The organism is Pseudomonas sp. SIMBA_041 (genome assembly GCF_046535095.1).
GTDB lineage: Bacteria > Pseudomonadota > Gammaproteobacteria > Pseudomonadales > Pseudomonadaceae > Aquipseudomonas > Aquipseudomonas mucoides.
This window is the reverse complement of sequence record NZ_JAWRXJ010000008.1, coordinates 56,010-171,352: the sequence shown is the minus strand read 5'-3', so window position 1 is coordinate 171,352 and position 115,343 is coordinate 56,010. Positions and strand designations below refer to the sequence as shown.

General features: G+C 60.2%; 104 protein-coding genes (2 of these 104 cut by a window edge). 50 read left to right on the top strand and 54 right to left on the bottom strand.

Annotated elements, in window-relative coordinates; all coding sequences use genetic code 11:
* The 4 genes from SB725_RS20545 to hrpB form a co-directional block, all read right to left on the bottom strand.
* Window positions 1-1,311 carry the 5' portion of an integrase gene (locus SB725_RS20545; RefSeq protein ID WP_410922527.1) on the bottom strand. 741 nt of this gene lie to the left of the window's left edge, so 1,311 of the gene's 2,052 nt are visible here — the first part of the coding sequence; it begins with the start codon at window positions 1,309-1,311; its stop codon lies beyond the left edge, outside the window.
* Window positions 1,308-3,245 carry a hypothetical protein gene (locus SB725_RS20540; RefSeq protein ID WP_410922526.1) on the bottom strand — a complete coding sequence of 646 codons (1,938 nt, stop codon included), beginning with the start codon at window positions 3,243-3,245 and terminating at the stop codon, window positions 1,308-1,310. Before SB725_RS20540 ends, SB725_RS20545 begins: the two co-directional genes overlap by 4 nt.
* Window positions 3,238-4,707, bottom strand: a complete 1,470-nt coding sequence (locus SB725_RS20535) for a site-specific integrase (RefSeq protein ID WP_410922525.1) — start codon at window positions 4,705-4,707, stop codon at window positions 3,238-3,240. The genes SB725_RS20540 and SB725_RS20535 overlap by 8 nt, the downstream gene beginning before the upstream one ends.
* Window positions 4,708-4,896: 189 nt before the next feature.
* Entirely contained in the window at window positions 4,897-7,398 is a 2,502-nt protein-coding gene (gene hrpB / locus SB725_RS20530) for an ATP-dependent helicase HrpB (protein ID WP_410922524.1), read from the bottom strand.
* 361 nt (window positions 7,399-7,759) lie between these two features.
* Here hrpB and SB725_RS20525 point away from each other — a divergent pair, with 361 nt between their 5' ends.
* Together SB725_RS20525 and SB725_RS20520 are read left to right on the top strand one after the other, a co-directional pair.
* Entirely contained in the window at window positions 7,760-8,179 is a 420-nt protein-coding gene (locus SB725_RS20525; RefSeq protein ID WP_027924268.1) for a hypothetical protein, read from the top strand.
* A gap of 29 nt (window positions 8,180-8,208) precedes the next feature.
* Window positions 8,209-9,114 (top strand): cation diffusion facilitator family transporter, encoded by a 906-nt coding sequence (locus SB725_RS20520; RefSeq protein ID WP_027924269.1) that lies wholly within the window; start codon window positions 8,209-8,211, stop codon window positions 9,112-9,114.
* Here the strand turns inward: SB725_RS20520 and SB725_RS20515 are convergent.
* On the bottom strand, window positions 9,099-10,163 hold the full coding sequence (locus SB725_RS20515) for a DUF6515 family protein (RefSeq protein ID WP_027924270.1): 1,065 nt from the start codon (window positions 10,161-10,163) through the stop codon (window positions 9,099-9,101). The two genes, SB725_RS20520 and SB725_RS20515, sit on opposite strands and share 16 nt — an antisense overlap.
* 435 nt (window positions 10,164-10,598) lie before the next feature.
* On the opposite strand from SB725_RS20515, the gene SB725_RS20510 reads away from it, so the two are divergent.
* Both SB725_RS20510 and SB725_RS20505 read left to right on the top strand, forming a co-directional pair.
* Entirely contained in the window at window positions 10,599-11,078 is a 480-nt protein-coding gene (locus SB725_RS20510; protein ID WP_007894448.1) for an Lrp/AsnC family transcriptional regulator, read from the top strand.
* 200 nt (window positions 11,079-11,278) lie between these two features.
* Window positions 11,279-11,488, top strand: coding sequence for a DUF2788 domain-containing protein (locus tag SB725_RS20505; RefSeq protein WP_027924271.1), 210 nt, complete (start codon window positions 11,279-11,281; stop codon window positions 11,486-11,488).
* Here SB725_RS20505 and SB725_RS20500 read toward each other — a convergent pair.
* From SB725_RS20500 to SB725_RS20485, 4 genes are all read right to left on the bottom strand, one after another.
* Window positions 11,483-12,118 (bottom strand): pseudouridine synthase, encoded by a 636-nt coding sequence (locus tag SB725_RS20500; protein WP_027924272.1) that lies wholly within the window; start codon window positions 12,116-12,118, stop codon window positions 11,483-11,485. The genes SB725_RS20505 and SB725_RS20500 overlap by 6 nt on opposite strands.
* 68 nt (window positions 12,119-12,186) lie before the next feature.
* Window positions 12,187-13,686, bottom strand: a complete 1,500-nt coding sequence (amn, locus tag SB725_RS20495; protein WP_172825928.1) for an AMP nucleosidase — start codon at window positions 13,684-13,686, stop codon at window positions 12,187-12,189.
* A gap of 104 nt (window positions 13,687-13,790) precedes the next feature.
* Window positions 13,791-15,440: an acyl-CoA dehydrogenase family protein gene (locus tag SB725_RS20490; RefSeq protein ID WP_027924274.1), complete on the bottom strand. Its 1,650-nt coding sequence runs from the start codon at window positions 15,438-15,440 to the stop codon at window positions 13,791-13,793.
* 74 nt (window positions 15,441-15,514) lie between these two features.
* Complete coding sequence (locus SB725_RS20485; protein ID WP_027924275.1) at window positions 15,515-17,899, bottom strand: hybrid sensor histidine kinase/response regulator; 2,385 nt, start codon at window positions 17,897-17,899, stop codon at window positions 15,515-15,517.
* A gap of 325 nt (window positions 17,900-18,224) precedes the next feature.
* On the opposite strand from SB725_RS20485, the gene SB725_RS20480 reads away from it, so the two are divergent.
* The 4 genes from SB725_RS20480 (at window position 18,225) to SB725_RS20465 (ending at window position 21,757) form a co-directional block, all read left to right on the top strand.
* Window positions 18,225-19,022: a hydroxymethylpyrimidine/phosphomethylpyrimidine kinase gene (locus tag SB725_RS20480; RefSeq protein ID WP_027924276.1), complete on the top strand. Its 798-nt coding sequence runs from the start codon at window positions 18,225-18,227 to the stop codon at window positions 19,020-19,022.
* Window positions 19,023-19,054: 32 nt separating this feature from the next.
* Entirely contained in the window at window positions 19,055-19,678 is a 624-nt protein-coding gene (gene thiE, locus SB725_RS20475) for a thiamine phosphate synthase (protein ID WP_027924277.1), read from the top strand.
* A 15-nt stretch (window positions 19,679-19,693) separates the two neighbouring features.
* Window positions 19,694-20,977, top strand: coding sequence for a glutamate-1-semialdehyde 2,1-aminomutase (gene hemL / locus SB725_RS20470; protein ID WP_027924278.1), 1,284 nt, complete (start codon window positions 19,694-19,696; stop codon window positions 20,975-20,977).
* Window positions 20,978-21,202: 225 nt separating this feature from the next.
* Window positions 21,203-21,757: a tetratricopeptide repeat protein gene (locus tag SB725_RS20465; protein ID WP_027924279.1), complete on the top strand. Its 555-nt coding sequence runs from the start codon at window positions 21,203-21,205 to the stop codon at window positions 21,755-21,757.
* Between the two features lie 64 nt (window positions 21,758-21,821).
* Here SB725_RS20465 and SB725_RS20460 read toward each other — a convergent pair whose 3' ends face one another.
* Window positions 21,822-22,151, bottom strand: coding sequence for a DUF1820 family protein (locus SB725_RS20460; protein WP_007894425.1), 330 nt, complete (start codon window positions 22,149-22,151; stop codon window positions 21,822-21,824).
* A 134-nt stretch (window positions 22,152-22,285) separates the two neighbouring features.
* Here SB725_RS20460 and miaB point away from each other — a divergent pair, with 134 nt between their 5' ends.
* The 5 genes from miaB to lnt all read left to right on the top strand — a co-directional run bounded on the left by miaB (window position 22,286) and on the right by lnt (window position 27,626).
* Entirely contained in the window at window positions 22,286-23,614 is a 1,329-nt protein-coding gene (gene miaB, locus SB725_RS20455) for a tRNA (N6-isopentenyl adenosine(37)-C2)-methylthiotransferase MiaB (RefSeq protein ID WP_032833561.1), read from the top strand.
* Between the two features lie 143 nt (window positions 23,615-23,757).
* Entirely contained in the window at window positions 23,758-24,762 is a 1,005-nt protein-coding gene (locus tag SB725_RS20450) for a PhoH family protein (RefSeq protein WP_027924281.1), read from the top strand.
* Complete coding sequence (ybeY, locus tag SB725_RS20445; protein ID WP_027924282.1) at window positions 24,755-25,249, top strand: rRNA maturation RNase YbeY; 495 nt, start codon at window positions 24,755-24,757, stop codon at window positions 25,247-25,249. The genes SB725_RS20450 and ybeY overlap by 8 nt, the downstream gene beginning before the upstream one ends.
* Before the next feature lie 5 nt (window positions 25,250-25,254).
* Window positions 25,255-26,094, top strand: coding sequence for an HlyC/CorC family transporter (locus SB725_RS20440; RefSeq protein WP_027924283.1), 840 nt, complete (start codon window positions 25,255-25,257; stop codon window positions 26,092-26,094).
* Window positions 26,095-26,102: 8 nt separating this feature from the next.
* Window positions 26,103-27,626 carry an apolipoprotein N-acyltransferase gene (gene lnt, locus SB725_RS20435; RefSeq protein ID WP_059182105.1) on the top strand — a complete coding sequence of 508 codons (1,524 nt, stop codon included), beginning with the start codon at window positions 26,103-26,105 and terminating at the stop codon, window positions 27,624-27,626.
* A gap of 40 nt (window positions 27,627-27,666) precedes the next feature.
* On the opposite strand, the gene SB725_RS20430 is transcribed toward lnt, so the two are convergent.
* Window positions 27,667-28,428, bottom strand: coding sequence for a YdcF family protein (locus SB725_RS20430; protein WP_027924285.1), 762 nt, complete (start codon window positions 28,426-28,428; stop codon window positions 27,667-27,669).
* Between the two features lie 116 nt (window positions 28,429-28,544).
* Entirely contained in the window at window positions 28,545-28,865 is a 321-nt protein-coding gene (locus tag SB725_RS20425) for a hypothetical protein (protein ID WP_027924286.1), read from the bottom strand.
* A 279-nt stretch (window positions 28,866-29,144) separates the two neighbouring features.
* Between SB725_RS20425 and leuS the strand changes: the two genes are divergently transcribed.
* The 5 genes from leuS (at window position 29,145) to SB725_RS20400 (ending at window position 35,211) form a co-directional block, all read left to right on the top strand.
* On the top strand, window positions 29,145-31,751 hold the full coding sequence (gene leuS / locus SB725_RS20420; RefSeq protein ID WP_410922523.1) for a leucine--tRNA ligase: 2,607 nt from the start codon (window positions 29,145-29,147) through the stop codon (window positions 31,749-31,751).
* 88 nt (window positions 31,752-31,839) lie between these two features.
* On the top strand, window positions 31,840-32,445 hold the full coding sequence (gene lptE / locus SB725_RS20415; protein ID WP_027924288.1) for an LPS assembly lipoprotein LptE: 606 nt from the start codon (window positions 31,840-31,842) through the stop codon (window positions 32,443-32,445).
* A 39-nt stretch (window positions 32,446-32,484) separates the two neighbouring features.
* Entirely contained in the window at window positions 32,485-33,522 is a 1,038-nt protein-coding gene (gene holA, locus SB725_RS20410) for a DNA polymerase III subunit delta (protein WP_027924289.1), read from the top strand.
* 140 nt (window positions 33,523-33,662) lie between these two features.
* Window positions 33,663-33,827, top strand: coding sequence for an alternative ribosome rescue factor ArfA (arfA, locus tag SB725_RS20405; protein WP_003176285.1), 165 nt, complete (start codon window positions 33,663-33,665; stop codon window positions 33,825-33,827).
* A 61-nt stretch (window positions 33,828-33,888) separates the two neighbouring features.
* Window positions 33,889-35,211, top strand: a complete 1,323-nt coding sequence (locus tag SB725_RS20400; protein WP_027924290.1) for a lytic murein transglycosylase — start codon at window positions 33,889-33,891, stop codon at window positions 35,209-35,211.
* A 132-nt stretch (window positions 35,212-35,343) separates the two neighbouring features.
* Here the strand turns inward: SB725_RS20400 and SB725_RS20395 are convergent, their stop codons facing one another.
* The 13 genes from SB725_RS20395 to SB725_RS20335 all read right to left on the bottom strand — a co-directional run bounded on the left by SB725_RS20395 (window position 35,344) and on the right by SB725_RS20335 (window position 48,074).
* A complete protein-coding gene (locus SB725_RS20395; RefSeq protein WP_027924291.1) occupies window positions 35,344-36,294 on the bottom strand; it encodes an LD-carboxypeptidase in 951 nt (316 codons plus the stop codon).
* 175 nt (window positions 36,295-36,469) lie between these two features.
* Window positions 36,470-37,495 carry a lipoyl synthase gene (gene lipA, locus SB725_RS20390; RefSeq protein ID WP_027924292.1) on the bottom strand — a complete coding sequence of 342 codons (1,026 nt, stop codon included), beginning with the start codon at window positions 37,493-37,495 and terminating at the stop codon, window positions 36,470-36,472.
* Between the two features lies 1 nt (window position 37,496).
* A complete protein-coding gene (gene lipB / locus SB725_RS20385; protein WP_027924293.1) occupies window positions 37,497-38,144 on the bottom strand; it encodes a lipoyl(octanoyl) transferase LipB in 648 nt (215 codons plus the stop codon).
* The gene (locus SB725_RS20380; protein WP_027924294.1) at window positions 38,144-38,419 is read right to left on the bottom strand and encodes a DUF493 domain-containing protein; all 276 of its coding nucleotides are present in this window, start codon (window positions 38,417-38,419) and stop codon (window positions 38,144-38,146) included. Before SB725_RS20380 ends, lipB begins: the two co-directional genes overlap by 1 nt.
* Before the next feature lie 87 nt (window positions 38,420-38,506).
* Window positions 38,507-39,664 carry a D-alanyl-D-alanine carboxypeptidase family protein gene (locus SB725_RS20375; RefSeq protein ID WP_027924295.1) on the bottom strand — a complete coding sequence of 386 codons (1,158 nt, stop codon included), beginning with the start codon at window positions 39,662-39,664 and terminating at the stop codon, window positions 38,507-38,509.
* A 322-nt stretch (window positions 39,665-39,986) separates the two neighbouring features.
* On the bottom strand, window positions 39,987-41,000 hold the full coding sequence (locus SB725_RS20370; protein WP_027924296.1) for a septal ring lytic transglycosylase RlpA family protein: 1,014 nt from the start codon (window positions 40,998-41,000) through the stop codon (window positions 39,987-39,989).
* The gene (mltB, locus tag SB725_RS20365) at window positions 41,000-42,010 is read right to left on the bottom strand and encodes a lytic murein transglycosylase B (RefSeq protein ID WP_027924297.1); all 1,011 of its coding nucleotides are present in this window, start codon (window positions 42,008-42,010) and stop codon (window positions 41,000-41,002) included. The genes SB725_RS20370 and mltB overlap by 1 nt, the downstream gene beginning before the upstream one ends.
* 17 nt (window positions 42,011-42,027) lie before the next feature.
* Window positions 42,028-43,131: a rod shape-determining protein RodA gene (rodA, locus tag SB725_RS20360; RefSeq protein WP_050590204.1), complete on the bottom strand. Its 1,104-nt coding sequence runs from the start codon at window positions 43,129-43,131 to the stop codon at window positions 42,028-42,030.
* Between the two features lie 31 nt (window positions 43,132-43,162).
* The gene (gene mrdA / locus SB725_RS20355) at window positions 43,163-45,058 is read right to left on the bottom strand and encodes a penicillin-binding protein 2 (RefSeq protein ID WP_027924299.1); all 1,896 of its coding nucleotides are present in this window, start codon (window positions 45,056-45,058) and stop codon (window positions 43,163-43,165) included.
* Window positions 45,059-45,068: 10 nt separating this feature from the next.
* Complete coding sequence (gene rlmH / locus SB725_RS20350; RefSeq protein WP_007937439.1) at window positions 45,069-45,536, bottom strand: 23S rRNA (pseudouridine(1915)-N(3))-methyltransferase RlmH; 468 nt, start codon at window positions 45,534-45,536, stop codon at window positions 45,069-45,071.
* A 9-nt stretch (window positions 45,537-45,545) separates the two neighbouring features.
* On the bottom strand, window positions 45,546-46,040 hold the full coding sequence (gene rsfS / locus SB725_RS20345) for a ribosome silencing factor (protein WP_194940768.1): 495 nt from the start codon (window positions 46,038-46,040) through the stop codon (window positions 45,546-45,548).
* Window positions 46,041-46,111: 71 nt separating this feature from the next.
* Window positions 46,112-46,801 carry a nicotinate-nucleotide adenylyltransferase gene (nadD, locus tag SB725_RS20340; RefSeq protein ID WP_228758930.1) on the bottom strand — a complete coding sequence of 230 codons (690 nt, stop codon included), beginning with the start codon at window positions 46,799-46,801 and terminating at the stop codon, window positions 46,112-46,114.
* A gap of 1 nt (window position 46,802) precedes the next feature.
* Window positions 46,803-48,074, bottom strand: a complete 1,272-nt coding sequence (locus SB725_RS20335) for a glutamate-5-semialdehyde dehydrogenase (RefSeq protein WP_027924302.1) — start codon at window positions 48,072-48,074, stop codon at window positions 46,803-46,805.
* Between the two features lie 189 nt (window positions 48,075-48,263).
* On the opposite strand from SB725_RS20335, the gene SB725_RS20330 reads away from it, so the two are divergent.
* Complete coding sequence (locus SB725_RS20330) at window positions 48,264-48,962, top strand: DNA-3-methyladenine glycosylase (RefSeq protein WP_410922522.1); 699 nt, start codon at window positions 48,264-48,266, stop codon at window positions 48,960-48,962.
* A gap of 174 nt (window positions 48,963-49,136) precedes the next feature.
* A complete protein-coding gene (locus SB725_RS20325) occupies window positions 49,137-50,453 on the top strand; it encodes a bifunctional DedA family/phosphatase PAP2 family protein (RefSeq protein WP_027924304.1) in 1,317 nt (438 codons plus the stop codon).
* Between the two features lie 41 nt (window positions 50,454-50,494).
* Here SB725_RS20325 and SB725_RS20320 read toward each other — a convergent pair whose 3' ends face one another.
* From SB725_RS20320 to SB725_RS20310, 3 genes are read right to left on the bottom strand one after another with little or no spacing between them, the layout of a single operon-like run.
* Window positions 50,495-51,085, bottom strand: coding sequence for an LON peptidase substrate-binding domain-containing protein (locus tag SB725_RS20320; RefSeq protein WP_027924305.1), 591 nt, complete (start codon window positions 51,083-51,085; stop codon window positions 50,495-50,497).
* A gap of 10 nt (window positions 51,086-51,095) precedes the next feature.
* Window positions 51,096-51,806, bottom strand: coding sequence for an LrgB family protein (locus SB725_RS20315; protein WP_172825967.1), 711 nt, complete (start codon window positions 51,804-51,806; stop codon window positions 51,096-51,098).
* 2 nt (window positions 51,807-51,808) lie between these two features.
* Window positions 51,809-52,171 (bottom strand): CidA/LrgA family protein, encoded by a 363-nt coding sequence (locus SB725_RS20310; RefSeq protein WP_027924307.1) that lies wholly within the window; start codon window positions 52,169-52,171, stop codon window positions 51,809-51,811.
* A gap of 195 nt (window positions 52,172-52,366) precedes the next feature.
* Here SB725_RS20310 and SB725_RS20305 point away from each other — a divergent pair, with 195 nt between their 5' ends.
* The 3 genes from SB725_RS20305 (at window position 52,367) to SB725_RS20295 (ending at window position 55,311) form a co-directional block, all read left to right on the top strand.
* Window positions 52,367-52,822, top strand: coding sequence for a MaoC family dehydratase (locus tag SB725_RS20305; RefSeq protein ID WP_027924308.1), 456 nt, complete (start codon window positions 52,367-52,369; stop codon window positions 52,820-52,822).
* A gap of 101 nt (window positions 52,823-52,923) precedes the next feature.
* Complete coding sequence (locus SB725_RS20300) at window positions 52,924-54,642, top strand: C13 family peptidase (protein WP_027924309.1); 1,719 nt, start codon at window positions 52,924-52,926, stop codon at window positions 54,640-54,642.
* Window positions 54,643-54,669: 27 nt separating this feature from the next.
* Complete coding sequence (locus SB725_RS20295) at window positions 54,670-55,311, top strand: oxidoreductase (RefSeq protein WP_027924310.1); 642 nt, start codon at window positions 54,670-54,672, stop codon at window positions 55,309-55,311.
* Window positions 55,312-55,350: 39 nt separating this feature from the next.
* Here the strand turns inward: SB725_RS20295 and SB725_RS20290 are convergent, their stop codons facing one another.
* From SB725_RS20290 to SB725_RS20275, 4 genes are all read right to left on the bottom strand, one after another.
* Window positions 55,351-55,635, bottom strand: a complete 285-nt coding sequence (locus tag SB725_RS20290) for a YceK/YidQ family lipoprotein (RefSeq protein WP_027924311.1) — start codon at window positions 55,633-55,635, stop codon at window positions 55,351-55,353.
* Window positions 55,628-56,260, bottom strand: coding sequence for a flavin prenyltransferase UbiX (gene ubiX / locus SB725_RS20285; protein WP_027924312.1), 633 nt, complete (start codon window positions 56,258-56,260; stop codon window positions 55,628-55,630). The genes SB725_RS20290 and ubiX overlap by 8 nt, the downstream gene beginning before the upstream one ends.
* The gene (mpl, locus tag SB725_RS20280) at window positions 56,257-57,606 is read right to left on the bottom strand and encodes a UDP-N-acetylmuramate:L-alanyl-gamma-D-glutamyl-meso-diaminopimelate ligase (RefSeq protein ID WP_027924313.1); all 1,350 of its coding nucleotides are present in this window, start codon (window positions 57,604-57,606) and stop codon (window positions 56,257-56,259) included. Before mpl ends, ubiX begins: the two co-directional genes overlap by 4 nt.
* A 188-nt stretch (window positions 57,607-57,794) precedes the next feature.
* Entirely contained in the window at window positions 57,795-59,708 is a 1,914-nt protein-coding gene (locus SB725_RS20275) for a sigma-54-dependent Fis family transcriptional regulator (RefSeq protein ID WP_027924314.1), read from the bottom strand.
* 423 nt (window positions 59,709-60,131) lie between these two features.
* On the opposite strand from SB725_RS20275, the gene SB725_RS20270 reads away from it, so the two are divergent.
* From SB725_RS20270 to SB725_RS20230, 9 genes are all read left to right on the top strand, one after another.
* Window positions 60,132-61,652, top strand: coding sequence for an aldehyde dehydrogenase family protein (locus tag SB725_RS20270; RefSeq protein WP_027924315.1), 1,521 nt, complete (start codon window positions 60,132-60,134; stop codon window positions 61,650-61,652).
* Between the two features lie 266 nt (window positions 61,653-61,918).
* A complete protein-coding gene (eat, locus tag SB725_RS20265) occupies window positions 61,919-63,289 on the top strand; it encodes an ethanolamine permease (protein ID WP_027924316.1) in 1,371 nt (456 codons plus the stop codon).
* A gap of 137 nt (window positions 63,290-63,426) precedes the next feature.
* Entirely contained in the window at window positions 63,427-64,821 is a 1,395-nt protein-coding gene (locus tag SB725_RS20260; RefSeq protein ID WP_194940772.1) for an ethanolamine ammonia-lyase subunit EutB, read from the top strand.
* Window positions 64,822-64,829: 8 nt separating this feature from the next.
* A complete protein-coding gene (gene eutC / locus SB725_RS20255; protein WP_194940773.1) occupies window positions 64,830-65,654 on the top strand; it encodes an ethanolamine ammonia-lyase subunit EutC in 825 nt (274 codons plus the stop codon).
* A gap of 115 nt (window positions 65,655-65,769) precedes the next feature.
* Window positions 65,770-66,231 carry a GNAT family N-acetyltransferase gene (locus SB725_RS20250; RefSeq protein ID WP_027924319.1) on the top strand — a complete coding sequence of 154 codons (462 nt, stop codon included), beginning with the start codon at window positions 65,770-65,772 and terminating at the stop codon, window positions 66,229-66,231.
* Between the two features lie 223 nt (window positions 66,232-66,454).
* Complete coding sequence (locus SB725_RS20245; protein ID WP_027924320.1) at window positions 66,455-67,111, top strand: DedA family protein; 657 nt, start codon at window positions 66,455-66,457, stop codon at window positions 67,109-67,111.
* A gap of 6 nt (window positions 67,112-67,117) precedes the next feature.
* The gene (locus SB725_RS20240; protein ID WP_410922521.1) at window positions 67,118-67,930 is read left to right on the top strand and encodes a zinc-dependent peptidase; all 813 of its coding nucleotides are present in this window, start codon (window positions 67,118-67,120) and stop codon (window positions 67,928-67,930) included.
* Window positions 67,931-68,043: 113 nt separating this feature from the next.
* Entirely contained in the window at window positions 68,044-68,571 is a 528-nt protein-coding gene (ppa, locus tag SB725_RS20235; protein WP_027924322.1) for an inorganic diphosphatase, read from the top strand.
* Between the two features lie 229 nt (window positions 68,572-68,800).
* Window positions 68,801-69,547: a helix-turn-helix transcriptional regulator gene (locus SB725_RS20230; protein WP_410922520.1), complete on the top strand. Its 747-nt coding sequence runs from the start codon at window positions 68,801-68,803 to the stop codon at window positions 69,545-69,547.
* 381 nt (window positions 69,548-69,928) lie between these two features.
* Here the strand turns inward: SB725_RS20230 and SB725_RS20225 are convergent, their stop codons facing one another.
* The 6 genes from SB725_RS20225 to SB725_RS20200 are packed head-to-tail and all read right to left on the bottom strand — an operon-like array spanning window position 69,929 to window position 80,103.
* Entirely contained in the window at window positions 69,929-70,744 is an 816-nt protein-coding gene (locus SB725_RS20225) for a YfaP family protein (protein WP_027924324.1), read from the bottom strand.
* A gap of 3 nt (window positions 70,745-70,747) precedes the next feature.
* Complete coding sequence (locus tag SB725_RS20220) at window positions 70,748-72,367, bottom strand: DUF2300 domain-containing protein (protein WP_410922519.1); 1,620 nt, start codon at window positions 72,365-72,367, stop codon at window positions 70,748-70,750.
* 1 nt (window position 72,368) lies between these two features.
* Window positions 72,369-76,934, bottom strand: coding sequence for an alpha-2-macroglobulin family protein (locus SB725_RS20215; protein ID WP_410922518.1), 4,566 nt, complete (start codon window positions 76,932-76,934; stop codon window positions 72,369-72,371).
* Window positions 76,931-77,581 carry a DUF1175 domain-containing protein gene (locus tag SB725_RS20210; protein WP_410922517.1) on the bottom strand — a complete coding sequence of 217 codons (651 nt, stop codon included), beginning with the start codon at window positions 77,579-77,581 and terminating at the stop codon, window positions 76,931-76,933. Before SB725_RS20210 ends, SB725_RS20215 begins: the two co-directional genes overlap by 4 nt.
* A complete protein-coding gene (locus SB725_RS20205; protein ID WP_027924327.1) occupies window positions 77,566-79,275 on the bottom strand; it encodes a DUF2138 domain-containing protein in 1,710 nt (569 codons plus the stop codon). Before SB725_RS20205 ends, SB725_RS20210 begins: the two co-directional genes overlap by 16 nt.
* A 36-nt stretch (window positions 79,276-79,311) precedes the next feature.
* On the bottom strand, window positions 79,312-80,103 hold the full coding sequence (locus tag SB725_RS20200) for a YfaP family protein (protein ID WP_027924328.1): 792 nt from the start codon (window positions 80,101-80,103) through the stop codon (window positions 79,312-79,314).
* Between the two features lie 278 nt (window positions 80,104-80,381).
* On the opposite strand from SB725_RS20200, the gene SB725_RS20195 reads away from it, so the two are divergent.
* From SB725_RS20195 to SB725_RS20175, 5 genes are all read left to right on the top strand, one after another.
* Entirely contained in the window at window positions 80,382-81,524 is a 1,143-nt protein-coding gene (locus SB725_RS20195; protein ID WP_410922516.1) for a Fic family protein, read from the top strand.
* A gap of 177 nt (window positions 81,525-81,701) precedes the next feature.
* A complete protein-coding gene (locus SB725_RS20190) occupies window positions 81,702-81,944 on the top strand; it encodes an exodeoxyribonuclease VII small subunit (protein WP_007894317.1) in 243 nt (80 codons plus the stop codon).
* On the top strand, window positions 81,941-82,828 hold the full coding sequence (ispA, locus tag SB725_RS20185) for a (2E,6E)-farnesyl diphosphate synthase (RefSeq protein ID WP_410922515.1): 888 nt from the start codon (window positions 81,941-81,943) through the stop codon (window positions 82,826-82,828). Before SB725_RS20190 ends, ispA begins: the two co-directional genes overlap by 4 nt.
* Window positions 82,829-82,920: 92 nt before the next feature.
* Complete coding sequence (dxs, locus tag SB725_RS20180; protein WP_027924331.1) at window positions 82,921-84,819, top strand: 1-deoxy-D-xylulose-5-phosphate synthase; 1,899 nt, start codon at window positions 82,921-82,923, stop codon at window positions 84,817-84,819.
* Between the two features lie 169 nt (window positions 84,820-84,988).
* Window positions 84,989-86,872 carry a TonB-dependent receptor domain-containing protein gene (locus tag SB725_RS20175; RefSeq protein WP_410922514.1) on the top strand — a complete coding sequence of 628 codons (1,884 nt, stop codon included), beginning with the start codon at window positions 84,989-84,991 and terminating at the stop codon, window positions 86,870-86,872.
* A gap of 49 nt (window positions 86,873-86,921) precedes the next feature.
* Here the strand turns inward: SB725_RS20175 and SB725_RS20170 are convergent, their stop codons facing one another.
* The 12 genes from SB725_RS20170 to nrdR form a co-directional block, all read right to left on the bottom strand.
* Window positions 86,922-87,722 carry a cobalamin-binding protein gene (locus SB725_RS20170; RefSeq protein WP_410922513.1) on the bottom strand — a complete coding sequence of 267 codons (801 nt, stop codon included), beginning with the start codon at window positions 87,720-87,722 and terminating at the stop codon, window positions 86,922-86,924.
* Window positions 87,722-88,141, bottom strand: coding sequence for a hypothetical protein (locus SB725_RS20165; protein ID WP_027924334.1), 420 nt, complete (start codon window positions 88,139-88,141; stop codon window positions 87,722-87,724). Before SB725_RS20165 ends, SB725_RS20170 begins: the two co-directional genes overlap by 1 nt.
* A complete protein-coding gene (gene ribA, locus SB725_RS20160) occupies window positions 88,138-88,755 on the bottom strand; it encodes a GTP cyclohydrolase II (RefSeq protein WP_027924335.1) in 618 nt (205 codons plus the stop codon). Before ribA ends, SB725_RS20165 begins: the two co-directional genes overlap by 4 nt.
* A gap of 149 nt (window positions 88,756-88,904) precedes the next feature.
* Window positions 88,905-89,639, bottom strand: coding sequence for a substrate-binding periplasmic protein (locus SB725_RS20155; RefSeq protein WP_410922512.1), 735 nt, complete (start codon window positions 89,637-89,639; stop codon window positions 88,905-88,907).
* 21 nt (window positions 89,640-89,660) lie between these two features.
* On the bottom strand, window positions 89,661-90,164 hold the full coding sequence (locus SB725_RS20150; protein WP_027924337.1) for a phosphatidylglycerophosphatase A: 504 nt from the start codon (window positions 90,162-90,164) through the stop codon (window positions 89,661-89,663).
* Complete coding sequence (thiL, locus tag SB725_RS20145) at window positions 90,161-91,126, bottom strand: thiamine-phosphate kinase (protein WP_059182093.1); 966 nt, start codon at window positions 91,124-91,126, stop codon at window positions 90,161-90,163. The genes SB725_RS20150 and thiL overlap by 4 nt, the downstream gene beginning before the upstream one ends.
* An 18-nt stretch (window positions 91,127-91,144) precedes the next feature.
* Window positions 91,145-91,645: a transcription antitermination factor NusB gene (gene nusB, locus SB725_RS20140; protein WP_027924339.1), complete on the bottom strand. Its 501-nt coding sequence runs from the start codon at window positions 91,643-91,645 to the stop codon at window positions 91,145-91,147.
* Window positions 91,642-92,118, bottom strand: coding sequence for a 6,7-dimethyl-8-ribityllumazine synthase (gene ribE / locus SB725_RS20135; protein WP_003185938.1), 477 nt, complete (start codon window positions 92,116-92,118; stop codon window positions 91,642-91,644). Before ribE ends, nusB begins: the two co-directional genes overlap by 4 nt.
* Window positions 92,119-92,209: 91 nt before the next feature.
* Window positions 92,210-93,301 (bottom strand): bifunctional 3,4-dihydroxy-2-butanone-4-phosphate synthase/GTP cyclohydrolase II, encoded by a 1,092-nt coding sequence (gene ribBA, locus SB725_RS20130; protein ID WP_027924340.1) that lies wholly within the window; start codon window positions 93,299-93,301, stop codon window positions 92,210-92,212.
* A 16-nt stretch (window positions 93,302-93,317) separates the two neighbouring features.
* The gene (locus tag SB725_RS20125) at window positions 93,318-93,983 is read right to left on the bottom strand and encodes a riboflavin synthase (protein ID WP_027924341.1); all 666 of its coding nucleotides are present in this window, start codon (window positions 93,981-93,983) and stop codon (window positions 93,318-93,320) included.
* 47 nt (window positions 93,984-94,030) lie between these two features.
* Entirely contained in the window at window positions 94,031-95,164 is a 1,134-nt protein-coding gene (gene ribD / locus SB725_RS20120; RefSeq protein WP_027924342.1) for a bifunctional diaminohydroxyphosphoribosylaminopyrimidine deaminase/5-amino-6-(5-phosphoribosylamino)uracil reductase RibD, read from the bottom strand.
* Entirely contained in the window at window positions 95,161-95,625 is a 465-nt protein-coding gene (gene nrdR, locus SB725_RS20115) for a transcriptional regulator NrdR (RefSeq protein WP_003228656.1), read from the bottom strand. The genes ribD and nrdR overlap by 4 nt, the downstream gene beginning before the upstream one ends.
* 127 nt (window positions 95,626-95,752) lie before the next feature.
* On the opposite strand from nrdR, the gene SB725_RS20110 reads away from it, so the two are divergent.
* The 3 genes from SB725_RS20110 (at window position 95,753) to trxA (ending at window position 97,843) form a co-directional block, all read left to right on the top strand.
* On the top strand, window positions 95,753-96,217 hold the full coding sequence (locus SB725_RS20110; protein ID WP_027924343.1) for a YbaY family lipoprotein: 465 nt from the start codon (window positions 95,753-95,755) through the stop codon (window positions 96,215-96,217).
* The gene (locus SB725_RS20105; protein ID WP_027924344.1) at window positions 96,214-96,870 is read left to right on the top strand and encodes a class I SAM-dependent methyltransferase; all 657 of its coding nucleotides are present in this window, start codon (window positions 96,214-96,216) and stop codon (window positions 96,868-96,870) included. The genes SB725_RS20110 and SB725_RS20105 overlap by 4 nt, the downstream gene beginning before the upstream one ends.
* Window positions 96,871-96,970: 100 nt before the next feature.
* Window positions 96,971-97,843: a thioredoxin gene (gene trxA / locus SB725_RS20100; RefSeq protein WP_027924345.1), complete on the top strand. Its 873-nt coding sequence runs from the start codon at window positions 96,971-96,973 to the stop codon at window positions 97,841-97,843.
* On the opposite strand, the gene SB725_RS20095 is transcribed toward trxA, so the two are convergent.
* The gene (locus SB725_RS20095) at window positions 97,840-98,187 is read right to left on the bottom strand and encodes a hypothetical protein (RefSeq protein WP_027924346.1); all 348 of its coding nucleotides are present in this window, start codon (window positions 98,185-98,187) and stop codon (window positions 97,840-97,842) included. The genes trxA and SB725_RS20095 overlap by 4 nt on opposite strands.
* Window positions 98,188-98,322: 135 nt before the next feature.
* On the opposite strand from SB725_RS20095, the gene SB725_RS20090 reads away from it, so the two are divergent.
* The 5 genes from SB725_RS20090 (at window position 98,323) to SB725_RS20070 (ending at window position 102,468) form a co-directional block, all read left to right on the top strand.
* Window positions 98,323-98,901 carry a DUF2796 domain-containing protein gene (locus SB725_RS20090; RefSeq protein WP_027924347.1) on the top strand — a complete coding sequence of 193 codons (579 nt, stop codon included), beginning with the start codon at window positions 98,323-98,325 and terminating at the stop codon, window positions 98,899-98,901.
* A gap of 135 nt (window positions 98,902-99,036) precedes the next feature.
* Complete coding sequence (locus tag SB725_RS20085; protein WP_027924348.1) at window positions 99,037-99,747, top strand: ABC transporter ATP-binding protein; 711 nt, start codon at window positions 99,037-99,039, stop codon at window positions 99,745-99,747.
* Between the two features lies 1 nt (window position 99,748).
* Window positions 99,749-101,014, top strand: coding sequence for an ABC transporter permease (locus SB725_RS20080; RefSeq protein ID WP_027924349.1), 1,266 nt, complete (start codon window positions 99,749-99,751; stop codon window positions 101,012-101,014).
* A gap of 11 nt (window positions 101,015-101,025) precedes the next feature.
* Window positions 101,026-101,544 (top strand): DUF3299 domain-containing protein, encoded by a 519-nt coding sequence (locus tag SB725_RS20075; protein WP_027924350.1) that lies wholly within the window; start codon window positions 101,026-101,028, stop codon window positions 101,542-101,544.
* 222 nt (window positions 101,545-101,766) lie between these two features.
* Window positions 101,767-102,468 (top strand): OmpW/AlkL family protein, encoded by a 702-nt coding sequence (locus SB725_RS20070; RefSeq protein WP_059182092.1) that lies wholly within the window; start codon window positions 101,767-101,769, stop codon window positions 102,466-102,468.
* Between the two features lie 54 nt (window positions 102,469-102,522).
* Here the strand turns inward: SB725_RS20070 and SB725_RS20065 are convergent, their stop codons facing one another.
* Both SB725_RS20065 and SB725_RS20060 read right to left on the bottom strand, forming a co-directional pair.
* On the bottom strand, window positions 102,523-103,452 hold the full coding sequence (locus SB725_RS20065; RefSeq protein WP_027924352.1) for an NAD-dependent epimerase/dehydratase family protein: 930 nt from the start codon (window positions 103,450-103,452) through the stop codon (window positions 102,523-102,525).
* Window positions 103,445-104,329: a sugar nucleotide-binding protein gene (locus SB725_RS20060; RefSeq protein WP_027924353.1), complete on the bottom strand. Its 885-nt coding sequence runs from the start codon at window positions 104,327-104,329 to the stop codon at window positions 103,445-103,447. The genes SB725_RS20065 and SB725_RS20060 overlap by 8 nt, the downstream gene beginning before the upstream one ends.
* A 325-nt stretch (window positions 104,330-104,654) precedes the next feature.
* Between SB725_RS20060 and SB725_RS20055 the strand changes: the two genes are divergently transcribed.
* The gene (locus SB725_RS20055) at window positions 104,655-108,971 is read left to right on the top strand and encodes a DEAD/DEAH box helicase (RefSeq protein ID WP_410922511.1); all 4,317 of its coding nucleotides are present in this window, start codon (window positions 104,655-104,657) and stop codon (window positions 108,969-108,971) included.
* A 115-nt stretch (window positions 108,972-109,086) separates the two neighbouring features.
* Here SB725_RS20055 and SB725_RS20050 read toward each other — a convergent pair whose 3' ends face one another.
* A complete protein-coding gene (locus tag SB725_RS20050; protein ID WP_410922510.1) occupies window positions 109,087-111,210 on the bottom strand; it encodes a mechanosensitive ion channel family protein in 2,124 nt (707 codons plus the stop codon).
* Between the two features lie 247 nt (window positions 111,211-111,457).
* On the opposite strand from SB725_RS20050, the gene SB725_RS20045 reads away from it, so the two are divergent.
* The 4 genes from SB725_RS20045 to clsB form a co-directional block, all read left to right on the top strand.
* Window positions 111,458-112,657, top strand: coding sequence for an MFS transporter (locus tag SB725_RS20045; protein ID WP_027924356.1), 1,200 nt, complete (start codon window positions 111,458-111,460; stop codon window positions 112,655-112,657).
* 204 nt (window positions 112,658-112,861) lie between these two features.
* Window positions 112,862-113,788 carry a DUF72 domain-containing protein gene (locus tag SB725_RS20040; RefSeq protein ID WP_027924357.1) on the top strand — a complete coding sequence of 309 codons (927 nt, stop codon included), beginning with the start codon at window positions 112,862-112,864 and terminating at the stop codon, window positions 113,786-113,788.
* Complete coding sequence (locus tag SB725_RS20035; RefSeq protein ID WP_027924358.1) at window positions 113,785-114,582, top strand: endonuclease/exonuclease/phosphatase family protein; 798 nt, start codon at window positions 113,785-113,787, stop codon at window positions 114,580-114,582. Before SB725_RS20040 ends, SB725_RS20035 begins: the two co-directional genes overlap by 4 nt.
* Window positions 114,579-115,343 carry the 5' portion of a cardiolipin synthase ClsB gene (gene clsB, locus SB725_RS20030; RefSeq protein WP_410922509.1) on the top strand. 531 nt of this gene lie beyond the right edge of the window, so only the first 765 of its 1,296 coding nucleotides appear in the window; it begins with the start codon at window positions 114,579-114,581; its stop codon lies off the right edge, out of view. Before SB725_RS20035 ends, clsB begins: the two co-directional genes overlap by 4 nt.

Genomic DNA, 115,343 nt, shown 5'->3' with positions numbered 1-115,343 from the left:
CTGTATTGTCAGAGACTTAAAAGAATCCAGATGAGTTTTTGTAGACGGAAAGCTAGTAACAGCGACCTCCTTGCCGTTCCTAAATTTACTCACAATAGAAGGATTGAGAAATAGCGGACAGCGATCATCTAACTCCACATCATATAACTTTGCGAGACCGCGACAAATCGCCCGGGCAACCTCAACAGCTTTGATAACTTCGCTTGGAGCCAACCAAGCACCAGATTTTTTATAGCCCGCATACTTTGTGGTAGTCGAGAGGACGCTTATCGTTTGAGACTTATCACGTAAAATTTTTTGGTCATCAAATACTGGTTGCCTGACGACTTGCTCGCTCAGGCAGTTAAACGGCATACGCATTACCTCTTGTTCGCGCATTCCGGTGTAGAGATGAATGACCGACTTCGCTACATACTGCATCTTGAGTAAGACACGTTGTAGGTTCTTCCTGAACGGACAAGCAAATTCCTCTGAAAAAACCATTTTAAGACCGTGATCCATAATGGCCTGCGACATATCGGGTCGATAATGCACCCTACCTCCCAGTCCGCGTGCCCTCTGAACACCAACATTAATGCCATAATGCTCGTCACCAAACGACGCGATGAAACAATCTAAGCTATTGCTGCCATTATAAAGCCGATCAAGTATATCTCCCGTAACATTTATCAGGTTCAAATAGATCCGTGTCGGAATGACAGGGTGTTGCTTATATTCAGGCCTGGTCAAAGAAAGACTACTAGGATTCAGTACGGCATATCCAAGGCGCTGTTCGCCCACGCGGACCAACTGACTAAGAATCGCAGATAATACTTTCCCGTCATTAACTTTTTCGCGAATGAAGGATGCTAAATAGACAGGCACAGTAAATAGCTGCTGCAAGGAGAGCACGCCAACGATAGGCTTTTCTCTTTGTGCGAGGCAGAACTGCATCGCTCTGCGTACCACCTGCACCCAATACTGTATCAGCGTAGCCGCGCTTATAGATCCGATTCGTCCACCTCCACCGAAATAAATCAAGCAGTACAAAAGATATTTTGCCTCTTCAATTAGTACACATTCTTCTTCTCCGAAATCAATAAATACAGAGTCAAAATGTATTTTATTAATTTTATTTGCCGAAAGCCTGTAGGGATTAAAATTCCAAACAGACCCACCATATATTGCAGTTGCTTTACCGTTTTGATCACGGCATAAAACGAAGTCTAATGTCGGTTTGGAATATAGATGTAACGCATTATCAGGCTCACAAGAAGCCAAGAACTCCCCACTAGCAAATAGATTACCTATCGACGCTACAACAGAGCTCAAAATACCACCCCCATCATCTCGTAGCGGACCAGCCGCTTTTCCCAAAACAAAGTAAGCATGCCATACTCAAACACGTTTTTTTTGAGCATATCGACTATCTGCCTTACCGACTCAGAGCGCTTGGAAAGCGCGTCAATTATAAACTCGATTCTTATTGACAATTCTTTAAACAAAGCTTCAGCATGCGCCGAATCAGAAGTTACTTTACGTACCGCAGTGATCACGTATTGCAGGCTCAGGAGTTTATGTATGTCCTCCTCATCGGAGTGACAGACATAGTGCTGACAGTATATACAGCCATATTGCGTACGACAGTTAAGTTCAACTAACGGGATACTGGTTCCGCTTAAAATTTCTGGTTGATCAAATCCACCACAGTGGCCAGCCGCTGTCGAGAGCAAATCGCCAGGCGTTTTTTCGCTGCGCTCACGAACTATGGTTGCGGCATGACGCAGGGATTTCCAGAACAGACCGAACTCCTTCTTCTGCTGCTCGAGTGTCCCCTCTGCGTAATACAACGCATTTACGACTTCCGTGTGATTAAGCGATTTCGACACCGTAGACGGAGACAATCGAGCTGAATGTTGCACTAGGCTCTTGTGCTTACGCATTGCGCGCGCGGTAAGAATTGGTACGCTAGAATCGATAAACACACCACTTATAGAATTATAAAAACTCCTCATTGCATGAGTTACCGGAAACTCACCAACCCCCTGATCTCGTTTATATATCCGCGTTCCAAGTTCAGAAATCGAAAAAAAAAGCTTATCGCTCGCACGCCCATTTAATATCCACTCTCGAAGCTTCAAGTACTCCCTCAGCAGTCCGAGACCATTGTTTCGTCCAATATTGTAGAGAGTTGCTTTTCCTCCTGCGCGAAACTTTACAGCCGACAACTCTTTTTTTAGAGGAGATTTTTCTACCTCGAGTGCGTCCTTATAAGTAAACTGGGAAAACTCGCTCGGAGAAGCACCTGTAATGAGAACAAAAAGGCAAGCGTAGGCTTTGGCAGCTAAAGCAGCCAAACAAATTCGATGTCTATGCCTGGCGTTTTTATTAGAACCCTCGAAGTTCTCCAGCGCCCCCTTAACAGCCCGAGCTACGTCTTTACTCTTAACATTTTTTATACCTAGTACCGCACAGTTAGTTATGTATTCCTCAGCGGTTGCAACACGGCGCTCTGCCACATTGTAGAGTGGCACTGGCTTTTTAAACGGTCCAATGGCGCCCACATTCGATGGAAACAATACTACCTCGTAATCCATGATAGCAACGACGCATGGATACGGCTTTGAACCTAGGACAAATGCACTGCATTGTTGAGCGATAGCCATACAGACATCTTTGTATAGTTGAACATGAGAGTCGCATGGAACAACCGAGTTTCTTACAGCGATTATTCTTATAGCTCCCGAGAGAATATGGTGATAACTCTCAGGATACAAAAGTTCAATCAAGCTAATAGCTCCTTCTTGATAATGGTTGGCGCTGCGGGGCTTCAGCTCTTGCATGAATATCCGCTGGTTTAAATACGCCGTATAATCTCGGTATGCTTCTTGCGCTTGTAACTCGCCTTCAAATATCTCACTATAACCAGTAGAATTGAGCCAACTCACAAAATACTGTACACGTACAAAAGTCTGAACAACTGTTTCATCTCGCGCACCGGCAAAAAGCCCCAACAATCTCCTTACTAGTTCTCGCCGACCTGCGACAAGCGACGAAATAATAACGGGCGTACCACGATCGTCATGTATGCTAGAGTTCCTCCCAACCTTACAGTATGCAAGACTGCCGATATCCAATGGTTTCTTTTTTGCCTTAAAAGATAACTGAAGGCGCAGCCCCTCAGGCTCTGAAAAATAATGTGTTGCCTCACGTAAACTTATGATTTTTGTGTCTTGGCGATGCACATACTGCTCTATCTCACGCATCTTCCGCACTCACTTTTAGAGCATTGTAACCACCACCAAATAGATCACTCTCCCATATTTCTTGAGCAATAATTTTCTCATGCGTCATTCTAAACAACTTGAGATAATTCTCAGTTGTGATTCTGGATTCATGATGCATACGCCTTTGAATAAAATCTATGTCTTCCCCGGGCTGAATCAGCCCCTTCTCGACGGCCATTCGTAGCCGCTGGTAGAGTTGATACGCGTACGTTGCTCTTAACCAATGGTAGGAAAAATCTTTCGGAAAACTGCCAGGAATTTGATTAAGCAATTTTCGCTTTATTGTTTCTGTTACCTGTCCCGACGGAGGCGATTTTACCAAGAAGTATCGAGGATCACTTTTCGCCATGTAATAGCAGTTACCTTGATCGGAAAGAAACAAATACATGTTCTCTTCGTTAATCACCAACCGGGGGAAATTTTTCTCTAGATGTGCGCACAGCTTTGCTCGACGACGTTGCATGAGCGAGCTATTAGCTAACATCAAAAGATCTTCAGCAAGTTGCTTCGGAAAATAAATAACTTGCGACTTGTTATTTTTGGTATCCATACCAGTGCCTGGACCCGCGTGAATTTTATACGTGCCCTCCGGGGATAGTCGCTCATCCTTAAAATTATTTAGATGCCTTAACTGCATAGTCAGGACAGTTTGCTTTCGTGCCCCAGTCATCAGTGATGTGAGCAAGATTAGTCGCTCGGTCGCGGACCATTTGCTCTCGTCCCTTATGGCGCCTAGGAACGCTTCAAGTTCAATATTTGAGAGCGGCCTCAGTTCTTCGCCATCCTCACGCACAAAACCAATAGGCACAGCACTATTATTGGAAACCCTCCTTGTCTGGCTACGCTTTTCGACATCTATCAGCCTCGTACCTTTTGCACTTTGGATAACTAGTCGCGCCTGCTTTACCGTATCAACTCGATTGATATCAAGCTCAACCCAACATTCAGCAACGTACTTATAAAAACGATATACGACTGAAGTGTATTGATTAATCACTGCATTACTACGGTTACCGCTATTAATCAAATAATAAAAGTATCTATAGGTAGGGCGTAAAGATGGACGAACACCAGAGAAGTCGAGCCAGCTCTGACCATTGCTTTCACAAAACAAAAGATAATCAAGCAACTTACTAGCTATGCGTCTTATATCATCAGTGCGGCGATTTAACTGTGTTCTCTCAGACAGGAGTCTGTGTAAGTAAGCGTTGGCCTCTTGCCACGGGTCACCATTGGCATGAAACAGGAATGAAAAATGATGTATATCAACTTCGTTCTCTGTTCCTATTTCATTGATCTGATATACACCCTCCACCTCGGCCCCCTCAAGCATCAAGCTCACTGCACCAGGGGTTTCATGGGTAGAAATTTTTGCGAAAGCATTCCGGACACACGGAATGATTATCAGGCGTTTTTTGTGAAGCGGATTGATATAAGACATGACTCACCTTTGATATGGGTGAGTCGACATTAGCGGTTAGACCTTTATGATTCATCTCAACCCATAACACTTCCTCCCTACATCCGGATAAACGAGGTGCGCAGAACCTCTGGTCTGCGCATGCCGTATGCGTGCCACCAAACGTCAATAACGTGTGTTAGGGGAGAAAAATTTCAAGAAAACTGTCAATCATTTCTTCTTAAGCGATTCAACCCAAGGATCTAACTTATGGAATAGCTTCGGGTACCGCCCCTTCAAATCCTTCTTCACCTCGGCATAGGTGCTGCGCCAGAAGCTCGCCAGGTCCTGAGTTACCTGTACCGGCCGCCGCGCAGGTGACAGCAGATGCAGCTTGACCACTTGCCGGCCACCGGCAATGCGCGGGGTCTCGGCCAGGCCGAACAGTTCCTGCAAACGCACCGCCAGAATCGGCGGCTGCTCGCTGTAATCCAGACGAATCGACGACCCCGACGGCACGCTCAGATGATGCGGCGCCAGCTCATCGAGCCGTTGCGGCAGCGGCCACGGCAGCAAGTTATGGACGATGCTCGACAGGTCCAGGTTGGCAAAGTGGCTGAGCCGCGAGACTTTGCCCAGATACGGCATCAGCCAATGTTCAAGGCTTTTGAGCAGCGCAGCATCGCTGACGTCCGGCCATTCACTTTCGCCCTTCCCGGCCATATCCAACTGACGCAACAAGGCCACCCGCGCCTGCCACTGACGCAGCTCCGGAGTCCACGGCAACAGCTCCAGCCCTTTGCGCCGGACCAGATTGACCAACGCCTGACTGCGCGCAGTTTCATCGAGACCGGTCAACGGTTCGCGGCTCAGGATCAGTTCACCGACCTTGCGCTGACGCTCGGCGCGCAACACACCTTCGCGCTCATCCCAATCCAGTTGATCGACGATGCGCACTTGCTCGGCGAGCACCGAGTCGAACAGCGCCGGATCGAAATCCGCCGCCAGATAAATCCTTTCCTCCCGCTGGCCCTGACGACTGCCGAGATCGGCAATCACCAGCCATGCCTGTTTCATCAGGCTGTCAGCCTCGGCGAACAACGCGGCGCGGCCGTTGGCCAAGCGGTATTCCGCCCCCCCGGCACGGCGCTGCTGGGCAACACGGTCGGGATAAGCCAGCGCCAGCAGTGCGCCGAGCCAGCGCGGATGATCCGGATCGCTGACCGGCTCCGAGGCTTTGCCACGCAAATAACCACGATATTGCCGCGCCAGTTGCCGGGCCCGTTGAACGCCACCTTGAGCACCGCGCGCGGCACGTTCTTCGCCGGACAACAGCACCAAGCGACTGTGCAGATCGGCACCCGCGCCGCGCAAGATATCGCGTTCACCGAGCAATGCCGCGACATCGCAGGCCATGTCGGCCAAGCCGAGCGCCTGGCCGCGTAACAACAAATGCGCGATACGCGGATGCGCCGGCAGTTCGGCCATGGCCTGACCGTGTCGGGTCAGCGCGTCACCGTCCAATGCGCCCAGTCGATCCAGCAAGTCCTGAGCCTGGGCATAGGCGGCGGCCGGCGGGACATCCAGCCAAACCAACTGACCCGGCGTCACGCCCCAGCGACCGAGTTGCAACGCCAGGCCGGCGAGGTCCGCCGAGAGAATTTCCGCACTGGCGTAGGCCGCCAGTTGTTCATGCTGATCCTGTGACCACAAGCGATAACACACCCCCGGCTCCAAGCGCCCTGCCCGGCCCGCGCGTTGCGTGGCGCTGGCCTTGGAGATGCGTTGGGTGACGAGGCGGGTCATGCCGCTGCCGGGGTCGAAACGCGGTACCCGCGCCAACCCCGCGTCGATCACCACGCGCACGCCATCGATGGTCAGGCTGGTCTCGGCGATGTTGGTTGCCAGCACCACTTTGCGAAAGCCTGCCGGCGCTGGATCAATCGCCGCGCGTTGGGCATTCAGGTCCAGTTCGCCGTGCAGCGGGCACAGCAGCACCTGCGGGCTATCGCCCAAGGCATCAGCCAATTGTTGATGGACCCGACGGATTTCCGCTTGTCCCGGCAGGAACACCAGAAGGCTGCCGGTTTCATCGTTCAAGGCCTCAAGGATGGTCTGCACCACTCGCGGCTCGATGAACTCACCGGGCTGGAACGGCCGCCCCCAGCGCATCGCCACCGGGTACATGCGACCTTCGCTGCGCAGAATTGGCGCATCGTCGAGCAACCCGGCCAGGCGTTCGCCCTCCAGGGTTGCCGACATCAGCAGGATTTTCAGCGGCTGATCGTCGCGAAACAGCTCCCGGCCATTCAGGCTCAGGGCCAACGCCAGGTCGGCGTCGAGGCTGCGCTCGTGGAATTCATCGAAGATCAGCAGGCCAACGCCTTCCAGCGCCGGGTCGTCCTGCAAGCGCCGCGTGAGGATGCCTTCGGTGACCACTTCGATACGGGTCTTGGGCCCGACTTTGCTGTCGAGGCGAATGCGATACCCGACCGTTTCGCCAACCTTCTCACCCAATTCACTGGCCAGCCGCTCCGCCGCCGCCCGCGCTGCCAACCGGCGCGGTTCAAGCATCACAATGGTCTGCCCGGCCAGCCAGGCCTCGTTGAGCAAGGCCAATGGAACACGGGTGGTCTTACCGGCGCCGGGCGGTGCTTCGAGCACGGCTTCGTGGCGTATCGCCAAGGCGTCACGCAGCGCGGGTAAAACTTCATCAATCGGCAAAGAAATCATGCTGGCTCCCCAGGGCGTGCCCACAGTAAATTGTGAGTCACGTTGAAGCTGTGGACGTTCCAGGCAAGGCGCGGGACGCAGGTAAAGGTCGTTTCCTTGCCAAGTCCCGCAACGCAGCATGGCGCGTCCACAGCTTCAGCCCGGAGGGCCGAACCCCGAAAAACTTCATCAGCCGTTGCGCGTTGCCGATCTGAAAAAAACAACATCAATCCTCAACTATCCCAATGGGGGTGAGACGCGGCCGCAATTTACTGTGGGCACGCCCTGCCGGCGCGAGTATAACGGCGAACTGCCAGGCGTTCGTAAGGGTCCTAATTCATACCGACGCCTTTTCGTTTTGAAATTACCCAGGAGATTTCATATGCGTGTTCCCTTTCGCCTGATTGGCGGTGTGTTGGTTGCAACCCTGCTCACCCAAGTGACCGCTTGCGGCTCGATTTTCTACCCCGACCGCCGTGGGCAAATCGACGGCAAGATTGACCCGGCCATCGCCGCGCTGGATGCCGTGGGCCTGTTGTTCTACATCATCCCCGGCCTGATCGCGTTTGCGGTCGACTTCGCCACCGGCGCGATTTACTTCGAGCCTGGCAAGACGGCTCAGGTCGATCCGGAGAAGCTCAAGGAAGCGATCGGAGCGGACGGCAAGGTCGATAACCACAAGTTGCAGACTATTCTCGAAACTGAACTGGGCCGCAGCTTCCCGCTGGACGACCCACGCCTGATCCAACACAAAGGCAGCACCCAGCAACTGGCCCTGCTCGGCCTGCAACCCGCCGCGTAATCGGTGCACCAAAAGGAAAAGCTGCCCCTATGATTTCCAGCTCCGAACATGCCCGCCTGCTGCGGCTGGCGACCCGTGCCTCGGTGGCGGTGGCGTGTACGCTGATCGTCGCCAAGGCCATCGCCTGGTGGTTGAGCGGCTCGGTGAGCATGCTCGCCGGGTTGACCGACTCGACGCTCGACGGCGTCACGTCGCTGCTCAACCTGCTGGCAGTGCATTACGCCTTGCGCCCGGCCGATGACGACCATCGTTACGGGCATGGCAAGGCCGAGTCGCTGGCGGGCATGGCCCAGGCGTTGTTCATTGGCGGCAGTGCGGTGTTGATTTCCATGCAGGCGATTGACCGGCTGCAACACCCGGAGCCGGTCGGCGCGCCGTGGATCAGCATCGGGGTGATCGTGTTTTCCCTGGTGCTGACGCTGGCGTTGCTGATGGTGCAGCATCGCGTGGTCAAGGCCACCGGCTCCAACGCGGTGCGTGCAGACTCGCTGCATTACCGCTCGGACCTGCTGCTCAATGGCAGCATTCTGGTGGCGCTGGTGCTGGCCGGGTTTGGCTGGCATCAGGTCGACCCGTGGTTCGGTCTGGGGATTGCCGCGTACATTCTCTGGAGCGCGATTCAGATCGCTCGGGAAAGCTTCACGGTGTTGATGGATGCAGAACTGCCACCGGATGTCAGTCAGCACATGCTGGAACTGGCGTGCAGCGTGCCGGGTGTTCTGGGGGCGCATGATTTGCGTACACGGATTTCCGGTAACCAGTGGTTCGTGCAACTGCACCTGGAATTGCCGGGGGATTTGACGCTTTCAGTTGCCCACGGCATCAGCGATCAAGCCGCCGATGCCATCCACGCCGCCTACCCGCGAGCCGAAGTGCTGGTGCACGCCGACCCGCAGGAAGTGGCGTTGGCCACCAGGACTCAGAAAGAAACCTGATAGCCGCGACTACTGAGGCAATTGCCCTGGGCCTGGCGGTAGGCTTGCACCACCGAAGGATCCGGTTGGTAGGTGGCGGTTCTTGGATCGAAGCCGCTTTGCTGCACCGCGTATTGATAGCACTCGTAGCCGTCCTGACTGACTTGCTCCGGTGACTGACCGTTGGCGGGATAGGCCGTGACGTCATAACCATTGCTCGTCGGCTGAGGCTGCGCTTGCACGGGCGGTTCGACCACGACGTAGTCCTGAGTGCTTTCCTGATAGGCGTAATACGAGCCTGCGGCCAGGAACAACAACGCTCCGCCAATCCATACTTCACGGGCGTAATCGGGCAAGTAACTCACACGAATCCCGCGCGGCGGCTGCACCACCACGTAACGCGGGCCTTGCGGGCGATACCAGTAGCCGCCGGAATAGAAGTAATCCCGACCGCCGTAAGGCACGCGGTAATCGCGATCCGGGAAACGATCGATCACCTGACCGGGCCGATACTGCGGACCGGGTCCCCAACCGTTGCCGTGACCATTCGGGCGCCCTGCCCAGTAATGATCATTGGGGTGTGCGCCCATACCGCCGGTTTGCCACTGCTGGTTGTATCCGTTGTTGCGCGGATTGTCCTGATAGTACCCACGCTGCGGCTGCTGGGTCTGGCGCACGGTATCGGGCCGGCCCTGAATCGGCAGGTCATTGGCGGGTAATTGCGGCGGCGGTGGCGGCGAGCGAACCGGGTTGTTGTAGTCGTGCTGCGGTCGTGGCTGGTTCTGGTTCTGCCATTGACCGTTGTTTTGGTTTTGGCCGTTATGTTCAAACTGGCGGCTGTTTTCGCCACGAATGATCTCGTTGTTCTGCGGACGGGGCTGATTATTCTGCTCATTGTTCTGCGGGCGTTGCTGATTGTTGCCATGCCCCTGACCGTTGCCCTGATGGCCATCCGGCCCATGCTGCCCGCCATCGTTTCCACGGTTTTGCTGATCATCGGCCAGCGATTGTGCAGCGACACCAACACACAGCAAACCAACACCGGCCAAACGCCAGATGCGCGACTTCATGCTTTTCCTCACTGCGGGTTAGGGCCTGTACGTAAGACTGGAAAAGCACAGACCGGTTCTGCAACAGGTTATCAGTCGCGAAACTTATTTATTGAGGGCAGAAGAGAAATCGCGGGCAAAAGAAAAGGGAGACCCGTCGGCCTCCCTTTGAGAACTTCGTCCGTGCTCGACGCTTATGACGCCGGCTCACCTCACGCCGTCTTCTGGACAGTGTGTAGCTCGGGGGCCGGCACATCCCCGGTGGGGGTGGCGGCCGCGACTGGCCTGATTGGGCGAGTCGCTGTGGACTGTTTGTCCGAGCAGTGATTCTGGTGATAAGAATAGGCCTGAGGCGCCGGCAGAGGATTGCTAAGATTGCTCAAATAAACATCACTTGCGCAATTTTTAACCCTGGATAGATAATCTGCCGCAATAGTTACGACAAAGGCCTGATTGATGAGCAAACTCGACCGATACGACCTGAGCATTTTGGCGGAATTGCAGCGTGACGCGCGCATCTCCAACCAGGAACTGGCCGAACGCATTGGCCTGTCGCCTTCGCCATGCTCGCGCCGGGTCAAGCAGCTGGAAGACGACGGCTACATCACCCGTCAGGTCGCCCTGCTCGACCGCAAAATGCTCGGTTTGAGCCTGACGGCCTACGTGCTGATCGGCATGGACCGACACACACCCGAGCGGTTCGAAAACTTTGAAGCGGCGATTCGTACCTTGCCGCAGGTGCTGGAATGCAGCCTGGTGACGGGGATGGATGCGGATTATCAGTTGAAGGTGGTGGTGCCCGATATGGATCACTATCAGAAACTGCTGCTGGGGCACCTGACCCGGATTGAAGGGGTGACGAGTGTGCGGTCGAGTTTTGTATTGAATCAGGTGCTCAATAGCACTGAATTACCGCTGACTCATTTGCGCAGCTGAGGACGCCATCGCGAGCAAGCTCGCTCCCACACTGGATCTTCTGAGCACCAAAGATCCCCTGTGGGAGCGAGCTTGCTCGCGATAGGGCCGGCACAAGCGACGAATGACTGCGACACACCGACGCAGGTCAATACATCGCCAATCCCCCGTGGCGTATACTCGCCGCGCCCTTTTAGCCGCGCCTGCGCTGGAGATGTTCGATGGATCCTGCAGTATTTGAAGAGTGGATGATGACGGGCCTTGTCAGCATCCTGATCATTTTCATGGGTTTCATCGTCTGGGATCTGGCGAAGAAGTCCAAGGCCGGGCGCTTTGGCTCGATGATTCTGTTCTTTGTGCTGGGTCTGGGCGTGGCCGCGTTCGTGATCAAAAGCGTGGTGATCGGCCTGATCGAATCCGGCACGTTATAAACGCGCCGGTACTTCTTTCCACTGGCCCTGATCGAGCCCTTCGATCGTCCAGTCGCCGATTCTGACCCGCACCAGCCGCAATGTCGGCAAGCCGACCGCCGCCGTCATGCGCCGCACCTGACGGTTTCGCCCCTCACGAATCACCAATTCCAGCCAACTCGTGGGTACGCTTTTGCGAAAGCGCACCGGCGGGTTGCGTGGCCACAGCTCCGGTTCTTCAAGCTGCCGCGCCTCGGCCGGCAGCGTCATGCCGTCGTTCAGTTCAACGCCATCACGCAAACGCTGCAATTGCTCGGCACTCGGCTCGCCTTCCACCTGCACCCAATAGGTCTTGGCCAGTTTGTGTTTCGGGTCGGCGATCCGCGCCTGGAGCTGGCCATCGTTGGTCAGCAGCAGCAAGCCTTCACTGTCGCGGTCCAGCCGTCCTGCCGGGTAGATTCCGGGAATCTCGATGTAATCCTTGAGCGTCGCCCGCCCTTCGCCGTCGCTGAATTGGGTCAACACGTCGAACGGTTTGTTGAACAGGATCAGCTTCGGCTCGGCCGGCGGCGCCTTGGCGACACGGCGCGGGGCTGAGGATGGTGTATTCGCGCCAGGACGGCGAGGAGCGGGACGTGGTGGACGGGGCATGGGGAAAGAAACATCTAACGGTCAGGGCTGCTAATGCTAGTGCTCTGACCGTTAAATGACCATGACTGTTAGCGGAACGGTGGCTCGTCGAAGCTGCGCAGTTTGCGCGAATGCAGCGAGTTGAGTTCGGTGCGCAACAGGTCCACCGCTTCGATGCCGATCTTCAAGTGCTGGCTGACCGCGCGCTCATAGAAGGCGTTGGCCGAGCCCGGCAGCTTGATTTCGCTGTGCAACGGTTTGTCCGAGACACACAGCAACGTGCCGTAAGGCACCCGCAAACGATAGCCCTGGGCGGCGATAGTGCCGCTTTCCATGTCCACTGCGACAGCGCGCGACAGGTTGATCAACGGACGCTCCTGCGCCCAGCGCAATTCCCAGTTACGGTCGTCATACGTCAATACCGTGCCGGTACGCAGGCGTTTCTTCAGCTCGTCGCCTTTTTCGCCGGTGATGTTGGCCGCCGCTTGCTGCAACGCCATCTGCACTTCAGCCAGGGCCGGAATCGGAATGTTCGGCGGCACGACCCGGTCGAGAATCCCGTCGCGGCGCATATAAGCGTGCGCCAGCACGTAGTCGCCAATGGTCTGGGACTGACGCAAGCCACCGCAGTGGCCGATCATCAGCCAGCAATGCGGACGCAACACCGCCAGGTGGTCGGTGATGTTCTTGGCGTTGGACGGGCCGACGCCGATGTTCACCAGCGTCACGCCGTGGCCATCGCTGGCGATCAGGTGATAGGCCGGCATTTGGTAACGGTGCCAGACCACGCCCGCAGCAATCGCCGAGGCTTCGCCGTGGTCCATGCTTTTTTCGATGATGACGTTGCCGGGCAAAATCATGCGCACAAAACGCGGGTCGCTGCGCAATTGCTCCAGGCCATGGACGATGAACTGGTCAACGTAGCGGTGGTAGTTGGTCAGCAGGATCCACGGCTGCACATGACGCCAGTCACTGCCGGTGTAATGCACCAGTCGACGCAGGGAAAAATCCACCCGCGCGGCGTCGAACAGCGCCAGCGGCAGCGGGTCGGTGTTTTCCCAATCGTACAAACCATCGGCAATGCCATCGGTGGCGGCCGACAAATCGGTGCTCGGGAACACCCGCGCCAGCACCGCAGCGGTCACGCCGGAGCCGGCCAGTTCATCGCCCTGCTCGACCACGTACGGATAAGGAATGTTTTGCTGGCTGACGCCGACTTCGACGGTCACGGTGAAGTCGTGCATCAATGGCACGAGTTGTTCCAGCAGGTATTTACGGAAAGCGGCCGGATGGGTGACGGTGACGCTGTAGGTCCCCGGCAGTTGAACCTTGGCGTAGGCACGCGTGGTCTGCGGGACTTCGCCTTGGCAGTGATAGGTCAGACGCAGTTCAGGATAACGAAACATCGCACGCTGTTCGGCGTCCGGCTCGACACGATCCTTGAGGTAACGCTTGAGCGCCTGGTTCAGCGCGGTGGTTGCACGATTGTGCAAGAGCGCAAGCCGGTCCACGGCTTGCTCGGCGGTTTGAACGACAATAAAAGCTTCGGTCACGATCAGCATCCTGTGTTCTGACTTGCAGACCTTCATCTTGCCTGCATCGTCGCTTCACGGGAACAGTGGAATGTTGCCAGTACAGCAATTCTCAGACACCACTGAACCTGTGGGAGCGGGCTCAGTGGTGTTCATCGTGCTCAGAAACCTTGCGGGGTTGCGCGGGCGACAATCGCTTCCACTTCCAGCCCTCGCGGCAACGCGCCATACACCCGCCCGGCCGAGCCTAGCCGACTGGCAATAAACGCATCACTGACCGCCGAATTGCCGGCCTCCAGCAACAGTTTGGCCTGGAGCCCCAATGCAATATCTTCGGTGAGTTGCCGCGCGCGGTACTGAATGTCGCTGGTGTCCTTGAATGCCGCCTGCAACTGGCTGATGTGCGCGGCCAGGCGTTTGTCGCCATGACCATCGCCCAGTTCGCTGAACAACACATCCAGCACACCCGGTTCCTTCGACAAAGCGCGCAACACATCCAGGCACTGCACGTTGCCGGAACCTTCCCACGTCGAATTGACCGGCGCCTCTCTATACAGGCGCGGCAGGATGCTTTCTTCGACATACCCGGCGCCGCCCATGCATTCGGCGGCTTCATTGATCATCGCAGGCGCTCGTTTGCAGATCCAGTATTTACCCACTGCCGTTACCAGTCGGGCGAATTTCGCTTCATGGCTGTCGTCCAGATGATCCAGCGCCTTGCCCATGCGCAGGCTCAACGCGAGGGCGGCTTCGCTTTCCAGCGCCAGATCGGCGAGCACGTTTTGCATCAACGGTTGTTCGCTGAGCCGCTTGCCGCCAACGCTGCGGTGCGCGCAGTGATGGCTGGCCTGGGTCAGCGCCTGACGCATCAGCGCGCTGGAACCGACCATGCAATCGAAGCGGGTCATGGCCACCATCTCGATGATGGTCGGCACGCCACGTCCTTCTTCGCCGATCATCCACGCCAGTGCCCCACGGAATTCCACTTCGCTGGAGGCGTTCGAGCAATTGCCCAGTTTGTTTTTCAGGCGCTGGATGTAGAACTGATTGCGCGTGTCGTCGGGGCGATGGCGCGGCAGCAGGAAACAGGTCAAACCCTTATCGGTCTGCGCCAGGGTCAGGAACGCATCGCACATCGGCGCCGAACAGAACCACTTGTGTCCCACCAGTTCGTAAGCCTGGCCCGGGCCGCTGGCGCCGACCGGATAGGCCTTGGTGGTGTTAGCGCGCACATCGGTGCCGCCCTGCTTCTCAGTCATGGCCATGCCGATGGTCACACCGGCCTTGTGGGCCATGCCGACATTGCGCGGGTCGTATTCGGTCGAGAGGATTTTCGGCAGCCACTGCTCGGCCAGATCCGGTTGCAGGCGCATCGCCGGGACGCTGGCGAAGGTCATGGTCAATGGGCAACCGCTGCCGGCCTCGGCCTGGCTGTGCAAGTAACTCATGGACGCGCGGGCCACATGGGCACCGGACTGTGGATGCGCCCAGGGCAACGACGTCAGCCCGTGTTCGACGGCAGTGCGCATCAATTGGTGATAGGCCGGGTGGAATTCCACCAGATCGATGCGATGGCCATAACGGTCATGGCTGACGAATACCGGTTTGTTCTGATTGGCGAGGAACCCGGCCTCCATCAGCGACCCGCCGGCCAGTGCGCCATAGGCGTCGATCCGCGACTCGGCCCAACCGGCCCCGAACCGTCGCGACCACTCCTGCAGCGGCAGGTCGATGCGGTAGAGGTTAGTGCCGTCCAGCGACGGTGGCTGGTTGGTGACTTCGTGGGTTTCGGCGAACTGATGCAGGTTCATGACGGGGCTCCTTTGGGTCAGCCAAGGGATTCAGTTAAGCACTGCCCCGAGGCTGAACAAAGTGGCATATCCGCCTAACTGTCGGCGCTTTCGCCTTGCCTTGGGCACAACACCCGCCGATACAGGGCGGCCTGCAAGTCTTCGAATTTCACCGGTTTGTTCAGGTAATCGATCATGTCGCCGGTCGGGCAGCGTTCGCGATCGACGCTGAGTGCGACCACAAACACAGGCAACTCGGCGCAACCCGGCAAGTCGCGGATCTGGCAGCACAACGAGAGGCCATTCAGAGACGGCAGCTGGCAGTCGAGCAGCACCGCGTCAAAGGTTTCACGTTGCAACTGATCGAGCGCGGCCGCGCCGTTGTCCGCAGAACGCACCCGAAACCCGAGCTTGAGCAACATGCCGCGCATCACCAACTGGTTGACGCTGTTGTCGTCGACCAGCAGCACGCTGCAATCCTGAGGCAGGCGCAAACGCGCAGGATCACCACTCATCAACGGCACGTGCGGGCGCTCTACCACGGGCACTTCAAAGTCGACATCCAGCTGGAACCGGCTGCCACTGCCCGGCTCCGAACGGTGTGTCAGGCGGCCACCGAGCAATTCGACCAGTTGCCGGCAAATCGCCAGGCCTACGCCCAGGCCGCCGTACTCGCGAGTCATCGAACCGTCGAGCTGGAAGAAACGCTGATACATCGTCGCCTCCCCCAGATCGGTGAAGCCGATGCCGGTGTCGATCACCGCAAACGACAACGACAGCCGCCCGTTTTCCACCGGTTTGCCGGTCACCCGCAGCGCAAGCCCGCCGACCCGGGTGAACTTGATCGCGTTGTCCAGCAGGCATTCCAGGCACTGCGCCAGCTTGGTGCTGTCGCCGTGCAAGCGGTCCGGCAGCCCCGACGTGACGTCGACTTTGAAGTCCAGCGACTTGCTCGAGGCATTGCCCTCGAACTGCGCCCGCAAGGCATCGACCACACCGCGCAAGCTGAACGTTGCCGGCGTGGCCTTGAGCTTGCCGGCCTGCAATTCGGTCAGGGTCAGGATGCCGTTGACCATGCGCATCATGTCCCGCGCGGAACCGGCGGCGGTCTGCTGGTATTGCTCCAGTTCCGGGTCCATCTCGACGGTCTGCATCAACTCCAAAGAACCGATCACACCGTTCATGGGGGTGCGCAATTCGTGGGTCAGGGTGGCGAGGAATTCGTCCTTGAGCTTGTTACTGTGGGCCAGTTGCTGGTTCAGCACTTCAAGCTTTTGGCCGGCATCAAACAACGTTTGCGCCTGCTGCTCGCGCATGGCGTTGATGCGGTCGGCCAGGGCCAGCGACAGCAAGGCGACTTCAATCGCCGAACCGATCTGGCTCGAATACATGGTCAGGAACACGTTGGGCAGGTAACCCAGCACCATCAGCGTGTTGACGATGCCGCCGAGCAAAAACGCCGACCAGGCAATGATGAAGTAGCGCGCCACCCGCAGGCCGCGAAGCCAGGCGCACAACCCGGCGGCGAAAATCACCACGGTGAAGGTCAAGGCCAACGCTGTGGCCAGGCGCAGGGCCAGGGCGTAACTGGCCATCAATGACAGCCCGATCACCACCGCGCCGAATGCAATCAATGCCAGCAACAAGCGGTCGAGCCAGCGACCGTAGGACCCGGTCTGCAGGAAGCTGCGGGCGAACTGGCTGCCGAACAGCCCGGCACAGCCGATGAAGAACGGCGTGGCCGCGTTGGCCCACCAGGGATTATTCGGCCAGAAATACTCCACGGCCGCGCCGTTGACTGACAGCTGATACAGGCCAAACGAGGCAATGTAGAAGATGTAATAGAGGTAACTGGTGTCTCGCACGCTGAGGTAGATGAACAGGTTGTACACCAACATCCCCAGCAAGACGCCGTAGATCAGCCCCAAAACGTAGAGGCGCACCGGTTGTTCTTCAAGAAACGCGGTGCTCGACCACAAGGTCACCGGCGCCTGAATCGAGCCTTCACTTTGCAGGCGCAAGTAGACGGTTTGCGCCTGGTCTGGGGTGAAATTCAAATCGAACAGGTAGTTGTTCTGGCGGATCTCGCGAGTGGCAAACGGCAAGGCATCACCGGTCTGCCGCACCAATTGATAGCTGCCGGTTGCATCGGGCAAGTACAGATCAAGGTGATCGAGGGGCGGATAGGCCAGCTCGAGCAACCAGGTGCGCTGCGCCGCGGGGTTGGTCGGGCGGTAATGCAGATCGATTTTTAGCCAGAACACCGAACGCGAGTACCCGGCGTTGAGCGTGGCTTTGTCGTGGGGTTTGAAGTTTCCGGCCGCAGCCTGCGCACGAACATCAGCGATGGTCGCCTGACCACCCGCGTCTTCGTACACCTGCATGACTCGGCCCAGGGGAAGGCTCTGGGTGAATTCGTCGAACTCGACGGCGCTCGCCATGAGGGGCAAGCAAAGCAGCAACATCAGCAAATAGCGCATTTAAGCCCCAGCGTGGCCTGTCCGGTTATCTCAGGAAGCCCCTCATTCCCTTTGAGTAGACGTAAAACCGGCATTACCTGTTATTGGTTTGGATCCACTCTAGCATAGCCGCTGGTGGCCATTGAACACCATTGAAAAATTTACTGCAGAGGCTCTAGTACGGGCGTTCCAGCGACAAATTTTGCGCAAAATCAGCGTGGTTGGTCAGGTTCTATCAATGCATCGGCCGTTTTACATATCCCTGTAGCAGCCGGACGCAGGCTTCGCCAGCGGCTACAAGTCCGTCTCATGACTCGCTGGTCGACTGGTGGTAAGCTCGCGCACCATGAATATCTACAGCTCTCGCCCCGTTGTCCTCTGTCTCTCCGGCCACGACCCAAGTGGTGGCGCCGGCTTGCAGGCAGATATCGAAGCCCTGCTCGCCCAGGGTTGCCATGCGGCTCCGGCCGTCACTGCCCTGACCGTGCAAGACACGGTCAACGTCACTGACTTTCGCGTCCTCGACCGTGAGTGGGTGTTGGCCCAGGCCAATGCCGTGCTCAACGATTCCGAAGTCGCTGCGGTCAAACTGGGCATGCTCGGTTCCCTGGAGATGGTCGACACCGTTGTCGAACTGCTCTCGGCGCACCCGCATTTGCCGGTGGTCTGCGACCCGGTGCTGCGCGCCGGCGGTGGCGGACGACTGGGCAAGGACGAAGTCGGCTACGCCATGCGCGAACGCCTGCTGCCCCTGTCCATCATCGCCACCCCTAACCTTCCCGAAGCGCGCATCCTCGCCGAACTGCCAGAAGGCACGGCCGACGAATGCGCCGAAAAACTGTTGCCGTTCGTCAAACACCTGCTGATCACTGGCGGCCATGGCGACGAACACGAAATCCACAACCGCCTCTACAGCCGCGACGGTCGCCGCGAAACCTTTACCTGCCAGCGCTTGCCCGGCAGCTATCACGGTTCCGGTTGCACGCTGGCCAGCGCCTTGGCCGGTCGTCTGGCCCAGGGTGAAAACCTCGCCAGTGCGGTACAGACCGCGCTTAACTACACATGGCGAACCCTGCGTGATGCAGAGCAGCTGGGCAAAGGCCAGTTCGTGCCGCGCCGTCTGCCCCTGGATTTCTGCTCGTAACTATTGAAGCGTAAAGCGCCGAGGCTTGTCCGATGAAACTACGTGGCCTGTACGCCATTACCGATAGCCAGTTGCTGGCCGGTAAATTTCTTTCGTACGTGGAGGCGGCGCTGGAAGGCGGCGTCACCCTGCTGCAATACCGCGACAAGAGCAGCGACGAGGCACGGCGTCTGCGTGAGGCTGAGGCGCTGCGTGATTTGTGCGAACGCTACAAGACTCACCTGATCATCAACGACGATGCCGAGCTCGCTGCGCGCCTGAACGTTGGCGTGCACCTGGGCCAGACCGACGGCCCACTGACCCCGGCCCGCGCCCTGCTCGGTCGCCAAGCCATCATCGGTTCGACTTGCCACGCGCAACTCGAACTCGCCGAACAGGCTGCAAAAGAAGGCGCCAGTTACGTCGCCTTCGGCCGTTTCTTCAACTCCAACACCAAACCCGGCGCACCGACCTGCAGCCTCGACTTGCTCGATCAGGCCCGCAGCACACTGCACCTGCCAATCTGCGCGATTGGGGGCATCACCCTGGAAAATGCCGCGCCATTGGTGGCCCACGGAGTTGATCTGCTGGCGGTTGTCCACGGTCTGTTTGGCGCCGAGAGCGCAGCCGAAGTGACCCGCCGCGCTCGCGCGTTTAACGAATTACTTAAAGTCTGATTTGAGAGCCCGACCATGTCTCGTTCCGAAACCCTGTTTGCCAATGCCCAGAAACACATTCCCGGTGGCGTGAATTCGCCTGTGCGCGCGTTCAAAAGCGTCGGCGGCACCCCGTTGTTTTTCAAACACGCTGAAGGCGCCTACGTCACCGACGAAGACGACAAGCGTTATGTGGATTACGTCGGTTCCTGGGGCCCGATGATCCTCGGCCACAGCCATCCGGACGTGCTGGACGCGGTGCGTAAACAGCTGGAACACGGTTTGTCCTACGGCGCCCCGACCGCGATGGAAACCGAAATGGCGGACCTGGTTTGCTCGATCGTGCCGTCGATGGAAATGGTGCGCATGGTCAGCTCCGGCACCGAAGCGACCATGAGCGCGATCCGTCTGGCCCGTGGTTTCACCGGCCGCGACAGCATCATCAAGTTCGAAGGCTGCTACCACGGTCATTCCGACAGTCTGCTGGTCAAGGCTGGCTCCGGCGCGCTGACCCAGGGCGTACCGAGCTCGGCCGGCGTGCCGGCGGACTTCGCCAAACACACCCTGACCCTGCCATTCAATGACATCGACGCGGTGGAAACCATGCTCGCCGAAGTCGGCCAGGACGTGGCGTGCATCATCGTCGAGCCCGTCGCTGGCAACATGAACTGCGTACCGCCGGCGCCAGGTTTCCTCGAAGGCCTGCGGACCCTGTGCGACAAGCACGGTGTGGTGCTGATTTTCGACGAAGTGATGACCGGTTTCCGCGTCGCCCTCGGCGGCGCACAAGCGCATTTCGGCGTAACGCCGGACCTGAGCACCTTCGGCAAGATTATCGGCGGTGGCATGCCGGTCGGCTGCTTCGGCGGTAAACGCGAAATCATGTCGCACATCGCGCCACTGGGTCCGGTATACCAGGCAGGCACGTTGTCGGGTAACCCGCTGGCCATGGCCGCTGGCCTGACCACCCTGCGCCTGATCAGCCGTCCAGGCTTCCATGCCGAGCTGAGCGACTACACCAGTCGCCTGCTCGATGGCCTGCAACAACGCGCCGATGCGGCGGGTATTCCGTTCGTGACCACGCAGGCGGGCGGCATGTTCGGCCTGTATTTCAGTGGCGCCGACGACATCGTGACCTTCGATGACGTAATGGCCAGCGACGCGGCGCTGTTCGGTCGCTTCTTCCATCTGATGCTTGAAGGTGGCGTTTACCTGGCGCCGAGCGCATTCGAAGCCGGCTTTACCTCGATCGCCCATGGCGACGCCGAGTTGAAACTGACGCTGGATGCCGCTGAGCGTGCATTCGCCGCATTGAAATAATCGCTCTGCCGCTGACGTTGGCGACTGCCAGCGTCAGCTTTTACCTGCATTCACACCCTTATTCCTACGCTTCTGCCAATAATCTCCCGCAAATTGGGCGATATATTCCCCGCGCAGCAGAAAAACGAGTAAAGACTTTGTAAGGTTGGCCCTGCTTATTTCATAATGCGCGCTTATTGGATCCCTCGATGGGTCCGCGCGCCCTTCAGAGGTAAGTCGATTCTCATGAACCGCACCGGCCGCGCCCTTGCACTGGGCTGCCTGTTGCTCCTTCAGCCCCTGCTCGCGCACGCACAAGCAGGCGGCAACTCGTTGTTAATCCCAGCGATGGGTCGCTGCACCCTCAATACTCAGCCGCAAGACCTGACGCAAGCGCTCGCCGCCTGCCAGAAAGCGTCGGATGAAGGGGATGCACAAGCGCAATACGAGTTGGGTGAGTTCTACTACGAAGGCAAAAACGCGCCTCGCGACCTCAATCAAGCCCTCAGCTATTTCGAAAAAGCCTCGCTGCAAGGCCACGCCCAGGCGCAATTCAAACTGGGCACCATGTTCTTCCATGGCGAAGGTGTTCAGGCCAATAACGTTCAGGCTTACATTCTGCTGAAAATGGCTGCGGTCAACGGTGCTGAAGATGCGCTGGACACCGCCGACGAAGTCACCGAGAAAATGCCGCGCGAAGAGCTGGAAGTGGCGACTCAGGTGCTGGGGCAAATCTTTCGTAAATACCTGATGGAATTGCAGAATGCGGATGGGCGAACGCCTTTTGCACCGCTACCCTGATTTCTGCGGCGAAATGACAGGCCCCTTCGCGAGCAAGTCGAATGGGGCGACTCGGTTTTAAGGCTTACTTTTCAGGCATCGGCATCGGAAACGGCATGACATTGCCGACCGCGCCACGGGCTTCGCTGATTTTCGGCGTACCCAGGCGCTCGACCTCGTCGATGCGCACAATCGAATGCATCGGCACAAAACTGCGTACCACGCCTTCGAACTGAGCCTTGAGCTTCTCTTCGCTCGGATCGACGACCACTTGCGTGCGCTCGCCAAAGACGAACTCTTCCACTTCCAGAAAGCCCCACAGATCACTTTGATAGATCTGCTTGGCATACATTTCGTACACCTGGCCCTGGTTGAGGAAAATCACCTTGTAGATTGGAGCTTCACGTTTGGTCATGGTGGGCGAGCAACACATTTGGGATAAAAATGAGGGCGCGAACTATAGCATAGCCACCGGACGCACAGCGGTAGGAACCTTGGGACATGTTCCCTATAATGCGCGGTTCTTTGAATCACGTGATGACTCTGTCCATGGCCAAGAAGCTTTACATCGAAACCCACGGTTGTCAGATGAACGAGTACGACAGCTCGCGCATGGTCGACTTGCTGGGCGAACACCAGGCCCTGGAAGTCACCGCCCGCGCTGAAGACGCCGACGTGATCCTGCTCAACACCTGCTCCATTCGCGAGCGCGCCCAGGACCGGGTGTATTCCCAGTTAGGCCGCTGGCGTGAACTGAAACTCGCCAACCCGGACATGGTGATCGCCGTCGGCGGTTGCGTGGCCAGTCAGGAAGGCGCAGCCATTCGTGATCGCGCGCCGTATGTCGACGTGGTCTTCGGCCCGCAAACCTTGCACCGCCTGCCGGAAATGATCGACGCCGCACGCGCCACCAAGCTGCCGCAAGTTGACGTCTCGTTCCCGGAAATCGAAAAGTTCGACCATTTGCCCGAACCGCGCATCGATGGCCCAAGCGCTTATGTGTCGGTGATGGAAGGCTGCAGCAAGTACTGCACCTTCTGCGTGGTGCCGTACACCCGTGGCGAAGAAGTCAGCCGGCCGTTCGACGATGTGATTGCCGAGATCATCCACCTGGCTGAAAACGGCGTGCGCGAAGTGACACTGCTGGGTCAGAACGTCAACGGTTATCGCGGCACCACGCATGACGGTCGCCTCGCCGATCTGGCCGAGCTGATTCGTGTCGTGGCCGCCGTCGATGGCATCGACCGGATTCGCTACACCACGTCGCACCCGCTGGAGTTCTCCGACAGCCTGATCCAGGCCCACGCCGATGTGCCGGAACTGGTCAAACACCTGCATTTGCCGGTGCAGTCGGGTTCGGACCGAATTCTCTCGGCGATGAAGCGCAACCACACCGCGCTGGAATACAAATCCAAACTGCGCAAGCTGCGGGCCGCCGTGCCGGGCATTTGCATCAGTTCGGACTTCATCGTCGGCTTCCCGGGCGAGACCGAAAAAGACTTCGAACAAACCATGAAGCTGATCGAAGACGTCGGTTTCGACTTCTCCTACTCGTTCGTCTACAGCCAGCGCCCGGGCACCCCGGCGGCCGACCTGGTCGACGAGACGCCGGAAGCGTTGAAGAAAGAGCGCCTGAACGCCCTGCAACATCGCCTGAACCAGCAAGGTTTCGAAATCAGCCGACAAATGGTCGGTTCGATCCAGCGGATCCTGGTCACCGATTACTCGAAAAAAGACCCCGGCGAACTGCAAGGCCGGACCGAGAATAACCGTATCGTCAACTTCCGCTGCGACACGCCAACCTTGATTGGCCAATTCGCCGACGTGCACATCGATGCCGCACAACCGCACTCGCTGCGGGGCTCGCTGATCCAGTAACACTGAGTAACCCTGTGGTAGCGAGCCTGCTCGCTCCCATAGGGGTCCGTGTTTGAGGCTGGAATATTAAGAGCTTTCGCACCCAGCCCACTGGCGTTATCCTTGATTTCATCTTAATTGCCCCAGGGCGGCTAAATACGACCTTGAACGCACCCATAGAACCGCATCGTTTCATCCTCGAGCCCTTTGAGGCTCGCCGCTTCGCCAATCTGTGCGGGCAATTCGACGAGCATTTACGCTTGATCGAACAGCGCCTGACGATCGAGATCCGCAACCGCGGAAACCAGTTCGAATTGATCGGCGAACCTAAACACACCACCTCCGCGGAAAACCTCCTGCGCCGTCTGTACCGGGAAACCAAGGGTACCGAGCTGTCGCCGGACATGGTTCACCTGTTCCTGCAGGAATCGGCCGTCGAGGAACTGGACAACGTCTCCCCCTCCGAACCTTCCGTCGCATTGCGCACCAAGAAAGGCATGATTCGCCCTCGAGGCTTGAATCAGCTGCGCTATGTGAAAGAAATTCTCGGTAATGACATCAACTTCGGCATCGGCCCTGCCGGTACCGGCAAGACGTATCTGGCCGTGGCTTGCGCCGTAGACGCGCTGGAACGCGAGCAGATTCGTCGCATCCTGCTGGTTCGTCCAGCGGTTGAAGCCGGCGAGAAGCTCGGCTTCCTGCCCGGCGATTTGTCGCAGAAGATCGACCCGTACCTGCGCCCGCTCTATGACGCGCTCTACGAAATGCTCGGCTTCGAACACGTCGCCAAGCTGATCGAGCGCCAGGTCATCGAAGTGGCACCGCTGGCTTACATGCGCGGTCGCACGCTGAACAACAGTTTCATTATTCTCGACGAGAGCCAGAACACCACCGTCGAGCAAATGAAGATGTTCCTGACCCGTATCGGCTTTGGCTCCACCGCGGTCATCACCGGTGACATTACCCAGGTCGACCTGCCGAAAGGCACCAAGTCCGGGCTGCACCATGTGATCGAGGTGCTCAAGGACGTGCCGGGCATCAGCTTCACCCATTTCATGCCCAAGGACGTTGTGCGCCATCCACTGGTGCAGCGCATTGTCGAAGCCTACGAGCGCTTCGAAAATCGCGTGACCGAAGAAGCACCCAAGGACAACCGCCGCGATGCTTGAGCTTGATCTGCAACTGGCTACACAAGCGTCCGCCCCCAGCGAAGCCGAGTTCCGCCAATGGTGCGAACTCGCCCTGCGCCAGCGCACTGCCGACTCCGAAATGACCATCCGCCTGGTCGACGAAGCAGAAGGCCGCGAGCTGAATCACACCTGGCGGCAAAAGGATTACGCCACTAACGTTCTGTCGTTCCCCGCCGACGTGCCCGACGAGTTCCTTGATATCCCGCTGCTGGGCGATCTGGTGATCTGCGTGGCCGTGGTCGAGCGTGAAGCCGCCGAACAAGGCAAGGAATTGAAGGCCCACTGGGCTCATCTGGTCATTCACGGCTGCTTGCATCTGTTGGGTTACGACCATATAGATGACGACGAAGCCGAAGAAATGGAAGCACTGGAACGAACGTTGCTTGCAGAGTTGGGTTATCCCGACCCGTATGCGGACGACGAAACCGAAACATCCCCTATCGTTACAACAAAGGATTCAGAGTAATCGCTATGAGCGAAGATCGATCGAGCAACGGGCAGAAGTCTTGGCTGGGTAAGCTCACCCAGGCTTTTGCCCACGAGCCGAAAAACCGTCAGGAGCTGCTGGAGCTCCTGCGCGATGCACACCAGAACAAACTGTTGGACAGCGAAGCGCTGGCCATCGTCGAAGGCGCCATCCAGGTTGCAGACCTGCAAGTACGGGACATCATGGTCCCGCGCTCGCAAATGGTCAGCATCAAGGCGACCCAGACCCCTCGCGAGTTTCTGCCCGCCGTGGTTGACTCGGCCCACTCCCGCTACCCGGTGATCGGCGAAAGCCACGATGACGTGATGGGCGTGTTGCTGGCCAAGGACTTGCTGCCGTTGATCCTCAAGGAGAACGGCGACAGCTTCAACATCAAGGACCTGCTGCGCCCGGCCACGTTCGTGCCCGAGTCCAAGCGTCTGAATGTGCTGCTGCGCGAATTTCGCGCCAACCACAACCACATGGCCATCGTCATTGACGAATACGGCGGCGTGGCTGGCCTGGTGACCATCGAAGACGTGCTGGAACAAATCGTCGGCGACATCGAAGACGAGCACGACGTAGAGGAAGACAGCTACATCAAGCCGTTGCCCAGCGGTGACTTCCTGATCAAGGCCCTGACACCGATCGAAAACTTCAATGAGTTTTTCGACAGCGAATTCTCCGACGATGAGTTCGATACCGTCGGCGGCCTGGTGATGAGCGCGTTCGGGCACTTGCCCAAACGCAACGAGATCACTGAAATCGGCCCTTATCGCTTCCGCATCCTGAACGCCGACAGCCGTCGGATTCATCTGCTGCGCCTGACTCCAATTGCCCGTTAAGGACTGACATGCACCGTCTCACCCGTCCCGGCTGGCCCGGTAATCTGCTGGCCGTGGCGGCCGGTGCACTCACCACCCTGGCGCTGGCGCCGTTCGATATCTGGCCACTGGCATTGCTGGCGGTCGGCTTCTTTTACGCCGGTTTGCGCGAACTGAGCCCACGTCAGGCCCTGGGCCGTGGCTGGTGTTTCGGTTTTGGCCTGTTCGGCGCCGGCACCAGCTGGATCTACTACAGCATTCACAACTTCGGTGGCGCCTCGGTGTTGCTGGCGGGCTTGCTGATGCTGGCGTTCACCGCAGCGATTGCCTGGTTCTTTGCCCTGCCGGCCTGGATTTGGGCGCGCTGGCTACGTCGCAACGAAGCACCGCTGGCAGATGCCTTGGCGTTTGCAGCGTTGTGGGTCGGCCAGGAGGCATTTCGCGGCTGGTTCCTCACCGGTTTCCCGTGGCTCTATTCCGGCTACAGTCAGCTTAACGGTCCATTGGCCGGGCTCGCGCCATTAGGCGGAATGTGGTTGATTTCCTTCACTCTCGCCCTGACGGCCGCACTGATCTACAACGCGTTGCGACTGGTGCGCACCGGGCGTAAAGGGTTTATTGCAGCGGGCGCGTTGTTGCTGGTCGGCCCGTGGGTGGCCGGCCTGGCCCTGAAAGAACATGCCTGGACCAGCCCGGCGGGCCCTGCGCTCAGCGTCGCGGCGATTCAAGGCAACATCGAACAAAGCATGAAGTGGGACCCGGCGCAGCTCAACGCGCAATTGGAGCTGTACCGCGACATGAGCTTCAGCTCCAAACGCGTCGACCTGCTGATCTGGCCCGAAACCGCCGTACCGGTGCTCAAGTCGTCCGCCGAGGGCTACCTGACCATGATGGGCAACTTCGCCGCCGAGCGTAATTCGGCGTTGATTACCGGCGTACCGATCCGTCAGGAAGTGCGTCACGAGAAACGCTTCTTCAACGGTATTACAGTCGTCGGCGAAGGCGATGGCACTTACCTCAAGCAAAAACTGGTGCCGTTCGGCGAATACGTGCCGTTGCAGGATGTACTGCGCGGACTGATCGCGTTCTTCGACCTGCCGATGTCCGATTTCGCCCGTGGACCGGCCGACCAGCCGATGTTGCAGGCCAAGGGGTATCAGGTTGCGCCGTTCATTTGCTACGAAGTGGTCTACCCGGAATTCGCCGCCAGCCTTGCAGCGCGCAGTGATTTGCTGCTGACCATCAGTAACGACACCTGGTTCGGCACCTCCATCGGCCCACTGCAACATTTGCAGATGGCACAGATGCGCGCACTGGAGGCGGGCCGATGGATGATCCGCGCCACCAACAATGGCGTATCCGGGCTGATTAACCCGTTTGGCCAGATTACCGCGCAGATCCCGCAGTTCGAACGCGGCATCCTCTACGGCGAAGTGGTGCCGATGCACAACCTGACGCCGTACCTGCAATGGCGCTCGTGGCCGTTGATCATCGTTTGCGTGTTGTTGTTTGGTTGGGCGTTGATTGCTAGCCGGATGGCAAAAACCGTCTGACCCCATCTGATCGTTCTCACGCTCAGCGTGGGAACGATCATCAGCGATAGAAAAGCGAATACCCGACCTGTCCCACCGCCTCGTTCATCAATTGTCCGGATTGCCAGATCGACTTGAATTCCGGCATCCAGCCGCCCAGCGGTCGGGCATTGTCGACGCCTAAAAAGCCCACCGGCGCAGGCACAACGTCAAACCCTGCCTTCTGGAAACTCCAGACAGACCGCGGCATGTGCCAGGCCTGGGTCACGACCACTACCCGCTTGATACCCTGAGGCAACAACACCTCGGCACTGAACTTCGCGTTCTCCCACGTCGTGAGGCTACGCCCTTCCTGCCAGCGTACCGTCACGCCAAAATCATCGAGCAGCGAGTCCGCCATCAACTTCGCTTCGGTGGGTGGCGTACCGTAATGCAGGCCACCGCTGGTCAGCACAGGCAAACCGGAAGCTTTGGCCAGACGCGCCGCATATCGCTCACGCTCCAACCCTATGCCAGTCGGCTGGTCGGTGCCCCAGGCAATGTCGCCGCGCTCACGCCCGGAACCCAACACCACGATGGCGTCCGCGCGCTGGCCCAGGGTCGCCCATTCGTCGCGTGACAACGGCGGATCACGCTCAAGCGCTTTGGCACTCCACTGCACTACCACGGGCAAGCTCATCAACCAGAAACCACCGACACCCAGAACAAAGCACGCACCCGCAAGCCTTGGCCTTGAGCGGCGCAACCACCACGCAAGGACCAAAAGCAGCAAAAGAATACCGGGAGGTAACAGCAGTTGTTTCACAAAATATCGAAAAGGCATCGAGCATCTCCAGAGATGCCCGAAGCCTAAGTGGGTTGACGCAATGCGACAACAGATATGGAAGGACTATGCTTCAAAAGAGTAAAAAAGAAGCCGGGCCATGACCTCAAGTGCCCTTACTTGAATTGCAGAGACCGGACCTTTACCGCGTCCCTGCCGGGTACTTTGTCCTTGAGCCAGATGATTTTGGCCGAACGTGGTGCATCGAGTTGCTTCACTGCTGCTGACAAGCATCCGTGTGTTTCACGTTCACAGCGATCCAGATAGGCTTTGACCAATTCAAACTCTGCGGGGCTAAGGCCGCGCAGTTCCAGCTCCAGGGGACGCTCATCGCGCAGCCGGCCAGCAGTTTTTGCAGCGTCCAGGGCCATTCCCAAACGATCGATCAGTCTTTCGTACAGTTCCGGTTTTGTGGCTTTTTGCTGTGATTCAACCATCCCTCACCTCATTGAAGATAAGACTCACTCCCCATTTAGAGCTTAGCTTCCATGAACAAACCGGCTGAACACTGCGACCAACGGCCCTCGCAGCCGTTTTTGCGAGACGCGCGAGCGTAATCAGGGTTTCCCTCGGTAGAGTGCGGTCATGTATGCTACGGCGCTTCCTGTAACTCCACTTCCAGCTCGTCTGGGCACCGAAACGCCGATTTGGCGTGCTCACCGTCCAGCGTCGCATTGAAGAGGATTAGGCCACCCCTATTCAGTTCAAAAGTAGCCATGCACGAACAATATCAGCCCCGTGAAATCGAAGCCGCCGCCCAGTCGTTCTGGGACGAGCAAAAGTCCTTTGAAGTCAGTGAACAGCCAGGCAAGGAGACTTTCTACTGCCTGTCGATGTTCCCTTACCCCAGCGGCAAGCTACACATGGGGCACGTGCGCAACTACACCATCGGCGACGTGATCTCCCGCTACCAGCGCATGCAAGGCAAGAACGTTCTGCAACCCATGGGTTGGGACGCCTTCGGCATGCCGGCGGAAAACGCCGCGATGAAGAACAACGCAGCGCCCGCCAAGTGGACCTACGAAAACATCGCCTACATGAAAACCCAGCTGCGCAGCCTGGGCCTGGCGGTGGACTGGTCCCGCGAAGTGACCACCTGCAAGCCGGATTACTACCGTTGGGAACAATGGCTGTTCACTCGCCTGTTCGAAAAAGGAGTGATCTACAAGAAAAGCGGCACCGTGAACTGGGACCCGGTCGACCAGACCGTTCTGGCCAACGAGCAGGTAATCGACGGTCGCGGCTGGCGTTCCGGCGCGCTGATCGAAAAGCGCGAAATCCCGATGTACTACTTCAAGATCACCGCGTACGCGGATGAGCTGCTGGAGAGTCTCGACGAACTGACGGGCTGGCCTGAACAGGTCAAGACCATGCAGCGCAACTGGATCGGCAAGTCCCGCGGCATGGAAGTGCAGTTCCCGTACAACGTCGATTCCATCGGCCAAGCCGGCGCGCTGAAAGTATTCACCACCCGTCCGGACACCCTGATGGGTGCGACCTACGTTGCCGTGGCCGCCGAACACCCGCTGGCCACCCTGGCCGCGCAGAACAGTCCTGAGCTGCAAGCGTTCATCGCTGAATGCAAGGGCGGCAGCGTCGCTGAAGCCGACGTCGCCACCCAGGAGAAGAAAGGCCTGCCGACCTCGCTGTTCGTCGAGCACCCGCTGACCGGCGAGAAACTGCCGGTGTGGGTCGCCAACTATGTGCTGATGCATTACGGCGATGGCGCGGTCATGGCTGTCCCGGCGCACGACGAACGTGATTTCGAGTTCGCCACCAAGTACAACCTGCCGATCAAGTCCGTGGTGCGCACAAGCTCGGGTGACACCAACCCGGCTCCGTGGCAGGACGCGTATGGCGAGCACGGCACGCTGATCAATTCCGGCGAGTTCGACGGCCTCGATTTCGCCGGCGCGTTTGACGCCATTGAAGTCGCGCTGATCAAGAAAAACCTTGGTGCCTCGCGCACCCAGTTCCGTCTGCGTGACTGGGGTATCAGCCGCCAGCGCTATTGGGGTTGCCCGATCCCGATCATCCACTGCACTAGCTGCGGTGACGTGCCGGTGCCGGAAGACCAGTTGCCTGTTGTGCTGCCAGAAGACGTCGTACCCGACGGCGCCGGTTCGCCACTGGCTCGCATGCCCGAGTTCTACGAGTGCAGCTGCCCTAAATGTGGCCAGCCTGCCAAGCGTGAAACCGACACCATGGACACCTTCGTCGAGTCCTCGTGGTACTACGCCCGCTACGCCTCGCCCCACTATGAAGGCGGCCTGGTGGAAAAATCCGCGGCCGACCATTGGTTGCCGGTGGATCAGTACATCGGCGGTATCGAACACGCCATTCTTCACCTGCTGTACGCGCGCTTCTTCCACAAGCTGATGCGTGACGAAGGCCTGGTGAGCTCCAACGAGCCGTTCAAGAACCTGCTGACCCAAGGCATGGTGATCGCCGAGACGTACTATCGCCGTGAGGCCAATGGCGCCTACACCTGGTTCAACCCGGCGGACGTGGAACTCGAGCGTGACAGCAAGGCCAAGGTCATCAGCGCCAAGCTGATCGCGGACGGCCTGCCGGTGGAAATCGGCGGCACCGAGAAGATGGCCAAGTCGAAGAACAACGGCGTTGACCCACAGTCGATGATTGACCAGTTCGGCGCCGACACCTGCCGCCTGTTCATGATGTTCGCCTCGCCACCCGACATGAGCGCGGAATGGTCCGACTCGGGCGTGGAAGGTTCGCACCGCTTCCTCAAGCGCGTCTGGCGCCTGGCTCAAGCCCACGTCACTCAGGGCCTGCCGGGCAAACTGGACGTCGCCGGCCTGAACGACGAACAGAAAGTCATTCGCCGCTCGATCCACCAGGCGATCAAGCAAGCCAGCCACGACGTCGGCCAGAACCACAAATTCAACACGGCCATCGCCCAGGTGATGACGCTGATGAACGTGCTGGAAAAAGCCCCGCAAGGCACCGAACAGGATCGCGCACTGGTTCAGGAAGGTCTGGAAACCGTGACGCTGCTACTGGCGCCAATCACCCCGCACATCAGCCACGAGCTGTGGAATCGACTGGGTCACGCTGCCCCGGTGATCGACGCCGCCTGGCCGGTGCTGGACGAGAACGCATTGGTGCAGGACAGCCTGACGCTGGTCATCCAGGTCAACGGCAAGCTGCGCGGTCAGATCGAAATGCCGGCCAGCGCAACGCGCGAAGAAGTCGAAGCCGCGGCCCGTATCAACGAGAACGTGCTGCGCTTTGTCGACGGCCTGACTATTCGCAAAGTGATCGTCGTGCCCGGGAAACTGGTCAACATCGTCGCCAGCTAATTGGATCAGGCGCCGGGCCATGCCCGGCGCCGAGTAAAACCTTTCGGGCCGCAAGATCGGCCCACATGGTTTCAAGGGGAGCAACAAAATGATCAAACGCAATCTGCTGGTGATGGGCCTTGCGGTCCTGTTGAGCGCCTGCGGTTTCCAGCTGCGCGGCACCGGCACCACTGAACTGGCGATCAAGGAACTCGACCTGAGCGCCCGTAACGCCTACGGCGAGACCGTGAAGCAAATGCGTCAGGTGCTGGAAGGCAGTGGCGTCAAGGTCTACACCGGCGCACCTTACAAGCTGGTGCTGACCAATGAGCAGGAAAGCCAGCGCATCATCAGCTACGCAGGTGGCGGCCATACTGGCGAGTATCAGATCACCACTGTTCTGAACTACGACATTCGTGGCGCACATGATCTGCAACTGATCAGCGACAAGCTCGAAGTGCAAAAGATCTTCATGCATGACGGCAACAACCTGGCGGGGTCCGACCAGGACGCCGACACTGCCCGTGCAGAAACTCGTCGCGAGCTGATTCAGCGCATGATGCTGCGCCTGCAACAGATCACCCCGACCCAATTGGATCAGCTGCAGCAGACCGCCGAAGCCAAGGCCAAGGCCGAAGCCCAGGCGCTGGAAGCCGCACAGAAGGCTGAAGCGAATACTCCGCGCCAGTCGCCTGTCCAGATCCCGCAACAGTAAGACTTTCGGGGCGCTCCGGCGCCCCGATGGCCCTTTCTTATGAAACTCGCCCCCGCCCAACTCGGTAAACACCTGCAAGGTGCCCTCGCGCCGGTCTACATCATCAGCGGCGATGACCCGTTGCTGTGTCAGGAAGCGGCCGATGCCATTCGTGCCGCCGCCCGCCAACAAGGCTTCGATGAACGCCAGGTCTTCGCCGCCGACGCCAGTTTCGACTGGGGCACGTTGTTGCAGGCGGGTGCGAGCATGTCATTGTTCGCCGAAAAGCGCCTGCTGGAACTGCGCCTGCCCTCCGGCAAACCCGGCGACAAGGGCGCTGCCGCCTTCATCGAATACTGCTCGCGCCCGGCCGAAGACACGATATTGCTGATCAGCTTGCCCAAGCTCGATGGCAGTGCGCAGAAGACCAAGTGGGGCAAGGCGCTGGTCGAAGGTCAGCACACGCAGTTTGTGCAAATCTGGCCGGTGGATGCCAACCAGCTGCCAAGCTGGATTCGCCAGCGTCTGTCTCAAGCCGGGTTGTCGGCCAGCCAGGACGCGGTCGAACTGATTGCCGCGCGCGTCGAGGGCAACCTGCTCGCCGCCGCGCAGGAAATCGAAAAGCTCAAATTGATGGCCGAAGGTGGGCAGATCACCGTCGAAACCGTACAGGCCGCTGTGGCCGACAGTGCACGTTTCGATGTATTCGGTCTGACCGATGCCATCCTGAATGGCGAGGCGGCCCACGCGTTGCGCATGCTTGAAGGACTGCGCGGTGAAGGTGTCGAACCTCCGGTCATTCTCTGGGCGCTGGCCCGGGAACTGCGTCTGCTGGCCAACCTGTCGTTGCAATACAGCCAGGGCGTGCCACTGGACAAAGCCTTCAGCTCAGCCCGCCCACCGGTCTGGGACAAACGAAAACCCTTGATGAGCAAAGCCCTGCAACGTTACTCGGCGCAACGCTGGGCGCAGTTGTTGCTGGAAGCGCAGCGCATTGACGCGCAGATCAAGGGTCAGGCGGCCGGCTCGCCGTGGATGAGCCTTAGTCGATTGTCATTGTTGATGGCCGGTCAACGCCTGACATTGCCCGCCGAATAAACGCACCCTTGTAGCAGGCTTCGCCAGCTGGTACAGGTTTTGCGATCGGCGAAAGGTCCTACAACCTGTGGGGACTAGACAGAACCCCAACTTCAGCCGATGATTTGCCCTGCAAAAACCACTCACTCGCGAGAATCATCATGAGCAAAAAGCCATCAAAGCATGGCCCGAACAAGGCCAAATCCATTATCGCCCAGCCACTGTTCCGCAGCCGTCAGGAGCGAGCCGGCAAGGGCAAAGGCAGCTACCGCCGCGAAGCCTTCCAGTCTAATAGCTGGGAGGCTTCTTACTTTCTGGCTGCGTAAAGCAGAACACCCCTTCGACATGTTAAGGTCTGTACCTGATTCGTATCTTCTGGACCTGTGCATGCCCCTTCGTCTTTCCCGTCGTTGGCCCGTTCGCCAACTGATCGCTGCCTCCAGCCTCATTTTGCTTGTCGCCTGCGCGGAAAAACCAACCGCCGCCGACGCCCAGCCACTGCAAACCCTTCCCGTCGCGACAGCCCCTGCGGTCATTCCGCCCGTGGTGCCGGCCGGAGAAAACCTCGACATCCAGCCCACCCAGACGTTCGCCGAATGGCAAGCAGGTTTCCGCAAAGATGCACTGACCGCCGGTATCCGCGCCGATCTGTTCGACCACGCCTTTGCCAATGTCAGTTTCGACCCCAGCGTAATCCGTGCGGATCGCAGCCAACCGGAATTTTCCCGTCCAGTGTGGGAATACCTCGACGGCGCCCTTTCTCCACTGCGAGTACGTAAAGGCCAAGCGCTGATCAGCGAAAACGCGGCCCTCCTGCAAAGCATCGAACAGCGTTATGGCGTCGACCGCCAGGCACTCGTGTCGGTGTGGGGCATGGAAAGTAACTTCGGTCAGTTCCAGGGCAGCAAGTCGGTCATCAACTCCCTGGCGACCCTGGCGTACGAAGGCCGGCGCCCCGGCTTTGCCCACGATCAATTGATCGCCGCCCTGCAAATCCTGCAACAAGGGGATATCACACCCGATAAGATGCTCGGTTCCTGGGCCGGCGCCATGGGCCAGACCCAATTCATCCCGACGACTTACAACACCCACGCTGTCGACTTCGATGGTGACGGTCGCCGTGACATCTGGAACAGCCCCGCCGACGCCCTGGCCTCGACCGCGCATTACCTGCAAAGCTCCGGCTGGCAGAACGGCCAGCCGTGGGGCTTTGAAGTGCAACTGCCAAGCAGTTTCAACTACGTCCTGGCCGATGGCACAATTCGCAAAAGCGTCGCCGAATGGTTGCAACTGGGGGTTTCTCTGCCCGCTGGCGCTCGGATTCCGCCAGGCTCGGAACACCTCTCCGCAGCCCTGCTGCTGCCGGCCGGTTACCGTGGCCCGGCATTCCTGGTGCTCGACAACTTCCGCGCGATTCTCAAGTACAACAATTCGTCGTCCTATGCGTTGGCGGTGAGTCTGTTGTCCGAACGCTTCAATGGTTCGGGGCTGATCAGCGGCACCTGGCCGAAAGATGATTTGCCGTTGAGCCGTACCGAGCGCATGGAATTGCAGAGCCTGTTGAGTGCCCAGAACTACGACGCGGGCATCCCGGATGGCATTATCGGCGCCAATACACGCAAAGCGATCCGCAGTGCACAGCAGTCGTTTGGCTGGCCGGCGGATGGATATCCGACGCACAAGTTGCTGGAAGGTTTGCGTAACCGCTAGAAGCATCGTCGGAACGCCGCCCGGAACAAGCCGTCGCTCCCACATTGGTTCTGTGTACGACACAAAACCTGTGGGAGCGACGGCGCGACGATTCGACTTGCTCGCGATGACGGACTATCAGGCGACGAAGCTCTAAGCCTTGACCACCACATCCTGCTCCAGCACCAACTCCTTCTTCCCCGCATCCAATCGAACCAAAGCCCCCATCGGCAACGTCAGGTTCGGATCACAATGCCCGCTACGCCAACCAGCCAGCACCGGAATCCGCAACGGCTCGAAGGTCTGCTTGAGCAACCGCTCCAGCGCGACCGCATCAACCCCCGCCACATCCCCTACCAAAACCCCGCGCAGCTTGCCCAGCGCACCCGCCAACCGCAAATGGGTCAGCAGCCGGTCTATGCGATACAGCGGCTCGTTGACGTCCTCGATCAACAGGATCACGCCCTCGGCTTCCAATTCGTAGGGCGTGCCCATGGTCGCGGCAATCATCGACAGGTTACCGCCAAGCAAACGCCCGTGAGCGATGCCTGGCTCAATCGTGGTCAACGGCCAGGCCACCGGGTGCGAAATGACGCTACCGGCCTTCACCTGGCCTCTGAGCATGTTGAAAAACGATGACTCGGTAGGTTTCTGCTTGTCGCCCAGCAGATCGGCATTGAGCAACGGACCATGGAAGGTCACGAAACCGGCATAACGACTGATCGCCAGATGCAGCGCCGTGATGTCGCTGTAGCCGATGAACGGTTTGGCGTTGTTTTGCAGCAGTTCGAAATCGATACGGTCAAGCAAACGCGGCGTGCCATAACCACCGCGCAGGCAGATGATGGCATCCACCTCGGGATCCGCGAACGCCGCGTGCAGATCATTGAGCCGCACCTCGTCACTGCCGGCCAGATAACCCTCCTTCTCGTACACCCCGGGAAATACCCGCAGCGCATAGCCGCGAGCGCGCATCCAGGCGATGGCCTTGTCAGTGTCCAGCCCGGCTGGGCCGGCGGGTGCAATCACGCCGATCAACCCTTCCAACGGCAAGGCTGGAACAGGTTTATGCGGATACAGCGTGTGGGTCGGTCGAACGGTCATCCATGAATCTCCCTGCGCGAAAATCTTCAGCACACAGTAGTCAGGAACGGGGACAAACAGAAGAGGCTCAGTCGCCCGCCGGTTACAGGAAAAAACACTGGCTGGCGCTGGCCAGGCAAAAAAACGCCCGCAAGGCCTGAAAAGCCATGCGGGCGCCTTTTATGTCATCGCCAAATTACAGGGACGAGATCAGCTCGGCTTTGACCAGCTTCGCCTGCTCATCGGCATGGTACGAGGAACGTACCAGCGGGCCGGAAGCGACGTTCTTGAAGCCCATCTTGTAACCTTCCTCGGCGAACCAGGCAAAGGTGTCCGGGTGCACAAAACGCTGCACCGGCAAGTGGCTGCGGGACGGTTGCAGGTACTGGCCCAGAGTCAGCATGTCGATGTCGTGTTCGCGCATGCGCTTCATGACTTCGATGACTTCTTCGTCGGTTTCGCCCAGGCCCAGCATCAGGCCGGACTTGGTTGGAATGTGCGGCATCATCTGCTTGAAGCGTTGCAGCAGGGTCAGCGACCACTGGTAATCCGACCCCGGACGCGCAGCCTTGTACAGGCGCGGCACGGTTTCCAGGTTGTGGTTGAACACATCTGGCGGCTCGGCCGCGGTGATTTCCAGCGCCACGTCCATACGGCCACGGTAATCCGGGACCAGGGTTTCGAGCTGCACGTTAGGCGACAGCTTGCGGATCTCGCGGATGCAGTCGGCAAAGTGCTGGGCACCACCGTCACGCAGGTCGTCGCGATCAACCGAGGTGATCACCACGTACTTGAGTTTCAGGTCGGCGATGGCGATGGCCAGGCTTTGCGGCTCATTGACGTCCAGTGGTTTCGGACGGCCGTGGCCGACGTCGCAGAACGGGCAGCGACGGGTGCAGATGTCGCCCATGATCATGAACGTCGCGGTGCCGCCGGAGAAGCACTCGCCCAGGTTCGGGCAGGACGCTTCTTCGCACACGCTGTGCAGCTTGTGTTTGCGCAGCAGGGCCTTGATGCGGTCGACTTCCGGGGAAACCGGGATGCGCACGCGAATCCAGTCGGGTTTCTTCGGCAGTTCGGTGGTCGGAATGATCTTCACCGGGATACGTGCAACCTTCTCGGCGCCGCGCAGCTTGACGCCGGCTTCAACCTTGGCACGCGGGGCCGGACGCTCGGTGACATCGAGCGTCGGGATCATGGTTTGCACTGCATCAGTAGTCATATCAGTCGATTCCGCCCGTTAGGGTCGTCTGCTCAGCATAGTCGAGGTGTTTGACGAGCTGCGCGCGCAGCCGGGCACTTACCTCGGCAAATTCAATCGGTCCTGCGTGATCGCTCAGCTGGGTCATCGCCAGCCCGGCGTAGCCGCAGGGATTAATTCGTCGAAACGGTTCCAGGTTCATGTCCACGTTCAGGGCAAGGCCATGAAAGGAACAACCGTGGCGGATCCGCAGCCCCAGGGACGCGATTTTCGCCCCGTCGACATAGACACCCGGTGCGTCCGGCTTGGCGGCGGCAGTGACGCCGTAACTCGCCAGCAGTTCGATCAGGCACAGTTCCATGCGGGTGACCAGGTCACGCACACCAAACCCGAGTTTGCGTACGTCCAGCAGCAGATAAGCCACCAGTTGGCCGGGCCCGTGATAAGTCACCTGCCCGCCCCGGTCGACCTGTACCACCGGAATATCTCCCGGCAGCAACAAGTGCTCGGCCTTGCCAGCCTGCCCCTGGGTAAACACTGGCGGGTGCTCGACCAGCCAGATTTCGTCGGCAGCCTCGGTGCCGCGTTCGTTGGTGAAGCGTTGCATGGCATGCCAGACCGGCTCGTAAGCCATCTGGCCGAGCTCACGAAAGCCCAGCGTGCCAGACATCACAACACCATGTGCACGAAGCCGGTAGCCCGCAGTTCGCTGTTGATGTTGTACAGCTGGTCCTGATCGGTGGCGACGATGTGCAACTGAATCGTGGTGTATTTGCCATTGGTGCTTTGACGCTCGTCGATGCGGTCATCATTGATGGTCGCATGCTTCTTGACGATGTCGATAATCTTGTCTTTGTTGCCCACGCCAGTATCGCTGATCACCTTAACCGGGTAATCAACGTTGGGAAATTCGATCTTTGGCGCCTTTACTTCGGTATCGGTCATGGCGTAACGGCCTCGTAAGCGTAAGCCGTGGCGACGGGCATGACCCCGCGCCGGATCAGCGCGAAGTCATGCAGGTGCACACTGTATTCAGTTGAAGATGCTGTAGAAGAATAGACGGATGCTATCCCACATGCGGCGGAAGATACCACCTTCCTCGACAGCGTCCAGAGCGATCAGGTCGGCGCTGTGCACCACTTTGTCGTCCAGTTTCACTTCGACTTTACCGATCACGTCGCCCTTGGCGATTGGCGCAACCAGTTGCGGGTTCATGGTCATGCTGGCGGCGAGCTTTTTCAGCTGGCCTTTTGGCAGGGTCATGGTCAGGTCTTCAGCCAGGCCGGCTTTGACTTGATTGGTCGCGCCTTTCCAGACAGGAGCCTGAGCCAGCTCGGCGCCTTTCTGATAGAAGGTCTGGGTTTCGAAGAAGCGGAAACCGTAAGTCAGCAGTTTCTGGGTTTCGGCGGCGCGAGCCACTTCGCTGTTGGTGCCGAACACCACGGCGATCAGGCGCATGCCATCACGTACGGCCGAAGACACCATGCAGTAGCCGGCTTCGTCGGTGTGACCGGTCTTCAGACCGTCGACCGTCTTGTCGCGCCACAGCAGCAGGTTGCGGTTAGGCTGCTTGATGCCGTTCCAGAAGAACTCTTTCTGCGAGTAGATCGCGTAGTGAGCAGGGTCTTCGTGGATGATCGCGCGAGCCAGCACGGCCATGTCGTGAGCCGACGAGTAGTGCTCAGGGTTTGGCAGACCGGTCGGGTTCATGAAGTGGGTGTTGGTCATGCCCAGGTCAGCCACGGTTTTGTTCATCACGTCGGCGAAAGCGTCTTCGCTGCCGGCGATGTGCTCGGAGAGCGCAACACTGGCGTCGTTACCCGACTGGATGATGATGCCGTGCAGCAGGTCGCTGACGGTGACCTGCGAGCCCACCTTGATGAACATCCGCGAACCGCCGGTACGCCAGGCGTTTTCGCTGACGGTCACCGGGTCGTTTTCGCCGATCTGGCCACGACGGATTTCCAGGGTCGCGATGTACGCGGTCATCAGCTTGGTCAGGCTGGCCGGCGGCAGACGCTGATCACCATTGTTCTCGACCAGCACGTTGCCGCTGCTGGCATCCATGAGCACATAGGCCTTGGCGGCCAGTTGTGGGGGTGATGGCATCACCTCGACCGCGAACGCGGCGGGCGAGAGGAGCAGCGGGACTAACAGGAACAGGCGTTTGGCAAAGGTGGTGATGTTCATCCGTCTCTCGAAATCGCTAATGGAAACTGCCCAGGGGCAAAACTATTCAGACAACCTTCAGGCTTTGTCCAAAACTGCCTGCGCGACGATCATGCGGCGTTAAAAACAGCCTCGGAATGCTCATGTAGGTCCCCTACACTCCGCTTCCCCACCTGTTTTTGCCTTGCCTGATCGCCGCTCGGCGAGTTTTCGGACAAACCCTACGGGTCATCGCGTGTTCAGTTGTTCACTCAGAACCCTTGCCGGGCTTTTGTTCTTTAACGAGCCAACAACCAGGTCCGCCCCCCAAACTGCAAGCGAACCTTCAATCAAGTACTACGTATTACTCGGCGGTAACCAGACTCGGCGAACCGAGATTGGCCATGCGCACGCTGTTCTGCACTTGCTGGATTTCACCCGGAGAACCGATCGGCCCCAGACGCACCCGATGCAGTGTCTGTTGGTTGCGCACGATCGAGCTGATGAACACCGGAGCGCTCACCATCCCGCTGAGCTTCGATCTCAGGAGTTCTGCAGCGTCCGGGTTGGCGAACGCGCCCACCTGCAGATACTGGCCAGAGGCTGGTACAGAAGCGTTTTTTTTTGCATCAAGCTGAACAGGCACGACGGCCGCGGCGTGTTGCTGCGGTGGCGGCGTCCATTGCTCGACGGTGCCGGCCGAGGCCGTAATCACCGGCGCGCTATTTTGCGCAACTTGCGGCTCGTTGAGCATCAAAGGCGCCGGACGGCCTTTTTGTGCCCACCACTGTTGCGGGTCGATCCCCTCGACCTTGACCCGCGCCGTGCCGATTTCGGCATAACCGAGCTTTTTGGCGGCGGCATAGGACAAGTCGATGATGCGGTCCGAATAGAACGGCCCACGGTCGTTGACCCGCAGGATCACGCTCTTGTTGTTGTCCAGGTTGGTCACCCGAACGTAACTTGGCAGTGGCAATGTCTTGTGTGCGGCACTCATGCCGTACAGGTCATACACCTCGCCATTGGCGGTGTTCTGGCCGTGAAACTTGGTGCCATACCAGGACGCCGTGCCCGAGGCGACGTAGGTCTTGGATTCTTGCAACGGGAAATAGGTCTTGCCCAGCACCGTGTACGGGTTGGCCTTGTAAGGACCGGTGTGCAGGGTCGGCGTGGCATCCGGGATGCGCGATACGTCGACATCCCACCATGGCGCGCCATCTTTGTGGGCGCGGTTGATGTCCAGCCCCGGCGTAGCACGCACGGCGGTGGACGAGGACTTCTGAGCCGGCGCGCGACTGGTCGAGCAACTGGCAAGCAGCACCGCCAATGCGGCGAAAGCCATGAGCTTCAGGGGTTTATTCATAGGCAATGCCCGCATTACTTGACGCCCCGCGCTTGGACCAGCTGTTCAGACAGTTGATGTACGGCCATGGCGTACATCACGCTGCGGTTATAACGCGTGATCGCGTAGAAATTCTTCAGGCCCATCCAGTACTCGGGGCCATTGTCACCTTCCAGGCGGAAAGCCGTGACCGGCATATCATCGCGCAGCGCATCATGACTTGACCACCCCAGCGCCCGCAACTCCCCTACGGTTTTAACCGGCTCGATACCCGTGGTCAAACCTTCGTCGACCTGTTCACCCCGAACATCGGCGCGGCTGACCACCGGCTCGCCGGCCTCCCACCCGTGACGCTTGAAGTAACTGGCAACGCTGCCAATGGCATCGTCCGGGTTGTTCCAGATATTGATGTGGCCGTCGCCGTCGAAGTCCACGGCATACGCGCGAAAACTGCTCGGCATGAACTGCGGCAAGCCCATGGCGCCGGCGTATGAGCCCTTGAGGGTCAACGGATCGACCTGCTCTTCCCGGGCCAGCAGCAAGAACTCACGCAGTTCCTTGCGGAAAAACTCGGCACGGGGAGGATAGTCGAAACCCAGGGTCGACAACGCGTCGATCACCCGGTAATTACCGGTATTACGCCCGAAAAAGGTTTCAACGCCGATGATCGAGACAATCACCTGCGCCGGTACGCCGTATTCCTGCTCGGCACGCGCCAGCACTGCTTCGTGCTGACGCCAGAAGTCCACACCACGGGCGATGCGCGCGTCAGTGATAAACATCGGTCGGTATTCGTTCCACTGCTTGACCCGTTCGGCGGGCTTCGAGATCGCGTCCAGAATCGACTGCTTGCGCTCGGCTTCGCGGAACACGCCCATGAGCTGTTCACCGGCGAAACCGTAGTCGCGGGTCATTTCACCGACGAATTCGGCCACCTGGGGTGAGCCTTCGTAATCGCCGGCCAACGCGTCCTGCGTTGTGCCAAGGATGCTTACCAGGCCGACCCATGGCGCGTATCGAGTCACCCAGCCACGCATTACTTGCATTGAACTCTTCACCTTATTCAAACCTGAGCGATCCACTTACGATGGGTATGGATCGACATCAAAACCCCAAACGCTGACAGCAGCGTCACCAGCGAAGTTCCTCCGTAGCTAATGAACGGCAACGGCACCCCCACAACCGGCAACAGGCCACTGACCATACCGATGTTGACGAAAACGTAAACAAAAAACGTCATGGTCAGGCTGCCCGCGAGCAATTTGCCGAACAATGTCTGCGCCTGGGCGGTAATCACCAGACCCCGTCCGATCAGCAGCAGGTAGATCAGCAGCAACGCGCAAATACCCACCAGGCCGAACTCTTCGCCCAACACCGCAATAATGAAGTCGGTGTGGCTTTCCGGCAGGAAGTCCAGGTGCGACTGGGTGCCCAGCAGCCAGCCCTTGCCGAACACACCACCGGAACCGATGGCGGCTTTCGACTGAATGATGTTCCAGCCAGTGCCCAGCGGATCACTCTCCGGATCGAGGAACGTCAGGATTCGTTGCTTCTGGTAGTCGTGCATGATGAAAAACCACATCGCCACGGCCACAGGCACGGCCGCCGCCAGCACGCTGATGATCCAGCGCCACTTCAAGCCCCCCATAAACAGCACAAACGCACCGCCTGCCAGGATCAGCAGCGATGTCCCCAGGTCCGGTTGCCGCACGATCAGGATGAACGGCAAACCGATCAGGAACAGACTGACCGCTACGTGCTTGAGTTGCGGCGGCAAAGTGCGCTTGGACAGGTACCAGGCGATGGTCGCCGGCATCAGGATCTTCATGAACTCCGAGGGCTGGAAGCGGATCACACCGGGGATGTTGATCCAGCGCGTGGCGCCCATGGCGTTGTGGCCCATGACGTCCACCACCACCAGCAACAACACGCCAAGTACATAACCGACCGGCACCCAACGCGCCATGAATCGCGGCTCGAACTGTGCGATGACGATCATCGACACCAGGCCGATGCCGAATGACGTGGCTTGCTTGGCCAGCAGGTCCCAGCTCTTTCCGCTGGCCGAATACAGCACGAACAGGCTGCCGGCGGCGAGGGTCAGCAGCAGAATCAACAACGGGCCATCGATATGCAGGCGCTGCAACAGCGTGGCACGACGACGCATCACATCCTCACTGGAGAGCATGCGATCAAAATTATTCATCACGGGCTGTAGCCTCTGCGCTGATAGGGCTGGCGTACTCGGCTTTAAGTCGGCCGTCCTGGTCCAGGAGCCAGGCGTCCATGACTTGACGCACCACTGGCGCGGCGACCCCGGAACCGGACTCACCGTTCTCGACCATCACCGACACCACGATTTGCGGGTTGTCGGCCGGCGCGAAGCCGACAAACAAGGCGTGGTCGCGGTGGCGTTCCTGAACCTTGGAGCGATCGTACTTCTCGCCCTGCTTGATCGCGACCACCTGGGCCGTACCACTTTTGCCGGCGATCCGGTATTGCGCGCCAATCGATGCCTTGCGCGCGGTACCACGAGCGCCGTGCATTACCTGCTGCATCCCGTGGTTGACCTTGGTCCAGTCCGACGGATCGCGCAGGACGATGTCCGGCATCGGGTTTTCATCTTTCGGCTTCTCGCCTTCGACGGTCTTGGCCAGGTGCGGACGGTTCCACACACCTTTGTTAGCCACCAGCGCCGTGGCCTGGGCCAGTTGCAGCGGCGTGGACTGCATGTAGCCCTGGCCGATTCCGAGAATCAGGGTTTCACCCGGGAACCAGGCCTGGCGACGGGTCGCACGCTTCCATTCGCGGGACGGCATCAGGCCCGGTGATTCTTCGAACATGTCCAGCGAGACCTTCTGGCCAATGCCGAATTTGCCCAGATACGCCGACAAGCGATCGATTCCCAGCTTGTGGGCCAGATCATAGAAGTAGGTGTCGTTGGACCGCATGATCGCCGTGTCCAGATCCACGTAGCCGTCGCCGGTACGGTTCCAGTTACGGTATTTGTGATCGTAGTTGGGCAGTTGGTAATAACCGGGATCGAACACGCGGGTCGATGCGGTGACCACCCCCGAATCCAGACCGGCAATCGCCACCGCCGGCTTGATGGTCGAGCCCGGCGGGTACAGTCCGCGCAGCACGCGGTTGAACAAAGGCCGGTCGATCGAGTCGCGCAGTTCGGAATAGGCCTTGAAGCTGATGCCGGTCACGAACAGGTTCGGGTCGAAACTCGGCTGACTGACCATCGCCAGCACTTCGCCGGTTTTCGGGTCCAGCGCAACGACTGCACCACGGCGACCGCCGAGTGCGGCTTCGGCGGCTTCCTGCAATTTGATGTCCAGGCTCAGGACGATGTCCTTGCCGGGAATCGGATCGGTACGCTTGAGCACACGCAAAACGCGGCCCCGTGCGTTGGTTTCGACTTCCTCGTAACCCACCTGACCGTGCAGCTCAGGCTCGTAAAAGCGCTCGATGCCGGTCTTGCCGATGTGGTGGGTGCCGCTGTAATTGACCGGATCGAGGGATTTCAGCTCTTTCTCGTTGATCCGCCCCATGTACCCGACCGAGTGCGCAAAATGCGCGCCCTGCGGGTAGTGACGCACCAACTGCGCCACCACTTCCACGCCAGGCAGACGGAACTGATTCACCGCGATCCGGGCGATTTGCTCTTCGGTCAGTTCGAACAGGATCGGCACCGGCTCGAACGGCCGGCGCCCCTGACGCATGCGTTTCTCGAAGATCACCCGGTCCTCGGGCGTCAGCTCCAGCACTTCGACGATCACGTCGAGCACTTGCTGCCAGTCGCCGGAGCGCTCGCGGGTCATGCTCAGGCTGAAGCTGGGCCGGTTATCGGCCACCACCACGCCATTGCGGTCAAAGATCAGTCCGCGCGTCGGCGGAATCGGCTGCACATGGACACGGTTGTTTTCCGACAGGGTCGAGTGGTACTCGTACTGGATGACCTGAAGGAAATACAGCCGCGCAATCAGCACACAAATAAGCGTCACGACCGCAATGGCACCGAACACGACACGGCCACGCACCAGACGGGCGTCTTTTTCGTGGTCCTTGATACGGATCGGCTGAGACATGAGGGCAGAACTACTTGTGGTAAGGGTGACCGGACAAGACTGTCCAGGCACGATACAGCTGTTCGCCGATCAGAATACGCACCAGCGGGTGCGGCAACGTCAACGGCGACAATGACCAGCGCTGATCGGCTCGGGCACAGACTTCCGGCGCCAGCCCTTCGGGACCGCCGACCATGAAATTCACCGTGCGCGAGTCCAGGCGCCAGCGATCGAGCTCGACCGCCAGCTGCTCGGTGCTCCAGGGCTTGCCGTGGACTTCGAGGGTGACAACACGCTCATTCGGCCCGACCTTGGCCAGCATGGCTTCGCCTTCCTGACGGATGAAGCGCGCCACGTCGGCGTTCTTGCCACGGGTATTGAGCGGTATTTCCACCAGTTCCAGCGCCAGCTCGGACGGAAGACGCTTGGCATATTCATGCCAGCCTTCTTCCACCCACTTGGGCATCCGTGAACCGACGGCGATCAGTCGCAGTCGCACAGCGGGCCCTTATTGCTGGTCTTTGTTGAGCTTGATGAAATGCTCGTGGGTGTTTTCCGGGCTGTGGTGCGCGGCGCTGCCGGCACGGCTCTGCTCGGCACCCTGCCACAACCGCTCCAGGTCATAGAACTGACGAGCGCTGGCCGTCATCATGTGTACGATGACATCGTCCATATCCAGCAACACCCAGTCGCTGTCACCCTTGCCTTCTTCACCCAACGGCTTGACGCCCAGAGCCTTGACCGCCTCGCGGACCTTATCCAGCATCGCGCCGATCTGGCGGTTGGAAGTACCGGTAGCGATGATCATGAAGTCAGTGATGCTCTGCTTTTCACGAACGTCGATCACCAGAATGTCCTGGGCCTTGACGTCTTCCAGGGCGGCTTCGGCAACCTTGACCAATTCTTCACCGCGCAGCTCCGGCCCGGTTGGCGCCTCTACTGGCAGTGGAGCGCTTTTGAATGTGCCTTTGCGCTTTACTTTAGCTACGTCTTTGTCAGTCATATAAAACTCGTTTTGCTCGTATGTTCGGGGGCTTCGATACACGTGATCACGTGCTTGAAGCGCGCCTCTTTTCAGTTCGACGCACGGTAAAGTCCGTGCGCATCGATGTAGGCCAGGACCGCGTCGGGCACCAGGAAACGTACCGACTTACCGCTGGCCAGCAGTTGACGGATCTGGGTGGCGGATACCGCGAGCGGTGTCTGCCAGACGAATGCAATCTGTCCGCTCGGCCCTTTGAGGGCCAGCGGGTCGCTCACCGAGCGCGCTGCCAGCAGGTTGCGCAAGGCATCCGGCGGTTCGCTGTCGGCATCCGGGCGTTGCAGCACCAGGATGTGGCAATGCTGGAGCAACTCTTCCCAGCGGTGCCAAGTGGGCAGGCCGCAAAATGCGTCCCAGCCCAAAAGTAGAAAAACCTGGGTCTGGGCGGCCAGTTCGGCGCGCATCAGTTCCAAGGTATCGATAGTGTAGGACGGTTTGTCCCGCTGCAATTCGCGGGCATCCACCACTAACGGTGCCACACCGGCCACCGCGCACTCGACCATCGCCAGACGGTCTTTTGCCGACACCTGCGGCGTACCGCGATGCGGCGGCCTGGCACTGGGTGTCAGACGCAATTCATCGAGTGCCAACGACTCGGCGACTTCCAGCGCACCGCGCAGATGGCCGATGTGCACCGGGTCGAACGTGCCGCCCAGCATGCCAATGCGCCGAGGTTGAGGCTCGTTTGCGGTGGCTGGGGCTGTCGGGTCGAGGTCGCCCAAGTCAGACCGACGCCTGGCCGCGCAACTGGCCATCACCGACCACGATGTACTTCTCGCAGGTCAGACCTTCGAGGCCCACCGGGCCGCGGGCGTGCAGCTTATCAGTAGAAATGCCAATCTCGGCACCCAATCCGTATTCAAAGCCATCGGCGAAGCACGTCGGGGTGTTGATCATTACCGACGATGAATCGACTTGCGCGACGAAACGCCGCGTATCGGCGAGGTTTTCGCTGACAATCGAGTCGGTGTGATGGGAGCCGTACTTATTAATATGCTCGATGGCCTGGTCCAGCCCGTCGACCACGCGGATCGACAGAATCGGCGCCAGGTATTCGGTGGTCCAGTCTTCTTCAGTAACCGTGACCGCATCGATGATCGCCCGCGTGCGTTCGCAGCCGCGCAGTTCAACGCCTTTTTCGCGGAACTGGGCAGCCATCGACGGCAGGAAATCCTTGGCAACGGTTTGGTCCACCAGCAGCGTTTCCATCGCGCCACAGATGCCATAACGGTATGTCTTGGCGTTGAACGCGATGCGCTGGGCTTTCGCCAGGTCGGCATGCTCACTCACGTAAACGTGGCAGATCCCGTCCAGGTGCTTGATCACCGGCACGCGGGCGTCACGACTGACGCGTTCGATCAGGCCACGGCCACCACGGGGCACGATGACGTCGACGTATTCCGGCATGCTGATCAGCGCGCCAACGGCGGCACGGTCGGTGGTTTCAACCACTTGCACCACGGCGGCCGGCAGTTCGGCTTCGGCCAGTCCGCGCTGGATGCAGGCGGCGATGGCACGGTTGGAATGAATAGCTTCGGAACCACCACGCAGGATCGTCGCGTTACCGGACTTCAGGCACAGGCTGGCGGCGTCGATGGTCACGTTCGGCCGGGATTCGTAGATGATCCCGATCACGCCCAACGGCACACGCATCTTGCCAACCTGAATACCCGACGGGCGAAAGCTCATGTCACGAATCGCGCCGACCGGGTCCGGCAATGCGGCCACCTGGCGCAAGCCGACGATCATGCCGTCGATGCGTTCCGGGGTCAGCGCCAGACGCTCCAGCAAGGCAGGTTCAAGACCATTGGCGCGACCCGCGGCCAAATCCAGTTCGTTGGCAGCCGTCAGCTCAGCGCGTGCAGCGTCCAGCGCATTGGCAGCGGCCTGCAAGGCGCGGTTTTTCTGCGCGGTGCTGGCGCAGCCGATGACGCGAGAAGCCTCGCGGGCAGCGCGACCCAGGCGGGTCATGTAGTCAAGAACGGACTCAGTCATGGTCTGTGGTGGTCTTTGCTAAGGTCTTGGTAAAGAGTAAAGCGGCAGATTATAGCTGTCGCGTCCCGGGACTAACAGCGGTGACGGGCGGATGGTCGAAATCGAGGGCAATTTGCCGACGTTCAGCCGGGATTAAGCTGCAAATTGTTATCATCACCGCTCAATCAGCCCTGATAAACGCCGTTCATCATGTCCAACCTGACTGTTCGAGCGTCCGCTGCGAGCCTGCCCACGGGGCTCCCGGATGCGTTTTTCGACCGCGACGCACAAACACTGGCCCGGGATTTACTCGGCAAAGTCATCCGTCACCGGGTCGGTGACCTGTGGCTCAGCGCCCGGATTATCGAAACCGAAGCCTATTACTTCGAAGAAAAAGGCAGCCACGCCTCCCTCGGCTACACAGAAAAGCGTAAGGCTTTGTTTCTGGATGGCGGTCACATCTATATGTATTACGCCCGTGGCGGCGACTCCTTGAACTTCAGCGCTCAGGGCCCGGGCAACGCGGTACTGATCAAATCCGCCTATCCGTGGGTCGACGAATTGAGCGGGCCGGCAAGCCTGGCGCAGATGCTGTTGAACAACCCCGACACCCAAGGCCGCCCTCGCCCGACGCAAAAGCTGTGCGCCGGACAGACATTGCTGTGCAAGGCGCTGGGTTTGAAGGTGCCGGTCTGGGATGCCAAGCGATTTGACCATGAGGTGTTGCTGGTTGAGGACGTCGGTCCGGCGCCAGCCCACGTCATTCAAACCACGCGCCTGGGGATCCCCCATGGGCGCGATGAACACTTGATGTACCGCTTCGTCGATGCTGCTTATGCACTGTATTGCACACGGAACCCGCTGCGACGGGGGCAGGTCGAAGGTCGCGATTATTTTCTACTGTCTTGATGACCAGAAACCTGCAGGAGCGAGCCTGCTCGCGATAGCGGAGTATCAGGCGACATCTATGTCGACTGGCAGTCAGCTATCGCGAGCAGGCTCACGCCTACAAGGGATCTGAAGTGTCTGGAAGATTGCGTTCGTCCCCCATGGGACCAATGAACATTTGATGGAGTTGTTTTTATGGGCCCATGGCTCGATAGCGTGACCGGTTGGTTGACGGTCAACCCGCAATGGCTGGCGGCGGCGGTGTTCATCGTGGCCTTTGTCGAATGCCTGGCGATTGCCGGTCTGATCGTGCCCGGTACGGTTATGTTGTTTGCCGTGGCGGTACTGGCTGGCAGCGGCGCGCTGTCGCTGAGTGAAACGTTGCTGTTAGGGTTCTTCGCTGGCGTACTGGGCGATGTCGTGTCCTACTTCATCGGTCGACATTTCCATCAAAACATTCGGCGCCTGCCGGGTTTGCGCCATCATCCGGAATGGATTGCCGGGGCCGAGGCGTATTTCCAGCGCTATGGTATTGCCAGCCTGTTGGTCGGGCGCTTCATCGGCCCCCTGCGTCCGATGCTGCCGATGGTCGCCGGCATGTTCGACATGCCCTTCCCGCGATTTTTCGCCGTCAGTCTGTTGGCTGCCGCTGGCTGGAGTGTGGCGTACCTGCTGCCCGGCTGGGCCACGGGCGCGGCGATTCGTTTGCCGTTGCCGGAAGGCTTCTGGCCGGAGGCGGGTGTTGTCGCTGGCGCCATTGCGGCCATGGTCGGCCTGAGCATCACCAGCAGCATGCGCCGCCATCGCAAGGCGACGATGTTGATTGCCGGGATGAGCTTTCTGATTCTGCTGGGACTGTTTATTGGCTATCCGCACCTGACCGCGCTCGATCAGGGCGTCATGACCCTGGTACAGGAACACCGCAGCCCGATGCTCGATGAAGTGGCCGTGCTCTTCACGCTGATCGGTGAGTTCCGCAACATGCTGGTGTTCAGTGGCTTGCTAGTCGCGCTTCTGCTGATCGCTCGGCAATGGCGACAGGCGATTTTCGCTGGCAGCACCCTGCTTGTCACCGCTCTAGGCAACACGTTCACCAAGCAATTTTTCGCCCGTATACGCCCGGAAGTGCTGAGCGATCCGCTGACCAGCTACAGCATGCCAAGCGGTCATGCCTCCGGCGCCTTCGCGTTATTCCTGACCCTCGCCGTACTGGCCGGTCGCGGCCAACCGCCGCGAATGCGCCTGACCTGGTTGCTGCTGGGATGTTTGCCCGCGCTGGCGATTGCCCTGTCGCGGGTGTACCTGGGCGCGCATTGGCCGACGGATGTACTGGCCGGCGCGATGCTGGCGGCGTGCGTGTGTGCAGCGAGCTTGTGGGTGAGCCAGCGTCAGGCGCCGCTAAACGCCATGCCGCCTAAAGTCTGGTGGCTGGTGCTGCCAGCGCTGATGGTTTTGTTTGCGTTCTTCGCGTTACGGCATTTACCGCATGCGATGTTGCGGTATGCGTACTGAAGTAGCAGCCTCGCAGGCTCGGCAGTTGCTACAGGTGCGATTCAAGCAAACAGCTCGCCTTGCAACTCATCCAATAGCGCCTGGATCGCATCCAGTCGCTGCTGCGGGTCATCGAGTTGCAGCAGATCGATCTTGTCCACCTCGGCAAACGGCAGTAGATAAGCGAGCTGATTGGCCAGCGACTGTTGCCCGGTCGCTTCGGTGCCCATGTTCAACGCTTCGACCATCGGATGTTCGGCCAACGCCTTGAGCAGCGCCACCAGATCCGCGTCTTCATCCTGCAGCGGTTGCTCAGGTTCATCCTCCAGCCACTCGACATCAGCGACGGTCAACTGATCACGCTGCACCTCGGTGCGCAAGACATGGAACCGCCGCCCGCCCTGCACCCGAATCCCCAGCAAGCCGTTGTCCTGCTGTTTGAAATCGGTGATCAGCGCTTCACAGCCCACCAGCGCATAACCTGCCGGTGCAATGCCGACTTCTTCGCCATCAAGAATGCACACCACGCCAAAGCCGCCGCCCTGTTTCATGCAGCGGCTGATCATGTCCAGGTAGCGCGCCTCGAAGATCTGCAAGTCGAGGATGCAGCCAGGAAACAGCACTGTGTTCAGCGGGAAAAGCGGCAAACTCATAGACATTTCCTTACACCATCATCGATACCACCAACGGCAGGAACACCGCCGTGGCCACACCCATCAGACTCATCGCCAGCGCCGCAAAGGCGCCGCACTCTTCACTTTCTTGCAAGGCCACCGAAGTGCCGACCGCATGGGCGGTCATGCCCAGTGCCATGCCACGCGCCTCGGGGCTGTGGACACCCAGCCGGGTCAACAGGCTCGGGCCGAAGATCGCACCGATCACGCCGGTGATCAACACGAACACCGCGGCCAGCGCTGCGACACCGCCGATCTGCTCGGCCACCAGCATGGCAATCGGAGACGTCACCGACTTGGGTGCCATGGTCATCAGGATCATGTGTTCGGCACCGAACCACCAGCCCAGCAACACGCCCATGCCCGTGGCGACCACGCCACCTATCACCAGCGTAGTAAATATCGGCCAGAACAACTGCCGAATCCGTCGCAGATTAAGGTACAGCGGTACCGCCAGCGCCACCGTCGCAGGCCCGAGCAAGATGCTGAGGATCTCGGTGCTCTTGCGGTACTCGGCGTAGGTCAGGCCGCAGGTCACCAGAACACCGATCACTACCAGCATCGAGACCAACACCGGTTGCAGGAAGATCCAGCGGGTTTTCTCGAAAGCGGCCAACACCAACTGATAAGCGCCCAACGTGATGCCGATGCCGAACAACGGATGATGAATCACCGAGTCGAGCGCGCCGTGCCAATCCAGGATCATTGGTCATCTCCGCGAGGGGCGTGGCGCTTGACCATGCGTTGCATCAACACTCCGGCAAACGCCATGGACAGCACCAGCGACAACACCAAGGCGCCGACGATGGCCCAGAAGTCCGCGGCTATGTCCTTGAAGTACACCATCACGCCCACGGCCGGCGGCACCAGCAGCAACGGCAAGTAACGCAGCAGACTGCTGGCCGCCAGGCTCAGCGGCTCGCCGACTTGTCCGCGTGAAATCAGGTACACCAGCAACAACAGCAAACCGATAATCGGCCCCGGCAGCACCGGTAAAAACAGGTGGTTGATGGCTGTGCCCAGCAATTGGAACAGCACCAGCCAGGTCAGGCCACGTAACAACATCCGGCATCTCCCGCACTCGCCCCACCCAGCAGGGGCCGAGCATTATAAGCACGTCAGCGCTATGGATCGGCATTCGCCAAAAGCATGGACAGTTGACCGGAGCCATTTGCCATGTTGATCTAAAGTGGTTCACAGGGAGGTCAAATCCCCCCACTCGAAAAACTATAAATCCGATGAAACCCAAGGAGAGTCTCAATGCCCCATGTTCCCGTTGCAGAGCTCAAAGATTATGTCGGCAAGGAACTCGGACGTTCCGAATGGCTCACCATCGATCAGGAGCGCATCAACCTGTTCGCAGAAGCCACAGGTGATTATCAGTTTATTCATGTCGACCCGGTCAAAGCCGCGCAAACGCCATTTGGCAGCACCATCGCCCATGGATTCCTGTCGCTGTCACTGATCCCGAAACTGATCGAAGACATCCTCATCCTCCCCCAAGGCGCGAAGATGGTGGTCAATTACGGTCTCGACAGCGTGCGTTTCATTCAACCGGTCAAGGTCGATTCGAAAGTACGGCTCAAGGTCGACCTCAGCGACGCCACCGAGAAAAAACCCGGTCAATGGCTGCTCAAGGCCATCTGCACCCTTGAGATAGAAGGCTCGGAAAAACCGGCCTATATCGCTGAATCACTTTCCCTCTGCTTCGTGTAAACCTCCCGGATGCGAAGCAGCTCACGCTGTTTCGCGACCCTCTCTATATATACGACACATAGCTGCGGCATACTCGGTCGCCTAATTGCCCGGATCCCGCTATGCGCTCACTTGCACTCCTTGCCTTGACCCTGTTGCTCACCGCTTGCGGCGATGGCGAATCGCTGCTGCCTCCCGATGCCCGGCTGCCGGACGGTGGGCGCTATCGCGGTGATCTGGTCAACGGCTTGCTGCAAGGTCAGGGTCGCATCGACTACCCGAACGGCAGCTGGTACGCCGGCGAATTCGACAAGGGTCAATGGCATGGCCAGGGCGAATGGCATGGCAGCAACGGCGAGGTCTATCGCGGGAATTTCAATCAGGGCCTGTTCGACGGCCAGGGCACGCTGACCACACCGGGCAGCAGCTACACCGGCGGTTTCAAACTCGGTCGGCGCGAGGGTGAAGGCACGCTCAAAGAAAACGGCATGACCTATCGCGGCGAATTCAAGGCCGATCAATATTCAGGGCTCGGTCATCTCGAACTCGATGACGGCAGCTCGTACCAGGGCCAGTTCGCCCATGGCAAACCCAACGGTGAAGGCCAGCGCGGCGACGCCAGCGGCAATCAGTTCACCGGGCATTTCGTCGATGGGCAACTGGAAGGCAACGGGACCTTCAACAGCGCCGACGGTGACATCTACGCGGGCGGTTTCAAGAACAATCAGTTGCACGGCAAGGGTCGCTACGAGAATGCCGACGGCGATGTCTGGCTCGGTCAGTTCAAGGAAGGCTCGCTGAACGGCAAGGGCGAGTTGATCGGTGCGGATGGCAGCCACTACATCGGCCAGTTCAGCGACTGGCGCTTCACCGGCCAGGGCCGTTTGAATCTGCCCGATGGCAGCTTTTATACCGGCCAGTTCGACGGCGACAGCTATTCAGGTCGAGGCACGCTGGTGCTGACTGACGGCACCGTGCAAAGCGGCACGTGGAACAATGGCCAGCGTGTGCGTGACGCCGATGGCAAGTTGCTGCCCGACAGCCTGGAGCTTGGCTTGCTGGCTCAGGGTCGCTTGCTCGACGACGCCCTGCTCAACGTGCCGACCTCGACGCCGGCCGTCGAGCTGTACACCCTGACCGTGGGCGGTGACGGCAAACAAAGCGTGTTCCTGCGCGAATCCGATTACGTCAGCAACATGCTCAGCAGCCGCTTCGGTGCAATTGGGCAAATCCGGCTGGTGAATCATCGCGACCACCTCGTCGACCGGCCCATGGCCACCCGGGAAAACCTGCGCCGTGCGGCATTAACCCTGGCCGAGCGCAGCGGCCCGGAAGACCTGATCTTCATTTACCTGACCAGCCACGGCACCGCCGAACACGAACTGGTGCTCGACCAGCCACGCATGGAGCTGTCCGACCTGCCGGCCGATGAACTCGCCGCGGTGCTGGCGCCGTTGAAAAATCGCGACAAGGTCATCGTGATTTCCTCCTGCTATTCCGGTGGATTCATTCCGGCATTGAAAGACGAACGCACGCTCATCATGACGGCCACGCGGGCAGACCGCGTGTCCTTTGGCTGCTCCGAGGAAGCCAACTTCACCTACTTCGGCGACGCGCTGTTTGCTCAGGCGCTGAACCAGACCGACGACCTGGAGCAAGCCTTCAAACTGGCCAAGGCCACCGTCGCCGAACGCGAACTGGCGGACAGCTTCGAAGCCTCTGAACCGCAGCTCTGGGCCCCGAAAACGGTCATCTCGCACTGGCAGTTGCTACGCAAGCAGCAGGCACGAAAAGCGCTACAAAGTGTCTCTATCGACAGCAAGGATGCAAAGAGCAACTAAGCTGAACAGTATCAAGGGGGAAACACTATGTACTTGACGCCTCAGCATGTATTGCTTGCCGGAGCTACCGGGTTGACCGGTGAACATCTGCTTGATCGCCTGCTCAACGAGCCTACGATTTCAAGGGTATTGGCCCCCTCACGCCGTCCACTCGCCAAACACCCACACCTGGAAAACCCGGTTGGCGACCCGGCAGTGTTTCTGCCGCAGCTCAACGGTCGTGTCGATATTGCCTACTGCTGCCTGGGCACCACGATCAAACAGGCCGGCTCCGAAGAAGCGTTTCGTGCAGTGGACCTGGACATGGTCGTGGCGTTTGCCAAACGTGCGCGGGAAATGGGCGCACGCCACCTGATCGTAATCAGTGCCCTGGGCGCTGATCGCAGGTCCTCGATTTTCTACAACCGGGTCAAAGGCGAGATGGAACACGCATTGCGCGCGCAGGACTGGCCGCAACTGACCATTTGCCGCCCGTCGCTGTTACTGGGCGATCGCATCGAGCCACGCATGGGCGAGAAAGTCGCCGGCCCGCTGTCACGCCTGATCCCGGGCAAATACCACGGCATCGAAGCTTGCCAACTGGCCCGGGCGATGTGGCGGTTGGCGCTGGAAGAACAGGATGGGGTTCGGATTGTCGAGTCGGATGAGTTGCGTAAGCTAGGCAAGTAACCTGTGGCGAGGGGCTTGGCCCCTCACCACAACGCTCTCCTACAACCCACCCGTCGCCTGAAAACTCACCCCGATCACCGTCAGCAATGACAACGGCAACAGCAGCGTGTCAAGCAGTGCGCTGGCCGGCAGGTCCAAGCCTGGGTAACTCGGCGCCTCGGCACCAAAGTGGTCCTTGGCGCAGCACCCGCCGTTCATGGCATACAAATCCAGACGCGTCCCCGCATACACCAGCGGCGCCCCGGGCTTGGCGGCATCAAGGGTGCGCGCCGTGGCGCAGCCGGTCAGTTGCAAGACCAGCAGAAGAATCAGTAGCTTATTCATCGCTGCTCAAATGGTGCTCACCCCAGCGCGGCAGCATGTCTTGCGGGATGTTCAACAGATTGAGAATCCGCGCCACGACAAAATCGATCAGGTCATCGATGGTTTGCGGCTGATGATAGAAACCTGGCGAAGCCGGCAAGATCGTCACGCCCATGTTCGACAGCTTGAGCATGTGTTCCAGATGGATACTCGAATACGGCGCCTCACGCGGCACCAGAATCAACTGGCGACGCTCCTTCAAGGTCACGTCGGCCGCACGTTCGATCAGGTTGTTGCAGGCGCCGGTCGCGATGGCCGACAGCGTCCCCGTCGAACACGGCACCACCACCATCGCCGCGGGCGCACCGGAGCCAGAAGCCACCGGCGACATCCAGTCTTCCTTGCCATACACCTTGATTTGCCCGGCCGCAGCACCGGTGTATTCCGTGAGGAAGGCCTGCATCATCTGCGGTTTTGGCGGCAGCGTGACGTCAGTCTCGGTGGCCATCACCAGTTGTGCCGCCTTGGAAATCAGGAAGTGCACTTCGCGATCTTCACGCACCAGGCAATCGAGCAAACGCAAACCGTACTGAGCGCCGGAAGCGCCGGTCATGGCCAGCGTGATGCGATCCGGGCCGCTGCTCATTGCAGCGCCTCGGCGAGTTTGCCGTGCAGGCCGCCGAAGCCGCCATTGCTCATGATCACCACGTGGGTACCGGGCTGGGCCTGGCACTTCACGCGCTCGATAATGCCTTCCAGCGAATCGCTGACAATCGACGGCACGGTACACCGCGCGGCGGTTCCGGCCAGGTCCCAACCGAGGTTGGCTGGCGCGTACCAGATCACCTGATCAGCATCGACCACGCTTTCCGGCAAGCCGTCGCGGTGCGCGCCGAGCTTCATGGAGTTGGAGCGCGGCTCGATGATCGCGATCAACGGCGCATCGCCGATGTGTTTGCGCAGGCCGTCGAGGGTCGTCGCAATGGCAGTCGGGTGGTGCGCGAAGTCGTCATAAATGGTGATGCCGCGCACTTCGGCGACTTTTTCCATCCGGCGCTTCACGCTTTTGAACGCGCTCAACGCGGCGATGCCCATGGAAGGCACCACGCCGACATGGCGCGCGGCCGCCAATGTAGCCAAGGCATTGGCCACGTTGTGCTGACCGGTCATGTCCCACTCGACCACGCCCTGAGCGACACCTTCAAACATCACTTCAAACTTCGAACCGTCTTCGCTCAACAGTTTGACTTGCCACTGCCCGCCCGCTCCGGTGGTCTGCACCGGGGTCCAGCAGCCCATTTCGATGACGCGCTGCAACGCCGGCTCAGTGGTCGGGTGGATCACCAGGCCTTCGCTTGGAATGGTCCGCACCAGATGGTGGAATTGCCGCTCGATGGCTGGCAAATCGGGGAAGATGTCTGCGTGATCGAACTCAAGGTTGTTCAGGATCGCCGTGCGCGGACGGTAGTGAACGAACTTGGAGCGTTTGTCGAAGAAGGCACTGTCGTATTCGTCGGCTTCGATCACGAAGAACGGCGTGCCGCCCAAGCGAGCGGAGACCGAGAAGTTCTGCGGTACGCCACCGATCAAGAAGCCCGGGCTCATGCCGGCATGCTCAAGCACCCAGGCGAGCATGCTGCTGGTGGTGGTTTTGCCGTGAGTGCCGGCGACAGCCAGCACCCAGCGACCTTGCAGCACGTGATCCGCCAGCCATTGCGGGCCGGAAACGTACGGCAGGCCTTTGTTCAACACGTATTCGACGGCGGGGTTGCCGCGCGACATGGCATTGCCGATGACCACCAGGTCCGGGGCCGGATCGAGCTGGGAAGGATCGTAGCCTTGGGTCAACTCAATGCCCTGAGCCTCAAGCTGAGTGCTCATTGGCGGATAGACGTTGGCGTCGGAACCCGTCACGTGATGGCCCAGTTCCTTGGCCAGAACCGCCATCGAACCCATGAAGGTGCCGCAGATACCCAGAATATGAATGTGCATTAGTCGACCTCGTAAAACATGGCCGCAGGTTAGCGTAGGGAGGGGAAAATCGCACCTTGTGTTTCGGATTTGAAGACGCCTTCGCGAGCAGGCTCGCTCCCACAGGGGTTCAGCGGTGCTCACATAATGTGTGTCCGCTGAAGATCAAATGCGGGAGCGAGCCTGCTCGCGAATGGCCGCGACGCGGTCTAGCGCTCGATACCGTGCTTACGCAGCTTTCTATAAAGCGTATTACGGCTGACACCCAACTGCTCGGCGGTATGGGTCATATGCCAACGCGTATGCTCCAGCGCATTCAACAACGCTAGCCGCTCGGCATCGTCCAACGGATGCTCGGACGGCGCTTCGACCGTCGATGAAACCGCCGGCCGCGCCTGACGAATCATCGCCGGCAAATCCTCCAGCCCGATTCGCCCGCCGTCACACAACGCCGCCAACGTACGCAGCACATTGCGCAGCTGCCGCACGTTGCCCGGCCAGGCAAACCCCAACAAGGCTTCCCGCGCCGGCCCGTCGATCAAAACCGTTTCCCCACCCGCCTCTTCCGCCAGCAAAAAATCGAGCAACCGGGATTTATCACTGCGATCACGCAACGCCGGCAACGCGACTTCCAGCCCGTTGAGCCGGTAATACAAGTCCTCACGGAAGCTGCCGTCCTGCACCCGATCCAGCAGATTACGGTGAGTCGCGCTGATGATTCGAACGTTGACCGCCTCCGGCTCGCCGCCAATCGGCACCACCTGTCGGTCCTCCAGCACCCTTAACAGCCGGGTCTGCAAGGCCAAGGGCATGTCGCCGATTTCGTCGAGAAACAGGGTCCCGCCATCGGCCTGCTGCAACTTGCCCCGCATGCCTTCCTTGCGCGCGCCGGTGAAGCTGCCGCCGCGATAACCGAACAGTTCGCTTTCGATCAGGCTTTCAGGAATGGCCGCGCAGTTAAGGGCGACGAAGGCTTTTTCCGCCCGTTGACTGGCCTGATGCACGGCTTTGGCGAAGGCTTCTTTGCCGGAACCGGTTTCGCCGTTGATCAATAGCGGTACATCGCGCTCGAATACCCGCAGCGACTTGCGAAAATCTTCCTGCAGCGCAGCATCACCGATGCAGATGCCCGACAGCCTTGGACGCTCGGCAATCGCCGGGCGTTGCACCACCGGAACCGGGATACTGCGGGGCTGTCCACGTAATACGGCAAACAGACTGCGACCGTCACGGGTGCGCAGCGGCCAACTGGCGCTGGCATTCACACTGGCGCGACCGAGCAACTCATCCAGCGAGCAATCGAAAAACGCTTCCACCGGTTTGCCCAGCAGGCCGCCGCGAATGTGCCCGAGCAGGTTCAGCGCACTTTGATTGACCGCACAGATCCGCCCTTCCCCGTCGAACGCCAGCAGCCCTTCGCTGAACAGCCCGACGGACTCGGCCTGCAAGTGAAAACGCAGCAACCATTGATTGTCGAAGTAGCGCAGGAAATAGCAGCTCTCGATCATCTTCGCCGACAGATTGACCAGGGCCATGGTGTGGAATTGACTCTGGCGCGAGACATCGTGGCGCGCCGATGACACGTCGAGCACCGCCAGCAATTCGCCATGGGGGTCGAACACCGGGCTCGCCGAGCAGGTCAGGCCGGTGTGGCGACCGCGAAAATGTTCGTCTTGATGGATGGTCAGAGACTGGCGCTCCACCAGGCAGGTGCCGATGCCGTTGGTGCCTTCGCAGGCCTCGCTCCAGTCAGCGCCAAGCCAGAGGCCGGCACGCTCGAAAATCTTCCGTTCGGCGGGGGCGGTGACGCAATTGAGGATCACGCCACGGGCATCTGTCAGCAGCACGGCGTGGCCGGCGCCGGAAAGTTGTTGATGGAGGCTGGTCATTTCATTGCCGGCGATCTGCAGCACTTGCTGCAAGCGTTCGCGGCTCTCCAGCACTCGGCCATGTTCCAGCACCGTGGGCGCGATGGTCAGGGCCGGGTCGAGGTGATAGTCCTCAAGACAGCGCAGCCAGGACCGGGCGATGGAAGGATCGCTGCCGGGGCCATGCAGGTGCGATTTGCCCTGGGTGACGGTCAGGACCTGCCGGGCATGGCGACTCAAATGGTTGTCGTGCATTTCTTATTATTCTCTCCACAAGGTCTGGCTCGCCCCGTGTAGCAGCTGCCGAAGGCTGCGTCCGGCTGCGAAGCAGTCGTAAAACCTGTGTCCCGTGTGCAGGGCCGAAAACGAGGCAAGCGCTGCGCTCTCGGACGCAGCCTTCGGCAGCTGCTACAGGAAGCGCGTGTCCGAGCATCCTCCAGCCTGGCCCGCATTGCAATGCTGGCAAGACCCGCCAGTCACACCCTGTGCCACAAGCGGTACAAAGTGTCACGGGCGCCGTACCGAAAGCGTCACAGCGCGTCTCCGCCGGTCCGACAAAAACCGCGCAAGGCCTTGATTTACCTGCCCTGCAAGGCGGTGGCCCGACCTTTGCTCTACGCTTATACAAGCGCACATGCGCTCTCCCTTATAAGCACAAAAGCCAAGGAGAACCCCACCATGCGTTACGCTCACCCCGGTACTGAAGGCGCTATCGTTTCGTTCAAGAGCAAATACGGTAACTACATCGGCGGCGAGTTCGTCGCGCCTGTCAAAGGTCAGTACTTCACCAATACCTCGCCAGTGAATGGCCAACCGATTGCCGAATTCCCACGCTCCACCGCCGAAGACATCGACAAGGCCCTGGACGCGGCCCACGCCGCCGCCGATGCCTGGGGCGCCACGTCCGCCCAGGCTCGCTCGCTGGTGCTGCTGAAAATCGCCGACCGCATCGAGCAGAACCTGGAACTGCTGGCAATCACCGAATCCTGGGACAATGGCAAAGCCGTCCGCGAAACCCTCAACGCCGACATCCCGCTGGCGGCTGACCACTTCCGCTACTTCGCCGGCTGCATCCGCGCGCAGGAAGGCAGCGCCGCCGAGATCGACGGCAACACCGTGGCTTATCACATACACGAACCGCTGGGCGTGGTCGGGCAGATCATCCCGTGGAACTTCCCGATCCTGATGGCCGCCTGGAAACTCGCCCCGGCCCTGGCCGCCGGTAACTGCGTGGTGCTCAAGCCTGCCGAGCAGACGCCGCTGGGCATTACCGTGCTGATGGAGCTGATCGGCGACCTGCTGCCGCCGGGCGTGCTGAACGTGGTGCAAGGCTTCGGCAAAGAAGCCGGCGAAGCCCTCGCCACCAGTAAACGTATCGCCAAGATTGCCTTCACCGGTTCGACCCCGGTCGGCTCGCATATCATGAAATGCGCCGCCGAAAACATCATCCCGTCCACCGTGGAGCTGGGTGGCAAGTCGCCGAACATCTTCTTCGAAGACATCATGCAAGCCGAGCCGACCTTCATCGAGAAAGCCGCTGAAGGCCTGGTGCTGGCGTTCTTCAACCAGGGCGAAGTCTGCACCTGCCCGTCGCGCGCGCTGGTGCAAGAGTCGATCTACGACGACTTCATGAAAGTCGTTATGAAAAAAGTCCTGTCGATCAAACGTGGCGACCCGCTGGACACCGACACCATGGTCGGCGCCCAGGCGTCCGAGCAGCAATTCGACAAAATCCTTTCGTACCTGGAAATCGCCAAGGGCGAAGGCGCCGAGCTGCTGACCGGCGGGAAAATCGAAAAACTCGAGGGCAACCTGGCGACCGGGTATTACATCCAGCCGACCCTGCTCAAGGGCACCAACAAAATGCGGGTGTTCCAGGAAGAAATCTTTGGCCCGGTGGTGAGCATCACCACCTTCAAGGACGAAGCCGAAGCCCTGGCCATCGCCAACGACACCGAGTTCGGCCTCGGCGCCGGCCTCTGGACCCGCGACATCAACCGCGCCTATCGCATGGGCCGCGCCATCAAGGCCGGCCGCGTGTGGACCAACTGCTACCACCTGTACCCGGCGCACGCCGCGTTCGGCGGTTACAAAAAGTCCGGCGTCGGCCGTGAAACCCACAAAATGATGCTCGACCACTATCAGCAGACCAAAAACCTGCTGGTGAGCTACGACATCAATCCGTTGGGCTTCTTCTAAAACCGGGGGCGATACAGGTATTCCTGTGTCGCCCTTCAGAATGCCATCGCGGGCAAGCCCGCTCCCACAGTGATTTGTGGTTATCCCCAAAATATTGGTTCACCCCAATACCCTGTGGGAGCGGGCTTGCCCGCGATGGCGCCCTTAACGACAACATCAAAACATCGCCCTGCCCCACTGGCACGGGCCTTGCGTGCCCGCTCCACACCCAAACGTCGTACCTGAAAGTCCAAAAGATCAAACAATAAAAAATACAGCGAGGACTTATGACTTCTTCCACACAGCTCAAACCCACACTCGGCACCCTGCACCTATGGGGTATTGCCGTCGGCCTGGTGATTTCCGGCGAGTACTTCGGCTGGAGTTACGGCTGGGGCACCGCAGGCACATTGGGCTTTCTCGTCACCGCCCTGATGGTAGCGACGATGTACACCTGCTTCATCTTCAGCTTCACCGAATTGACGACCGCGATCCCCCACGCTGGAGGGCCGTTTGCCTACAGCCGGCGGGCGTTTGGCGAGAAAGGCGGACTGATCGCCGGCATCGCCACCCTGATCGAATTCGTGTTTGCCCCCCCGGCCATTGCGATGGCGATTGGTGCCTACCTCAACGTGCAGTACCCGGAACTTGACCCCAAGATCGCGGCGGTTGGCGCGTATTTCGTGTTCATGGGCCTGAATATCCTCGGCGTCAGCATCGCGGCCACCTTCGAACTGGTGGTCACCGTGCTGGCGGTCGCCGAGTTGCTGGTGTTCATGGGCGTCGTGGCTCCGGGCTTCAGCTTCAGTAATTTCGTGCTCAATGGCTGGTCGGGTTCTAATGAATTCACCATCGCTTCCATTCCCGGCATCTTTGCCGCCATTCCCTTCGCGATCTGGTTTTTTCTCGCGATCGAAGGCGCGGCGATGGCCGCTGAAGAAGCCAAGGACCCGAAACGCACGATTCCCAAGGCTTACGTCAGCGGCATTCTGACCCTGGTGTTCCTGGCCATCGGCGTGATGGTGATGGCCGGCGGCGTCGGCGACTGGCGCCAGCTGTCGAACATCAACGATCCGCTGCCTCAAGCGATGAAAGCCGTGGTCGGCAACAACTCTAGCTGGATGCACATGCTGGTCTGGATCGGTCTGTTCGGCCTGGTGGCGAGCTTTCACGGGATCATCCTCGGCTACTCGCGGCAGTTCTTCGCCCTGGCGCGGGCCGGTTACCTGCCGAGTGGCCTGGCCAAACTCTCGCGTTTCCAGACCCCGCACCGCGCCATTCTGGCCGGCGGCGTGATCGGCATCGCGGCGATTTACAGCGATGGCCTGGTCAACCTGCAAGGCATGACCCTGACGGCGGCGATGATCACCATGTCGGTATTCGGTGCCATCGTGATGTACATCATCAGTATGCTGAGCCTGTTCAAACTGCGTAAAACCGAACCGAACCTGGAACGCACCTTCCGCGCACCGGGCTACCCGATTGTTCCGGGGATCGCGCTGTTCCTGGCGGTGGTGTGCCTGGTGGCGATGGCGTGGTTCAACACGCTGATTGGCTGTGTGTTCCTTGGCTTCATGGCCGCCGGTTACCTGTATTTCCAGCTGACCGCCAAGCAACGCGCCGACGCGCCGGCCGATGCGATGCTCGAAGGCATTTAAGTTGCACCGGCGCCGGGCTTGCAGCCTGGCGCCTGCGTTATTGAAGTGCATGCAAACCCCTGTGGGAGCGAGCAAGCTCGCTCCCACAGGGAATGTCACTGTTATTGAGACTTGTCCAAAACTGGAGAAATCGCCCCATGGCCGCATTTGCCCACTCCGTCGGCGCTCAGACCTACCGCTTCGAGAGCCTCAAGGACGTCATGGCCAAGGCCAGTCCGGCGCGCTCCGGGGATTTCCTGGCGGGCGTCGCCGCGCTCAACGATGGCGAGCGTGTGGCCGCGCAAATGGCCCTGGCTGACATCCCGCTGAGCCACTTCCTGCAGGAAGTACTGATTCCTTATGAGTCCGATGAAGTCACCCGACTGATCATCGACACACACGACACACACGCCTTCGCCGTGGTCAGCCACCTTACCGTCGGCGGTTTTCGCGACTGGCTGCTCAGCGATGCCGCCGATGAACAGAGCCTGCGCGCGCTCGCCCCCGGCCTGACCCCGGAAATGGTCGCCGCCGTGTCGAAGATCATGCGCGTCCAGGACCTGGTGCTGGTAGCGCAGAAAATCCGCGTGGTCACGAAGTTTCGCGGCACCATGGGCTTGCGCGGACGCTTATCCACGCGCCTGCAACCCAATCACCCCACCGACGAACCCGCCGGTATCGCGGCGAGCATCCTCGACGGCCTGCTCTACGGAAACGGCGATGCGATGATCGGCATCAACCCGGCTACCGACAGCATCGCCTCGATCTGCGCCATGCTGGACATGCTCGACGCGATCATCCAGCGCTACGAAATCCCGACTCAGGCCTGTGTGCTGACCCACGTCACCACCTCGATCGAGGCAATTAATCGCGGTGTTCCGCTGGACCTGGTGTTCCAGTCGATTGCCGGCACCGAAGCGGCCAACGCCAGTTTTGGCATCAACCTGAATGTGTTGAAGGAAGGTTACGACGCCGGTTTGAGCCTGAATCGCGGCACGCTGGGCCAGAACCTGATGTATTTCGAAACCGGCCAAGGCAGTGCGCTGTCCGCCAACGCCCACCACGGTATCGATCAGCAAACCTGCGAAACCCGCGCCTACGCCGTGGCGCGCCACTTCAAGCCGTTTTTGGTGAACACGGTGGTCGGTTTCATCGGCCCGGAATACCTCTACAACGGCAAACAGATCATTCGCGCCGGCCTCGAAGACCACTTCTGCGGCAAGTTGCTGGGCGTGCCAATGGGCTGTGACATCTGCTACACCAACCACGCCGAAGCCGACCAGGACGACATGGACACCCTGCTGACCTTGCTGGGAGTCGCCGGGATCAACTTCATCATGGGTATCCCCGGTTCCGACGACATCATGCTCAACTACCAGACCACCTCGTTCCACGACGCCCTCTACGCCCGTCAGACGCTGGGTCTGAAACCCGCGCCGGAATTCGAGCAGTGGCTGACGAAAATGGGCATCTTTACCCAGACGGACGGCAAAATTCACTTCGGCGACAGCCTGCCCCCGGCTTTCCGCCAGGCGATGGCGCAATTGGGATGAGTGCATTCATGGATAAACCACCCGTTGATCCGCAGAACCCGCTGCTGGAGTTGCGCCGGCTGACACCCGCGCGGATTGCCTTGGGGCGCACAGGCACCAGCATGCCGACCAGCGCCCAACTGGACTTCCAGTACGCCCATGCGCAGGCACGGGATGCGGTGCATTTGCCGTTCGACTCGGCGGGGCTCAGCGCTCAACTGACCGAGATCGGGCGCGACAGTTTGTTGCTGCACAGCGCCGCCACGAACCGGGACAGCTATTTGCAGCGCCCTGATCTGGGGCGCAAGTTGAGCGATGAATCCGCGCATACCCTGCGCACGTATGCGACGGCCAATCCCGGCGGCATCGATCTGGTGATTGTGGTGGCCGACGGACTGTCGGCACTGGCCGTGCATCGCCATACCCTGCCGTTTCTCTCACGCCTGGAAGAGCAGGTGCTGGCTGAAGGCTGGTCTGTGGCACCGGTGATGCTGGTGGAACAGGGCCGCGTCGCGGTGGCCGACGAGATCGGTGAACTGATGGGGGCGAAAATGACGGTCATCCTGATCGGTGAACGCCCCGGGCTCAGCTCCCCCGATAGTCTGGGTTTATATTTCACTTACAATCCAAAGGTTGGCCTGACGGATGCTTATCGCAATTGCATCTCCAACGTTCGACTCGAAGGCCTGAGTTACGGCATGGCCGCACACCGTTTGCTGTATTTGATGCGAGAGGCCTGTCGTAGACAGCTGTCGGGGGTCAATCTCAAGGACGAAGCGCAGCTTCAGACGCTGGAATCGGACGCCGGAGCGGACATGAAACGAAACTTCCTGTTGGGACAGTCAGATGCCTGAACCGTTTCCGCATTGCGCTTGGGAATGGGTTTCAGGCAGGATCGACGAACGGCCGCCACGGGTTTCCCATCGCCGTCAACGCACGTAAGACAGCCACTTGAAGACGAGACCTACCATGCGGATTATTCAAGCGACCCTCGAACACCTGGACCTATTGGCGCCAATGTTCGTCAAATATCGTGAATTTTATGGATCCCTGCCGTACCCGGACTCGTCCCGAGCGTTCCTCGAAAAACGCCTGCGCCGCAAAGAGTCGGTGATTTATCTGGCGTTGTCCGATGACGATAGCAACAAACTGATGGGTTTCTGCCAGTTGTACCCGAGCTTTTCGTCCCTTTCGCTGAAACGTGTATGGATCCTCAACGACATTTATGTCGCCGAAGACGCCCGCCGCCAATTGGTGGCTGACAACCTGATCCGTACCGCGAAAAAAATGGCCAAGGAAACCAATGCCGTGCGCATGCGCGTTTCCACCAGCAGCAACAACGAAGTCGCGCGTAAAACCTATGAATCCATCGGGTTCAAGGAAGACACCGAGTTCAAGAACTACGTGTTGCCGATCAGCGACGAGCTCTGAGCCCCGACCGTCCATGGTGGGAGCGAGCTCGCTCCCACAGAAAACCTGCCTGGACCATCGGTCTAATGCGACATCCCCCGCTACAAACTGAACGCTCTTTTCACTTTTCAGTCCGTATAATCCCGATCTTTCCGACTTGTAAGAAAAACTACACCCCCGTGTAGTCTTATACGCAGTCATCCGCACAGGCCTGCTGAGTCGGGCCGTCACCACAGGTGCCCCCATGGATTTCAACCCGATCGACATTGTTCTGCATCTCGACGTTTACCTCGACATGCTGGTGACCAACTATGGGACCTGGATTTACGCCATCCTGTTTCTGGTGATTTTCTGTGAAACCGGTCTGGTGGTCATGCCGTTCTTGCCGGGCGACTCGCTGTTGTTCATCGCCGGTGCCGTGGCGGCCGGTGGCGGCATGGATCCGGTATTGCTGGGCGGCCTGTTGATGCTCGCGGCGATTCTCGGCGACAGCACCAACTACCTGATTGGTCGAACGGCCGGCGAAAAACTGTTCAGTAACCCGGACTCGAAGATCTTCCGCCGTGACTACCTGCAACAAACCCACGATTTCTACGACAAGCACGGCGGTAAAACCGTGACCCTGGCGCGTTTCCTGCCGATCATTCGTACCTTTGCACCGTTCGTCGCCGGTGTCGGAAAGATGCCTTACCCGCGGTTCTTTTTCTTCAGCGTGCTCGGCACGATCCTCTGGGTCGGCGGCCTGGTGACCCTCGGTTACTTCTTCGGCAACGTGCCGTTCATCAAGAAAAACCTGTCGTTGCTGGTGGTCGGCATCATCCTGCTGTCGCTGGTGCCGATGATCATCAGCATGGTCCGCAGCCGCCTCGGCAACGCCGCGTCCAAAGCCCAATCGCGCTGACAGGCGATGTGGTCGCTTAGCGCCTGGCGTCGCCAGCGCACCCTGGCCAAGCACCCGATTGCCGACGACATGTGGCAGCGGGTGCGCCATCACCTGAGCTTCCTCGATGGCATCAGCGCCACTGAAGACCAGTGGTTGCGCGAAGCCAGTGTGTTGTTCCTCGAAGACAAACACCTGACCGCCCTGCCCGGCGTCGAACTGCACCAGGAGCAGCGCCTGCTGCTGGCCGCGCAAGCGCAATTGCCGCTGCTGAACCTGGGCGATTTGAACTGGTACCAGGGTTTCCACGAAATCATCCTCTACCCCGACGATTTCCTCAGCCCCCAGCGCCATCGCGATGCCAGCGGCGTCGAGCACGAGTGGGACGGCGAACACAGTGGCGAGGCGTGGCAGCAAGGCCCGATCATCCTCGCCTGGCCGGGCGTGATGGCCAGTGGTGGCTGGGAAGGCTACAACCTGGTCATCCACGAACTCGCGCACAAACTCGACATGCTCAACGGCGTCGCCAACGGCCTGCCGCCGCTGCACCCGGACATGCGGGTCAGCGATTGGGCCAAGGTGATGCAAGAGGCCTACGACGACCTCGACCGGCAAATGGAGCGCAATCCGGACGCCGAAACCGCGATCGATCCGTATGCGGCGGAAAACCCTGCCGAGTTTTTCGCCGTCACCAGCGAATACTTCTTCAGTGCCCCGGATTTGCTGCATGAGGCTTATCCAAAGGTGTATGAACAGCTGAAGTTGTTTTACCGACAGGACCCGCTGAGCCGGTTGCAGCAACTTCTGGCCGAGGACCCGGTCTATCAGGCACGCGACTAAGGTCTACACGACTTCTGGCACATGGCGTCATCGGCGGAATATGCCTATAATCGCCGCCACTTTTTGGTCAATCCGGCCAAGTGTTTTTGGTCAACTAACGGGGGCACCGCCCAATGAGCTACAGCAAGATTCCGGCTGGCAAAGACCTGCCGAACGACATCTACGTCGCGATCGAGATCCCGGCCAACCACGCGCCGATCAAATACGAAATCGACAAAGACAGCGATTGCCTGTTCGTTGACCGTTTCATGGCCACCCCGATGTTCTACCCGGCCAACTACGGTTACATCCCGAACACCCTGGCTGACGACGGTGATCCCCTCGACGTGCTGGTTGTAACCCCTTACCCGGTTGCTCCAGGCTCGGTCATCCGCGCTCGTCCAGTCGGCATCCTGAACATGACCGACGACGGCGGCGGCGATGCCAAAGTCATCGCAGTCCCACACGACAAGCTGTCCCAGCTGTACGTCGACGTGAAGGAATACACCGACCTGCCTCCACTGCTGATCCAGCAGATCGAGCACTTCTTCGCGAACTACAAAGATCTCGAAAAAGGCAAATGGGTGAAGATCGAAGGCTGGGCCGGCGCTGATGCCGCCCGCGAAGCGATCACCAAGTCGGCTGCCGCCTACAAAGGCTAAGACGCCATTGGCCTTGCGCCACTGACGACTTGAAAAAAACCCCGGTTGATCCGGGGTTTTTTGTGGGCGCTCATAAAGGGCTTTAAACAGCGTGTTTATCTTTTCGCCACTGCGGTTTTTCTCTGTTTAATTTGTTCCAAATACGTCTTACATCCGGTCGTAAATTTCCCTCGAAATTTGAACGGTTCGTTTATTCAAAGCCCCGCCCTGCGCCCGTAGACTCGTGTTTATGAAAAAGAACACTAGCGGCCCACGGTTCAAAGCATTGCTCGAAAAAGCCAAGATCACGACGACAGGATTTGCCGCTTTTTTCGACACGGAAGCTCAAAACATCCACAACTGGTACACCCGTGGTGTGCCCGCTTACCGCATGGAAGAGGTCTCCAGATTACTTTCGGTCAACAGCCACTGGCTCAAAACCGGCGAAGGCCCGGAAGACGCCAAACACCTGCGCCTGCTCGACGAGTCCGGCAACACCTTCGACGCCCAGGCGATTCGTGGCATCTACACGGTGATCGAGCCGACCGACGTCGAACTGCCCCTCTACAAAGAAACACCCGTCGCCCCGGGGTCTCACAAAACCCACATCGTGGAAGACACCGGCCAATTCATCCGCCTGCCCAAAAGCCACCTCGACTCCCTGGAAATCAACCATGCCGATGCGATCTGTATTCACATGCTCGGCAATAGCATGGGCGCAAGGATTGAGGACGGCTCTATCCTCGCCATCGACCGTGGGCTGACCAAAGTGATTGATGGGGAGATTTACGCCCTCGACCATGACGGGATGCTGCGCATCAAATACCTGCACCGGATGCCCGGGAATGCGCTGCGGTTACGCAGCTACAACAAAACCGAGCACCCGGATGAGATTTTCAGTGCCGAGCAGATTGATAAGCAGAACATCAGGGTGCTGGGGTGGGTGTTCTGGTGGTCGACACTCAACAAACGGCGACCGGCGGTGCCGTTCCTGTAACACACGCCGTCGCGCCCACATTGGAATGCGATCAAATGTGGGAGCGAGCCTGCTCGCGATGGCGGCTGAACATTCACCCTACAAACCCGGACGAGTGACTGAACTCAATGCACCAATCGCTCTACACCACACTCCACGCTGGGAATTTCCTCAAATAATCAGTATGCTGCGCCCCACATTTGCGCATCGACCCGCCCCGCGGCTCAGATCGCACCGACAAGGCAGATGATTTTCTCGCCGAGTCCCACAGCCGGACGCAAGATCCGGGTGTACGTTTTGAAGGCTGGCGCGGTTTACCAAAAATGAACCAAGTCAGTCCCCGAGAAGCCGGCCACAAGCCGGCTTTTTAATGCCTGCGTTTTGAGGAACCGTCATACAACTTCACGGATAACTAAACGACTTAACCAACGTCAACTCCCCCACCGCCCGCATCGGCACCAGAAACGTCTCCATCTTCTCGCTCGGCGTCCCTTCCTCGGTAATCACCGTCACCTGCGCAGTCGTCAGCGGCTGAACCGCGTCCTCCTGCCCTTCCTCATCACGGCTATACCCACCGCCAAAGTAATTCACATACACCAGATACTGCCCCTTGATCGGCGCTGGCATGGCAAAGATCTCCGGCCCATACCCGGTCGTCACGTCAACATCCAGCGCCGCACCATTGGGCGCAACTCGATCGCCGTACCAGATATGCGCCCCATCCGGCGTAATCAAATGCAGGTCGAGGTCCGTGCCGTCACTGTCCCACGACAACAACACCCGCAACTTGGCCGGCGTGGCACCACCACTGGCATTGAGGAACTGCGTGCGATGCCGCTGTTGTCCATCAGGGCTGCGCACTTCGACGCTGTTGCTGCCATTGGGAAACGAGAACGGGCGATCAAAGCGGCCGGCGGGATCGATCTTCAGCGGCATGCTCACGCCGTTGACGATCAAACGACCCGGCTCCTTTGATTTGGGCGTGGATTTGATCTGGCCGCTGATGCGCGCGGTGTTGGCCTGCCCTACCGGGGTGTTCACCGATGAAGCGGGATAGTTGACGGTCTGGCGGAAGTTTTCACCTTCGCCTTCAACCGCGCCCGTGCGCCAGCCTCCGACGGGGGTGTCGAGTTTGACGGCGGCGTCTGCGGCGAACATCGTCGGCATCGCGCAAAGAGTACAAAGGAACAGGAAGACCTGTGGATAACGGAGTTTCATGGCCTATTCCAGCAAGAGGTGGCGGGCGAGCCCTTCGATGTAGGTTTCATCCTGGCCGTTGGGGTGTGCTTCGAAGGCCAGGTGCAGGTATTCGTGGGTCAGGTCGAGGCGGTCTTGCAGCGACAGCACGCCGCGCACGTAGATGCGCTGGCGTTCACGGTCGACATAGGGGCGGCCGAAGGCCAGGCGGCAGACGGCGAAGGTGCTGACTTCGTTGTAGCCAACCTCGCTTTCCAGCCGCGCACGCCAGCCGCGGCGTTGGGTTTGCAGCCAGTCTTGCGCGGAGGGCAGTGCTTCGCAGGAGGCGACGGGATTGTCCCAGCGGCTGAGGCTGGCGCGAGGGTAGGCGTGCAGCAGAATGGCGTCGTAGCGCTGGCCGGCGTTGGCCTGCTCGACGGCTTGCTGCCAGGCGAGTTTGTCCGGGCCGGGTTGGTCGGAATGGTAGGTGACGGTGCTGCCGGCCAATACGAGGTCGCTGGTCCATGCGGCGATATGGCGTGATTCGCTGGTGGCCGGGCGCGGGGCGACGCGTTGACGGCTGCTGCTGTCGTCGATGCTCAGGCAGTCGCCGTGGCGCGTGGCGTTTTGCAGGAGGTAGGTGCGGATGGCGATGGCCAGGGCTTTGGCGGCTTCGACGGGCTCAGGTTTGGCTTCGCGCTGGAGGACGCGGGCGACGTATTCTTCGCGGTCCAGACGGGCGACAAGCTGATCCTTGAGCAAGAAGAGTTCGCCGTCACTGTGGATATCGAGTTGGTTGCCGTTGCTGAATTCGACTCGATAGTCGCCCTGCAATGGGCCGGAAGAAACAACACGATCCCCCGCCAGAACCCGCTCAATCGGATAGCGAGAAAACAGTCCGACTTCGACGCAGCGTCCCGTGTCCGCGGGCCAATCAACCGGCAGCACTGCGGCCAACGCTTCAGCGTAATGACGCAGCACCCTCTGACTGGTCCCGCGCCCACCCGCCCAGATCGGCGTGCCGTCCACCATCCAACCAGCAAAACCGCCCTGACGCGACGACGGATCCTGATCCCCCAGCCAGCTCCAGGTTTTCACCCGCAACCGACCACCGAGTTCGCCCACGACATTGCCGTCGGCGGCATTAAGCACCACGTCCAGCAACACCCGCCGCGCCTGATCCTGCGCCGGCATCACGGCCAACACCTTGAGCAATTCAGCGACGGACACTCGCGTAGAGGGCTTTAACGACGGCAAGTCCAGCAACCACTCCGGCGCCTGTCGCGCCTGCCAATACGTACGCCAGTCAGTGGCAGTGATGCCCAAGCGTGCCGGTTCAAAATACAAACCGCACGATTTCACCAATGCCTGATCACGCGCGATCTTGCCGCCGGCGGTGCAGCAATAAACTTCATCTTTCGACTGCCCGCGACATTCATACGCAGGTTCACGGGCGCCGGTATCCACCAGCCAACCGTACACAAACAACTTCCACAAACTGCCCAACGGCGCCTGCACATCAGCAGGCAAGGGCTCGCGTGAAATCACCTGAGTCCGGTTCAACGAAATCAGTTCACCCTTGAAGCCCAGCCGCAGCGGTTCGTCCTGCGCTGTCGCCAGCGCAGGAATCAAACACAGCAGCAACCAGACCAGAGGCCGGGTCATGTCAGTTGACCGTGACCTGACCGAGGGCCGGTTTCTGTTCCTGCGCCTGATGTTGCGGCGCATAGACCTGCGTGAAGCGCACCGGCGGCAGATTGAACTGACCCTTCTGCGAGAAGCGCACCAAATGTCGCAGGCGCAACTCACCGCTCAAGGCATCCACCGGAATCGCATAAGCCATCTGACCCGGCTCAAAACGCGCCTTCTCCAGCGCGGTCGGTTCGGTGCCGGCCTTGCCCATCAATTTGATGCCCCACGTCGTGCGTTCGACATCGGCGCCCGGCGGCAGCGGCACTTCGAGCATGCCGTAGCGCAACGGTTTCGCGGCTTTGCTGGTGATGATCACTTCATCCAGATACAGGCTGTCGCTGGACAACGGCTGGGTGCCGACCGCTTCGAGTTTGAAGGTGAAGGCTTCATCACCCGGCACCAAGCGCGACAGGCGACGAGTGATGGTCACGGCCATCGGATCAATCGCAGGTTGTTTGGTCTGGAAGCTCAACACGGCACGCAATGGCCGCTCCTGCGTCCCGGCCAAGGACAACACCGCTGGCACGGGCGCAGCACCCTGCCACGTCCAGTACATCTCACCGGTATCGCCGTACTGTTTCTTCCAGCCTTCACCCGGCGCCAGGGCGATGGTCGGCGAAGCTTGTTCAATACTGCGTTGCAGCCAGGTCAGCGCCAGGGCGCGCTCCAGCGTCGATTGCTGGGGCAGCAAGCGTTGCAGCAAGGCTTGCGCGTGTGCCTGATCGAAGGGTTGCAGCGACAGGTTCAGCGCTTCGGCGAACGGCTGCGAGCTGACCGCCAGACGCTGTTGCGCATCCGCCAGTTGACGATTGAAAGCCTCCGGCAGCGTCACCTTGGACTGACGCGCCAGCGATGCCGTCAACACACGGGCAGCGGCCAGGCCGAGCGCCGAATCCGGATCGCTCATGACGATGCTGTCTTCGCCATCTTCCATCAGGTTCGCGGCATTACCCTCGCCCGCTTTCGCCAGGTCGTCCATCAACCCGCTGAGCAAGGTGTTCACCGGCAATTGCATCTGTTTGGCGAACGACAGGATCAGCGCACGCTGCAACAACGGCGTGTTCTGGGCCTGTTTCGAATACACCTCCAGCACCCGCTGCCAATGCTCCGGCGGCAAGCTCAAGTCCAATACTTTGCTGGCGTTCCAGTCGGCGTAATAGGCGTAAGCGGTGAGGAAGGCATCCGGCTCGCCATCCATGCCCCACCAGGTGAAGCTCGCGGAAGGCCCGGCCATTTGCACCAGTCGCAGGCGGCTGTTTTGCATGATCAGGCGCAAGCGATCGCGGATCTGCGGGTTCGAGGCCAGCGTCGGATAGGCGATGCTCAGCGGCAGCAAACGGCTGGCGGTCTGCTCGACGCCGCCGTACGGATAGCTCAGCAGATCATCCAGCGCCGAACGGAACAGCGCTTGCGGACTGTCATCCAGACGCAGGCGGATATCCGTCGCATCGGCCGGCACGCTCAGCGGCGTATCACCACTGGCCACGTCCAGACTTTGGCTTTGCGTGACCTGCCAGCCTTCGCCGGTGGCGGTCAGGCGCACGGCCAGCGCGTCAGCGGTTTTGCCGTCCTGCACCAGTTCGGCGGTCCACTCGCCACTGGCCAACGAGAACTCCGGCAGCGCGATATAGTTGATGCCGTTGTTCAGGGTCACAGGCACTCGCTGATCGGCGCCGCCGAAATGAATCACCAGTTCCGCCTTGACCGGTTTCTCGGCCTGACTGAAGGCGAACACCCCGAGACTCGGCTTGTCGCCACTGCGGAATTTAGTCGGCCCGCTCCATTTCAGGTACAGCGGTTTTTCCGAACGCACGAACTGCTTCTTCTGCCCGACTTGCCCGTCATCGGCGATGGCCCGGGCGGTGATGCGCCAGCGGGTCAGCGAGTCCGGCATCTTGAAGGTGAAACGGGTTTTGCCGTTGGCATCAGTCACCAGTTCCGGCTGCCACGCGGCGGTGTCGACGTCTTCACGACGCGGCCGTTCCAGCACTTTCACCCCGCGCTCGCTGCGGTTGGCTTTGCCCGGCGCGCCGGGGCTGCCCGGCAGTGCCACGTCATAGCTGATGAACGACAGGCTGGCGCTGGTGCGCACGTTGTTGCGGCGCGGGTGGTAGAAGAATTGGTCGATGCTCGGCGCGACTTCCGGTTGCAACGCGTAGACCATTTCGTCGACCACGCTGACGGTCAGGTGCGCCGGAATCGGCTTGCCGGCGAACTGTGTGGTCAGGTCGACCGACACGGTTTCACCGGGTTGATACGTCTCTTTGTCGGTGGCGATGGCCACGTCGATCTGCGGCGCAATCACCTTGATCCCGGCGTTCTGGAAGCTGTATTGACCGCCCTTGGTGTAGAGCACGGAGAAAGTCAGGTTCGGGGCGAAATTGTCTTTCACCGGGATGCGTGCGCGGTATTGGGTGTCGCTGAGTTTCTCCATCTTCAGCCAGTCACCGCCCTTGGACAGCAGCGCGGTGGCCTCGACTTTGTCGCGCTCCAGCGACAGCAATGCATCGCTGATCGGCTCCGGGAACGTGATCAGTGCGAGGGCTTCATCACCGGCCTTGTACTCGGGTTTATCGAGGACGATTTCCACGGTGCCTGGCACGGCTTTTACGCCGTCGCCGGTGACCGAATGACCGGTCGCACCAATGACTCGACCATGGTCATCTTTCAACGTCAGGTTGTAGGTGCCGGGACGCTCGAAGGCCACGGTGAAACCTTTGTCTTTGGCGGCCAGTTTGCCGTCGCCGGAGGTCTGGTCTTCCAGACGCACCCAGCTGTAGCTGCTCGGCGTCACGGTTTTGCTCTGCTCGCTGGCGCCCTCATTGACGAAGCTGAACGCAACCTTGTCGCCCACCGCACTGAATCGCTGCGGTGCGCGCAAACTGAAACTTGCCGCGCCACGGTCGATGAGGATTTCCTTGGTGGTCTTGACCCGATACGCCGCGCCATCGCTGGCAAACACGGTGAGCATGTAGCGGCTCGGTTTCTCGGCGGCCGGCAGGTCGAGGGTCGCGTTGCCCTTGGCGTCGGTGGTCAATTCGGTGCTGGTCAGCTCCACCGGGAATTGCCCGAGGTATTGCAGTTCGTTGTCGACCATCGACAGTTGCTGGGCGCGCAGGCTCAGGCTCAACTTGGCGTTGGCCACCGGTTTGCCGTCCGGGTACAGCAGCACCAGGCTGCCCTTCACCGGTTCGCCGGTGCGGTAATCCTGCTTGGCCAGGTTCAGCGAGATTTCGAAGTGCGGCTTGATGTATTCGGCCACGCGGAACGCACTGCTGTAGGCCTGTTCCTTGTAGCTGAAACGCAGTTCATAACCGCCCGCCACCGCATTGTCCGGCAACTGGAATCGGCCTTGGGTGCCGGCCTTGGAATCCAGTTTCAGCGCCAGCGATTGCAGCGCCGTGCCGGTGGCATCGAGCACGGTTACGTTGACGTCGGCCGCAGTCGGTGCGACGGAATCCCGGGCGTTCTTGAACTCGCGCCCGACGATTTTCAACGACACCCAATCCCCCGGCCGGTACAGCGGCCGGTCGGTGAAGGCGTAAAGTTTGGTGTCGTAGATTTCGCTGTCGTAATAGAAGTTCTCGGAGACAAACACCCCGCCCTCTTCATCCTCGCCGATCACGAACGAACGCTCCGGGCTGACGTGTTTCAGGCGCAGCAAACCATCGCTATCAGTGGCGCCGCTGCTCATTACGCCGAGGCCATCGGTCCACAACACATTCACTTTCGGCACCGAACTGCCTTCGTGTTTGCGCGCGGCCCAGACCACCAGTTCATCACCGGCGATTTTGCTCACGGCCACGGTGTTCGAGACGAAGACCATGGTGGTCGCGCGGTACTTGCCGATCAGCGCTTCCACCAGGTACAGACCCGGTTTCAGGTTACCCAACGGGATGTAGACGTTACCCGGCGCGACGCTGACGAACTCACTGGAAGAGCCGGCCAGGTTCACGCCTTCAGGCGGCTGGATCGGTTTGGCTTGCCACAGCGGATAGCGGAATTGACTGACCACCGGCAGGCCCGGGATCAGGGCGAATTGCGGCTGTGCGTCGTAAGGCGTTGGCGCAGCAATCGCGGTGCCCATCTTCAGTTCCGGTACTTCCTCGGTGACTTGCTGACGGGACTCGTAGGAAAACGCCCGTTGCATCACGCGACGGGATTTGCGGTACCAGTTGTCCCACAGGTACGCGAGGGTATTCGACAGCCCTTCACCCTTGAACTGGCCATCGCTGACCACACGGTGCAGGTTCTTCTGGCGCTTGAGGAAATCCAGCGGCTTGTCGATGCGGTACACGCGAATGTCGGCGCCGCCATAAGGCTCCATGCGGAAACGGCGAAAGTCACGGCCCGGCGCTTCGAGGCGCACCATCGCCTGTTCGTCACTGGCGAAACTGCTGTCGGCCAGCAGGAAAAAGCTTTCACCGGCCACCGGCGTATAGCCGCTCGGCTCGACGGTGTCTTCGGCGTTGACCGCCGAAAACGGCAGCAGCAAAACCAACAGCAGAGGCAAAAAACGCAACATGCGGGCACCGATCATTGGGAGAGAAAATTCAGTCGATAGACGCCGATGAAGTTGGGGTTGGCTGCGTCGGGTATCCATCGGGTGTCCTTCCATGTCATGAGTTGCTGCAGGCTCGCGGATCGCATGCCGTTGTCAGTGGGGGTGGTGGTGCCGGTGTGATAGGCGATGTAGCGGCCCATCCAGATCATCAGGTGCTGGTCGTCGCCCTGATCGAAAAACATCAGGTCGCCGGGCCGGGCTTGCGCCACGTCTCGACTCACCAGATGGCTGTTGAACTGAATCAGCTTGATCGCGTTGACGTACGGCCCGACCTTGCCGCCGCCCTGTTGCCACTGCTGGGCGAGACCGCGTTGCGTCTCGCTCAACTGCAGTTCCGGCGGCAGGTAGCGATTGGACAGGCCGTTGTTGCGCAGCCATTTATCGTCGTGGACTTTCAACGCTTCGTTGGCGGCGAACCGCACCAGCCCCGCGCAGTCCTGCTGATACCAGCGCGGGCTCGGGCCTTGGGTCAGTTGTTCCTGGGCGATGCGCACGAACCAGGCGCGGAACACCTGGGATTGCTGCGGATCCAGTGGCGCGGCCTCAGTGGCAAAGGCGCGACTGCCCAGCAACAGCGCCAGCAGGCCGAGGCCGCGGATGAGTGCGGTCACAGGGCTTTCCATTCCAGTGGCAGCCATTGCCAATGGCCATCGGGCTCGCTGCCTTCAGGCAAGGTCAGGGCGTATTTGCCGTAACCGCCGAGCTTGCGCAGTTTCGGGATCAGGTAGGTTTGCGCGGCGTTGTAAAACACCGGTTCCATGTCCTGCGGCAGGCTGTCGAGGGTTTCCTGCTGCATCAGTTGCGCCATCGCATCCGGGCCGAAATACACCGGCATCAACAGGTCTTTCGGCACCACGTCGGCCATCGGCGGGAAGCGCTTGTCGAGGGTGCCGAGGGCCTTGTCCACGAGTTTGTCGTCGAGGGAAAACAGCAGCGTCGAGCCGTGACGGGCCAGACTGACCTTCATGAAGGCCTTGCCGGAGATCGCGTCCGGATCTTCAGCGTCCTTGGCTTTGTAGGGACCGAAGTTGGAGCTGACCTGCCGCTGCCACTGGTGAGTCGGGCCGTCCTGTTTCTCGATCACCGGGAACGCGTGCTCTTCGACGTTGGGCTCATAGGCGCCGACCATCGAACCGAACAAACTGCCGAGGTCGCCATCGAGTTTGGCGCTGTCCTTGTCATTCAGGCTGGCCACCAGCAACGGCGTGTAGAGACGCGAATCGGCGTACCAGCACAGGCCCGCCGCACCGGCCATGTGTTCGGTCAACGCTTGGGCCACCGGCTCTTCGGCGCCGAGTTTCACCAGCAACGGTTTCTGCTGTTCAGCGGCCAGCGGCAAGGCCACGCAGGCACTGGCGCCCATCGGCATGGCTTGCCAGATCGGTTTGAAATCGAAGTCCGGCTGATCGTCCAGTTCATCCATCGCAAGGAAGCTGTGCCAGCCCTTGTCGTCCATGTCGAAACGCAGCCCGGCGAAATTCGGGATGAAGCGCTGGTAACCCATGGCCAACACGCTCGAATTGACCGACAGGCGTTGCTTCACTTCCGGCGCGCGCGGTGGCAGGCCGAATGCTTCGGGGAACAGTTTGTCGCCGTTGAGCAACGCGGCGATGGCCGTGGTCGAGACACTGCCGCGCTCGTCGCTCGGGCCGCTGCTCGGGTCGTAGAGTTTGACGGGATTGGACAGCACCACCAGTTTGTCGCCATGGGAGGCGAACACCAGCGCTTTGTTGTTATAGGTGAGCTGATACAGCGCCACGTCGTCGGCGCCGACTTTCACCACACTGAGTTGGGTCAGCTGCGAATCGTCGAGCGCCACTTTGGCCAGCGGTTCCAGCACTTTGGCCAGACCACCGCGATCCATCACCAACAGGAAATCCTTGAGCCGACCATCCGCCCCGCGCCACAGCGCCACGTCGGCCGGTTGATCGAAAAGTTGCTCGATCAGGCTGTCCTGCAGTTTCAGGTCATGTTCGTAGATGATCCGCCGCAGACTGCCGATCAAGCCGAGGCGATCAACGTGCGCTTCGTAATAGAAGACGAAATCTTCGGTCAGGGTTTCCTTGAGGAACGGCACCGCCAGCAGATCCTTGGGCAATTGGCTCAGGGAATGGGTTTCGAGCAGACCGTCCGGCCGGCTCATGCCCAGTTTGTCGCTGGCCAATTGCGCTGGCGGAGCCTTGGGTTTGTGCATGAACCACCCCAACCCGCCCGCGACGCCGGCGACCAGGGCCAGGCCGACCAGCAGCGCCGGCCAGCGGCGAGGAGTTTTGGCGGCCGGTGTTTGCGCAGCCGGAGATACAGTGTTATCGCTCATGTTCACAACGCCCAATTCATCCGTGGTGCGGGATGCTTAATAGTTGAAAGTCTTGACCAGCAACAGGTCACCGATGGCCCGCAGGGGCACGATGAAGGTCTCGCGTTTTTCGTCGACGGTGTTTTCGTTGAGCACCAGGTTGATTTGCGAGGTGATGACCTCGTTCTGGTTGCTGGTCTCATCGAAGTTATAGCCTTCGCTGCCGAAGTTGCCCCAATAGTTCACGTAAACCAGATAGGTGCCATGCAGCGGCGCGGTCATGGTGAACATTTCCGGGCCGGGACCATCGACGCCATCCGGGTCGAGGCCGCCGCCATTGGTCAACGCCGTGTGGGCGAAAAACGCATGCTGGCCGTCGGGGGTGATGATGTGCAGGTCGAGCTCGGCTTTCGGGTCGTCCCAACCGAGCACCACGCGAATCCGTGCCGGCGTGCGCAGGTCATTGGCTTCATAGAATTGAACGCGCTTGAGCGACTTGCCTTCGGCACTGCGCACTTCGACACTGTTGGAACCCGCGCCAAAGGCATACGGCCGGGCGAAACGCCCTTCGTCGTCGGTGTACAGGTTCAGTGGATTGCCGTTGACGGCGAGGGTGTGCGGCCCGCGTTGCGTGCCTATCGCCTTGAGCTGGCCTTCGATCATCGTGCGATTGCGCTGCACACCGCGGTCGATGGGCGGCGTGGGATAGGCGACCTGCGGGTTTTCGCTGCGGTCGAGCAGGCCGTTATAGCGCCAGCCGCCGACCGGCTCCGACAGCTCAGCCGTCGGCTCGGCCCAGGCGGCGCTCGCGCAGGCCAGCCCCATCAACAGTATAAGAAGTGAACGCATGTGACGCCTCCTGCCATGCATAACGAAACCTTGCGCCCGATCCTCGGCGCGTTACAGATCCAAATACTGCGTTTCGTCAGAAAGACCCGTGACTATTGGGTCGTAGAAGGCGCGAAGGTTAGCGATTCGGCAGTTTTTTAACAATCGGATACCTCTTGATTTGCTGTAGGCATCACGAAGAAGTGGGGACGTGAGCCGAATAGCGACCTTATTCGGCTCACAAGATGAGCCGAATAAGGCTATTATTCGGCTCATTCACTCTGGAGTTACCCGTGGTCATGGCACCTCACTGGATTTGGCAACAGCCCGACTGGCCGAATTTCACCTGGCAATCCGAACGCCTGACGCCGCTATTGCGTGAGTGCGTACAGGCGCAAGGCCGGTTGATGGGCATGGCCAGTTCCGTGGATCGCTCACTCAGCGCACAGAACGAACTGGACGCGCTGTTACAAAACATCGTGACGTCTTCAGCCATCGAGGGTGAACAGCTCAACGTGGACTCGGTCCGCTCATCACTGGCGCGGCGCCTGGGCCTGGAGGTGGTCGATGGCGATAAAGTCAGCCAACGCAGCGAAGGGCTGGCGCAGTTAATGCTCGACGCCACTCAGCGCTTCGCACAACCGCTGACACTGCCGCGGTTGCTGGAGTGGCATACATGGCTGTTTCCCGATCAGGACATGAATGTTGCCGCCCGTTCGATCCATATCGGCGAGCTGCGTGGCGATGAGCCCATGCAGGTGGTGTCCGGGCGACTGGACAAACCGACCATTCACTACGAAGCACCGCCACGCCTTGGGCTTGAACAGCAGCTCGATACGTTTCTTGCCTGGTTTGCAACCAGCCAGAAGCAGGACGGGCTCGATCCCTTGTTGCGGGCCGGCATCGCGCACTTCTGGTTCGTCACCCTGCACCCCTTTGACGACGGCAATGGTCGCCTCACGCGAACCCTTACCGATCTCGCCCTGGCTCAGGGAGAGGCGCAGGCGATCCGCTTCTACGCCATGTCAGCGAGCATTCTGGACGACCGCTCCAGCTATTACCGAGTGCTGGAAACCAGCCAGAAAAGCTCCATGGACATCACCGAGTGGCTGCAATGGTTTCTGCAAACCCTGCTGCGCAGCTTGCAGCAGGCCATGACGCGGATCGAAGCGGTACTGGGCAAGGCGCGCTTCTGGCAGGCGAATCGGGACGCAAAACTGTCAGCCGAGCAGATCAAGGTACTGAATCGCATGCTGGACGGTGGGCAACGAGGCTTCGCGGACGGGATCAGCGCGGCTCAATATCAAGCCGTGGCGAAAGTATCGAAAGCCACCGCCACCCGCCATTTGGCAGAGTTGCTGGAGAAGGGTTGCCTGCAACGCCTGCCCGGTGGCGGGCGTAGTACTCGCTATCAGGTCAGCTATCCGGATGACTCAGCATAATTAAGCCATAGGGTGAGCGTTAGCAGCTGGCGAAGCCTGCGTCCGGCTGCTACAAAGAGCTCGGTGCAGGTGATCCGGTTGCCGCCGGTGCTGTGGCCGAAATGCCCGGCCCATTTGCCCATAACCCCCATGTCTGCTAGTGTCGCGCCGGTTTAACGTCAACCGGAAATAGCCGCCATGGCCCGCAAAAAAGCTGCACTGGATTTCGAACAATCTCTCGCTGACCTGCAAACGCTGGTAGAGCGTCTGGAGAACGGCGAACTGTCGCTGGAAGACTCGCTGACGGCTTTCGAGCAAGGCATCGGTCTGACCCGCGATTGCCAGGCGGCGCTGGCCCAGGCCGAGCAAAAGGTTCAAGTGCTGCTCGAGCGTGATGGCGAGCTGGCCGAGGAACCCTTCGACGCGGATCAGCCAGAATGATTGCAGCGTATTCGGCGACCAGCCAGGCCCGTGTCAACGCGGCACTGGAAACCCTGTTCAACGCACCCAGCCCCGAGCTCACCCGTCTCTATGAAGCCATGCGCTACAGCGTGATGAATGGCGGCAAACGTGTACGTCCGTTACTGGCTTACGCGGCTTGCGAAGCGCTGGGCGGCAAGGCCGAGCAAGCCAACGGCGCGGCCTGCGCAGTGGAGCTGATTCACGCGTATTCCCTGGTACACGACGATTTGCCGGCCATGGACGACGACGATCTGCGTCGCGGCCAGCCGACGACTCACAAGAAATTCGATGAAGCCTGCGCCATCCTCGCCGGTGACGGCTTGCAGAGCCTGGCGTTCAGCGCCCTGCTCGACCCGCGCCTGAACGCAGCTGACGCCGAGATCCGCCTGCAGATGGTCAGCGCCCTGGCCGTCGCGGCAGGCCCGGCGGGCATGGTCGGCGGGCAAGCCATCGACCTCGGTTCGGTCGGCCTCAAGCTCGATCAAAAAGCCCTTGAGTACATGCACCGGCACAAGACCGGCGCGCTGATTGAAGTCAGCGTCAAACTCGGCGCCCTGGCCAGCGGCCGTGCCGAGAAGGACGAACTGAAAGCGTTGCAGACTTATGCACAGGCCATTGGCCTCGCTTTTCAGGTGCAGGACGACATTCTTGACGTCGAAAGCGATACCGAAACCCTCGGCAAACGCCAGGGCGCGGACATCGCTCGCGACAAACCAACCTACCCGGCCCTGCTTGGCCTCGACGCGGCCAAGGCTTACGCCCTGGAACTGCGCGATCAGGCCCTGCACGCGCTGCGACCGTTTGACGCGGCCGCCGAGCCTTTGCGCGACCTCGCCCGCTATATCGTCGACCGGCGTAGCTGACAGCGTATCGGCCAAGTTAAAAGCAACGCGTGGGCAGGGGGCGATGCATCAGGTAAACTGCCGCATCTTTTATACCTATAACGATTCGCCTGATGCCCACGACGTTTCATGAGATTCCCCGCAAGCGCCCGACCACGCCCCTGCTCGACCGTGCCAACACGCCGGACGGCCTGCGCCGGTTAGGCGAAGCCGAGCTGGAAACCCTGGCCGATGAGTTGCGCCTGGAATTGCTCTACACGGTCGGTCAGACCGGCGGGCATTTCGGTGCCGGCCTGGGCGTCATCGAGCTGACCATCGCGCTGCATTACGTCTTCGACACCCCGGACGACCGGCTGGTGTGGGACGTGGGTCATCAGGCTTATCCGCATAAAATCCTCACCGGCCGTCGCGAGCGCATGGGCACCCTGCGCCAGAAGGACGGTGTTGCGGCCTTCCCGCGTCGTTCCGAGAGCGAGTACGACACCTTTGGCGTCGGCCACTCCAGCACTTCGATCAGCGCAGCGCTGGGCATGGCCATTGCCGCCCGCCTGCAAAACAGTGATCGCAAAGCCATTGCCGTGATCGGCGACGGCGCGCTGACCGCCGGCATGGCCTTCGAAGCGCTGAACCACGCGCCGGAAGTGAACGCCAACATGCTGGTGATCCTCAACGACAACGACATGTCGATCTCGCGCAATGTCGGCGGCCTGTCGAATTATCTGGCGAAGATCCTTTCCAGCCGCACTTACGCCAGCATGCGTGAAGGCAGCAAAAAGGTCCTGTCGCGCCTGCCCGGGGCCTGGGAAATCGCCCGGCGCACTGAAGAATACGCAAAAGGCATGCTGGTTCCTGGCACGCTGTTCGAAGAACTGGGCTGGAACTACATCGGTCCTATCGACGGCCATGACCTGCCGACCCTGATCGCGACGCTGCGCAACATGCGCGACCTGAAAGGCCCGCAGTTCCTGCACGTCGTCACCAAGAAAGGCAAAGGCTTCGCTCCGGCGGAAGTCGATCCGATCGGCTACCACGCCATCACCAAGCTCGAACCGCTGGACGCTCCGGCCGCCGCCCCGAAAAAGGCCAGCGGACCGAAGTATTCCGGTGTGTTCGGTGAATGGCTGTGCGACATGGCCGCGTCTGATCCGCGTCTGGTAGGCATCACCCCGGCGATGAAAGAAGGCTCCGACCTGGTGGCGTTCAGCGAGCGTTTCCCGCTGCGCTATTTCGACGTGGCGATTGCCGAGCAACACGCGGTGACCTTCGCCGCCGGCATGGCCTGCGAAGGCGCGAAACCGGTGGTGGCGATTTATTCGACGTTCCTGCAACGCGGTTACGACCAACTGATTCATGACGTCGCGGTGCAGAACCTCGACGTGCTGTTCGCCATCGACCGCGCCGGCCTGGTGGGCGAAGACGGCCCGACTCACGCGGGTAGCTTCGACCTGTCGTTCCTGCGCTGCATCCCCGGCATGCTGGTGATGACCCCGAGCGATGAAAACGAACTGCGCAAAATGCTCACCACCGGTCACCTCTACAACGGCCCGGCGGCGGTGCGTTATCCGCGCGGCGCGGGTCCGAATGCGACCATCGAGAAAGACCTGCAACCGATCGAAATCGGCAAAGGCATTGTTCGTCGTCAGGGCAGCAAAGTCGCCTTCCTGGTGTTCGGCGTGCAATTGGCCGAGGCGCTGAAAGTCGCCGAGACGCTGGACGCGACGGTGGTCGACATGCGTTTTGTCAAACCGCTGGATGAAGCGCTGGTTCGCGACATCGCTGGCAGCCACGAGCTGCTGGTGACCGTCGAAGAAAACGCAATCATGGGCGGTGCTGGCGGCGCGGTCAGCGAATTCCTCGCCCGCGAGAACATCCTCAAGTCGATCCTGCACCTGGGCTTGCCGGACCTCTATGTCGAACACGCCAAGCCTGCACAGATGCTGGCCGAGTGCGGGCTGGACGAGGCAGGGATCGAAGCGGCGGTGCGCGAGCGCCTGCAACTGCTCAAGATTTAACCTGCTGGATACACGCAATCCCCTGTGGGAGCGAGCCTGCTCGCGATAACGGACTGACAGTCAACAATTCCCTGACTGACACACCGTCATCGCGAGCAGGCTCGCTCCCACATTGGTTTTTTGTGATCTTCACATTTTGTTCGCTACAACGCGCCACAACGGACTGCCGATGAAACTCTCCCCCCTCGCCCTGACGCTGACCCTGCTGCCGGCCGGCCAACTGCTGGCCGACTCCTTCGAACGCGATCAAGCGTTGAAACTGCCCGACGTACTGATCACCGCCAACCGTCAGGTCGAAGCGCGCAACGACAGCAGCGCCGCCAACACGGTGTTCACCCGAGAAGACATCGACCGCCTGCAACCGAACAGCATCACTGACCTGCTCAGCCGGGTGCCGGGCGTGCAAGTCGCGCAAACCGGTGGGCGCGGCAGTCTGCCAGGGGTTTACATCCGCGGCACCCAGTCAGCGCAAAGCCTGGTGCTGGTGGACGGTCAGCGCATCGGCAACTCGACCTCGGGCGACAGCAACCTGCAGCACATCAACATCGAACAGGTCGAGCGCGTGGAAGTGCTGCGCGGCTCCCGTTCGGTGATTTATGGCAGCGATGCGATTGGCGGGGTGATTCAGATTTTCACCCGCCGTGGCGACGAGCAAGGTCTGCAACCGCGGTTGCACGTGGGATTTGGCAGCAACCAGACCTGGGAGCGCAGCCTTGGGCTGTCCGGCGGCGATGACAAAACCCGCTTCAACCTCGGCGCCAGCCTCAATGAAACCGCCGGGATCAATCGCACGCACCAGTCGTACCCCAGCGACAGCGATCACGATGAATACCGCAACCAATCGGTCAGTTTCAGCATCAGTCACGCGCTCACCGATGACCTGGAAATCGGCGCCAACGTGCTGGATAACCGGGGTAAAAGCGAGTTCGACAACCCGTTTGGCCGCTTCGACTCCACCACCTTCGAGTCCGTGCAGCAACAGCCTTACAGCGATTTCGAGGTGAGCAGCGTCAGCAGTTACCTCGATGCGCGGGTTAACGACATCTGGAAAACTCGCGTCGAGTTCGGCCACAGCGAAAACCGAGAGAAGACCCTCGACAAGCTCAGCGATGAACGCAGCGTCTTCAACACCTACCGCGACTCAGTGAACTGGCAGAACGACCTGACGCTCAACGACCGCAATAGCCTGCTTCTGGGCGGCGACTGGTACGAAGACCGGATCAACAGCACTACAGCGTTCGATGAAGACAGTCGCTGGAACCGTGCGGCGTTTGTCCAGCATCACTATCGGGCGGACAGTTTTTCCACTGAGCTGGGCTTGCGCCACGACGAGAACCAACAGTTTGGCGGCCAGAACAGTTGGAGTGGCACCCTCACTGTGCCGGTGAATCCGGACAACGACGTGCTGCTGACCTACAGCGAAGGCTTTCGAGCGCCGACGTTCAACGACTTGTACTACCCGGACTTCAGCAACCCGGATTTGAAACCCGAAACGTCGAAAAGCTATGAACTGCAATGGCGCAGCCAGCTAACCGAAAACAGTCGCCTGGAAGCGTCGCTGTACCGCACTGACCTTGAAGACGCGATTATTTTTGGCAGCAACTCGCGGCCAGAGAACGTGGCGTCGGCGCGGATCAACGGTTTCGAAGCCGCACTGAAACAGGAACTGTTCGGCTGGCAAAGCAACCTTGGCGTGGCGATCATCGACCCGCGCGACCGCGATACCGGCCATACCTTGGCGCGTCGTGCACGGCGGACATTGAGCCTGGACCTGGATCGACAATTTGATCGCCTGGGCCTTGGTGCGAGCTGGCAAGCAGTCAGCAGCAGCTATGACGACCTGAACAATCAACAGCCGTTGGGTGGATACGCCTTGTTAGGGTTGCGCAGTAGCTGGGAGCTCGACAGTGAAATCAAGCTTGGGCTGAAGCTCGATAACCTGCTGGATAAAGGCTATAGCCGGGCGCTGTATAGCCATGACGGCAGTGAATATGGGTATCGCGAGGAAGGTCGGGCGTTGATGTTCGGGGTGACCTGGACACCGGAAATCTGATCTGAAGTCAGTGGTGTCAAGGCTTGCCCATGATGGCCGCGCCTCGGTCTCAGCGGTCCGGTGCGATAAGCTGGCAAAGCTTTGCAGTGGCCTCGACCATCTGCCCACTCGGCCGCTCCAGCCCCTTGTCCGACACCAGCAGCAATTGCCCCCGCGTCACCGCCGCCACCTGCGGCCACGCCTTCCACGCGTCGAGCTGGGCCTGATCACTGGCCAGAATCACCTCGGGATTGCGCTGCAACACCGCCTCGACACTGACCTGCGGCGCCGGCAATGTCTGGTCGGCAAACACATTGCGCGCCCCACACACTTCCAGCGCATCACTGATGATCTGCCCACCCCCCACGGTGTACAGCGGCCGATCCCAGACCTGATAAAACACCCGCAGCGGCTCGTCCCGCCGATAACGCTGGCGCAGGTTATCCAGTTTTCGCCGCAGGTCAGTCGCCAACGTCACGCCCCGTTCGGGCCGGCCGAGTTGCGTGGCGATGGCTTCGATTTGTGCAGCGAGTTGGTCGAGCGTGTGAGGTTCGGCGACGTAGGTGGGAATGTTCAAGTGCTTGAGCTGCTCACGCTGCGCGGGGCCAACACTGCCCGGCCAGAGCAGCAGCAAATCGGGTTTGAGACTGAGCAAACGCTCCATGTCCAACTGACCATAGCGGCCAACGGAAGGAAGGTCTTGCAGTTCGGCCGGGCGTTCACCAGCATCCAGCACCCCGACCAGCAGGTCGGCTGAGCCCAGTTCAACCACGATTTCAGAGAGGGACGGCGCCAGACTGACGACCCGTTCGACGGCAACCGCCGAGCCGCTGGCGGCCAATAGCAAAACCGCCAGCCAGGCCCGGCGCATCAGCCGAGTTGACGCGGAATACGGTAGAGGTAGAACAGCACCGTGGTCGACAGCGCCAGCAACACCAACGGCACGGCTTCGAGGCCGACGAACACCGCCAGCGCGCCAATCCAGGCCGGCAATGCAGCCGCCAGGAACGCGGTACGTCGCTTGGCGGCCAGGACGATCCAGGCGGCGGGTTCTTCGGGCGTATCGAGGGCTTTTTGCGTCGCGATCAGGGCGTGCTTGTAGCCACCGAAAAACTTCAGGCTGACAAACATCGACGCCACACCTGCGATGAACAACGGCATCGCCAGCACCGGCAGGATCGCCTCGCCTTGGCCGAACACGCCATTGATCACGAACAACGGCAACAAGGCCAGCGCCAGGTATTGCCACCAACTGAACGACAACCGCCGCCGAACCTGACCGCGGGTCACGCCCGATCCGCCTCGCCCTGATGCTCGTTGCCCATCATGTGGTCGAGCTTGCTGGCCTTGGTCGCCAGGTAGAGTTTGTTGTGCGGGTTGTGACCGGTGTGCAGCGGCACGCGCTCGGCGACCACTATCCCCATGTCGGTCAAGGCTTTGACCTTACGCGGGTTGTTGGTCATCAGACGCAGGGATTTCACGCCCAGGTGCTCAAGCATCGGCAGGCACATGGCGTAATCACGCTGGTCGGCAGCAAAGCCCAGGCGCTCGTTGGCTTCAACGGTGTCGGCACCGCCGTCCTGTAACTCATAGGCGCGGATCTTGTTCAGCAGGCCAATGCCACGGCCCTCCTGACGCAAGTACAGCAACACGCCACGGCCTTCACGGGCGATGGCCTGCAACGCGGCTTCAAGTTGCGAGCCGCAGTCGCAACGCTGGCTGAACAAGGCATCACCCGTCAGGCATTCGGAGTGCAACCGGCCGAGTACCGGGGCACCGTCGGCGAACTCACCCAGACTCAGCACGACGTGCTCGCGCCCGTTTTCTTCATCGAGAAAGCCGTGCATGGTGAATTGCGCAAAAGGCGTTGGCAGCTTGGAAGCGGCGACGAAAACGACAGGCACCGGTGTGCTCCTGATCAATAAGTACTGGAGATTCGCAGACGCGGCATTGTAACAGCAGGTTCCTACAGACGCTTAGGCTGAATTATGGGGCATAACGATCAAAATGTTAGATCTCAGGCCACTGACGCCAGCGGCTACAGGGCCCGTGTTCAGTTCGCGTCGAACGGGTAAGGCTGCTTCCAGCGTTCGAAGATGGGTTTCAGTGAACCGTTTTTAACCAACAGGTCCATGCGCTGGTCGAACAAGGCCATCAACGTTCGGGCCTTGGGCGTATTGGCGAAGCACAAGTACAGCGGCAATTCAGCGATATGGGTGCGACGGAACTGGGCAGGATCCTTGGCCCGTTTGACGATGTAATCAATCTCGGTCAGCGCGTCGATGTAAAAGTCGGCGCGGTTGTGCATCAGCATCGACAAAATGCCAGTGCGTCGTACGACCTCGTTGTAACGCCGCACATTAGGCAGGTATTTCTGGTATTCGTAACCGCGAACCCAGGCCAGACGATAGTTGCCGAGGGTCTGCGGGTTCGGTGCCGGATTACTCGCCAGGCCCAAGGCATAGATGTGATCGGTGTCGTAATTCCAGCGTGGATAAAGCACATCGCTGGCCTCGTCACGGTAAGCACCGACACAGGCATCCACTTCACCGCGCTGGGCCAGGCCCACGGCGCGGGTGTACGGCTCGGTACGGAAGTCGAGTTTGACCCCGGCCGGTTCGAAGATGGCCCGCATCACATCCCAGCCCAGGCCATGCCCGTCAGCGGCGGTGTAGTCTTCCCATTCTTCGCTGGCCAGATGGATCACGGACGGCGTCGGCGCGGCGTCCCCCGCCTGGGCGAGTGAGCAAAGCATTGCGAAAACCACCGCCAACCAGCGCCGAACCATCCAAGTCCCCTGCTTCGCCCGTCAGGCGAGAATCCTTACCAGCCCTTGCATCGCCAACCACGCAAATACACCGGCCAGCACGTCGTCGAGCATGATCCCGACGCCGCCATGGACATGCCGGTCGATCCAGCGGATCGGCCACGGCTTGAGAATGTCAAAGAAGCGGAACATCAGGAAACCCGCCAGCAACCAGTACCAACCTTCCGGCACCAGCCACAGGGTGATCCACATCCCGACCATTTCATCCCAGACGATGCCCTCGTGGTCATGCACGCGCAAATCGTCGGCCACCTTGCCGCACAGCCAGAAGCCGAACAGCATGGTGATGCCCAGCATCAGCCAGTAGGCCCAATCGGGCATCATTTGCCACAACGGGATAAAGGGTAGCGCAACTAACGAACCCCAGGTGCCCGGTGCCTTCGGAAGGGTTCCCGAGCCGAAGCCGAACGCCAGGAAATGCCAGGGATTGCGCCAGACCGAAGGCGGTACGAACTCCGCCGGGACCTGTTTGGGATGATCTGTCACGGTGTCTCCCGAAAATGTTGATAGCCCCGGGTTTGCGGGGTGATGTCTTGTCCATCGGCATCCAGCAGCGCCACGCCCTGCCCCGTCACGACACGCCCGACCACATGGATTGGCCAGCCTTCTGCCAGCAATCCTGGCAACTCGACGGACGGTAGGGTGAAGGCGAGCACATAATCATCGCCGCCGCTGAGGGCTGCGGTTTCGGCAGCGGATTGTCCGAGAAAGGCCACTAACGCAGCCGACACGGGCAGCTTACTCCGCTCAAGCTGAATGCCGACCTTCGACGCCAGCGCGATGTGACCGCAGTCGGCGAGCAGGCCGTCGGAGATGTCCAGCGCCGAGGTGGCCTTACCGCGCAGAGCCTGACCCAGCGCCAGTTGCGGCTGCGGTGACCAGTAATGCGCCAGCAGCGGCTCGGCAACGGCGGCGTCAGCCATTCGCTGCCCCAACACCAGTGGCAAAGCCCCGGCCGCATTGCCCAACTCGCCACCCACGCACAACAAATCGCCGGGCTGCGCGCCGCTACGGGTCAGCGCCTGAGCGGCCGGCACACGACCGAACACGGTCATGGTCAGGCTCAGCGGCCCTCGGGTGGTATCGCCGCCCACCAGCGCCACGCCGCAGCGTCGCGCCATCAGGTTCAAACCACGGGAGTACGCCTCCAGCCAATCGGCGGTCACCGTCGGCAAGGTCAGGGCAAGGGTAAAGGCAATGGGGGTGGCGCCCATGGCAGCCAGGTCACTGACGGCCACAGCCAGCGAGCGCTGACCGAGCAAAAACGGGTCGCAGGGGTCTGCGAAATGCACACCGGCCACCAGGGTGTCGGTGGAAATGGCCAACTGCTCCCCGGGGGGAACAGCCAGCAAGGCGCAGTCATCGCCGATCCCGAGGGCAACGCCTTCGCCGCCTTGCGCACAGGGCGCGGCGGCGAAAAAATTGCGGATCAGCTCAAACTCGCCCATCGCGATATCAAGCGCAAATCAGCGCTTGAACGCCTTCACTTCAGCTTCACGCAGACGTGGGGCCAGCTTGTCGAGTACACCGTTGACGAACTTGTGGCCGTCGGTGGAACCGAAGACTTTCGCCAGCTCGATACCTTCGTTGATCACAACGCGGTAAGGAACGTCGACACGCTCGAGCAGTTCCCAGGTGGACAGGCGCAGAACGGCCAGTTCAACCGGATCCAGCTCTTCGATGGTGATGTCCAGGCAAGGCGTCAGGGCTGCATCGATCTTGTCCTTCTTCGCCGGAACCCCGTGAAGGATTTCGCGGAAGTAGGCACCGTCGACATCACTGAAATCGTTATCGACCCGGAACTGCGCTTCGATCTCGCTCAAAGACTGCTTGGCCATGTGCCATTGGTACAGCGCCTGGGTCGCGAGCTGACGGGCTTCGCGACGCTTGACGCTTTTCGATGGCTTGCCGGCATCCGCAGGCTTTGGATCGCGCGGGTTGAAACGATCGCTATCGTCGCTAATCACTTGGCCTCCAACTGCGCCAGCAGGCTGACCATTTCCAGAGCGGACAGGGCTGCTTCGGCACCTTTGTTACCGGCCTTGGTGCCGGAACGTTCGATGGCTTGCTCGATGGAATCAACGGTCAGCACGCCGAAAGCGACCGGAACGCCGAACTCCATGGACACCTGGGCCAGGCCCTTGGTGCATTCGCCTGCCACGTATTCGAAGTGCGGAGTGCCGCCACGAATGACCGCGCCCAGGGCGATGATTGCCGCGTACTCGCCTTTTTGAGCGACTTTCTGCGCAACCAGCGGAATTTCGAAGGCGCCAGGTGCGCGGATGATGGTGATGTCGCTTTCGCTTACGCCGTGGCGAACCAGGGCATCCACTGCACCGCTGACCAGACTTTCAACGACGAAGCTGTTGAAACGGCCCACTACCAAAGCGTAGCGGCCTTTAGGGGCGATGAAGGTACCTTCGATGGTCTTCAGGGTCATTCGTTAGATCTCTTAAAGAGCCGGGACGCGCTTTCTACGCGTCCCTCAGTGATTTGTTAGCCGCGAATCAAAGACTGGAAACAACCGGTCATTATTCGGAGGGCACGTATTCTACAACTTCCAGATCGAAACCGGATATCGCATTAAATTTCATTGGCGCACTCATCAGGCGCATTTTGCGTACGCCCAGGTCCCGAAGGATCTGCGAACCGGCACCGACGATGCTGTAGGTGGTCGGTTTTTTCACGGCCGCCTGGTCGGCGGTTTCGCGAATGTGCGCCAGCAACACGTCGCCATCGAGCGGGTGACCGAGCAACAGCACCACACCGCTGCCAGCCTCGGCAACCGCAGCCATGGCGGCGCGCAGGCTCCAGCGGCCTGGTTGCTTGACCATCAGCAGGTCGCGCAGCGGGTCCATGTTGTGCACGCGAACCAGGGTCGGTTCTTCGGCACACACATTGCCCAGCGTCAGGGCCATGTGCACGTCGCCTTCCACGGAATCACGATAGGTCACCAGGTTGAATTGGCCCAGTTCGCTGTCCAGTGGCTGCTCGGCAATCCGCTGAACGGTACGTTCGTGGATCATCCGGTAGTGAATCAGGTCGGCGATGGTGCCGATCTTGATGCCGTGTTCAGCGGCGAAAGCTTCCAGTTCAGCGCGACGGGACATGGTGCCGTCGTCGTTCATCACTTCGCAGATCACACCGCTCGGCTCGAAACCGGCCATGCGTGCCAGGTCGCAAGCGGCTTCAGTATGGCCTGCGCGAGCCAGGGTGCCGCCGGCCTGGGCCATCAGCGGGAAGATGTGGCCGGGGCTGACGATGTCTTCAGCCTTGGCGTCTTTGGCTGCGGCCGCTTGCACGGTGCGTGCGCGGTCGGCGGCGGAGATGCCGGTGGTCACGCCTTCAGCCGCTTCGATCGACACGGTGAACTTGGTGCCGAAGCCGGAACCGTTGCGTGGCGCCATCAATGGCAGCTTCAGCAGTTCGCAGCGCTCGCGGCTCATCGGCATGCAGATCAGGCCACGGGCGTGCTTGGCCATGAAGTTGATGTGCTCGGGCTTGCAGCACTCGGCGGCCATGATCAGGTCGCCTTCGTTCTCGCGGTCTTCGTCATCCATGAGGATGACCATCTTGCCTTGGCGGATGTCTTCAACCAGTTCTTCGATGCTATTGAGCGCCACAAGGCACCCCCTTGAGTCAGGATTTGAGGTAGCCGTTGGCGGCCAGAAAGCTTTCGGTAATGGTGCTGCCGGCAGTCGACTCTGCGGCCTTGTCACCCAGCAACAGACGCTCCAGATAACGCGCCAGCAAGTCGACTTCCAGGTTTACCCGGCGACCTGGCTGGTACGACGCCATGATGGTTTCGCTCAGGGTGTGCGGAATGATCGTCAGCATGAACTCGGCGCCATCGACCGCGTTCACGGTCAGGCTGGTGCCGTCGACAGTAATCGAGCCTTTATGGGCGATGTACTTGGCCAGTTCTTTCGGCGCGCGGATGCGGAATTCCACGGCACGCGCGTTTTCGGTACGGGCAACCACTTCGCCCACGCCATCGACATGACCGCTGACCAGATGCCCGCCGAGGCGAGTGGTCGGGGTCAGGGCTTTTTCCAGGTTCACCGGACTGCCGCTCTTGAGGTCGTTCATGGCGGTGCAGTCGAGGGTTTCGCGGCTGACGTCGGCGGCAAAGCCGTTGCCCGGCAGTTCTACCGCGGTCAGGCACACGCCGTTGACCGCGATGCTGTCGCCCAGTTTGACGTCGCTCAGGTCGAGCTTGCCGGTTTCTACGTGGACCCGCACATCACCGCCCTTTGGGGTCAATGCACGAATACTGCCGATGGATTCGATGATGCCGGTAAACATGAGGTTCTCCTCGAGAACAAAGCCAGCGCTGTAGCGATGGCCGGGAATTATACGCTCGCTACTGGCGAAGGAATGGCAGTGACCCGCCAGTCATCGCCAACCGCGCGAATTTCGGTGATTTTAAGTTCGGGAGCATCCTTCATTTGCGCGAGCGGCCAGTCGAGCAGCGGCCGCGCCGAAGAACCGAGGAACTTGCCGGCGATGAAAATCTGGAATTCATCCACCAGGCCTTGCTGCGCGAAAGCACCGGCCAGACGCGGCCCGGCTTCGACCAGCACCTCGTTGACGTCACGGGCGGCGAGCACGACCAGCAGTTGGCGCAGATCAACCTGACCGTCAACGCCAGGCACGATCAGGCATTCAGGGCCATTGGCGTACTGCTCCTCTACCGCCACGCAAGTGGCGACCAACGCCGGGCCAGCCTTGAAAAACGGCGCATTCAGCGGCACCCGCAGGCGACCGTCGACCAACACGCGCAGCGGCGGACGGCTCATGGCCAAAGCGGTTTGCTCCGCATCCAGGCCTAATTCGTCAGCGCGCACGGTCAACCGGGCGTTGTCCGCCAGCACCGTGTCGGCGCCGGTCAGCACGACGCTGGCCTGGGCGCGCAGGCGTTGCACCGCCGAACGCGCGGCCGGACCGGTGATCCATTGGCTTTCGCCACTTTCCATCGCGGTGCGGCCGTCCAGGCTCATGGCCAACTTGACGCGCACGAACGGCAAGCCGTGTTCCATGCGTTTGAGGAAGCCCTGATTGAGCTTGCGCGCCTCGCCTTCCAGCACGCCGCTTTCGGTGGCAATTCCGGCCTGGGCCAGGCGTTGCAGACCGCGACCCGCGACTTCCGGGTTCGGGTCCTGCATCGCCGCGACCACCCGGGCGACCCCGGCATTCACCAGCGCATCGGCGCAGGGCGGCGTGCGGCCGTGGTGGCTGCAGGGCTCAAGGGTTACGTAGGCCGTAGCGCCACGGGCCTTGTCGCCAGCGGCGCGCAGGGCATGGACTTCGGCATGCGGCTCGCCGGCGCGCACGTGCCAGCCTTCGCCGACAATCTGCCCGTCCCGCACAATCACGCAGCCCACCCGAGGGTTGGGGTGCGTCGTGTAATGACCCTTGCGCGCCAGTTCCAGCGCGCGGGCCATGTAATGAGCGTCGAGGATGGCGTGTTCGGCGGGCGTATTCATTCTTTCACCGGCTCACGGGCCAGGCGATCGATCTCTTCGCGGAACTCGTTGAGGTCCTGGAAGCGGCGATACACCGAAGCGAAGCGGATATAGGCGACTTCGTCGAGCTTCTGCAGCTCGGCCATCACCAGTTCACCGACCACGAGGGATTTGACCTCGCGCTCGCCGGTGGCGCGCAGTTTGTGTTTGATGTGTACCAGCGACGATTCGAGGCGCTCGACACTCACCGGGCGCTTCTCCAGCGCTCGCTGCATGCCGGCACGCAGTTTTTCTTCGTCGAAGGGCTGACGGCTGCCGTCGGTTTTGATCAGGCGCGGCAACACCAGTTCGGCGGTCTCGAACGTCGTGAAACGCTCGCCGCAGGCCAGGCATTCACGCCGGCGGCGCACCTGTTCGCCCTCGGCGACCAGACGCGAGTCGATGACCTTGGTGTCGTTGGCACCGCAGAAGGGACAGTGCATGGTGGCAGGCAACAAAAAAAGGGAGGGCCATGGTAGCGCATCCCGGTGGCAAGACAAGCCATAGGGTTTACGGTATACAGACGCCTATAGAGCTTGATCCATGGATTTCACCTTGCTGGAGCCGTAAATGTCCTTAAGACCGCTCGTTTTGCTCAGTCTTTTCAGCCTGCTGGTGGCCTGCAGCAGCGATGCGCCCAAGCCCCAGCCACCGACGCCAGGGCCCGCCCCGCAGGCAGCGCAGAAAAAAGCCCAGGAGTCGGCCAATCTTGGGCCGCTGCCCGCGTACCAGCGTGAATTGAGCGGCACCTTGCAAGGCGTGCCGGCCGGCGCCGAAGTCGAACTGGCGCTGCTGGTGATCGATGAAAAGGATCGCCCACAGCAATTGCTTGCCAGTTCCACCTTGATCGGCACCAATCAAGCGCTGCCGTTTCACCTGCGCTTCAACCCGGACTCATTCCCGGTCGGTGCCCGCGTTGAACTGCGCGGCCGCGCCAGCCAGTCCGGTCAGCTGATTCTGCATCTGCCGTCGCAGTTCATTTCCCAGCCCACCACCCAGGCCCTGGGTCAGCTGCAATTCGTCAAAGCGCCATGATTGCACCGCTCGACCTGCAACAGGCCTTGGGTGAACTGCTCGGTGATGCGCAGCTTGTGCCTGTGGCATTGCCCGAGACCGACCTGAAACTCTGGCTGATCGACGGCGACAACATGGACCGCGCGTTCAGCCCCGAAGAAACCCGACGGATCCTGCATGAACCGCCCTACTGGAGTTTCTGCTGGGCCAGTGGTCTGGCGGTGGCGCGTTATCTGGCCGAATTCCCGCAGTGGGTCAAAGGCAAGAGAGTCCTGGATTTCGGTGCCGGTTCGGGGGTGGCGGGGATTGCCGCCGTGAAGGCCGGCGCGCTGGAAGTGGTGGCCTGTGACCTCGACCCGCTGGCGATTGCCGCGTGCCGGGCGAATGCCGAACTCAATGACGTACCGCTCACCTACTCGACCGACTTTTTCGCCGAGGCCGACCGGTTTGATCTGATTCTGGTCGCCGACGTGCTCTACGACCGGGCGAACCTGCCATTGCTCGATGAGTTTTTGACCCGTGGCAAGGAGGCACTGGTGGCGGATTCGCGGGTCCGGGATTTTCGTCACCCGTTGTATCAGCGCATTGAAATGCTGGAAGCGATGACCCTGCCGGATCTGGCTGAACCTGAAGAGTTTCGGCATGTGAGCCTGTACCACGCCACCCGGACATGATCGCTCCCACGCTCTGCCTGGGAACGATCAGTGCTCCGACTTCCGGCCACCCCCCGCCAAGCCGTATAGTTGCCCCATTCACGCTTCCAAGAGATCCCCCATGAGTCAGGAAACGCCGTACATCTTCGACGCCACGACTGCTGATTTCGACCAGTCGGTGATCGAGAACTCTTTCCACAAGCCGGTGCTGGTGGATTTCTGGGCCGAATGGTGTGCGCCCTGCAAAGTGCTGATGCCATTGCTGCAGACCATTGCCGAAAGCTATCAGGGCGAATTGCTGCTGGCCAAGGTCAACTGCGACCTGGAACAAGACATCGTCGCCCGTTTCGGCATTCGCAGCCTGCCCACCGTGGTGCTATTCAAGGACGGTCAACCGGTCGACGGCTTTGCCGGTGCGCAACCGGAATCCGCCGTGCGGGCGATGCTTGAGCCCCACGTTCAGATGCCACCACCGGCAGCGGCCGACCCGTTCGAACAGGCCCAGGCGTTGTTTGACGGAAGCCGTTTCGCCGACGCCGAAGCCGTGCTCAAAGTGCTGTTGGGCGAAGACAACACCAACGCCAAGGCACTGATCCTCTACGCCCGCTGTCTCACCGAGCGCGGTGAATTGGCTGAAGCGCAAACCGTGCTCGACGCGGTCAAGAGCGATGAACACAAAGCGGCGCTGGCCGGTGCCAAGGCGCAGATCCAGTTTCTCGGTCAGGCCAAGGATTTGCCGGATGCGGCAGACCTGAAAGCGCGCCTGGCGAAAGACCCGCAGGACGATGAAGCGGTGTATCAACTGGCGATTCAGCAACTGGCTCGCCAGCAATACGACGCGGCGCTGGATGCATTGCTCAAGCTGTTCATCCGCAATCGCAGCTACAGCGAAGGTCTGCCACACAAGACCTTGCTGCAGGTGTTCGAACTGCTGGGCAATGACCATCCGCTGGTGACCACGTACCGCCGCAAGCTGTTTGCTGCGCTGTACTAAGCCGGTTCGATCCAGCGATAGAGCGGCGTATCCCCGCCGCTCGACACCTTCACATCGGCGCTATGGCGCAAGCGCACCAACAGGCGCTTGCCCGACACCGCGCTACCCGTCAGCCCTTCCAGCTGATCGAGCAAATCCGGCCCGCTCAATTGCCCGGCCTTGCGCAACAGGTCCTTGGCGATCTGCCACAACGCCTCATCCTGAGTCACCGGTTTGGCCGGGGCGACACTGGCCTCGGGCTTGCTCACCTGCAACTGCGCGCCGAGCTTCGCCCAGTCACCGTCATCCATCTCCAGCGTCAAATCCACCGGCCAGTCGCCGATGCTCCCGCGAATTCGCAACATAGGTCTGCTCCTGCACATTTCTGACCGGCATGCTCCCACGGGACTTGTGCAACGCCAAGCAGGCGGTCAAACTCTTCGCACTTACGTTATAAGATTACATAACAAATTATTCATTTTACTTTTCGGAGACCCGCCATGCGCCGTCTGCTGCTCGCTTTGCCGTTTGCCTTGTTGCCGTTGGCCGTCGCCCACGCCGCCGATGAACATGATCATGAGCACGGCAGCCTTGGCGCCCATGAACATGGCGTCGGTCGCTTGAACGCAGCGCTGGACGGCCAGACCCTGGAGCTGGAACTGGAAAGCCCGGCGATGAACCTGGTGGGCTTCGAACACGCAGCCACCACGGATGCCGACAAAGCCAAGGTCGCCGCCGTCCGCGCCCAGCTGGAAAAACCGCTGGCGTTGTTTAATCTGCCGAAAGCCGCTGGCTGTGTGGTCGCCATGCAGGAACTGGAGAGCCCGCTGTTCGGTGACAAGCCGGACGCCGACGATGATCACGATGAAGATGCCAAGGACGAACATCACCACGATCACAGCGAAATCCACGCACACTATCAATTCACCTGTGCAGCGCCCGGCGCCCTGAAAACCCTGGACCTGGCGACTATTTTCAACACGTTCCCGGCCACCCAGAAAATTCAGGTACAACTGATCGGCCCGAGCGGGCAGCAAGGTGTTGAAGTGACCGCCAAGGCGCCCGCCCTGAAATTCTAAATCCACCGAAGATCCCTGTAGGAGCGAGCTTGCTCGCGATGAGGCCATAACATTCAACATCTGCATTGACTGTTACACCGCCCTCGCGAGCAAGCTCGCTCACACAGGTAAATCAACACCCATGAAATCGGCGCTATGACCCAAGCACTCATCGAACTGTCCGACCTGGGCTTCAGCTGGCCCGGTCACCCGCCGTTGCTGGATATCCCGGCGTTTCGCCTGGAGCCTGGCGAAACCCTGTTCCTCAAAGGCCCCAGCGGCAGTGGCAAAACCACCCTGCTCGGCCTGCTCGGTGGCGTGCAGAAACCTGATCGCGGCAGCATTCGCCTGCTTGGCCAGGAATTGACCGAACTCGGTGCCGGTGCCCGCGACCGCTTCCGCGTCGACCACACCGGCTACATCTTCCAGCAATTCAATTTGCTGCCGTTCCTGTCGGTGCGCGAGAACGTTGAACTGCCCTGCCACTTCTCCAAATTACGCGCCGAACGGGCGAAACAGCGCCACGGCAGTGTCGATCAGGCCGCGGCCACCCTCCTCGCCCATTTGGGCCTGAAGGATGAAAGCATCCTCAGCCGCCGCGCCGACTCGCTGTCCATCGGTCAACAACAACGCGTGGCCGCTGCACGAGCGCTGATTGGTCAGCCAGAACTGGTCATCGCCGATGAACCAACGTCGGCGCTGGACTACGACGCTCGGGAAAACTTCATTCGCCTGTTGTTCGCCGAATGCCGTGAAGCCGGGTCGAGCCTGTTGTTTGTCAGCCATGACCAGAGCCTGGCGCCGCTGTTCGATCGCAACCTGTCGCTGGCCGAACTCAATCGCGCCGCCACCCCGTCCGAGGTCTGAGATGTATTTGTTTCGTCTAGCCATGGCCAGTCTGGCTAACCGGCGCTTCACCGCGATTCTCACCGCGTTCGCCATCGCCCTGTCGGTGTGCCTGCTGTTGGCGGTGGAGCGCGTGCGCACCGAAGCCAAAGCCAGTTTCGCTAGCACCATCAGCGGCACCGACCTGATCGTCGGCGCGCGTTCGGGGTCGGTGAACCTGTTGCTGTACTCGGTGTTCCGGATTGGCAACGCCACCAACAACATCCGCTGGGACAGCTTCGAACACTTCGCCAACAACCCGAAAGTGAAGTGGGCGATTCCGATGTCCCTCGGCGATTCCCATCGCGGCTATCGGGTGATGGGCACCACCGAGGCCTACTTCGAGCATTACCAGTACGGCCATCAGCAACACCTGGAACTGGCCGACGGCCGCGCCTTCGCCACCGATCCTTTCGAAGTGGTACTCGGTGCCGAAGTCGCCGACGCGCTGCACTACAAACTCGGCGACAAACTGGTGCTGTCCCACGGCGTGGCGGTGATCAGCCTGGTCAAGCACGACGACAAACCGTTCACCGTGGTCGGCATCCTCAAGCGCACCGGCACCCCGGTGGACCGCACGTTGCACATCAGCCTCGGCGGCATGGAGGCGATTCACATCGACTGGCACAACGGCGTGCCGGCCCGAGGCGAAGGCCGGATCAGTGCCGATCAGGCGCGCAACATGGACCTCACGCCGCAAGCGATCACCGCATTCATGCTCGGCCTCAACAGCAAGATTTCGACGTTCGCGGTGCAACGCGAGATCAACGAATTCCGCGGTGAACCGATGCTGGCGATCCTCCCCGGCGTGGCACTGCAAGAGTTGTGGAGCCTGATGAGCACGGCGGAAAAAGCCTTGTTCGTGGTCTCGCTGTTCGTGGTGCTGACCGGGCTGATCGGCATGCTCACGGCGATTCTCACCAGCCTGAATGAACGTCGGCGGGAGATGGCGATTCTGCGTTCGGTGGGGGCCCGACCGTGGCACATCGCAACGTTGCTGGTGCTGGAGGCATTTGCGTTGGCGTTGGCCGGCGTGATTGCCGGCGTGGCGTTGCTGTATGTGTGTATCGCCGCCGCCCAGGGCTACGTGCAAGCCAATTACGGCTTGTACCTGCCGCTGGCGTGGCCGAGCGAGTATGAATGGACGCTGCTCGGTGGCATCCTGATCGCCGCTTTGCTGATGGGCAGCGTGCCGGCCTGGCGCGCGTATCGCCAATCGTTGGCCGATGGCCTGTCGATCCGACTATGAGGACGTTGAACATGCCCCGCGCCGTACTAGCGCTGCTAATGCTGGTCGCCTTGCCCCTGTGGGCGGCCGAGCCGAAAGACCTGACCTGGTCAGAAATGATCCCGCCGGACGCCGCGCCGGAAGTGCCGAATATGACGCCGCTGCACGACTTGTCGCAGATGAGCAGCACCCTGGCGGCCGAGTCGGCACCCGCCGCCAAGCAGGACATGCCGAATGCGCCGGTGGTGAAGAGCCTGGATGGCCAGAACATTCGCCTGCCGGGCTACATCGTGCCGCTGGAAGTCAGTGAAGACGGGCGGACCACGGACTTTCTGTTAGTGCCGTATTTCGGCGCCTGCATCCACGTGCCGCCACCGCCGTCGAACCAGATCGTGCATGTGAAAAGCGAAGTCGGCGTGAAGCTGGATGAGCTGTATCAGCCGTACTGGATCGAGGGGGCGATGCAGGTCAAGGCGTCCACCAGCGAGCTGGCGGATGCCGGGTATCAGATGGAGGCGGACAAGATTTATGTGTATGAACTGCCGGAGTGAATCCGGTGGTCATGTGTGATCTGACAGATCGCTATCGCGGGCAGGCTCACTCCTACAGGGATCACCTAAATCCTGTAAGAGTGAGCCTGCTCGCGAGGGGGCCCTCAGAGCCAACATAAAAACCAAGGCCATCACCGTTTCATTGAGCTGAATCAAAAGACCGTATTAGAGCGCTTTGTACCATTGGACATCGAAAATTTTTAACGTCCTTTGGAGCCCTCCATGCACAAGTCCTTGCTCAGCGCTTCGCTGTTTGCCTTAGCGCTCACAGCCCCGCTCGCCCATGCCTTCGAGGCTGGCGACATCCTCATTCGTGCCGGTGCCATCACCGTCAACCCGAAAGCCGACAGCTCCAGCGTCAAGGTCGACCAAGGCCCGCTGGCCGGTACCAACCTGGGTGGCAAAGCCACCATGGACAGCGACACGCAGCTGGGCCTGAACTTCGCGTACATGATTGACGCCCACTGGGGTATCGAGCTGCTGGCGGCTACCCCGTTCGAGCATGAGGTGAAACTCAAAGGCACTTCTTTGGGTTCCGCGGCCAACGGTAAACTCGGCACCCTGAAACACCTGCCGCCAACCTTGAGCGTCGTGTACTACCCGCTCGACTCGAAGTCGGATTTCCAGCCGTACCTCGGCGCCGGTATCAACTACACCGTGATCTATGACGAACACGTCGGCAGCGAAGCCCAGGCCAAGGGCTTCAGCAATTTCGAGGCTGAAAACTCATGGGGCCTGGCGTTTCAGGTTGGTGCTGACTACATGATCACCGACAAAATCCTGCTCAACGCCCAAATGCGCTACATCGACATCGACACCCGCGCGACCGTCGAAAACGACTCGCTGGCGCCTGGCACACGTGCCAAGGTCAATGTTGACGTAGACCCATTCGTTTACATGGTTGGCCTGGGTTACAAGTTCTAAGCCCCCATAAAAAAAGGCGCCTCAACCGGCGCCTTTTTTGTGGCTGTAAAAAACTCAGCGTCCCAGCAGCCGTGCCAAACCAACACTCATCGGTGTCTGCCCGCAAAAGCTGAAGCGCTGCAGCAAACGCTGGTTGTTCGCCCGGGAATGGCGGATGTCGCCAGAACGCGCCGGGCCGTAGCTGATCGGCGGTAACTCGCCCACCACCGCTTCCAGCGCCTGGAGCATTTGCTTGAGGCTGGTCGCCTGGTTCCAGCCGACATTCACCGCGCCGACTTCAACCTGTGGTTTTTCGATGGCTTGCACCAGCAGGTCCACCAGATCCTCGACGTAGACAAAGTCGCGCGTTTGTTCGCCATCGCCGAACACGGTGATCGGCAGGCCTTTCTGTGCCCGCTCGCTGAAAATGCTGATCACCCCGGAATACGGCGAGGACGGGTCCTGTCGGGGGCCGAAGATGTTGAAGAAGCGGAAGATCACCGGTTCCAGTGCGTGCTGGCGCCGGTAGAAATCGAAGTAGTACTCGCTCGCCAGTTTGTCCGACGCGTACGGCGTCAACGGCGCTTTGGCGGTGTCTTCATCAATCGACTCACCTTCGCCATTGTTGCCGTACACCGCCGCACTGGAGGCGAACAGCACGCGCTTGACGCCAGCCTGGCGCATGGCTTCGCAGACATTCAGCGAACTGATGAAGTTGCTCTGGTGCGTCTTCACCGGATCATCCACCGAGGCCTGTACCGACGCCACCGCGGCCAGGTGCGCCACCGCGCTGCAACCGAGCATCGCCTGAGCCACCAGCGCAGCATCGGCGACGTCGCCGACGATCAATTCAAGGTGGGGGTTATCCAGTGGCAGGTTGCTGCGTTTGCCAGTGGACAGGTCATCGAGAATGCGCACCGAATGGCCCTTGGCGAGCAAGGCGTCGGTCAGGTGCGAGCCGATGAAACCGGCGCCGCCGGTGATTAAAACGGGTCCGTCAGCCATGGCGATAAAACCTGTCCAGTAAGCCCGGGAGCGCGGCGCGCCAGGCGCGAGGCTTGATCCCGAACGTGTGCAAAATTTTCTTGCAGGCCAGCACTGCGTGCTGCGGCTCTTCGGCGGCATCCGGACGCGCGGCGTGAGCCTGGGCGGTCGGTGCTTCGATGGCCAGCGGATGCAGACTGCGTGCTTCGGTCAGGATGGCCTGCCCCAGTGCCAGCGGCGTGGTCGCCTCATGCCCGGCGTAATGATAGGTGCCCCACAGCGGCGCTGCACAATCGAGTTGCTTGAGCACCGAGATGATGACCCGGGCCGCGTCGTCGACCGGGGTCGGGTTGCCCCGGCGGTCATCGGCCAGCAGCAGTTCGTCGGGGGTTTCGGCCCGCGCAAGGAAACGCCCGAGCGTGCCTTCAGGGCTGTCATCGAGCAGCCAGCCGAAACGCAGCAAGACGTGCTGCGGGCAGGTCGCGCGAACGCTTTGTTCGATGCGCCACAGCGCCTGACCGCGTAGCCCCAGCGGCACCGGTTCGTCTTTTTCGCTGTAGGCGGTGGCGCGGGAGCCATCGAACACTCGATAGCTCGAAGGTTGCAGCAGCACGATGTTGTGATGCTGGCACAGTTCGGCCAGACGCTCGACCGCGCGCTCCTGCCCGGCCAGACGCCCTTCGCTGACCGTCTCCGCCTGAAACCAGTCGAAGTAGTAGGCGAGGTTGATCAGCGCGTCCGGGCGGGTGTCGTCGAGCAGTTGCGTCAGGCTCGCGGCATCCCAGCCGTCTTGCGGGGGGCGGGGGGCGAGGAAACCGATGTCTTCCTCCGCACCGAGGCGAATCAGCGCCTGCCCAAGGGCATTTCCGCCGCCCAGTAACATAAGGCGCATTCGCATAGAGTCAGCAGGCCCAGTCTGATTGGAACGATGGCTTTATCGACACGGCCCGCGGGCAATGCCGTTGATAGTTGCCGGAATCGTTGCATTTTGCGGGTTTAGTGCGCAACCGTCATCCGTAAAGTGTAGATCCTCCGGATTTGTGGTGCGGCTACTGGCCCTATCGCGGGCAAGCCCGCTCCCACAGGTTTATCGGATGGTCACAGAATATTGGCTCAACACATAACCTTGTGGGAGCGGGCTTGCCCGCGATAGGGCCCTGAAGTACAGCGCAGATCCCGAGCGGTACTTGCAACTTCATTTCCCCACCCGCATAACTGACTTCATGAATCTGCCAATCCCCATGGACAGCGCCCTGGCAGGCTTCCACCCTGCCGTCAGCGCCTGGTTCAGCAGCACCTTCCCGACGGTCACCGCCGCCCAGGCCCGGGCGTGGCCGTTGATTCGTCAGCGCCGCTCGACCCTGATCGCCGCGCCCACCGGCTCCGGTAAAACCCTTACCGCCTTCCTCGCCGTCATCGACGACCTGGTTCACCGCGGCCTGGAAACCGACGACGGGCTGCCAGACGAAACCCTGGTGGTCTATGTCTCGCCGCTCAAGGCCTTGTCCAACGACATCCAGATCAACCTGCAAAACCCGCTGGCTGGAATCACCACGCAATTACGGGCGATGGGCTTGCCCGAAATGCAGATCAACACCGCTGTGCGCACCGGCGACACCCCGCAAAAAGACCGCTCGGCCATGCGCAAGACCGCGCCGCACATTCTGGTGACCACCCCGGAATCCCTTTACGTGCTGCTCGGCTCCGATTCTGGCCGGCAGATGCTCGGCACCACGCGCACCGTGATCGTCGATGAAATTCACGCCATCGCCGGGAGCAAACGTGGCAGCCATTTGGCCCTGAGCCTTGAACGGTTACAGGCGCTGTGTGCAGAACCGCTGATGCGCATCGGCCTGTCCGCCACGCAAAAACCCATCGAAGCAGTGTCGCGTTTTCTGGTGGGCCGCGACCGTCCCTGCGCCATCGTCGACATCGGCCACGCCCGCCCACGGGACCTGGACATCGAAGTACCGCCCGTGCCGTTATCGGCGGTCATGGCCAATGACGTCTGGGAACAGGTCTACGACCGCCTCGCCGCCCTCGCCCGCGAACACCGGACCACGCTGATTTTCGTCAATACCCGGCGCCTCGCCGAGCGTCTGAGCCGGCACCTGAGCGAACGCCTCGGCAAAGACGCGGTGGCCGCGCACCACGGCAGTCTGGCCAAAGAGTTTCGCCTGGACGCCGAACAACGGCTCAAGCGCGGCGACCTGCAAGTGCTGATCGCCACCGCTTCGCTGGAGTTGGGCATCGACATCGGCGACGTCGATCTGGTGTGCCAAATTGCCTCGCCGCGCTCGATTTCCGGGTTCCTGCAAAGAGTGGGTCGCTCCGGACACCAGGTCGGCGGTACGCCCAAGGGCCGCTTGTTCGCCACCACCCGCGACGACCTGATCGAATGCGCCGCGCTGCTCGATTGCGTGCGGCGCGGCGAACTCGACACGCTGCAGATTCCTACCGCGCCGCTGGACGTACTCGCACAGCAAATCATCGCCGAAGTCAGTTGCCAGGAATGGTCGGAACAGGCATTGCTGGAGACATTCCGCAACGCCTCGCCGTATGCCGGACTCGACGAAAAACATTATCAGGCGCTGCTGCACATGCTCGCCGAGGGTTACAACGGGCGTCAGGGTATCCGCAGCGCTTACCTGCACCGTGATGCAGTCACCCGCACCCTGCGCGGCCGCCGGGGCGCCAAACTGACGGCGGTGACCAGCGGAGGCACCATTCCGGACAACGCCGACTACAGCGTGTTGCTGGAACCCCAAGGACTGAACATCGGCAGCGTCAACGAAGACTTTGCGGTGGAAAGCATCGCCGGGGATGTGTTCCAGCTGGGCAATACCTCCTACCGGATCCTGCGGGTCGAAACCGGCAAGGTCCGGGTCGAAGACGCTCAGGGCCAGCCGCCGACCATTCCTTTCTGGCTCGGCGAAGCGCCGGGGCGCAGCGCGGAACTGTCATTTGCCGTTGCGCGCTTGCAAGCGCACCTCGACGACCTGCTCGGCGCCACACCGGGCAACCTGCAACCGGCCCTCGACTGGCTGACCGACACCCTCGGCCTGAATCTCGCCAGCGCCGAGCAACTGGTGGATTACCTCGCCCGCGCACGCCTGACGCTCGGCGCCCTGCCGTCACAAGACACACTGCTGATGGAGCGGTTTTTCGACGAGTCCGGCGGCACGCAACTGATCATCCACACCCCGTTCGGCAGCCGCATCAACCGTGCCTGGGGCCTGGCCCTGCGCAAGCGTTTCTGCCGCACGTTCAACTTCGAATTGCAGGCTGCCGCCAGCGAAGACGCGATCGTGCTGTCGCTGTCCACCAGCCACAGTTTTGAACTCGACGACGTCTGGCGTTACCTGCACAGCAACAGCGCCGAGCACATCCTGATTCAAGCGGTCCTCGACGCGCCGTTGTTCGGCGTGCGCTGGCGCTGGAATACCGGTGTCGCCCTGGCCCTGCCGCGCTACAGCGGCGGACGCAAAGTGCCGCCGCAGATCCAGCGAATGAAAAGCGAAGACCTGATCGCCAGCGTCTTCCCCGATCAGATTGCCTGTGTGGAAAACCTCGCCGGCGAGCGCGAAATTCCCGACCATCCGTTGGTGGAACAAACCCTCGACGATTGCCTGCACGAGGCGATGGACAGCGAAGGCTGGCTGACTCTGTTGCGGCGCATGGAACGGGGTGACGTGCGGCTGATCAGTCGCGACTTGCCGGCGCCCTCCCCACTGGCAGCGGAAATCCTCAGCGCCCGGCCCTACACCTTTCTCGACGATGCGCCATTGGAAGAGCGCCGCACGCAAGCCGTGCTCAACCGGCGCTGGACCGACCCACAGTCAACCGATGACCTCGGCGCGCTGGATACCGAAGCGATTCAAGCGGTACGCGATGAGGCCTGGCCGACACCCACCGGCGTCGATGAAATGCACGAGGCGTTGATGAGCCTTGCGTGCATCACCGACACAGAAGCGCAGGCCAATGCGCACTGGCTCGATTGGCTGAACGCCCTGGCCGACAGCGGGCGCGCCAGCCGCTTGCAGATCAACGCCAGGCAATCGTTGTGGCTGGCCCTGGAGCGGTTGACTTGCTGGCAGGCGATTTATCCACAGGCGATTTTGTTGCCTGAACTGCAAGCGTTGCCCGGTTTCGATGAGGTTTGGGCGCCAGAAGAAGCCATCGTTGAAGTGATCCGCGCTCGGCTCAGCGCATTCGGGCCGTTGCCACTGGGCGCGATTGCCGAACCGCTTGGAGTGGCGGCCAATCATGTCACTCAGGCCTTGGCGCAACTGGAACGCGAAGGCTATCTGTTGCGCGGCCGGTTCACGCCCGGCGCGGGTCATGAGGAATGGTGCGAGCGGCATCTACTGGCGCGCATTCACCGCTACACCGTCAAGCGTTTGCGCCGGGAAATCGAGCCGGTGGCGTTACAGGACTTCATGCGTTTTCTGTTCGACTGGCAGCACCTGTCGGTCTCGACTCAGGGCCAAGGCAGCGCGGTTTTGCCGGCGATTATCAGTCAGTTCGAAGGCTACCCCGCCGCTGCATCGGCCTGGGACAGCGACATCCTGCCGGCGCGGATCAAAGATTATTCACCAGGCTGGCTGGACGATCTTTGCCGCAGCGGAAAACTGGTCTGGACACGCCTGACCGCTCCCAACAAAAGCGCCAGCACGGCGCTGCGCAGCACACCGATTCTGTTGCTGCCGCGCAGCCAGGTCGGCTTGTGGAGTAGCTTGACCGAGCAGACAGCGGTCAGCGAACTGTCGCCCAAAACACAAAAGGTTCACGAAGCGCTCAGCCAGCACGGCGCGCTGTTTTTCGATGAGCTGATTCACGAAGCCCATCTGCTGCGCTCGGAACTGGAAATCGCCTTGCAGGAACTGGTCGGCGCCGGACTGGTGAATGCCGACAGCTTCGCTGGCTTGCGGGCGCTGATCACCCCGGCCAGCAAACGCCAGAATCGCAGCAGCCGACGCGGGCGCGGGGCGTTTGTCGGCGGCATGGACGATGCCGGGCGCTGGGCGCTGTTACGCCGCGTGCCTGCCACGCCGGTTGTGGAGAACCAACGCCCAGCGCCCACGCCTGTCGAGACACTGGAACACATCGCCATGACCTTGCTGCGACGCTATGGCGTGGTGTTCTGGCGTTTGCTGGAACGAGAGGCGGATTGGCTGCCGAGCTGGCGCGAATTGCTGCGTACCTTTCATCGGCTGGAGGCACGGGGTGAGATACGCGGCGGGCGGTTTGTCAGTGGTTTGGCCGGCGAACAATTTGCGTTGCCCGAAGCTATTCCCCTATTGCGCGAAGTACGTCGTCGGCCGCATGACGGAAGCTTGATTGCAGTGTGCGGGGTTGATCCGCTGAACCTGGCCGGGACGCTGTTACCGGGAGCGAAGGTGCCGGCGTTGGCGAGTAATCGGTTGGTGTACCGCGATGGGTTGCCGGCGGCGGCGGAGATTGCCGGCACGCAGCATTATTGGCTGGAGCTGGATCAGGTATCGAGTGCTGAGTTACACAACAAACTGATCCGGCATTGATGGTGTCCGGGCGGTCCTCATCGCGAGCAAGCTCGCTCCCACATTGGATGTGCGTCGTTCATACAACCTGTGGGAGCGAGCTTGCTCGCGATAGGGCCACCAGCGTCAACACAAATCACTGAGTTCTAGGCTGATCCGGCAGCAACACCGCCGAATGCTCCTGCGCCAATTCGTCATCCCCATCCATCTGCCGCTGCGGCATAAAAACCTGCTGTGGATAAGTCTGCGCGAAATGCACCCAAGGACTGTTATCCACAAGCTTTTTCAATCGCTGGTTAAACGCCCGGCTCACCGCATATTGCCCCCCCGACACGGTACGGAACTGCGCCGTCAGCACCACGCCATTGAGGTCCATTTTGTCGACCCCGAAGACGTCGAGCGGCCCTTGCAGGTTGTACTTGAGAAACGGGTCGTCGCTGATCGAATGCCCGGCCTCACGGATCAACTCGATCGCCTTGTCGACGTCGGTGTCATAGGTGAACTGCACCGAGAAGAACGCGTAAGCAAATTGCCGGGATTGATTGGTCACTGCCTTGATCTGGCCGAACGGCACCGAGTGCACAAAACCCTTGCCGTCACGCAGGCGCAAGGTGCGGATGGTCAGGCCTTCGACCGTGCCCGCATGCCCGGAATCGAGCACCACCCAATCACCGATCGACAAGGTGTCTTCGATGATGATGAACAGCCCGGTGATGACGTCCTGCACCAGTTGCTGGGAACCGAAACCGATGGCCAGCCCCACCACCCCGGCACCGGCCAGGAACGGCGCGACGTTGATCCCCAGGTTGGCCATGGTGGTGATCGCACAGATCACCACCAGCAGGATTTTCATCGCATTGCGCAGCAGCGGCAGGATGGTTTTCACCCGCGTGCTTGGCTGGCGTGCGGAGCGTTTGTTGACCGGTGGTTTCAGGGCTTCCTGAATCGCCGTGTCGAGCACCACCCAGACCATCCAGGTCACGAGGAAGATCAGGCCGATGCGGCTCAGCGAATCACTGATCGCGCGTCCGACCGTGTTGCTCATCGCGAATTCCAGGAGTGACACCCCCCAGATACGCCCCAGGATGTCGATGAACACAATCGCCATGCTGATCCGCAGCAAGGCGTGTGAAAGGCTCAGAAATCGCTCTTTGTAGGCATTGCTGCGGCGCGCCGCTTGCTCGCTGCGGGACTTGAACAAGTGATGCAACGTCGTGCTGAGAAACACCGTGGCGATCAACAACACGGTGGTGAACAGCGCGCTGCGCAGCACCTGCTGATTGTCATCGCTGATGCTGATCAGGTTCATGACCGAGACCATCACCATCAACAGAATCGGCCAATACCACAGCCCCGAAAAAATCCGCAGCGTCTCGCGCAATGCCGGCTGTTTGAGGCGTTGCGCCAACGGCAGAATGCGGATCAGGTGCGCGACCGGGCGGCGCATCTTGATCACCAGCAGACCAAAGGAAATCGAGGCCCCAAGCCCGGTCAATACCGCGATGCTGCTGGTCAGGTTGCTGCCCAATTGGTGGGCGATCTGCGGGCTGGTCAAGGCATCGCTGAGCGCGACCAGAAAACCGATGCCAAACAGCGGGCGCGGGGTGTAATCGCGGAGAATCTGCACCGCCCGGCGCTTGTGCCCGGTGTTGAACAGGACCACCAATGTGAGCACCAGCGAAGCAGCGAATATGCCGCTGCTGGTGGCGTAGGCGAAACACAGCGCCAGCGCCCGACCGGCAGACACCGGCAGGTAGTGGCTGACGACAATCGTCAACGGCAGGCTGATCAGCGCCGGCAGGCTGAATGGCGACAGATAACCGAGCACGGCCTGGCCGCGTTCACGGGTGAGCAGCAAGCGGTGCTCGCTCAGTCGCGTGGCGAGCATTCCACCGAGCAGCCAAAGCATCGCAAAAACGCTCATCCATACACCGGACAAAATCAGGAAATCCCCCATCACGCTCCAACTGGAACGCGCCGAGGGATGATTGACCAGTTGATCCACTTCGTCCGCCGCTCGGTCTGCGCGCAATCGCCAGGCGTCGACCAGGTCTTCGTTGAGATCAAGTTTGCTCTCGACCTCATCGATGCTCGAACTGATCGCCCCGAGCAAACCGCCCTGGACCAGTGGCTCCGGCTGAGCCGGTGGCGTCGCGGCGGTGCTGGTCGCCGGCAGGCCCGGCAGCGTTGCCGCTTGCAGCCCGAGGCTGCATGTGAACAGAAGTAGCGCCAGCGATATCGCAGTTTTGAACTTGAGCAAAACGGGGAGCTCCGTCGAAAAAGTCTGTAAGAACCTGATCGGAAAATAGCGGGTAAGTTCGGTTTTGGCCGCGGGATAAAGGACGGGGCCATTCCCTGTGGGAGCAAGCTCACTCCCGCGAATAACTGTAGAGCACTGTCGATATTTGACCTTAACGCAAATATCAAATGCTCCCTCCTGTATTTTTCCGCACAACCGGAACCCCGACACTGCGCTCCATTCACTCAAACCCACCGGAGTTGCAGTCATGCCCATTGCCTTGCTCGCGCTGACCCTCAGCGCCTTCGCCATCGGGACGACCGAGTTCGTCATCGTTGGCCTGTTACCCACCATCGGCGCCGACCTTGGCGTCAGCCTGCCGTCCGCCGGCCTGCTGGTCAGCCTCTATGCCCTGGGCGTGGCCATCGGCGCCCCGGTACTGACGGCCCTGACCGGCAAAGTCCCGCGCAAAATGCTGCTGCTGTCGCTGATGGTGCTGTTTACCCTCGGCAACTTGCTGGCCTGGCAAGCGCCGAGCTACGAGTCGTTGATCATTGCGCGGATCGTCACTGGCCTGGCCCACGGGGTGTTTTTCTCGATTGGCTCGACCATCGCCACCAGCCTGGTGCCCAAGGAAAAAGCCGCCAGTGCGATTGCCATCATGTTCACCGGCCTGACCGTGGCGCTGGTCACCGGTGTGCCGCTGGGGACGTTCATCGGTCAGCATTTCGGCTGGCGTGAAACCTTCCTCGCGGTGTCGGCCTTGGGCGTAATCGCCTTCATTGGCAGCCTGATCTACGTGCCGAAAAACATCGCCCACAGCAAACCCGCTTCACTGTTGCAGCAATTGCAGGTGCTCAAGCAACCGCGCCTGCTGCTGGTGTACGCCATGACGGCGGTGGGTTATGGCGGTTCGTTCATCGCGTTCACCTTCCTGGCGCCGATTCTCCAGGACATTTCCGGCTTCAGCGCCGGCACGGTGAGCCTGGTGCTGCTGGTCTACGGCGTTTCGGTGGCGGTGGGGAACATCTGGGGCGGCAAACTGGCGGACACGCGTGGCCCGATCAGCGCGCTGAAAATCATCTTCGCCTTGCTCGCGGCGGTGCTGTTCATGTTGACGTTTACTGCCGGCAATCCATGGCTGGCGCTGGTCACGGTGCTGGTGTGGGGCGCCGTCGCGTTCGGCAACGTGCCGGGCCTGCAAGTGTATGTGGTGCGTCAGGCCGAACATCACACGCCGCAGGCGGTGGATGTCGCCTCGGGGTTGAACATTGCGGCGTTCAACCTCGGTATTGCAGGAGGTGCGTGGGGTGGTGGTTTGATTGTTGCGCACCTGGGGTTGATTCATACCGCGTGGATCGGTGGCCTGGTGGTGTTGGTGGCATTGGCGCTGACGGCGTGGAGCGGTCGGCTTGATCGGTTGGGGCCGGTGTATCAAGGTTCAACCCGAATCGTCGCCGGGCACTGATTTAACCTGAAGGAGTGAGCCTGCTCGCGATAGCGGTGAATCAGTCGCTGTGAATGTTGACTGACACTCCGTCATCGCGAGCAGGCTCACTCCTACATTGGATATGTGTGTGCCGTACCGTCCGTAGTCCCGTCGAAACTTTCTCTCCCGCCCGGCAGTCATCCAAAGACAGGGCTGTCCGAGGACCATCAGACGGGAGGCGACATGGCGGCGATTCATATCGGCATTTCAGGCTGGCGTTATGCGCCTTGGCGGGGGAGTTTCTACCCAAAGGGGCTGACCCAGAAACGCGAATTGCAATTCGCGTCGCGGGCAGTCAACAGTATTGAAATCAATGGATCGTTTTACGCCTTGCAACGGCCGGAACGTTACGCCGAGTGGTACGCCGACACCCCGCCGGGTTTCGTCTTCAGCGTCAAAGGCCCGCGTTTCATTACCCACATCAAACGCCTGCGGGATGTCCATCATCCACTGGCAAACTTTTTCGCCTCCGGCGTGCTGGAGCTCAAGGAAAAGCTTGGGCCGATCCTCTGGCAATTCCCGCCCAACTTCAAATTCGACGCCGATGTGTTCGAAAGCTTCCTCGAACAATTACCCCACGACACCCAGCAGGCGGCCACCCTCGCCCGCCAGCACGATTCGCACCTGAACGGCCACGCCAGCCTCACGGCGCACAAGAAAAAACCTGTACGGCATGCCGTGGAAATCAGGAACGAAAGCTTTGTCGACCCGGCGTTCATCCGTCTGCTCAAACGCTACAACGCCGCGCTGGTGATTGCCGATACGGCGGGTAAATGGCCGTACCGCGAAGACCTCACCAGCGATTTCGTCTACCTGCGCCTGCACGGTGCCGAAGAGCTCTACGCCAGCGGCTACCCCCCGCAGGCGCTGAAACGCTGGGCCGACCGGATCGACGCCTGGGTGCATGGCCAGCAACCGTCGGACGCGCAATTGATCGCACCTCGGCAGAAACCCAAGGCCCGCAAATCCCGCGAGGTGTTCTGTTATTTCGATAACGACATCAAGGTCCGCGCGCCCTTCGATGCGCGGCGCCTGCTCGAGCGCTTCCACCTCGACAACGAACTCGCCACCGCCCCCGGTGAGCCGGCAGCGGAAGGCGTGCTGCCATGAACATTCCCGAGCCGCTCGACGCAGCGGATGAGCCGTCCGCCCTCCTGACCGCCGTGCGCCGCTTCACGGTGCTGACGGTCAATACGCACAAAGGTTTTACCGCGCTGAACCGGCGTTTCATCCTGCCGGAGTTGCGTGAAGCGGTGCGCAGCGTGTCCGCCGACGTGGTGTTTTTGCAGGAAGTCCATGGCGCCCATGAGCAGCATCCCATGCGCTACAGCAACTGGCCGGCGATGCCGCAGTACGAATTCCTCGCCGACACGTTGTGGCCGCAGTTCGCCTATGGCCGCAACGCGGTCTACCCGGCGGGCGATCACGGCAATGCGCTGCTGTCGAAATTCCAGATCATTCGCCATGACAACCTGGACGTGTCGATCAGCGGCCATGAAAACCGCGGCCTTCTGCATTGCGTGCTACGCCTGCCCGGTGACGGTCAGGAAATCCACGCCATCTGCGTGCACCTGGGGCTGCGCGAAGCCCATCGCACTGAACAGCTAAAACTGTTGAGCCGACGCCTCGCAGAGTTGCCCGACGATGCGCCGGTGATCGTGGCCGGGGACTTCAATGACTGGCGCCAGCGCGCCGATGTGCTGCTCAAGCCATGTGGCCTGCGTGAAGTGTTCGCCGAACATCACGGCAAACCGGCGCGCAGTTTTCCGGCGCGAATGCCGGCGCTTCGACTGGACCGCATCTACGTGCGCAACCTCAAGGCCAGTCGTCCGCAGGTGTTGGCGGCGCGCCCCTGGTCACACCTTTCCGACCACGCACCGCTGTCGGTGGAGATCGAATTATGAGCATCCCGTCGATGGAAGAAACCCGCGCGGAACGCCTGTCCACAAACCCGACCACCCGTGAGCCTGGCGTGGTCAATGTCGACTACGGCTGGCAAGGCAACAACCGGGTCGAGTTGCTGGAAAACGGTGAAGCGTATTTCCCGAGAGTGTTCGAGGCCATGCGTCAGGCCACCACGGAAATCCTCCTGGAAACCTTCATCGTGTTCGAGGACAAGGTCGGCAACGAGCTGCAGCAAGTGCTGATCGACGCGGCCCAGCGCGGCGTGCGGGTCACCGCCAGTCTCGACGGCTTTGGCTGCGGCGAATTGAGCACCGGGTTCCTGGCGGCGTTGAGCCAGGCCGGCGTACACATCCAGATATTCGATCCGGCGCCAAAGCATCTGGGCATTCGCACCAACTGGTTCCGTCGGCTGCACCGCAAGATCGTGGTGGTCGACGGCACGATTGCCTTCATCGGCGGGATCAATTTTTCCGCCGACCATCTGGGCGACTTCGGCCCCGAGGCCAAACAGGATTACTCGGTTGAAGTGCAAGGCCCGGCGGTGGCCGACATTCATCACTTTGCGCTGCTGCAATGCGGGCGCCCGGCCCGTGCCAAATACTGGTGGCAACGACGCCGGCAGCGGCGCTCGGAATTGGCCTTCAACGATCATGACGGTCAGGTTCGGCTGGTGTACCGCGACAATGGCGACCATCGCTCCGACATCGAGGAGGTTTACCGGCTGGTGTTGCGCAGCGCCAAGCGTCGGGTGGTGATCGCC

Coding starts and splice junctions, on each gene's coding strand:
- SB725_RS20540 (WP_410922526.1), bottom strand. CDS start 3,245: ATGCGTGAGATAGAGCAGTATGTGCATCGCCAAGACACAAAAATCATA.
- SB725_RS20535 (WP_410922525.1), bottom strand. CDS start 4,707: ATGTCTTATATCAATCCGCTTCACAAAAAACGCCTGATAATCATTCCG.
- hrpB (WP_410922524.1), bottom strand. CDS start 7,398: ATGATTTCTTTGCCGATTGATGAAGTTTTACCCGCGCTGCGTGACGCC.
- SB725_RS20525 (WP_027924268.1), top strand. CDS start 7,760: ATGCGTGTTCCCTTTCGCCTGATTGGCGGTGTGTTGGTTGCAACCCTG.
- SB725_RS20520 (WP_027924269.1), top strand. CDS start 8,209: ATGATTTCCAGCTCCGAACATGCCCGCCTGCTGCGGCTGGCGACCCGT.
- SB725_RS20515 (WP_027924270.1), bottom strand. CDS start 10,163: ATGAAGTCGCGCATCTGGCGTTTGGCCGGTGTTGGTTTGCTGTGTGTT.
- SB725_RS20510 (WP_007894448.1), top strand. CDS start 10,599: ATGAGCAAACTCGACCGATACGACCTGAGCATTTTGGCGGAATTGCAG.
- SB725_RS20505 (WP_027924271.1), top strand. CDS start 11,279: ATGGATCCTGCAGTATTTGAAGAGTGGATGATGACGGGCCTTGTCAGC.
- SB725_RS20500 (WP_027924272.1), bottom strand. CDS start 12,118: ATGCCCCGTCCACCACGTCCCGCTCCTCGCCGTCCTGGCGCGAATACA.
- amn (WP_172825928.1), bottom strand. CDS start 13,686: ATGAAGGTCTGCAAGTCAGAACACAGGATGCTGATCGTGACCGAAGCT.
- SB725_RS20490 (WP_027924274.1), bottom strand. CDS start 15,440: ATGAACCTGCATCAGTTCGCCGAAACCCACGAAGTCACCAACCAGCCA.
- SB725_RS20485 (WP_027924275.1), bottom strand. CDS start 17,899: ATGCGCTATTTGCTGATGTTGCTGCTTTGCTTGCCCCTCATGGCGAGC.
- SB725_RS20480 (WP_027924276.1), top strand. CDS start 18,225: ATGAATATCTACAGCTCTCGCCCCGTTGTCCTCTGTCTCTCCGGCCAC.
- thiE (WP_027924277.1), top strand. CDS start 19,055: ATGAAACTACGTGGCCTGTACGCCATTACCGATAGCCAGTTGCTGGCC.
- hemL (WP_027924278.1), top strand. CDS start 19,694: ATGTCTCGTTCCGAAACCCTGTTTGCCAATGCCCAGAAACACATTCCC.
- SB725_RS20465 (WP_027924279.1), top strand. CDS start 21,203: ATGAACCGCACCGGCCGCGCCCTTGCACTGGGCTGCCTGTTGCTCCTT.
- SB725_RS20460 (WP_007894425.1), bottom strand. CDS start 22,151: ATGACCAAACGTGAAGCTCCAATCTACAAGGTGATTTTCCTCAACCAG.
- miaB (WP_032833561.1), top strand. CDS start 22,286: ATGGCCAAGAAGCTTTACATCGAAACCCACGGTTGTCAGATGAACGAG.
- ybeY (WP_027924282.1), top strand. CDS start 24,755: ATGCTTGAGCTTGATCTGCAACTGGCTACACAAGCGTCCGCCCCCAGC.
- SB725_RS20440 (WP_027924283.1), top strand. CDS start 25,255: ATGAGCGAAGATCGATCGAGCAACGGGCAGAAGTCTTGGCTGGGTAAG.
- lnt (WP_059182105.1), top strand. CDS start 26,103: ATGCACCGTCTCACCCGTCCCGGCTGGCCCGGTAATCTGCTGGCCGTG.
- SB725_RS20430 (WP_027924285.1), bottom strand. CDS start 28,428: ATGCCTTTTCGATATTTTGTGAAACAACTGCTGTTACCTCCCGGTATT.
- SB725_RS20425 (WP_027924286.1), bottom strand. CDS start 28,865: ATGGTTGAATCACAGCAAAAAGCCACAAAACCGGAACTGTACGAAAGA.
- leuS (WP_410922523.1), top strand. CDS start 29,145: ATGCACGAACAATATCAGCCCCGTGAAATCGAAGCCGCCGCCCAGTCG.
- lptE (WP_027924288.1), top strand. CDS start 31,840: ATGATCAAACGCAATCTGCTGGTGATGGGCCTTGCGGTCCTGTTGAGC.
- holA (WP_027924289.1), top strand. CDS start 32,485: ATGAAACTCGCCCCCGCCCAACTCGGTAAACACCTGCAAGGTGCCCTC.
- arfA (WP_003176285.1), top strand. CDS start 33,663: ATGAGCAAAAAGCCATCAAAGCATGGCCCGAACAAGGCCAAATCCATT.
- SB725_RS20400 (WP_027924290.1), top strand. CDS start 33,889: ATGCCCCTTCGTCTTTCCCGTCGTTGGCCCGTTCGCCAACTGATCGCT.
- SB725_RS20395 (WP_027924291.1), bottom strand. CDS start 36,294: ATGACCGTTCGACCGACCCACACGCTGTATCCGCATAAACCTGTTCCA.
- lipA (WP_027924292.1), bottom strand. CDS start 37,495: ATGACTACTGATGCAGTGCAAACCATGATCCCGACGCTCGATGTCACC.
- lipB (WP_027924293.1), bottom strand. CDS start 38,144: ATGTCTGGCACGCTGGGCTTTCGTGAGCTCGGCCAGATGGCTTACGAG.
- SB725_RS20380 (WP_027924294.1), bottom strand. CDS start 38,419: ATGACCGATACCGAAGTAAAGGCGCCAAAGATCGAATTTCCCAACGTT.
- SB725_RS20375 (WP_027924295.1), bottom strand. CDS start 39,664: ATGAACATCACCACCTTTGCCAAACGCCTGTTCCTGTTAGTCCCGCTG.
- SB725_RS20370 (WP_027924296.1), bottom strand. CDS start 41,000: ATGCGGGCATTGCCTATGAATAAACCCCTGAAGCTCATGGCTTTCGCC.
- mltB (WP_027924297.1), bottom strand. CDS start 42,010: ATGCAAGTAATGCGTGGCTGGGTGACTCGATACGCGCCATGGGTCGGC.
- rodA (WP_050590204.1), bottom strand. CDS start 43,131: ATGCGTCGTCGTGCCACGCTGTTGCAGCGCCTGCATATCGATGGCCCG.
- mrdA (WP_027924299.1), bottom strand. CDS start 45,058: ATGTCTCAGCCGATCCGTATCAAGGACCACGAAAAAGACGCCCGTCTG.
- rsfS (WP_194940768.1), bottom strand. CDS start 46,040: ATGACTGACAAAGACGTAGCTAAAGTAAAGCGCAAAGGCACATTCAAA.
- SB725_RS20335 (WP_027924302.1), bottom strand. CDS start 48,074: ATGACTGAGTCCGTTCTTGACTACATGACCCGCCTGGGTCGCGCTGCC.
- SB725_RS20330 (WP_410922522.1), top strand. CDS start 48,264: ATGTCCAACCTGACTGTTCGAGCGTCCGCTGCGAGCCTGCCCACGGGG.
- SB725_RS20325 (WP_027924304.1), top strand. CDS start 49,137: ATGGGCCCATGGCTCGATAGCGTGACCGGTTGGTTGACGGTCAACCCG.
- SB725_RS20320 (WP_027924305.1), bottom strand. CDS start 51,085: ATGAGTTTGCCGCTTTTCCCGCTGAACACAGTGCTGTTTCCTGGCTGC.
- SB725_RS20310 (WP_027924307.1), bottom strand. CDS start 52,171: ATGTTGTTACGTGGCCTGACCTGGCTGGTGCTGTTCCAATTGCTGGGC.
- SB725_RS20305 (WP_027924308.1), top strand. CDS start 52,367: ATGCCCCATGTTCCCGTTGCAGAGCTCAAAGATTATGTCGGCAAGGAA.
- SB725_RS20300 (WP_027924309.1), top strand. CDS start 52,924: ATGCGCTCACTTGCACTCCTTGCCTTGACCCTGTTGCTCACCGCTTGC.
- SB725_RS20295 (WP_027924310.1), top strand. CDS start 54,670: ATGTACTTGACGCCTCAGCATGTATTGCTTGCCGGAGCTACCGGGTTG.
- SB725_RS20290 (WP_027924311.1), bottom strand. CDS start 55,635: ATGAATAAGCTACTGATTCTTCTGCTGGTCTTGCAACTGACCGGCTGC.
- ubiX (WP_027924312.1), bottom strand. CDS start 56,260: ATGAGCAGCGGCCCGGATCGCATCACGCTGGCCATGACCGGCGCTTCC.
- mpl (WP_027924313.1), bottom strand. CDS start 57,606: ATGCACATTCATATTCTGGGTATCTGCGGCACCTTCATGGGTTCGATG.
- SB725_RS20275 (WP_027924314.1), bottom strand. CDS start 59,708: ATGCACGACAACCATTTGAGTCGCCATGCCCGGCAGGTCCTGACCGTC.
- SB725_RS20270 (WP_027924315.1), top strand. CDS start 60,132: ATGCGTTACGCTCACCCCGGTACTGAAGGCGCTATCGTTTCGTTCAAG.
- eat (WP_027924316.1), top strand. CDS start 61,919: ATGACTTCTTCCACACAGCTCAAACCCACACTCGGCACCCTGCACCTA.
- SB725_RS20260 (WP_194940772.1), top strand. CDS start 63,427: ATGGCCGCATTTGCCCACTCCGTCGGCGCTCAGACCTACCGCTTCGAG.
- eutC (WP_194940773.1), top strand. CDS start 64,830: ATGGATAAACCACCCGTTGATCCGCAGAACCCGCTGCTGGAGTTGCGC.
- SB725_RS20250 (WP_027924319.1), top strand. CDS start 65,770: ATGCGGATTATTCAAGCGACCCTCGAACACCTGGACCTATTGGCGCCA.
- SB725_RS20245 (WP_027924320.1), top strand. CDS start 66,455: ATGGATTTCAACCCGATCGACATTGTTCTGCATCTCGACGTTTACCTC.
- SB725_RS20240 (WP_410922521.1), top strand. CDS start 67,118: ATGTGGTCGCTTAGCGCCTGGCGTCGCCAGCGCACCCTGGCCAAGCAC.
- ppa (WP_027924322.1), top strand. CDS start 68,044: ATGAGCTACAGCAAGATTCCGGCTGGCAAAGACCTGCCGAACGACATC.
- SB725_RS20230 (WP_410922520.1), top strand. CDS start 68,801: ATGAAAAAGAACACTAGCGGCCCACGGTTCAAAGCATTGCTCGAAAAA.
- SB725_RS20225 (WP_027924324.1), bottom strand. CDS start 70,744: ATGAAACTCCGTTATCCACAGGTCTTCCTGTTCCTTTGTACTCTTTGC.
- SB725_RS20220 (WP_410922519.1), bottom strand. CDS start 72,367: ATGACCCGGCCTCTGGTCTGGTTGCTGCTGTGTTTGATTCCTGCGCTG.
- SB725_RS20215 (WP_410922518.1), bottom strand. CDS start 76,934: ATGATCGGTGCCCGCATGTTGCGTTTTTTGCCTCTGCTGTTGGTTTTG.
- SB725_RS20210 (WP_410922517.1), bottom strand. CDS start 77,581: ATGGAAAGCCCTGTGACCGCACTCATCCGCGGCCTCGGCCTGCTGGCG.
- SB725_RS20205 (WP_027924327.1), bottom strand. CDS start 79,275: ATGAGCGATAACACTGTATCTCCGGCTGCGCAAACACCGGCCGCCAAA.
- SB725_RS20200 (WP_027924328.1), bottom strand. CDS start 80,103: ATGCGTTCACTTCTTATACTGTTGATGGGGCTGGCCTGCGCGAGCGCC.
- SB725_RS20195 (WP_410922516.1), top strand. CDS start 80,382: ATGGCACCTCACTGGATTTGGCAACAGCCCGACTGGCCGAATTTCACC.
- SB725_RS20190 (WP_007894317.1), top strand. CDS start 81,702: ATGGCCCGCAAAAAAGCTGCACTGGATTTCGAACAATCTCTCGCTGAC.
- ispA (WP_410922515.1), top strand. CDS start 81,941: ATGATTGCAGCGTATTCGGCGACCAGCCAGGCCCGTGTCAACGCGGCA.
- dxs (WP_027924331.1), top strand. CDS start 82,921: ATGCCCACGACGTTTCATGAGATTCCCCGCAAGCGCCCGACCACGCCC.
- SB725_RS20175 (WP_410922514.1), top strand. CDS start 84,989: ATGAAACTCTCCCCCCTCGCCCTGACGCTGACCCTGCTGCCGGCCGGC.
- SB725_RS20170 (WP_410922513.1), bottom strand. CDS start 87,722: ATGCGCCGGGCCTGGCTGGCGGTTTTGCTATTGGCCGCCAGCGGCTCG.
- SB725_RS20155 (WP_410922512.1), bottom strand. CDS start 89,639: ATGGTTCGGCGCTGGTTGGCGGTGGTTTTCGCAATGCTTTGCTCACTC.
- thiL (WP_059182093.1), bottom strand. CDS start 91,126: ATGGGCGAGTTTGAGCTGATCCGCAATTTTTTCGCCGCCGCGCCCTGT.
- ribE (WP_003185938.1), bottom strand. CDS start 92,118: ATGACCCTGAAGACCATCGAAGGTACCTTCATCGCCCCTAAAGGCCGC.
- SB725_RS20125 (WP_027924341.1), bottom strand. CDS start 93,983: ATGTTTACCGGCATCATCGAATCCATCGGCAGTATTCGTGCATTGACC.
- ribD (WP_027924342.1), bottom strand. CDS start 95,164: ATGAATACGCCCGCCGAACACGCCATCCTCGACGCTCATTACATGGCC.
- nrdR (WP_003228656.1), bottom strand. CDS start 95,625: ATGCACTGTCCCTTCTGCGGTGCCAACGACACCAAGGTCATCGACTCG.
- SB725_RS20110 (WP_027924343.1), top strand. CDS start 95,753: ATGTCCTTAAGACCGCTCGTTTTGCTCAGTCTTTTCAGCCTGCTGGTG.
- SB725_RS20105 (WP_027924344.1), top strand. CDS start 96,214: ATGATTGCACCGCTCGACCTGCAACAGGCCTTGGGTGAACTGCTCGGT.
- trxA (WP_027924345.1), top strand. CDS start 96,971: ATGAGTCAGGAAACGCCGTACATCTTCGACGCCACGACTGCTGATTTC.
- SB725_RS20095 (WP_027924346.1), bottom strand. CDS start 98,187: ATGTTGCGAATTCGCGGGAGCATCGGCGACTGGCCGGTGGATTTGACG.
- SB725_RS20090 (WP_027924347.1), top strand. CDS start 98,323: ATGCGCCGTCTGCTGCTCGCTTTGCCGTTTGCCTTGTTGCCGTTGGCC.
- SB725_RS20085 (WP_027924348.1), top strand. CDS start 99,037: ATGACCCAAGCACTCATCGAACTGTCCGACCTGGGCTTCAGCTGGCCC.
- SB725_RS20080 (WP_027924349.1), top strand. CDS start 99,749: ATGTATTTGTTTCGTCTAGCCATGGCCAGTCTGGCTAACCGGCGCTTC.
- SB725_RS20075 (WP_027924350.1), top strand. CDS start 101,026: ATGCCCCGCGCCGTACTAGCGCTGCTAATGCTGGTCGCCTTGCCCCTG.
- SB725_RS20070 (WP_059182092.1), top strand. CDS start 101,767: ATGCACAAGTCCTTGCTCAGCGCTTCGCTGTTTGCCTTAGCGCTCACA.
- SB725_RS20065 (WP_027924352.1), bottom strand. CDS start 103,452: ATGGCTGACGGACCCGTTTTAATCACCGGCGGCGCCGGTTTCATCGGC.
- SB725_RS20060 (WP_027924353.1), bottom strand. CDS start 104,329: ATGCGAATGCGCCTTATGTTACTGGGCGGCGGAAATGCCCTTGGGCAG.
- SB725_RS20055 (WP_410922511.1), top strand. CDS start 104,655: ATGAATCTGCCAATCCCCATGGACAGCGCCCTGGCAGGCTTCCACCCT.
- SB725_RS20045 (WP_027924356.1), top strand. CDS start 111,458: ATGCCCATTGCCTTGCTCGCGCTGACCCTCAGCGCCTTCGCCATCGGG.
- SB725_RS20040 (WP_027924357.1), top strand. CDS start 112,862: ATGGCGGCGATTCATATCGGCATTTCAGGCTGGCGTTATGCGCCTTGG.
- SB725_RS20035 (WP_027924358.1), top strand. CDS start 113,785: ATGAACATTCCCGAGCCGCTCGACGCAGCGGATGAGCCGTCCGCCCTC.